Here is a 110,932-nt window from a genome sequence, read left to right as displayed (position 1 = left end):
GCCAAGTCCGCCATCGGCATGGCCGAGATGCTGGCCCATGAAATCAAGAACCCGCTCGCGGGCATCACCGGGGCGGCGCAGCTGCTGTCGATGAACCTCGACCAGGACGATCTGGAACTCACCGACCTCATCGTGTCGGAAAGCCGCCGTATCGTCGGCCTGCTGGAACAGGTCGAACAATTCGGCAACGTGAGCCTGCCCAAGCTGCGCGCGGTCAACCTGCATGACGTGCTGGACCGCGCCCGGCGCTCGGCGCTGGTGGGCTTTGCCGCGCACATGACCATTGTCGAGGATTACGACCCCTCGCTGCCGCTGGCGCTGGCCGATCCCGACCAGCTGTTGCAGGTGATCCAGAACCTGTTGAAGAACGCCGCCCAGGCCGCGGGCGACAAGGGCGGAACGATCACCCTGCACAGCTATTACGAGCAATCCCTGCGCGTGCGCCGCGACGGCGGTGGACCCGGCAAGTCGCTGCCCCTGCAGATCGAGGTCATCGATGACGGCCCCGGCCTGCCGCCCGAGATTGCCGGCAATGTGTTCGAGCCGTTCGTCTCGGGCCGCGAGAACGGCACCGGCCTGGGCCTCGCCCTCGCCGCAAAGATCGTCTCGGAGCTCGACGGCTGGCTCTCGGTCAACTCGGTGCCCGGGCGCACCGTATTTCGTATTTCGCTGCCGCGCGCCGGCAAGGACATGGAGGAAAGCTAATGGATGGCACGGTACTGGTCGCCGATGACGACCGCACGATCCGCACGGTTCTGACACAGGCCCTGACGCGGGCGGGATGCCGGGTGCATGCCACCTCGTCGCTGACCACGCTGATGCGGTGGGTGGGCGAGGGCAAGGGCGACGCGGTGATCACCGATGTCATGATGCCCGACGGCAATGGCCTGGAAATGCTGCCCAAGATCAACCAGGACCGTCCCGGTATGCCCGTGATCGTGATCTCGGCCCAGAACACCATCATGACCGCCATCCAGGCCGAGGAGGCCGCGGCCTTCGACTATCTGCCCAAGCCCTTCGACCTGCCCGACCTGATGAAGCGCACCGCCCGCGCGCTCGATGCACGCACCAAGCGCGCGCCGGCCGAGGTCAAGTCCGAGGACCGCCCCGACGAATTGCCGCTGGTCGGGCGCACCGCGGCGATGCAGGGGCTCTACCGCGTGGTCGCGCGGCTGATGAATACCGATCTTCCGGTGCTGATTACCGGCGAATCCGGCACCGGCAAGACGCTCATCGCCCGTGCCATCCACGACTTTTCCGACCGGCGCACCCTGCCTTTCGTTACCGTCACGCCGTCGGACCTGGCCGATCTGGAGGGCCCCGCGCGGGTCATGGCCCGTGCCAAGGGCGGCACCATCGTTCTGGACGGGGTCGGCGACCTCAGCACCGATGCGCAGGCGCGCGTGGTGCGGATGATGGACGCGCCCGGCGATCACGTGCCACGCTTCATGGCCACCTCGCTGGGCCGGCTCGCCGACCGGCTGGAAGAGGGCAAGCTGCGCGAGGACCTCTACTATCGCCTCTCCGGCGCCGTGGTCGAGGTGCCGAGCCTGCGCGCCCGGGTCGACGACATTCCGCTGCTGGTGCATCACTTCCTGCTCAAGGCCGAGCGCGAGGGCCATCCGCCCCGGACATTGTCGGAGGACGCGATGGAGCTGATGCGCGCCTACAGCTGGCCCGGCAACGTGCGCCAGCTTGAGAACGCGGTCCAGCGCCTGGGGCTGACCGCGCGATCGTCCGAGATCACCCGCTCCGAGGTCGAGGCGGTGCTGGGCAATCAACCCGAGGCCGCCCCGGTGGTGGGCGGCGGCGGAGGCGAGAGCCTCTCGACCTCGATCTCGCGCCACCTGCGCCGCTACTTCGATCTGCACGGCAACACCCTGCCGCCACCGGGCCTCTACGCGCGAATCCTCAAGGAGATGGAGATGCCCCTGATCGAGATCGCGCTCGATGCGACGGGCGGGAATCAGGCCAAATGTGCCGATCTTCTCGGCATTAACCGCAATACATTGCGCAAGAAAATCACCGACCTTGATATTCGCGTGACACGGCGCCGCAAGTTGATGTAAAACTGCAACATCACTGTGGCCCTTTGGAAGCCCTGCCTGGGTCCAAGCCACATCTGGAGGTGCGGCGCATCTCGCGCCACAACCTGATGGGGGGATTGCGTGGCTGCAAAAGCACGCGGACTGACGTGGGAAAAGCTCGGGCGTCTCCGGCGCATGAAGCGGGTGCGCAATGCCGCCGCCTTCAGCCTCGTCGTGCTGGGTCCGGTGCTGGCGCTTCTGACCTACCTCGTCATGGGGCCGCTCGATCAGGGCAGCTCGTCCAACATCCTGCGCATCGTCCTGCTGGCGGACATGGTCTATATCATCATGGTCGCCGCGCTGGTTCTGCAACGCGTCGTCCAGATGGTCGCCGCCCGCCGCCGCAAATCCGCGGGCTCGCGCCTGCACCTGCGCCTGACCGGGGTCTTCGCGCTGATGGCGCTTCTGCCCACGATCACCGTCGCCGTCTTTGCCACGCTGTCGGTGAACATGGGGCTCGAGGCGTGGTTTTCCGACAGGGTGGGGCGCGTGGTGGACAACTCGGTCGCCGCCGCGCAGGCCTACGAGGACGAGCACCGCCGCGACCTGCTGGTCGACGCCCGCGCGCTGGCCTCGCTGATCAACGCCACCAAGCGCGCCGCGGTCTTCCTCGACGATGGCGACATCCGCCAGATCCTGTCGCGCGGCCAGCGCGAGATCCAGCGCGGCCTGCGCGAGGCCTTCGTCATCGACGGCACCGGAGACATCCGTTCGCGCGGCGAACGCTCGTACCTCTTCGACTACGAGGAACCTTCGCGCGAGATGTTCGAGGAGGCTAACGAAGAAGGCGTCGTCATCATCCGCGATTGGGACAACAACGAGTTCCGCGCCCTGCTGCCGCTGGAGGAAATCCCTGACCGCTATCTCTATGTCAGCCGCAATGTCGACGGGGACATCCTAAGCCTTCTGGACGACACGCAGGAAACCGCGCGCTTCTACCAGCAGCGCGAGGACGAGCGCGACCGCGTGCTGTTCGAGTTCGGCGTGCTCTACCTCGGGTTCGCTCTGATCCTGATCCTTGCCGCCGTCTGGCTGGGCATGTGGTTCGCCGAGCGCCTCAGCCGCCCCGTGGGCCGCCTGACCAGCGCCGCCCAGCGCGTGGGCGAGGGCGATCTGGACACGCAGGTGCGCGAAGAGGATGCCGACGACGAGATCGGGATGCTCTCGACCTACTTCAACCAGATGACGCGGCAACTGAAGCAGCAGCGCGACACGCTGCTGACCAACACCGAGCAGATCGAACGCCGCCGGCGGCTCTTCGATTCGGTGCTGGGCTCGGTCTCTTCGGGTGTCGTGGGGCTTGACGCCAAGGGCCGCGTCACCTTCGTCAACCGCGCCGCCGAACGCCTGCTCGATTGGCAAGAGGACCAGCAATCCCTGGCACTCGCCGTTGCCATCCCCGAATTCGGCGCGCTCTTCGAACGGCTGAAGGACAGCAATACCGGCTTCGTGCAGGAAGAGATCAAGGTCAGCCGTACGGGCCGGATGGAGAACCTGCTGGTGCGCATGTCGACCCGCAGCAACGAGGGCGGCCGGCGCGAGGGCTACGTGGTCGCCTTCGACGACGTGACCGACCTCGTCACCGCCCAGCGGATGGCCGCCTGGGGCGACGTCGCCCGCCGCATCGCGCATGAAATCAAGAACCCGCTGACACCGATCCAGCTGTCGGCGGAACGCATCAAGCGCAAGTTCACCCGCGTGCTGGATGACGAACAGGCCGCGAGCCTGGAACAGCTGACCGACGTGGTCGTGCGGCAAACCAACGACCTGCGCCGCATCGTCGACGAGTTTTCCAAGTTCGCCCGGATGCCCGAACCGCAGACCAAGGTCGAGAGCCTGACGAAGCTGTTGCGCGAGGCCGTCCTGCTGCAGGAGGCCGGCCAGCCCGACGTCACCTTCGAGTCCACGTTCACCGAAGACGCGCTGATGGCCGAGGTCGACGGCACCATGCTGCACCAGGCGCTGACCAACCTGATCAAGAACGCCGGAGAAGCCATTGAAAGCCTTTACGAAAAGGAAGGCGCCGAGGGCCACGTGCCGCAGATCCGCGTCACCAGCACGCGCGAGGACGACACCGCGGTGATCCGCATCTCCGACAACGGCATCGGCCTGCCCGAGGATCGCTCGCGCCTGTTCGAGCCTTACGTGACCACGCGCGAAAAGGGCACCGGCCTCGGCCTGCCCATCGTCAAGAAGATCATCGAGGAACATGGCGGCAGCCTTGCCCTGGAAGACGCCGACCCCTTCGCGCCCGAGGCCCGCCCCGGCGCCATGGCCGTGATCCGCCTTCCCCTGACCCGGGCCGAGGCCGCGCCGGACGCGGACGGCGACCCCGATTTGAACGAATATGACCAACGACAGGCCGTATGAGGTGACCCATGAGTGACATTCTTATTGTCGACGACGAACGCGATATCCGTGAACTGATTTCCGACATCCTGCAGGACGAAGGGTTCACCACGCGCCTCGCCGGCAATTCCGACGAGGCGATGAGCGAGATCCGCGAGCAGCCGCCGGGCCTGCTGATCCTCGATATCTGGCTGAAAGACAGCAATATGGACGGGATCGACATCCTCAAGGCGGTCAAGCGCGACTACCCCGAGGTACCGGTCGTCATCATCTCGGGCCACGGCAATATCGAGATCGCGGTCGCGGCGATAAAGCAGGGCGCCTACGATTTCATCGAGAAACCCTTCAACATCGACCAGCTGATGGTGGTCATCCGCCGCGGCATGGAAACCAGCCGCCTGCGCCGCGAGAACCTCGCGCTCAAGCGCCAGGGCAGCGGGCCGGCCGACATGCTGGGCGAAAGCCCCGCCTTCCGCACCCTTGTGGGCCAGCTCGACAAGGTCACGCGGTCGAATGGCCGGGTCATGCTGTCGGGTCCCGCCGGCTCGGGCAAGGAACTGGCCGCGCGCTACATCCACGCCAATTCCGATCGGGCAGGGGGCCCCTTCGTCTGCGCCGGCTGCGCCTCGATCGAGCCCGACCGGATGGAAGAGGTGCTCTTCGGACGCGAGGCCGAGGACGGCACCGTGACCCCGGGCTTGCTGGAAGAGGCCAATACCGGCGTGATCTATTTCGACGAGGTCGCCGACCTGCCGCTGGGCACGCAAGGCAAGATCCTGCGCGTGCTGGTCGACCAGACCTTCCTGCGGGTGGGCGGCAGCGACAAGGTTCAGGTCGATCTGCGCGTGATCTCCTCGACCTCCCGCAACCTCGAGGCCGAGATCCAGGCCGAACGGTTCCGCCGCGAGCTCTATCACCGTCTCAACGTGGTCCCGATCGCCGTGCCCAGCCTCGAGGACCGGCGCGAGGATATCCCCGTGCTGGCCGGCTACTTCATCGAGAAACTCAACGGCGAACAGGGCCTGCCGATCCGCGCCCTGGGCGACGAGGCGGCGGCCCTTTTGCAGACGATGCGCTGGCCCGGCAACGTGCGCCAGCTGCGCAACGTGATCGAACGCATCCTCATCCTCGGCGACAGCTCGGGCGACATCAATGCGCGTGAAATCCCCGGCGACAGCGCCACGCCCAGCGACGACGGCCGGGTGGTCCTCTCGGGCACCGTGGCCACCATGCCCCTGCGCGAGGCCCGCGAGGCGTTCGAGCGCGAATATCTGATGACCCAGATCAACCGCTTCGGCGGCAATATCAGTCGAACGGCGGAGTTCGTCGGCATGGAACGCAGCGCGCTGCACCGCAAGCTGAAATCGCTGGGCGTGGTCACTGGCGCCAAGGGCGCGCGCCTCTCGGACGAGGAAGACGAGGGCCATCACGCCGCCACCGGCTGATGCGGTCAGGAGGCCTGCTTCTTCTGGCCATAAATATCCCCGCCGGAGGCATCCCCGAGGCGGCCCCGCCGCCGAGACATCAAGCGCGCCGCAGGCGCTCCTTCAAGTCACGTCGCCCTATTCCGGGTTCACGATCTGATATTTCCCGCCCTTGATGCGGATCGCACAGGAATTTTCCGTGAGCGGCGGCTGCACCCGCGTCGCGGTGATCACCGTCGCCTCCACCACCTCGGGCGGGCAGGGCTTCAGGCTGACCTTCTGGTACCCCTGGTCGGCCATGCACTGCCTGGCCACCCGCGCCCGCAACCCCTCGTTGGCGTCATAGCTTTCCCACCGTCCCGGCGACAGCAGAACCCGGACCGTCCGGCACTTGCCGGCGCCGTTGCAGATCGGGCGATAGCTGTAGGTCGGCGGGATAAACCGCGTCAGGGTCCGGACCGGCACCTGCCGAAGGGCCGCCACGTCGCATTGCGTGCGGTCGCGCTCGACCCCGCTTACGGGCGCGCCTTCGCGGTAATAGACGTTTGTCGGCAGACAGCCCGAAAGCGTCAGGACCACACAGATCAGAAACGGGACTCGGTACAGATTCATGGCCACACTCTATGCCGTTTTTTGCGCAGGACAAAGCAATTGACCGTTACCGCCCCATCTGTCATGCAAAGCCTTCGATTGGGTCACAAAAGGCACCGCCCATGAAGGTCATCATATGCGGGGCAGGGCAGGTCGGTTGGCAGATCGCGCGCCACCTGTCGGGCGAGCGCAACGACGTCACCGTGGTCGACAGCAACCCCGACCTGGTGCGCCGCGCCACCGAGACGCTGGACGTGCAGGGCATCAACGGCTTTGCGAGCTATCCCAACGTGCTGGACCAGGCCGGCGCGCGCGATGCCGACATGATCATCGCCGCCACCCATTCGGACGAGGTCAACATGGTCACCTGCCAGGTGGCGCACTCGGTCTTTTCCATCAACCGAAAGATCGCCCGCCTGCGGTCGCAATCCTATCTCGACGCCATCTATTCCGACCTCTACCGCCGCGACCACATGCCGATCGACGTCGTGATCTCGCCAGAGCGCGAGGTGGCCGAGGCCGCGCTGCAACGCCTTGCCGCCCCCGCCGCCTTCGACACCGAGACCTTCATGGAAGGCCGCGCCCAGCTTCTGGGCCTGCGGATCGACGAGGATTGCCCGATCGTCAACACGCCCCTGCGGCAGCTGACCGACCTCTTCTCGACGCTCGAGGTGGTGGTGCTGGCCATCCGCCGCGACGGCAAGCTTTTCGCGCCCGAGGCCGAGGACCAGCTTTTCGTCGGCGACGACGCCTATGTCTTTGCCCCCACCGAGGACGTGCCGCGCACGATGGAGGTGTTCGGCAAGACCTCGCAGACCCAGGAACGGCTGGTCATCATCGGCGGCGGCAATATCGGTCTCAGCGTCGCCAAGCGGATCGAGAAGCGCGGCAAGCGCACCCGCGTCAAGGTGATCGAGCGCGACCGCAAGGTGGCCGAACGCGCCGCCGACGCGCTGGAACGCACCATCGTGCTCAACGGCGACGGTCTCGACGCGCAACTGCTGGCCGAGGCCAACATCTCTCGCACCGATGCGGTTCTGGCCGTCACCGACGACGACAAGACCAACATGCTGGCCGCCGTGCGTGCCAAGGCCGAGGGCTGCCCCTTTGCCATCGCCCTGATCAACGACCCCACATTGCTGCCGATGATGGAGCCCCTGGGCATCGACGCCTACATCAACCCGCGCTCCACCACCGTCAGTTCGATCCTGCGCCATGTCCGGCACGGGCGGGTGCGCTCGGTCTATTCCATCGGCGATGCCGAGGCCGAGGTGATCGAGGCCGAGGTCATGTCCACCTCCAACATCGCCGGCGCCGCCATCCGCGAGATCGACTTTCCCGAAGGCGTGCTCGTCGGGGGCGTGTTGCGCGAGGACAAGGTGCTGAAACCCTCCGGCACCATGCGGATCGAGGCCGGTGACGTGGTGGTGATCTTCGCGCTGGCGTCCGACGTGAACCGGGTGGAACAGCTCCTGCAGGTCTCGATTGATTTCTTCTGAGACATCGTCGCCGGGCCTGACGGCCCGCATCCTGCGGTTCCCGCTCATTCTCGTGTTGACCGGAATCGCCAGCATCGCCATGCTGGGCCCTGCGCTTCATGCGTTCTGGCAGGACGATCATTCCGTCGCCCGCGCATTTCTCTATTCCAGCGTGCTGGGCGTCACATTTCTCGTGCTGGTGGGCCTTGCGATCGCGGGCCGCCGAAGCCAGGACAATTCGGACATCCAGAACCTGGCCTCGCTGGCGCTGGCCTATACCGCTTTGCCGGTGTTTCTGGCGCTGCCCTTTTACGAGGGGCTGGAGACCACGCGCTTTCTCAACGCCTATGTCGAGATGGTGTCGTGCCTGACCACCACCGGCGCCACGCTTTTCGACAATCCTGCCCGCCTGGTCGACAGCCTGCATCTGTGGCGCGGCATGGTCGGCTGGTTCGGCGGGCTTCTGATCTGGATCGCGGCCTCGGCCGTGCTCGCGCCGATGAACCTCGGCGGGTTCGAGATTACCGTCTCCGCCGAACCGGGGCAGGGCGAGGACGCGCTCAGCCGCTTTCGGCGCGCCAGTTCCGCCCGGCGAATCGCACAAAGCACGAAGGTGCTTGCGCCGGTCTATATCGGGCTGACCGGCGTGCTCTGGCTGATGCTGATGCTGGGCGGCGACCGACCGCTTGTGGCGGCCGTGCACGCCATGTCCACCCTCGCCACCAGCGGCATCTCCGCCGTCGGCGGGGTCGAGAACGCCGGCAGCGGCTACGGCGGCGAGATCGTGATCTTTCTCTTCATGTTCTTCGCCCTGTCACGCCTGACGTTTTCGTCCGACACCCTGACAAGCCGCTCCACCAGCGTCTTGCACGACCCCGAGTTCCGGATCGGCACCGCGCTGGTTCTCGGGGTGCCGCTCATCCTCTTTTCGCGCCACTGGCTGGGCGCCTTCGACGTCGACCAGGTCGAGGATTTCGGCCAGGCGCTTCAGGCGCTCTGGGGCGGCACCTTCACCGTCATGTCGTTCCTGTCGACCACCGGCTTTCAAAGTGCGGCCTGGGAGGCCGCGCAATCCTGGTCGGGGCTCGGCACGCCGGGCCTGCTGCTCATGGGGCTGGCGATGTTCGGCGGCGGCGTTGCCACCACGGCGGGGGGCGTGAAACTCCTGCGGATCTACGCGCTCTACCTGCACGGCCAGCGCGAGATGGAGCGGCTGATCCACCCCTCGTCGGTAGGGCGTGCCGGCGTCCACACCCGCCGCATGCGCCGCGAGGGCGCGTTCGTCGCTTGGATCTTCTTCATGCTCTTCGCCCTGTCGCTGGCGCTGGTGACCGTCCTTATGGCGGCCGTCGGGGAAGACCTGCAAAACGCGATCGTGCTGTCGACCGCGGCGCTGGCCACCGCGGGCCCGCTCACCCAGGTCGGCGCCGACGCGCCCATCGGCCTGCTGGAGATGCGCCCGGCGGCCAAGCTGGTCTTTTCCGCCGCGATGGTGCTGGGCCGGATGGAAACCCTGGCCCTCATCGCGCTTTTCAACCCCAGCCTGTGGCGCCGCTGAGGCCCGGCAATATCCGCGCCGCGGGGCCGTCGTGTCACAGGCCTGAAACATTGCCCCGGCAAGACACCGCAACGATTTGATTTTTGGGCTGGAAACTCGGAAACGCGCACTCCATACTCGCCGCTGAGGGAGAAAGGGGCGAGTGAAGGCCCCTCGCAAGAACAAAGGCTATAAAAACAATGGCAACAGACCGACAAAACCTGCAAGACGCATTTCTGAATCAGGTTCGCAAGACCAAGATCCCGGTCACCGTTTTCCTGATCAATGGCGTCAAGCTGCAAGGTGTCATCACCTGGTTCGACAATTTCTGCATCCTGCTGCGCCGCGACGGTCAGTCACAGCTTGTCTACAAGCATGCCGTGTCCACGATTATGCCGTCCCAGCCGGTCAGCCTTTATGAGGGCGATGACGCGTCTTGACGCTCACCGAACGCTCGGACACCCGCGCCTGGGTCCTGCACCCGGACATACCCAGTTCAGACCGCGACCGTGACCCGGCGCTCGCGCTCGAAGAAGCCGTGTCTCTGGGCCACGCCCTGCCGGGGCTGGAGGTTCTGGGCGGCTCGGTCGTGCGCCTGCGCGACCCGCACCCCGGCATGCTCTTCGGCAAGGGCAAGCTGGCCGAGCTGCAGGCGCTGGTAGAGGAAAACGAGGTCGAGCTGGTTCTGATCGACGGGCCCGTCTCGCCTGTGCAGCAGCGCAATCTCGAAAAGAAGCTGGGCGTCAAACTCCTCGACCGCACCGGACTGATCCTCGAGATCTTCTCGGACCGCGCCGCCACCCGCGAAGGCGTGTTACAGGTCGAAATGGCCGCCCTCAGCTATCAGCGCACCCGTCTTGTCCGAGCCTGGACCCACCTGGAACGCCAGCGCGGGGGATTGGGCTTTGTCGGCGGTCCGGGCGAGACCCAGATCGAGGCTGACAGGCGGGCCATCGACGAACAGCTCGTCCGCCTGCGCCGCCAGCTGGAAAAGGTCGTTAAAACCCGCACCCTGCACCGCGCCGCCCGCGCCAAGGTGCCGTTCCCCATCGTGGCGCTGGTGGGCTACACCAACGCCGGCAAGTCCACGCTCTTCAACCACCTCACGGGGGCCGAGGTCATGGCCAAGGACATGCTCTTTGCCACGCTCGACCCCACGATGCGCAAAATCGCCCTGCCGGGCGGCGGCCCCGAGGTGATCCTGTCCGATACCGTGGGCTTCATCTCCGATCTGCCCACGGAACTGGTCGCCGCCTTCCGCGCCACACTCGAGGAGGTGCTGGCCGCCGACCTGATCGTCCATGTCCGCGACATCTCGCACCCCGAGACCGAGGACCAGGCCGGCGACGTGCGCGAGATCCTCATCAGCCTCGGCGTGCTCGAGACCACGCCACAGATCGAGGTCTGGAACAAGATCGACCGCCTGACGCCGGAGGACCGCACCCTGGTCGAGAACCGCGCCGCGCGGCTTGAAAACGTGCAGCTTCTGTCGGCCATCACCGGAGAAGGCATGGATGCGCTCAGCGACACGATCATCACCCGGCTGGCGGGCACCACGCGTGTCGAGACGGTCACGCTGGGCTTCGACGCAGGGCGCAAACGCGCCTGGCTCTTCGAGAAGGGGCTGGTCGAGGACGAGGTGCAGGACGAGGACGGCTATACCCTGACCGTGCGCTGGAACGAGACGCAGAAGTCGCAGTTCGACGGTCTGTGATCCCCGCACCGATGCTGTGCGCCGCCGCGCGCCCCTCGCACCGTCGTGATTTGCGAAACCTGGGCGCGCGCCCGATCTAGGACGCGTATCAGGCCCGACAAAGGATGCAGACCATGGCGAAAACCTTCCACGAACTGGCATTCACCGACGCCGTCCGCGCCATGCAGGAACAGCAGGGCTCTGCCGCGATGTATGCCCGCAGCCTTGGTCCCGACGCCCCAGCCGACGACCGTCTCGGCCCGAACGAGGCACAGTTCATCGCCCTGCGCGACGGGTTCTACCAGGCCACGGTCAGCGCCACGGGCTGGCCCTATGTCCAGTTCCGCGGCGGCCCGCGCGGCTTTCTCAAGGTGCTGGACGACAAGACGCTGGGCTATGCGGATTATCGCGGCAACCGGCAGTATATCTCCACCGGCAACCTGGCGGAGAACGACCGTATCTCTCTTATCCTGATGGATTATCCCAACCAGGCGCGGCTCAAAATCCTGGGGCGCGTGCAACTCAGCGACGACCCCGACCTGATCTCGCGGTTGACGGATGACGGCTACAAGGCGCGCCCCGAACGGGCCGTCGTCATCACCGTCGAAGGGTTCGACTGGAACTGCCCGCAGCATATTCCGGTCCGCCTGACGGTCGAGGAACTGGGCCCGATCCTCGAACCCTTTCAACAGGAGCTGGCCAGCCTGCGCGCAGAGAACGCCGCACTCAAGGCCCGGCTGGAGGCAGCTCAGTCACTGTGAACCAGCCGCAGGTAGGGCCGCTCGCTGGGATGTGACAGCGGCGCGGGCCGCTCGCGCCGCGGCGCCGGGGCAGGGGGCGACAACGGCGCCTGGTCTTCCGCTAACCCGGTGGCTTCGGGTTCGGTCAGGTCCACCGGCGTCACCTTGCACGCAACGATGCGGAACCGGCGCGGCGTGTTGCCGATCGGCCCCGAGGACACCAAGCAGCCCAGCGCGCGCGAGATATCCCCCAGGTCGCTGCGCAGCGGCAGGACGATCAGCGTCGCGGCCATCGCCGCGCGGCGGAGGCCGCCGGGCGCGCTCAGGTCCAGGCGCAGCGTCGCGGGCCGCTCGAACAGGTCCACCATCGCGTCGGCCAGTTGTTCCCGGTCTTCGGGCGCGATCAGCGACGACAGGGGCATGCCGCGCACTTCCATGCCCATCACGTCCGACAGATGCGTGCCGGCGATGCGCAGCCGCGCGATGCCGGGCGCGACCTTTTCCGCAATGAACGCGTTGCTCAGCAGGCTCTCGATGCCGCGCGGATCGATCTCGGTGCGCAGCGGCACGTCGCCGCCCCGGCGCATCCCCGACCAGTAGCTTACGAATTTCCGCAGGTCGGCCTCGCGGTCCGCCCGCCGTGGCCCGCTGCCGGAGCGCCGAAGGTCGGTGCTCTTGTCCGGAAACGAGCTTCCAGAATCATCCTTCATCGATCTTCCCCATCCGGCGCGCGGCCGGTTTCACCACCGTAATTCAGATCCGGACACGGGCGCTGCCCGCCCGGACCGTTCGGTCGCGCCCCACGCCTGGTCCCCCGGTACCAAGCTGCGGTCCGATCAACTTGAATCAGAAGCGGCCCGACCTGGAGCAATTGTGCCATATTTCTGCCTGATTTGTTTATTTTTCTTGCCGATTGGTTAATTCCTCGCTGCGCGTACCGCTTGCGAAGGGGGCGCCGACGCACTAGGAAACCTTCGCAGAAACGGGCTTTCATGGCCCCGCCGCAAAGGACCAGCACCCGTGACACATGCGCCCCCGCAACTCAATTCCATGACCGGCTTTGCTGCGGGGCAGGGCGCGCAGGGGCGCTTCGGCTGGACATGGGACCTGCGCGCGGTCAACGGGCGCGGGCTCGACCTGCGCCTGCGCGTGCCCGATTGGATCGAGGGGCTCGAGGCCGGCCTGCGCGCGCGGCTGACAGCGACGCTCGGGCGCGGCAACGTCACCCTGTCGCTGAAGCTTCAGGCCCAGGACGGCGGCTCCAGCGCCCGGCTCGACGAGGCACAGCTCGACGTGGTGCTGACCGCCATGACCCGGATCGAGGCGCGCGCCATGGAAATGGGCCTGTCGCTCGCGCCGGCCAACGCCGCCGACGTGCTGGCCCTCCGCGGCGTCTTCGAGCCCGGCACCCAGGACGAGGATACCGCCGCACTCGGCAAGGCGCTGCTGGCCGGTTTCGAAACCGTTCTCAGCAGCTTCCTCACCATGCGCCGCCGAGAAGGCGCGGCGCTGGCCGATGTGCTGACCGGCCAGCTTACCCGCATCGCCGAGCTGACCGACGCCGCGGCCACCGCCGCCGAGGCCCGCCGCCCCGAGACGGAGGCCAATTTCCGCGCCGCGCTTCAGCGCGTGATGGACAATGCCGACGGCGTCGACGAGCCCCGCATCGCCCAGGAACTGGCGGTACTGGCCGTGAAGACCGACGTCACCGAGGAAATCGACCGCCTGCGCAGCCACGTCGCCGCCGCCCGCGACCTGATCGCCGGCGGCAGCCCTGCGGGCCGCAAGCTCGACTTTCTCGCGCAGGAATTCAACCGCGAGGCCAACACGCTGTGTTCCAAGGCACAGAACAGCGAGTTGACGAGCGTCGGGCTGGAACTGAAAAGCGTGATCGAACAGATGCGCGAACAGGTGCAGAATGTGGAGTGACCTGCAAAACCCGGTTTTGCAGGTCATCCCGGACGTGATCCTGCCTGCCCCGGGCCTGATCCGGGGGGATCTTCTTGCCACCCGCGGCCACCCCGTCCCGGGCTTGACCCGGGACCTCATGGCCCCTCGCACACTCTCCCCCAAAGGTTTTGCGCCGCCTCCGGCGTCGCCGCAGCGCGCCTTCGGCGCTTGCATGAGTATTTTCGGCAAGAAAGAGCCGGGCGATTTGCCCGGACCGGAGGCCGCATGAGCCAACGCCGCGGCCTTCTGATCATCCTGTCCTCGCCCTCGGGCGCGGGCAAATCCACGCTGTCGCGCCGCCTGCGCGACTGGGACGAGACGATCTCGTTCTCGGTATCGGCCACCACGCGGCCCCCGCGTGCGGGCGAGCTGGACGGGCAGGATTATCACTTCCTCGACGACGCCACCTTCCGCCGGCAGGTGGCGGCGGGCGAGATGCTGGAACACGCCCATGTCTTCGGCAATTTCTACGGCTCGCCCAAAGCGCCGGTGCAGGCCGCCATCGACGAGGGCCGCGACGTGCTCTTCGACATCGACTGGCAGGGCGCGCAGCAGATCCAGAACTCGGCGCTCGGGCCCCATACCCTGTCGATCTTCATCCTGCCGCCCAGCATCACCGAGTTGCACCGCCGGCTGGAAACCCGCGGCCAGGACAGCCCCGACACGATCGCCAAGCGGATGCAGAAAAGCTGGGACGAGATCAGCCATTGGGGCGAATACGATTACGTGCTGGTCAATGACGATCTCGACACCACCGATGCCGCGCTCAAGACCATCGTGTCCGCCGCCCGCCTGCGCCGCCTGCAACAGCCCGACCTGAACGCCCACGTGCAACGCCTTCAGGCCGAATTCGAGGAGAGATGAATGCCCATTTACGCGCTTGACGACGTGATCCCGCAGTTGGAGGACGGCGCCTGGGTCGCGCCCGACGCCAACATCATCGGCAAGGTGGTGCTGGAAGAGAACGCCTCGGTCTGGTTCGGCTGCACCCTGCGCGGCGACAACGAGCCCATCGTCGTGGGGCAGGGCAGCAACGTGCAGGAAAACGTGGTCATGCACACCGATCCCGGCTTTCCGCTGAGTATCGGGCGCGGCTGCACCATCGGGCACAAGGCGATGCTGCACGGCTGCACGCTGGGGGAAAACACGCTGATCGGCATGGGCGCCACGGTGCTGAACGGCGCCAGGATCGGCAGGAACTGCCTGATCGGGGCCTGCGCGCTGATTACCGAGGGCAAGGAGATCCCCGACAACAGCCTGGTGATGGGCGCGCCGGGCAAGGTCGTGCGCGAGCTGGACGACAAGGCCATCGCGGCCTTCGAGGCCACCGCGCTGCACTACCAGAAGAACGCCGCGCGCTACCGGGCGGGACTGCGCGCCCTCGACCTCGAATGAACCAGGGCAATATCGCCACGCTCCTGCAGGCGATCCCCCTGGCCGCTGTCCTGATCGGGCGGGGCGAGCGTATCCTTGGCGTGAACGACCGCGCCACGGCCTTGCTCGGGCCGGGGCTGACCGGGCGCCATTTCATCACCGCCATCCGTCAGCCCACTGTGCTCGACGCGGTCGAGGCGTCTTTGCGCGACCGCGAGATGCGCCAGACGCGCTATCTCTCCAGCGCCGGGGCGCAGGACACCACGTTCGCCGTCACCTGCAGCCCGGTCGAAACCGATGCAGGCTCCGGCGTGCTTTTGTGTTTCGAGGATGTCACCCATCTCGAGCAGGTGGGCCAGATGCGCCGCGATTTCGTCGCCAATGTCAGCCACGAGTTGCGCACGCCGCTGACCGCGCTTCTGGGCTTCATCGAAACCCTGCGTGGCCCGGCCCGCAACGACCCTGCCGCGACCGAGCGTTTCCTTGGGACCATGCAGGTCGAGGCCAGCCGGATGGAACGTCTCGTCAAGGACCTGCTGTCGCTCAGCCGGGTCGAGGCCCAGGAACGCGTGCGCCCCACTGACCGGGTCGATCTTGTCCGGCTGATCCACGCCGTGATCCATGCCACCCGCCCCATCGCCGAGGAAGCCGACGTGACGGTGGCGTTCCAGCCCGAGCTGGCCGATATCACCGTGCCGGGCGATGCGGACCAGCTTCAGCAGGTCTTCACCAATCTCATCGAGAACGCCATCAAGTATGGCGGACCGGGCAAGACCGTTACCCTGGACCTTGCCGCGCATTCCGATCATCCCGCCTTGCGGGGCCCCTCGGCGGTGGTGTCCGTGGCCGACCAGGGGCCGGGCATCGAGGAAGTGCACATCCCGCGACTGACGGAACGCTTCTACCGCATCGACAGCCACCGCTCTCGTGAGATGGGCGGCACCGGGCTGGGGCTGGCCATCGTCAAGCACATCGTCAACCGCCATCGCGGGCGACTGAAGGTCGAATCGCAGCTGGGGCAGGGCACCCGATTCGACGTTATTCTGCCCTCGCGCCCCACCGCGCGGCAGACCTGACGCGTCCCCTGTCCGTGTGCCCCGAGGTCAACCACAATTAATTCGTGGTTAACCTTTATAAAAAGCGGCCTGTCATAAAACCGTTACAAAACTGTAACAGAAGCGTCGTGCTGAGTACGTAGCAGGACACCGAGGTCACCTGCTGCAAGGTGATCGGGATACATGGATATCAGGAGCTTTATATGTCCTTCATGAAAATGACCGCCTCTACCCTGGCGATCGCGGCCGTTTCGGCCACCGCTGCCGCTGCACGTGACAACGTCCAGGTTGCCGGTTCCTCGACGGTTCTGCCCTACGCCTCGATCGTGGCCGAACTGTTCGGCGAAAACACCGACTTCCCGACCCCGGTCGTGGAATCGGGTGGCTCGTCGGCCGGCCTCAAGCGTTTCTGCGAAGGCGTTGGCGAAAACACCATCGACGTGGCGAACGCATCGCGCGCCATCCGCGAGAAAGAGATCCAGGCCTGCGCCGACAACGGCGTGACCGACATCATCGAAGTGCGCATCGGCTATGACGGCATCGTCTTCGCCAGCCAGCAGTCCGGTCCCGAGTTCACCGCGTTCGAGCCCACCGACATCTTCAACGCAATCGGCGCCACCGTCCTGAAAGACGGCGAACTGGTCGAGAACACCCACGAGACGTGGTCCGAGTTCAACAGCGAGCTGCCCGACGCCGAAATCGCGATGTTCATTCCCGGCACCAAGCACGGCACCCGCGAAGTCTTCGAAGAGAAGGTTCTGCTGGTCGGCTGCGAGGAAACCGGCGCGATGCAGGCCATGCTGGACAGCGGCATGAGCGAGGACGAGGCCGAGGATTCGTGCCTCGATGTCCGTCAGGACGGCAAGTCGGTCGACATCGACGGCGACTACACCGAGACCCTGGCGCGTATTGACGCCAACACCAACGGCATCGGCGTGTTCGGCCTGGCGTTCTACGAGAACAACACCGACAAGCTGAAGGTCGCCACCATGAGCGGCGTCGCACCCTCGACCGAGACCATCGCCTCGGGCGAATACCCGGTGTCGCGCCCGCTGTTCTTCTACGTCAAGAAAGCCCACATCGGCGTGATCCCCGGCCTGAAGGAATACGCCCAGTTCTTCGTCGCGGACGAGATCGCAGGCCCCGGCGGCCCGCTGTCGAACTACGGCCTGGTCGCGGACCCGGAACTGGCCGAGACCCAGGCAAAGGTCGAATCCGAAGAAACCATGGGCAGCGGCTCCTGATAGCCACTGACCACCGGGGGCGGCATATTCCGCCGCCCCCACACCCCTTTTAGGTAATTTTTCCAGACAGACGGATGGGGGGCTCATGCCGACACTCTGGCTATTCCTGATCGTGCTTGGCATCGCGGCGGTGGGCTATGTGCTGGGCCGTCAGCGCGCGCTCGGCACCGTGGAGGGCGACAACCGGCGCCTCCACTCCCTTCCGTCCTATTACGGCTCGAACGTCCTGATAAAGGTGGTCGTTCCCGCCTTCCTGCTGATGGTCGCCTGGCTGCTGGTCCAGCCGATCGTGGTCGGCAACACGATCTCGGGAATGATCCCGGATCGCTCGGTCGACGCCAAGGGCTCGCTCGGCCTCGTGATGGCCGAGGTGCGCCGCACCGCCGATGGGCTCGACAACGCCGTGGCCCAGGGCCTGATGGACGAGGATTTCGTCACCGGTGCCCGCGCCGACCTGGCCGATGTCACGCAGCGTCTCAGGGATGCGGGGCAGATCGTCACCTCCGAAGTGACCCAGCCCATCCTGAACGCCGCGCAGCGCTACCGGGTGATGAACGCCACCGGCAACCTGATGATGACCATCGCCGTGCTGGTCGTCGCTGTCCTGGGCGCGCTCTGGGGCCTGCGCGAGTCCCACGGTGACTTTCGCGCCCGCAACACGGTCGAGCGCAGCATCCGCGCCCTGCTGATCGGCGCCGCCTCCATCGCCATCCTGACCACGGTGGGCATCATCCTGTCGCTGGTGTTCAACACCATCGAGTTCTTCCGCCTCTACCCCGCCGCGGATTTCTTCTTCGGTACCAACTGGGCGCCCAGCTTCTCGGGCCGGGGCGGCAGTTCCGACCTCGGCGTGCTGCCGCTTTTGTGGGGCACGTTCTACATCTCAATCGTGGCGTTGGCCGTGGCCGTGCCCATCGGCCTCTTTGCCGCCATCTACCTGTCGGAATATGCCTCGCCCAAGGTTCGCTCGGTCGCCAAGCCGCTGCTCGAGGTGCTGGCCGGCATCCCCACCATCGTCTACGGCCTCTTCGCCCTGCTGACGGTCGGCCCGCTGCTGCTCAAGGTCTTCGGCGATGACGGGCTTGGCATCATGCAGGCCGGCACCGCCGTGATGACCGCCGGCCTCGTGATGGGCATCATGCTCATCCCCTTCGTCAGCTCGCTTTCCGACGACATCATCAACGCGGTGCCGCAGGCCATGCGCGACGGCTCCTACGGCCTTGGCGCGACGCAATCCGAGACCATCCGCCAGGTCGTGCTGCCCGCCGCCCTGCCGGGTATCGTGGGCGCCATCCTTCTGGCCGCCAGCCGCGCCATCGGCGAGACGATGATCGTGGTGCTGGGGGCAGGGGCTGCCGCCCGGCTCGACCTCAACCCGTTCGAGGCCATGACCACCGTCACCGCCAAGATCGTCAGCCAGCTGACGGGTGACGCCGATTTCGCCTCGCCCGAGGCGCTGGTGGCCTTCGCCCTCGGGATGACGCTCTTCGTCATCACGCTCTGCCTCAACGTCTTCGCCCTCTACATCGTGCGCAAATACCGGGAGCAGTACGAATGACCGACGCAACGCTCAGCGGCGGCCACGGCCGCTCCTCGCTCACCACGACCGACGCCAACACCAAGCGTCGCAACGCCGCCGAGAAACGCTTCCGCGCCTACGGGCTGACGGCGATCGTGATCGGCCTCTTCTTCCTTGTCGTGCTGTTCGTCTCGATCATCCGCTCGGGCCTTCCGGCCTTCACTCACACAGTGGTGGAGATGGAGTTCACCCTGACGCAGGCTCAATATGACGAGGCCGAGGACCAGCTCTTCAAGACCAAGGCCTATTCCAACCTCTTCATCGCCCAGCTTCAGGCGCAACTGGAGGAGCGCGGGATGGAGGTCGAATTCGACGAGGCCGCGATCGAACGCTTGCTGGGCAAGGTCGGCGGCAATCTGCGCGAATACTATTCCGCCAACCAGAACCGCCTGGGCGAGCCGGTTGAGTTCTCCCTGTCCGCCTCGTCGCGCGTCGACGGCTATTTCAATGGCCGCGTCACCCGCGAGGCGCTGCAGGACAGCCGGTTTCTGATGGCCTCGGACCTCGATCTGGTGGATGCGCTGCGCAACGCCGGCATCATCAGGTCCGAATTCAACTGGAACTTCATTACCGGCGCCGACTCGGGTGTCGACAACCCCGGCGGCGCGGGCATCGGTGCCTCGGTGATCGGTTCGTTCTTCATGATGCTGGTGGTGCTGGTCCTGTCGCTGCCCATCGGCGTCGCCGCCTCGATCTACCTCGAGGAATTCGCACCGCAGAACCGCTTCACCGATCTGATCGAGGTCAATATCTCGAACCTCGCCGCCGTGCCCTCGATCGTCTTCGGCATTCTTGGCCTTGCCGTATTCATCCAGTTCATGCACCTGCCGCAATCGGCCCCGCTGGTGGGGGGCTGGTGCTGACGCTGATGACCCTGCCGACGATCATCATCTCGACCCGCGCCTCGCTCAAATCCGTGCCGCCCTCGATCCGGGACGCGGCCCTCGGGGTAGGGGCCTCCAAGATGCAGGCGGTCTTCCACCACGTGCTGCCGCTCGCAATGCCCGGCATCCTGACCGGCACCATCATCGGTCTCGCGCAGGCCCTGGGCGAAACCGCGCCGCTTTTGCTGATCGGCATGGTCGGCTTCGTCGCCCGCGGCTATCCCGACGGCTTCGTCGCCGGCTTCACCGAGCCGAACTCGGCCATGCCCGCCCAGATCTACACTTGGGCCGCCCGCGCCGATGCCAGCTTTTACGAAAAAGCCTGGGGCGGGATCATCATCCTCCTGGTCTTCCTGCTGACCATGAACATCATCGCCATCATCCTGCGCCGCCGCTTCGAGCGCCGCTGGTAGAAAGGGACCTCGCCATGTACGATACGCCAAATACGGAGAGAGCCGTGGATCAGAAAGACATCAAATTCTCGGCCAGGGGCGTGCAGGTCTATTACGGCGACACCCACGCCATCAAGGACGTGGACGTGGCGCTGGAAGACAAGACCGTCACCGCCTTCATCGGGCCGTCGGGCTGTGGCAAGTCCACCTTCCTGCGCTGCCTGAACCGGATGAACGACACGATCGACATCTGCCGGGTCGAGGGCGATATCCTGCTCGATGGCGAGGATATCTACGACCGCAAGGTGGACCCTGTGCAACTGCGCGCCAAGGTCGGCATGGTGTTCCAGAAACCCAACCCGTTTCCCAAGTCGATCTACGACAACATCGCCTACGGCCCCCGCATCCACGGCATGGCAAAGTCCAAGGCCGACCTCGACGAGATCGTCGAGCGTGCCCTGCGTCGCGGCGCCATCTGGGACGAGGTCAAGGACCGCCTCCAAGCCTCCGGCACCGGCCTTTCGGGCGGCCAGCAACAGCGCTTGTGCATCGCCCGCGCCGTGGCGACCGAACCCGAGGTTCTGCTGATGGACGAGCCCTGCTCGGCGCTCGACCCCATCGCCACCGCCCAGGTCGAGGAACTGATCGACGAGCTGCGCACCGAATATTCCGTCGTGATCGTGACCCACTCGATGCAGCAGGCCGCGCGCGTCAGCCAGAAGACCGCCTTCTTCCACCTCGGCAACCTGGTGGAATTCGGCGAAACCGGCAAGATCTTCACCAACCCCGAAGATCCCCGCACCGAAAGCTATATCACCGGCCGGATCGGCTAAGGAGGCTCTGCAATGTCCGACGAACACATCTCCTCGGCTTTCGACCGAGACCTCGAAACCGTCCAGGCGCTGATCATGAAGATGGGCGGTCTGGTGGAAGAGGCGATCATGAACGCCGCCATCTCTCTCGACACCCGCGACGAGGAACTGGCCGAAAAGGTCCGCGCCGGCGACCGGGCGATCGACGACCTCGAAGAACAGATCGACGAGGAAACCGCCCGCACCATCGCCCTGCGCGCGCCCACCGCCATCGACCTGCGTGTCATCCTCACGGTGATGAAAATCGCCTCGAACCTCGAACGTATCGGCGACTATGCCAAGAACATGGCCAAGCGAACGACCGTGCTGTCGCAGATGACGCCGATCACCGGGGCCACCGCCTCGCTGCGCCGCATGGCCCGCGAAACCGAGCGCATGCTGCGCGACGTGCTGGATGCCTATATTCAGCGCGACGCGGAACTTGCCCGCGAGGTGATCCAGCGCGACCACGATGTCGACCAGATGTACAACGCGCTGTTCCGCGAATTCCTGACCTTCATGATGGAAGACCCGCGCAACATCACGCCCTGCATGCACCTGCACTTCATCGCCAAGAATACCGAGCGCATGGGCGACCATGTCACCAACATCGCCGAACAGGTGGTCTATCTCGTGACCGGCACAATGCCCGAAGACAACCGCCCTAAAAGCGACAAGACCTCGCTGGACCCAAAGGTCTCGCCCCAGGTCGGCGCATAACGAAGGACAACAGACGTCATGGCAAGCGATCAGCCCAGCGTACTTCTGGTCGAGGATGAGCCGGCACAGCGCGAAGTGCTGGCCTACAACCTCGAGGCCGACGGCTTTGCCGTGACCCGTGCCGAAAACGGCGAAGAGGCCCTGATGCTGGTCGAGGAGGCTGCGCCCGACCTCATCCTCCTGGACTGGATGCTGCCCAACGTGTCGGGCATCGAGGTCTGCCGCCAGCTCAAGACCCGCTCCGAAACCCGCAACGTGCCAATCATCATGCTCTCGGCCCGCTCCGAGGAGGTGGACCGCGTGCGCGGGCTTGAAACCGGCGCCGACGACTACGTGATCAAGCCCTATTCGGTGATCGAACTCATGGCCCGCGTCCGCGCGCAACTGCGCCGCACCCGGCCCTCGACCGTGGGCGAGCGGCTGGAATACGAGGACATCATCCTCGATTCCGAAACCCACCGCGTCACGCGTCAGGGCGAGGGGCTGAAGCTCGGCCCCACCGAGTTCCGCCTGCTGTCGACCTTCATGGAAAAACCGGGCCGCGTCTGGAGCCGCGAGCAACTGCTCGACCGGGTCTGGGGCCGCGACATCTATGTCGACACCCGCACCGTCGACGTCCATATCGGCCGGCTGCGCAAGGCGCTCTGCCAGCACGGCGGCGACGACCCGCTGCGCACGGTACGCGGGGCAGGGTACTCGCTGGGCTGACGGCGCCGCGACTGGCGTTCACTGTTCTTCAAATACTCAAATCAAACAAATAAAGCGTGGCGCAGCCACTCGATATGGATGGTTGCGCTTTGGCCGGGCTCGACTACTCTGATACACGGGACCGGACTGCAAAGGGCGCAGATCATGCTACCACTTGACGGTAAGATCGCCCTCGTCACAGGCACCTCCGCCCCCAACGGAATCGGACAGGCCATCGCGCGCAGGCTGGCAGAGGACGGCGCGCATGTGGTCGTCACCGATCTCGACGGCACCATGCAGATCGACGGCGTCGCCACCCCGCGCCTCTCGCTGCTGGAAACGCTCGCCGCCGACCTCGATCCCTCGGGCACGGCGCTTGAACTGGACGTCACCGATGCCGCGCAGATCGACGCGGTCATCGCACAGGTACAGCGCAGGCTCGGGCGCGTGGACATCCTCGTCAACAACGCCGGCAGCCTCGCGGGCGCGGACAATTTCATGTCCACCACGCCCGCCCAGTGGACCAGCAGTTTCAACGTCAACCTTCTGGCCCCGATGATGCTGACGCGCGCCGTGATTCCGGGCATGCAGGCCGCCGGGGGCGGGCGGATCATCAATATCGGCTCCACCGGCAGCCTGGGCGCCGAACCCGGTTTCGGCGCGTACACGGCGATGAAACACGGGCTGGTGGGCCTGACCAAGACCATCGCCGCCGAGTTCGGCCCCGACAACATCCTGTGCAACATCGTCTGTCCCGGCTATATCGCCACCGATATGCACATGGCCGCCAACACGCGGATCGCCGGCGAACGCGGGCTGAGCGTGGAGGAGGTCAAGGCGCAGCGGTATGCCAGCGTGGCCGTGCGCGACGCGGGCCGACCCGCCGACGTGGCCGATGCCGTGGTCTATCTGGCCGGACCGCAATCGCGCTATGTCACGGGAATCACGCTGCCGGTTTCGGGCGGCGTGCCTTACGGGATCTGACATCGGCATGTCACCGGGGCAGGGGTCTTCATCCTCCGCCTGCGGCGCCAGCCAGTCGCGGAACTTCATCACCGCGCTGTCCTGCGCCTTCTCCTCCGGCCAGACCAGGTGATAGGCGCCGGGGCTGTCGGTGCGCCCGCCCCAGCCCGTCACCAGCTTGCCGGTCGCCAGGTCCTGCTCGGCCAGGTAGTCCGGCAAAAGCGCCACGCCCAGCCCGTGCAGCGCCGCCTGCGTGATGGTCGAGAACTGGTCATAGATCGTGCCCGCCACCGTGCCCGTCTCGACACCATGTGCGGCGAACCAAGCGCGCCAAGCCTCGGGCCGAGTCTCAATGTGCAACAGGGGCAGGGACAGCACATCCTCTGGCCTGGTCACCGCGCTGCGCTCCAACAGCGCGGGTGCCGCGACCGCCACCACCGCCTCGCTTTTCAGCCGCAGGCTTTGCGTGCCGGGCCAGCGCCCACTGCCGAAAAGTATCGCTGCATCAAAAGGTTCCGCGCCAAAGTTGAACGGTTTCAGCCGGGTCGACAGGTTCAGCGTCACCTCCGGGTGCGCCGCGGCGAACTCCGGCAGGCGCGGCACCAGCCAGCGCATCCCGAAGGTCGGCAAAATCGCCAGGTTCAGACTGCCGCCCCCGGGGTTCAGCGCCAGCTTCAGCGAGGCCTGGCTGATCCGGTTCAGCGCCGCGCGCGTCTCGCCGGCATATTCCCGCGTCTCGGGCGTCAACCGCACGCGCCGCCCTTCGCGCACGAACAGCGGCACGCCCAGCTGGCTCTCCAGCGTCTGCAACTGCCGGCTCACCGCGCTCTGGCTCAGGTTCAGTTCCTCGGCCACCGCCGTCAGGCTGCCCAACCGTTCGAGCGCTTCCAGCGCGCGCAAGGCGCCCAGCGACGGCAGAAAGCGACGGGGCAGGGCCATTTATGCGGTTTCCTCATGAACCTATACAGAATTGCCGCTTTTTATTGCGCTTATCTCAGGATAAATTCAACCCGAACCGAATTTCCCCTGCAAAGGAGCCCGCCATGAGCCTCGACGCCCCCAAACTTCGTGACAAGGACAAGCCCGATCTCGCCGGGTTCGACTGGGCCGATCCGTTCCTGCTGAACGCCCAACTTGAAGAAGACGAGCGCATGATCGCCGACAGCGCCCGCAGTTTCGCGCAGGAAAACCTGCAACCCAAGGTCAAGGACGCCTACGCGTCGGAAACCTCCGATCCCGGCATCTTTCGCGAGATGGGCCAGATGGGCCTTCTGGGCACCACGATCCCCGAGGAATACGGCGGCCTTGGCGCCAATTACACCACCTATGGCCTCGTCGCGCGCGAAATCGAGCGGGTGGATTCCGGCTATCGCTCGATGATGTCGGTGCAGTCCAGCCTCGTGATGTATCCCATCTATGCCTATGGCAGCGAGGAGCAGCGCCAGAAATATCTGCCTGGCCTGGCCTCGGGCGAAATGATCGGCTGTTTCGGCCTGACCGAGCCCGACGCGGGCTCCGATCCCGCCGCAATGAAGACCCGCGCCGAAAAGACTGACGCAGGCTACAAGATCTCCGGCTCCAAGATGTGGATCTCGAACGCGCCCATCGCCGACGTTTTCGTCGTCTGGGCCAAGTCCGACGCCCATGACGGCAAGATCCGCGGCTTCGTGCTCGACAAGGGCATGAAGGGGCTTTCCGCGCCCAAGATCGGCGGCAAGCAGAGCTTGCGCGCCTCCATCACCGGCGAGATCGTGATGGACGGCGTCGAGCTGGGCGAGGATGCACTTTTGCCCAATGTTCAAGGGCTTAAAGGCCCCTTTGGATGTCTCAACCGCGCCCGCTACGGCATTGCCTGGGGCGTCATGGGATCGGCCGAGTTCTGTTGGCACGCCGCGCGGCAGTACGGCCTCGACCGCAAGCAGTTCAAGCGCCCGCTGGCCCAGACGCAGCTCTTCCAGAAGAAACTCGCCGACATGCAGACCGAGATTACCCTCGGCCTTCAGGCCGCTTTGCGCGTCGGTCGCCTGATGGACGCGGCCCAGGCCGCGCCCGAGATGATCAGCCTCATCAAGCGCAACAATTGCGGCAAGGCGCTGGATATCGCGCGCATGGCCCGCGACATGCATGGCGGCAACGGCATTTCCGAAGAATTCCACGTCATCCGCCACATGATGAACCTGGAAACGGTCAACACCTACGAAGGCACGCACGACGTGCACGCGCTGATCCTGGGGCGCGCGCAGACCGGCCTTCAGGCGTTCTTTTAACTCGCCACGGAACGCCGGGGCAGGGGGCGCCTGCCCCGGCGCTAACCGAACCGCCGCGCGTGATCGCTCAGCACCAGAAGCCCGCCGGCAATCGCCCAGTTCTTCACGAAGATCGACATCTGCCAGCCATCCTCGGGCTGAAAGTGAAAGACGCTGGTCACCATGCAATAGACGCTCAGCGCCAGCGCGACCCATCGCGTGGCAAAGCCCAGGAGCAGCGCCAGACCGGTCACTGCGGTGAACACCAGTGCCGGCCAGATCAACCATCCCGGCAGGCCAAGGCCGGTCAGTAGCGCCATGGCTTGCTCCGGCGCCACCGCTTTCTGCACCGCGCCCGCAAGGAACAACACGGCGATCAGTGCGCGACCGATGCGCAAGGTCCACGAGATGTGCGTCAGCTCGGACAAAGATCTCTCCATCGGCAGGGGCAGCGAGCGCATGGAATCCGTATCGCATTCACGCAAGGCCGGTCAGTGAAGTTTCACGCTAGCTCTTTCAAGCATAGCCAATAAACGCATAATCAGTATTATGTAAAATAAACTGACGCTACATAAGCCGCCGCCAAGCTCACAAAATCCCGATCCATCAATGTCTTGCACCAGAGGCTTCAGGTCAACACCAAGGGCATCCTCCCATATGCCACACTCAACCGGAACCTGTCACGCCCTACAGCTCTCTCTCTCGACAGCACCATACGGTACGGTCTATGACGGATGCGCAAAGGACGCTGGTGAAATGACTTCCATTCTGATCCTCAACGGGCCCAACCTGAACCTCCTCGGCACCCGCCAGCCCGAGGTCTATGGCACCACCACGCTTGCCGATATCGAGGCGCAGTGCACCGAAGCGGCCCAGACGCTCGGCCTCGACATCGCCTTCGCGCAGTCCAATTCCGAAGGTGCGCTGGTCGACATGATCCACGACGCCCGCGGCACCCATGACGGTCTCATCCTCAACGCCGGCGCCTATACCCACACCTCCATCGCTCTGATGGACGCGATCTCCAGCGCCGAGATCCCCACGGTCGAACTGCATCTCAGCAATATCCACGCCCGCGAAGAGTTTCGCCACACGTCCTACATCGCCAAGGTGGCGGTCGGCGTGATCTGCGGCTTCGGCGCGCATGGCTACACGCTGGCACTGCACGCCATGGCACGTCACCTGGAGGATGGACGATGATCACCACGGCCCATCTGAACGCGCTCCTGAACGCGCCCAGCATTGAAGAGTTGTGGGACATGCACGTGGCGCAGATGGCCGAGTACGGTTTCGACAGGCTGATCTATGGCTTCACCCGCTACCGCACGTCCACATCCCTGGGCGATCCGGATGATTTCGTCCTGCTCAGCAACCACACACCCGAATACATGAACGTCTTCATCGGCGAAGGGCTTTACCATCACGCGCCGATGGTCCGCTGGGCGCTCGACAACGAAGGCGCCTGTTCCTGGCGCGTCATGGCCGAGATGCTGGAAACCGAAACGCTCACCGCGCAGGAACGCAAGGTCGTGGAATTCAACGCGTCCATGGGCGTGACCTGCGGCTACTCGATCAGCTTCAAGTCCATGTCGCCGCGCACCAAGGGCGCCATTGCGCTCACCGCCCATGCCGACCGTGATCAGGCCGCCTGCGACGCGCTTTGGCAAGACCATGGCGACGACATCATCCTGCTCAACAACATCGTCCATCTGCGCATCCTCACCCTGCCCTACGAGGCACCGGGCCGCTCGCTGACCCGCCGTCAGAAAGAGGTGCTGGGCTGGGTCGGCGACGGCAAGACGATCCAGGACATCGCGCTGCTGATGGAGTTGACCCCGGCCACCGTGGAAAAACACCTGCGCCTCGCCCGCGAGGCACTCAGCGTCGAGACCACGGCCCAAGCGGTGCTCAAGGCCGCGTTCCAGAACCAGATTTTCGTGCTCCACACTTGAAGGCACGCGCCCGCGCCTCGATAGATCGTAACAAAATTTCGTCCCTGCCGAAAGAATTTTACCTTTCGGTAAGGATTCCCCTACTTTCATAAATTGACGTTACGTCGCACAGTGGTCGTGTTCCGTGAGTGGTGGCTTTCAAGCCTGGGAACATGGGTCGGCGTCTCCTGCGATTTCAGGTGAGTACCCGGCCTGCCGGTTTTGCCGGGGGCCGGTCGGTTTGCCTATTCATCGGTTGACCGACCGGATTTGCCTGCACCGTCTCATCCCGTTTCAGGTGCCGGGGAATTACGGTGTCGTCCGCCCGGACGGCACCGTTTTTCCTGGCGTCCTACGCGTCCAGATACGGGAAATAATCCTCGCAGCCGCCCTCTCGGTAGACATCCGCGGTGCAGCAATGCAGGCCCCCGCCGAACGCATAGGCGTCGCGCAGTTCCACCTCCACCACCTCCAGGCCCAGCAGGTCCATCTGCTCGGCCTGGTAGACCTCGGATTTCTCGACGCAAACCGTCTTCGGATCCAGCACCAGAACATTCATGCTCAGCCACACCGACGAATAACACAGCGGCGGTGGCGCGTTATGCGCGGGCTGCGCCGCATCCAGGATCTCCCAGCCGTTCGTCGCGAACATCTTGCGCTGGTCCTCGGGCAATCGCCGCTGCGGGTTGTTGAGGATCAACCCGGGACGAAGCGGCGTGAAGGTCGCGTCGATATGGATCGGATACGGATCGCCCGGAAAGTTCACCGCGTGCACGCGATGCTCGGGGAAATGCCGCCGCAGCCACTCGATGCCCTTCAGGTTGGTGGTGAACCCGTGCTGCACCACCAGGTCCCGGCCGAACCGCAGCACGTCGGCGGCATCGAACAGCGGCTCTTCCTCGGTGGTGACAAAGAACTTCTCGGCGACCCATCGCAGGCGCTTCTCAACGCCGATCCTGTCGCTCAGGTAATCGGGACGATAATCCGCATCGGTCAGCCGCGGCTTCGGCGCTGCCTCATGCCGGAAATTCGGGTCCTCCTCCCAGTATTCCTGCATCAACGGCCGATAATTCAGGTACTCGAACCAGCGGCAGCGATAGGACATCGTCGCCTCCAGGATTTCATGTCCCACGGTCAAAAGAACGTCGCGCGGCGGCATACAGCCGAACTGGCTGCCGGTGTGAAAGTCCGGCGTGGTCACGGGCACGGAATGGTCGATCGGCGTGGGCCGGTCCACCCGGATACCCCGCGCCTCAAGTTGCCCGGCGAAGCGGTCCAGCAATTCGTTCGCCCGGTCGATCGTCTCCTGCGGCCGGCGGCCCCACTGCCCGCGCATGTCGCTGTCCTCGGGCACCTTGGCGTCCAGCGCCGGTTCCTCTGGCGGGATATGACACGCATCCGCCCGACCCACGATCACGTGTCTCAGCGGGTCCCACTCGTTCCAGGAATTCACGATCGTCTTCTGCGCCATACCGGCCTCCTTTATGACAGGAAGACCGCGCGGCTGCCGATCTTCCGACTGCCCCGGCGTACAGGATGTGAGGAAAGGACAGGGCCATCCGGCCCGGCGACGCCATCGCCTCTGCCCGGACCCGATCTAGCAACAACGCTTGCGTCGGTCCAAGCAAAAAGCGCGTCCCGCTATACCGGAACGCGCCCCATCTTCCTCTGGCCGTAAATATCCCGGGGAGCCCGAGGGGCTGGCCCCTCGGTCCCGCGATCAAGGCAAACTCAGCCCTGCGCCGCCTTGGCGACTTCCTCGGCGAAGTTCTCTTCCTTCTTCTCGATCCCCTCGCCCACTTCCATGCGGATGAAGCCAGTGATCTCGGCACCCGCCTCGGCGGCGGCCGCGCCGACGGTGACGTCGGGGTTGATGACGAAGGACTGGTTCACCAGCGTGATCTCGGACATGTATTTCTTCATGCGGCCTTCGATCATCTTCTCGATCACCTGCTCCGGCTTGCCGGATTCGCGGGCGATGTCGATCTGCACCTGGCGTTCCTTGTCGACCACGGCCTGATCCAGTTCCGCCTCGTTCAGCGCGGCGGGGTTGGTGGCGGCGATATGCATCGCGACCTGGCGGCCGAACGCCTCGTCACCACCTTTCATGGCGACAAGCACGCCGATCTTGCCCATGCCGTCGGTGGCGGCGTTGTGGATGTAGCTCACCACGGTGTCGCCCTCGATCTTCTCCATGCGGCGCAGGCCCATGTTCTCGCCGATCGTGGCGATCTTGTCGGTGATGATGTCGGCCACGGCCTTGCCGCCGATCTCGGCCTTCTGCAGCGCGTCTAGATTGGCCACACCCACGGCGGCGCCGGCGATGTCGCCCACCATCTTCTGGAACTCGGCGTTCTTGGCGACGAAATCGGTCTCGGCGTTCACCTCGACGGCGACACCCGTGCCGCCGGTCACGCTGACGGCCACCAGGCCCTCTGCGGCGGTGCGGCCCGATTTCTTGGCGGCTTTCGCCAGGCCCTTGGTGCGCAGCCAGTCAACGGCGGCGTCCATGTCACCATCGGTCTCGGTCAGCGCTTTCTTCGCGTCCATCATGCCCGCGCCGGTCTTGTCGCGCAGTTCCTTCACACTTGCAGCTGTGATCGCCATCTCGGCTCTCCTCGAATATTTGGGCTGTCATGGGCGCAGTCCGACCCGCGCCCAGTTATATCAACAAGGTATAGGTTTCGTGACAGGCTCAGCTGTCAGCGGCCTCTTTCTTGACCTCTTCGGCGGACTCGATGTCCAGCGGCGCGTCTTTCGAAATGGCGTCGTCATGCATCGCCTCGTCGCTCGGTGCCTGGGTCGCATCGGCTGCCGGCGTTTCGCTCACGGCTTCTTCTGCCGGGGCCTCTTCCATAGCACCCAGGTCGATCCCTGCCGCGCCCATCTGCGCCGACATGCCGTCAAGCGCCGCGCGGGACACCAGGTCACAGTAAAGCGAGATCGCCCGCGCCGCGTCGTCGTTGCCGGGGATGATGTAATCCACGCCATCGGGCGAGCAGTTGGTGTCGACCACGGCCACCACGGGGATGCCCAGCTTGTTGGCTTCGGCCACGGCCAGCGACTCTTTCTTGACGTCGATCACGAACAGCAGGTCGGGCACGCCGCCCATCTGACGGATCCCGCCCAGCGACGCGTTCAGCTTCTCCTGGTCGCGCTCAAGGCCCAGACGCTCTTTCTTGGTCAGGCCCTCGGCGCCGCCTTCCATGATCTCGTCGATCTCGTTCAGGCGCTTGATCGACTGGCTCACGGTCTGCCAGTTGGTCAGCGTGCCGCCCAGCCAGCGGTGGTTCATGTAATACTGCGCGCATTTCTCGGCCGCCTCGGCGATCGGCGCGCTGGCCTGCCGCTTGGTGCCGACGAACAGCACGCGGCCGTTCTTGGCCACGGTCTCGCGGATGACGTTCAGCGCCGCGTCGAGCATCGGCACGGTCTGCGTCAGGTCCATGATGTGAATGCCGTTGCGCGCGCCATAGATGAACTCGCCCATACGGGGGTTCCAACGCTGCGTCTGGTGGCCGAAGTGAACGCCAGCTTCAAGCAGCTGACGCATGGAGAACTCTGGAAGAGCCATGGTCTTGTTCCTTTCCGGTTTGCGCCTCGGTACGGGATGAGAAGCAGATGCTTCAACCGGTGGACCGTCGGGGATGTCTCCCCCGATCAGCCCGCCCATACCTGCGGGATTAATGGCGCGCGTATAACGGGCAATGCGTTGCGGTGCAAGCCCTCATATGCACTGTCTTCGAACGGCGCGCGCCGAAATCTTTCAAAGATTTCGACCCGTTTTCTTTTCAAGAAAACGCCCGCCCTACCCGTCGCATCCACCCGCAAGCGCGCGCGTCACGTCCCGCAGCTCCGGCGCCGCCTCCCCCAGCATCTCGTTCAACGCTGCCGTCCCCACCGGCGCATAGAACCAGCCGCCCTCGTCCCAGATCACCAGCCACCGCGCGCACCAGCCGAACGGGGCCGCCTCTGGCGATAGATTCCTTGACCCGCTGGCCGCAAGCCCCCAGTGCCACGATCCCTCCACCCCATGCGCATCGAACTGCGGCCGGGTCACGTTGAACCGAGAAATGTCGAACGGATGCGCATAATCGGGGTCCAGCACCGCGTCCCGCAGCCAGTCGGCGGGCATGTCGATCCGGTCGGCATAGGCCTTCAGCAGCCCCGGCAGCACATGCGCCCGCCGGTCCCGGCGCACCCGCGCCTCCTGTCCCGACAGGTCCGCTATCATGCCGAGAAAGGCAAAGTCCCCTTCCCCCGGCGCCGCGCTCAGGTTGGCAAAGGCGGAAAACACCTCCGCCCGCCGGTCCGCCTCGGTCCGCTCGCCGAACCACGAGACAGGCACGTTCACCGCCACCGCCGCCACCACGAATAGCAGCAGCACGGGTTTCAGCGGGATGCGAAAGCGGCGTGTGTCGTCCATTCCGCCACCCTACGCCGCGTCACCCTGCCCCGCAAACCGCTTGCCCTCACGTGTCCCGGCGGTGCAAATGTCCCCATGACACCTCCGCCCGACATCCTGTGCATCGGCTCGGTCCTGTGGGACATCATCGGCCGTTCGGCCAGCGCCATGCGCCAGGGCTCGGACGTGCCGGGCCGCATCACCCGCGGCCCCGGCGGCGTGGCGCTCAACATCGCGCTGACCCTGCTGCGCTTCGGCCTGCGCCCTGCCCTGCTCAGCGCCGTGGGCCGCGACGCCCCGGGCGAGGAATTGCTGGCGCTCTGCGCCGCGCGCGGCATCGACACGGCCCATGTCTGGCGCTCGTCCGAACTGCCGACGGATCAGTACATGGCCGTCGAAGGCGCGAACGGTCTCATCGCCGCCATCGCCGACGCCCATTCTCTCGAAGCCGCCGGCGACCGGATTCTTGCGCCATTACATGACGGTACATTGGGAAGTTCATCCAATCCTCATGTGGGCGCGGTCGCCCTTGACGGCAACCTGACCACGGCCGTCCTGACCCGAATCGCGCAGGAACCGGCCTTTTCCGCCGCCGACCTGCGCATCGCGCCAGCCTCGCCGGGCAAGGCCGAGCGCCTCACGCCCTTCCTGCAATCCGGCCGCGGTATCCTCTATGTCAATCTCGAAGAGGCCGGCATCCTTTGCGGCCGCAGCTTTGCCACCGCGCCAGAGGCTGCCCAGGCCCTTACCGCGCGTGGCGCGGCCCGCGCCATCGTCACCAACGGCGCCGACACCGCCGCCGACGCCGATGCCGCCGGTCTGCTCACCGGACAACCGCCGCCCGTGCTTGTCACCCGGGTCACCGGCGCGGGCGACACGTTCATGGCTGCCCATATCGCGGCCGAGCGTACCGGCGAAAGTCGCGCAACCGCGCTCGACCATGCGCTACAGGCCGCCGCCACCCACATTTCCAGCGAGATCTCCACATGACCGCCCTGCCCCTGCAATACTCGCCCGAGGTCGCCGCCGCCTGCGCCGAGGCCCGTCCACTCGTGGCGCTCGAAAGTACCATCATCACCCACGGGATGCCCTATCCGCGGAATCTGGAAACCGCGTGTCAGGTCGAGGATGCGGTGCGCGACGCCGGCGCGTCCCCGGCCACCATCGCCGTGCTGGATGGCCAACTGCATATCGGCCTCGACGAAGGCCAGCTTGAAACCCTTGCCAAGGCGCAGAACGTCGCCAAGCTCAGCCGCGCCGACCTCGCGGTCTGCCTCGCCACAGGCGGCACCGGCGCCACCACCGTCGCCGCCACCATGATCGCCGCCCATGCCGCCGGTATCGCCACCTTCGCCACTGGCGGCATCGGCGGCGTGCATCGCGGCGCCGAACACAGCTTCGACATCTCCGCCGACCTGCAGGAACTTGCGCAAACGCCTGTGACCGTGGTCTGCGCCGGGGCCAAGGCCATCCTCGATCTGCCCAAGACACTGGAAGTGCTGGAAACCCTTGGCGTGCCGGTCATCGCCTATGGCCAGGACAGCCTGCCGGCTTTCTGGTCCGCCACCTCGAACCTGCCCGCCCCCCTGCGCCTCGACGATGCGCAATCCATCGCCCGCGCGCACCTGACCCGCGCCGCGCTCGGCCTGCCGGGTGGACAGTTGGTTGCCAATCCGATCCCGGCTGAGGCAGAGATCCCAGCCGCCGAGATCACCCCGATCATCGATGAGGCCACGCGAGAGGCCGCCGATCAGGGCATCACCGCCAAACAGGTCACGCCCTTCCTGCTCGACCGGATCTACACTCTGACCAAGGGCCGCTCGCTCGACGCCAATATCGCGCTGGTTGTCAACAATGCCCGGCTTGCCGCGAAAATCGCCATCTGCCTCACCAATGAGCGTCAAAGCGGCGCTCGGCGCTGAAATCCGTTGTAGCGTCCCCGTGAAGCGCCTAGATATCGCCAGACAGAACCCCCGAAGGCGCCAATGAACACCCCTTTCGACGAAGATCCCCCGCCGCCGCCCAAGAAACCCGGACGGTTCGCGGGCCTGCGCGCCAGCTTTCTGACCGGCATCGTGGTGATTGCGCCGGTCGTTCTGACCATCTGGCTGATCTGGACGCTGGTCGGCTGGGTCGACGGGTTCGTTCTGCCGTTCGTTCCTGACATCTATCAGCCGGAATACCTGATCAATCGCTTCGTTCTGGGCAACACCCGCCCTGACGACGCCGAGTGGGTTCACTTCAACATTCGCGGCGTGGGCGTGATCGTTTTTCTTGTGTTCACGCTTTTGGTGGGCTGGGTCGCCAAAGGCCTGATCGGCCGCTCCCTCATCCGCTATGGCGAAAGCCTGGTGGACCGGATGCCGGTGGTCCGCTCGATCTATTCCGGCGTCAAGCAGATCGCCGAAACGGTCTTTGCCCAGTCCGAGCGCAGCTTCGAGAAGGCCTGCCTCATCCAGTACCCGCGCAAGGGGATCTGGGCCGTCGGCTTCATCTCGACCCAAGCCAAGGGCGAGGTCGCCGACAAGGCGCAGATATCCGAGGATATGCTCAGCGTCTTCGTGCCCACCACGCCGAACCCGACCTCGGGCTTCCTGCTGTTCTTTCCTCGCTCGGACGTGATCGAACTCGACATGACGATCGAGGACGCGGCCAAGCTGGTGATCTCCGCCGGTCTGGTCTATCCGGGCCAGAACGGCAAGGCGATCACGCCTGACAGTGAAGGCTGAAAAGGTTGGCCCTCGGTTAACCCGGCGGGCGGGGTGTTGATCCGGACCGCCGGTCACTGGCACCGACGCGATACCGACGCGGATTTCCGCCCTCCGGCCCTGTTAACCTCGGAGTCGCCCTCAGCCGAACATTGACGCCAGATCCACGCTGTCGCGCGTACCGACATCCCCGAAATCCCTCTCCAGGAACCGCTCAGCCGCCGCCCGCCCGGCCCGCTTCAACCGGTCCAGCACCAGCGGGCTCGGCACCAGTTTCGTGGCCACCGACAACTCCCGCATCAGGTCGTCATCGGCGATCATGTGCACCCTGACCCGCTTCATCGCGCCCTCCGCGATGGTGCCGGCATCAATCAGGCCCTGCACGAAATGAACCGCCCGCAATTCCCGCAAGAGCGCGGCGTTAAAGCTGATCTCGTTGATCCGGTTCTGGATCTCCTGCGGTGATTTCGGCACCTCGTCGCGCACCAGCGGGTTGATGTTGACGACCACTATGTCGTCCGGCAACTCCCTGCGGTATAAAGGAAAAAGCGCCGGATTGCCGCTGTATCCCCCGTCCCAATAATACGCGCCGTCAATCTCCACCGCCTGAAACAGCGTGGGCAGGCAGGCCGAGGCCAGCAGGCTGTCCGAGGTGATCGCATCGCCCTCGAACACCCGGATCTTACCGGTATGCACGTTGGTGGCGCCGACAAAGAATTGCGGCTCGAAGATCCTGCAGACCTTGTCAAAGGCGAACCTGTCCACCACCCGGCGCAGCGGGTTCACGTAGAACGGACCATAGACATAGGGCGAGATCGCGCGGCTGGCCGCATCGGCCAGGGTATAGACCGGCGACACTTCCAGCACATCGCTGAACGTGCCGATCCCGGGCACCCGGCCTGACATCCACGCAGGCAGACGCAGATCCTGCACGGCACCCATCTGCGCCCAGAGCCAGTCCAGGTTCTCCCGCGCCCCGTCCCGGCCCCCGGCCAGCAACCCGGCCTTCAGCGCGGCCCCGTTCAGCGCCCCGGCGGACGTGCCGGAAATCCCCGCGATTTCAATCGCTTCTTCCTCGAGGAGCCGATCCAGCACACCCCAGGTGAAGGCCCCATGCGCGCCCCCGCCCTGCAAAGCCAGGTTGATCCGTTTCCCGCTCACGTCACGCGCTCTTCTTCTGGCCATAAATATCCCGGGGAGCCCGAGGGGCCGGCCCCTCGGCCCGGTCCATCACAGCGCCGTCCAGCCGCCATCCACGCTGATCGTCGTGCCGGTGATCTGCTCGGCCGAGGGCGAACACAGAAAGACAGTCGTGCCGCCCATCTGCTCCACCGTCGCCATCTGCTTCGACGGCTGGCGTTCCAGGATCACTTCGCGGATCACCTCCTCGCGGCCCATGCCGTATTTCTCCATCGTGTCCGGGATCTGCTTTTCCACCAGTGGTGTCATCACATAGCCCGGGCAGATCGCATTGCAGGTGATCGGCTCCTCCGCCGTCTCCAGCGCCGTCACCTTGGTCAGCCCCACTAGGCCGTGCTTTGCCGCCACATAGGCCGATTTGAACGGGCTCGCCGTCAACCCATGGGCGCTGGCGATGTTGATCACACGGCCCCAGCCCCGTTCGCGCATCACCGGCAGGGCGGCGGCGGTGGTGTGAAAGGCCGAGCTCAGGTTCACCGCGATAATCTGGTCCCATGTCTCGACCGGGAAGTCGGGGATACCCGCCACGTGCTGCACGCCCGCGTTGTTCACCAGGATGTCACAGCCTCCGGCGTCCTCGATCAGCCCACGGCAGGCCTCCGGATCGGCCATGTCCGCGGCGATGAACTCCACCTCCGCGCCGGTGTCTTTACGAATTCTTTCCGCAATTTCGTAATTCTCGTCCCGCGCGGCCCGTCCGTTCAGCACGACCCGTGCGCCGGCCTCGGCCAGAGAGACGGCGATTCCAAGACCGATTCCCGAGGTCGATCCTGTGACAATGGCGGTTTTTCCAGACAGAGACATGATGCAGCACCCTTTGTTAACCTTCGTGACTGACCTAGCGCGTTTCGAAACGGTTTGAAAACCCGTCGTACACGGGCTTTCGCCGCAATTCGCGCATGTCGCGGGGCGCTTGCAAAAAACAGCCGGCTCGACCAAAAAAAACGCCGGCACAAGGCCGGCGTTAAGTTATTGAGGCAGGTTTCATACAGGCAAGAAACCTATCGAGCAGTGCCCCCTTTATACGCAATTCACCGTGATGATCCAAGCTAAAAGTTTGAAAAGACGTAAATCCGCCTTTAACGTCCATGGTCAGACAAATAAGGCCTGAGCAGGATTGTTGCCCGAATGGGACCAGATTTTTTCCACCGCGCGCTGCGCGCAATCGCGATTCTCGCCGCCGGTTTTGCCGCCGAACCGGGCGTGGCCGAGCCGTCGCATGGCATAGCTATGTACGGCGACCCCGCCCTGCCCCCAGATTTCGTGTCCCTGCCCTATGCCAACCCCGACGCGCCCAAGGGCGGCCGGCTGGTCAGCGGCAATGTCGGCAGCTTCGACAGCCTCAATCCGTTCGTCCAGAAAGGCGAGCCGCCCTGGCAGTTGCGGCACCTCACGCACGAGTCGCTGATGGGCCGATCCTACGATGAGCCGTTCTCGCTTTACGGCCTTCTGGCCGAATCGGTCGAGACCGGGCCGGACCGCGACTGGGTCGAATTCACGCTGCGAGAGGAGGCGCGATTCTCCGATGGCACCCCGGTGACCGTCGACGACGTGATCTGGTCCTACCAGACCATCGGCACCGAAGGGCACGGGCGCTATCGCGGCTTCTGGCAGAAGGTCGACAAGATCGAGGCCACCGGCCCGCGCAGCGTCCGTCTGACCTTCAACACCGAAGACCGCGAACTCGCTCTCATCGCCGGCCTGCGCCCGATCCTGAAAAAGGCCCAGTGGGAGGGCAAGGATTTCTCGGAGGCCGCGCTGGCGGACGTGCCGATCGGCTCGGCGCCCTATGTGGTCGAGAATTACGAGGTCGGGCGTCATGTCACCCTGAAACGCAATCCGGACTATTGGGGCAACGACCTGCCCTTCCGGCGCGGCACCAACAATTTCGACGAGATCCGCATCGAGTTCTACGGCGACGATGCCGTCCTGAAAGAGGCGTTCAAGGCGCAGGCCATCTCCTACGTACGCGAGTTGAACGCCGAGAAATGGGCAACGCAATACGACTTTCCCGCTGTCCAGTCCGGCGCCGTCACGTTGTCCGAGATCCCGCAGGGCACGCCCTCTGGCATGACCGGATTCGTCTTCAACACCCGCCGCGCGCCACTGGATGACTGGCGCGTGCGCGAGGCGCTGATCCTGGCCTTCAATTTCGAGTATATCAACGACACGCTGACCGGCGGGCGACAGCCGCGCATCACCTCGTATTTCTCGGGTTCCGAACTGGGCATGCGCGAGCGCCCTGCCGAGGGGCGTGTGCGCGAACTCTTGGAGCCCTACGCGGACGAGCTTCTGCCCGGCGCACTGGACGGCTACACCGTGCCCCAGGGCGACGGCACCAAGCGCAACCGCGGCAATATCCGCAAGGCGATGAACCTGCTGAACGAGGCCGGTTGGAACGTCGTGGACGGCGAGTTGCGCAACGCCGACGGCGAGCCGCTGAGCCTGACCGTGCTTTTGCAGCAGGACGGGCTGCTGCAACAGGCGTCGACCTACATGAAAATCTACGCTCAGGCACTGGAACGGCTGGGCATTGACCTGACAATCGAGACCACCGATCCCGCGCAATATAACGAACGCGAGCAGAATTTCGATTTTGACCTCACCTTCTTTCGCCGTGCCTTCTCGCTTAGTCCCGGCAACGAACAGATCTACTACTGGGGCGCCGAATATGCCGACATCCCCGGCAGCCGGAACGTCATGGGCATGAAGTCCCCCGCCGCCGAGGCGATGATAGACACGATGCTGAACGCCACCAGCCACGAAGACTTCGTCGCCGCGGTCCGCGCTCTGGACAGGGTGTTGATTTCAGGTCGCTATGTCATCCCGATCCACGCCTATGCCGTCGGCAGGATTGCGCATCTCAGCCACTTGAAATATCCTGCCAACCGATTGCCGGTCTACGGGGACGGGATTTGGTTCCTCCCCGAGGTCTGGTGGTCCGAGGCAAGTGAAAAATAAAAGAACGACAGTAGAATCGAGCAGGTAACATGAGGAAAATCGCTGTTTTCGCGCTGGTCGCTGCGGCCCTGTCGGGCTGCGCCACGATCGAAGGTGTCGGCCGGGACATTTCCGGCGCATCGCGCGGCGTACAAAGCTGGTTCTGAGACCGCACTGACGCGGCCAGGCAGTATTGTTGAACGTCTTCGGTAGCGACGGCGAATGGTTGCTTGCGACCGTCCCTACGATGCTTCACAAATTAAGGCCGACGCCACTGCGCCGGCCTTTTCGATGTCTCTCATTAAGCGTTTAGCCGACCTTCTGGGCCTCCCGGCTCTCGCGCAGGTCCGACAGTTCCTGCGCCACGAGAAAGGCCAGTTCCAGCGCCTGCGATGCGTTGAGGCGCGGATCACACGCCGTGTGGTACCGGTCCGACAGGTCCTCCTCGGTCACCGCCCGCACGCCACCGGTGCATTCGGTCACGTCCTGGCCGGTCATCTCGAAATGCACCCCGCCCGGGGTGGTGCCCTCGGCCCGGTGCACGCCGAAGAACTCCTGAACCTCGCGCAGCACGCTCTCGAAGGGCCGCGTCTTGTAACCCGAGGCCGACTTGATCGTGTTGCCATGCATCGGGTCGCAAACCCAGGTCACGTTGGCCCCCTCCTCGCGCACGGTCTTGATCAGGCGCGGCAGATGCTCGCCTGCCTTGCCCGCGCCGAACCGCGCGATCAGCGTCAGGCGCCCGGCCTCGTTGTCGGGGTTCAGCGTCGCCATCAGCTTTTTCAGGTCGTCCTCTTCCATGGTCGGCCCGCACTTCAGCCCGATCGGGTTCAGCACGCCGCGCAGGAATTCCACATGCGCGCCGTCAGGCTGTCGCGTGCGGTCGCCGATCCACAGCATGTGCCCCGACCCCGCCAGCCAGTTGCCCGAGGTCGAGTCGACGCGAGCCAGCGCTTCCTCGTATTCCAGCAGCAGGCTTTCGTGCGAGGTGTAGAATTCCACCGTGTGCAGCGTGTGGGCGCTGGCACTGTCGACGCCCGCCGCGCGCATGAAATCCAGCGTGTCGGAAATGCGCGAGGCCATTTCGCGGTAGCGTTCCGCCTTTTCCCCATCGGTAAAGCCCAGCGTCCAGGCATGCACCTGGTTCACGTCGGCATAGCCTCCGGTCGAAAAGGCCCGCAGAAGGTTCAGCGTGGCTGCCGCCTGGGTGTAGGCGTGCAGCATCTTGTTCGGGTCGGGAATGCGCGCCTCTGGCGTGAAGGCCAGTTCGTTGATGATGTCTCCGCGATAGCTGGGCAGCTCCACGCCATTGACCACCTCGGTCGGCGCCGAGCGCGGCTTGGCAAACTGTCCTGCCATGCGGCCGACCTTAATCACCGGCACCTTGGCGCCGTAGGTCAGCACCATCGCCATTTGCAGCATCACCTTGAACGTGTCGCGGATCGCGTCGGCCGAGAACTGGTCGAACGCCTCTGCGCAGTCGCCGCCCTGCAACAGGAACGCCTCGCCGCGCGATGCCGCGCCCAGCTGTTTCTTCAGGCGCCGGGCTTCTCCTGCAAACACCAGCGGCGGATACTTGGACAGCTTTGACTCGACCGACTGCAGGGCCTCTGCATCGGTATAGTCGGGCATCTGGATCCGCGGCTTGCTGCGCCAGTCAGATTTCTGCCAATTGCTCATCGTTCTTCTCCGCTCATCGAATTTCGAGACCCGTCTATACTAAAGCCCGACTGCCGACACCATACGACTTCGACGGAATATGTCGTAAATCGACCCTCGGTCCCCTTGCCAATCTTGCGGTTTTCGTGAAAGACCTGACCGATACGCCACTGCGCAGGGAGTAGCGAACATGCGCGCGGAAGCGAAAAAATCAAGCGGGGGCCCCGCGTCCGGTCCGAAACGTTTCGTTTTCGTATTGCTAGATAATTTCACGCTGCTGAGTTTTGCCTCGGCGCTGGATTGCTTGCGTATCGCCAACCGCATGTCGGGCGAGACCCTTTACGAATGGGTGATGTCGGGCGAAGCCGATGCAGAAGGTACGGTGTCGTGCTCTGCAGGGTCTCGGTTCAAGGTGGACATCGATCTCGATGAATTGCGCCGCGAGGATGTCGTGCTGCTGTGCGGTGGGGCCGATATCCAGAAGGCTGCAACCAAGAAAATGCTGAACTGGCTGCGCCGCGAAGCGCGCCGGGGTCCGCGCATCGGCGGGCTGTGCACCGCATCGTATGTCATGGCCAAGGCCGGTCTGCTGGATGGAAAGCGCGCGACGATCCACTGGGAAAACCACGACAGCTTTACCGAGGAATTCGACGAGGTGGAGCTGACCAAGTCGGTCTTCGTGGTAGACGGCAACCGCATGTCCACGGCGGGCGGCACCTCGTCCATCGATCTGATGCTGAAACTCATCGCCGACGACCATGGCGAGCAGTTGGCCAATGCCGTGGCCGACCAGATGATCTATTCCTCGATCCGCACCGATCAGGACACGCAGCGCCTGTCGGTCCCCACGCGGATCGGCGTGCGGCATCCCAAGCTGAGCCAGGTCATCCAGATGATGGAAAACAACATCGAGGAACCGATCAGCCCTGCTATCCTGGCAAGGGAAGTGGCGATGTCGACACGCCAGTTGGAGCGCCTCTTCCGGCGCTACCTGAACCGCTCGCCCAAGCGATATTATATGGAATTGCGGCTGCAAAAGGCGCGCAACCTGCTGATGCAGACCGACATGACGGTGATCAATGTGGCACTGGCCTGCGGCTTTGCCTCGCCGTCGCATTTCTCGAAATGCTATCGTTCGCATTACAGCACCACGCCCTATCGTGAGCGTGGCAGCCAGGCCGCGCGGCTGTCGGTGTAATCCGCACCGCCGGGCCGGTTTCGGAAGGACGGCGCCCACCCAAAGCTGGTTGAAATAAGGCGCACGGCACGGAGGTCGTTCTTTTCCGAGCGTGCTGTGTCTGGTGCCGAAACCTTATTTACAAAGGCCTCGTGCAGAACCCGGCAGGCCAAACCCGACCGCCGACGAGGCGCGAATTTTATAAAATTGATTCGTATAATGCGGCAATGAATGGGCAATTCGCCGTTTGTCCCCTATTCACTGTTTCGATGCGGTAAACGATTTCAGGAATACGCGGCCATTGAACGCCTCAATTCGCAAAAAGAGGCATGAATTTGCCGAAAGAAAAGGTTAACACCCCGCTTTCGCCCCATTTGCCACATTTCCGCCCTATTTCACGCCGACCTTGAGCGCCAATGACGTGCGGCGACGTTGCTCTCGCGGCGCGGCGACACTGGACGACCAAAATGACCACAAGGGCCAAAGGACAGATGCTCGACCACCTACGAAACTTCCTGACCGGCGACTCGGGCGTCGTGAGCGTGGATTGGATCGTATTGGCAGTCAGCGTGATCTGCCTTGGATGCCTGACGGTCGGAACGGCCCGCGATGGCACCTTCGGGTTGGCCGACTCGATCAAGACATCCGTGGAAACCAAGTCGGTCGATGGGGTCGATCCCTGAACAAAACCCGCGCCGGCAGGCCTTCGCCCGCCGGCCCCGCAAGAAAAGAAGGAAACACACTGCCATGTTTTCCGCACTAAACACGTTCATTGCCGAGGAAGACGGCGCCGTCACCGTGGACTGGGTCGTGACGACCGCGGCCGTGACATGGCTCTGCCTCGGTGCAATTGAAACGGCCAAAGGCGGCGTCGACAACCTTGCCTCGGCGCTCGAGCAGGGCATCTCGGTCAAGTATAACGAAGAAAACTGAGCCAGGCCCGCACCGGCAGGCCCCGCCCGACATTCCAGACGCAAGGGGTTGCTCAGGCCCGTTTTCCCGCGATCTGCCCGACCCCCAGCACATCCAGGACCTTAGCCTCGATCTGAGCGGCATTGAGTCCGGCCACGGCGTACATGTCGGCCGGGCTGGCCTGGTCGATGAAGCTGTCCGGCAGGACCATCGAACGGAACCGGAAGCCTGTGTCGAAGATGCCCTGCTCGGCCAGGTGCTGGGCCACGTGACTGCCGAATCCGCCGATGGCCCCTTCCTCGATGGTGATCAGCGCCTCGTGCTTGGCGGCCAGCCGGTCGATCAGATCCGTGTCCAAAGGCTTGGAGAAGCGCGCATCCGCGACGGTCGGCGTGATGCCGCGCGCGCCCAGCCCCTCGCAGGCCTTCATTACCTCGCCCAGGCGCGTGCCGAAGGACAGGATGGCCACACGTGAACCTTCGCGGATCATCCGGCCCTTGCCGATCTCCAGCACCTCGCCGCGCTCGGGCATGGTGACGCCCTCGCCTTCGCCCCGCGGATAGCGGAACGCAATGGGCCCGGTGTCATGCGCCGCGGCGGTGGCAACCATGTGCACCAGCTCGGCCTCGTCGGCGGCGGCCATGACAGTGAAGCCAGGCAAGTTCGACAGGTAAGCCACGTCGAAGCTGCCCGCATGGGTGGCGCCGTCGGCCCCCACCAACCCCGCGCGATCGATGGCGAAACGCACCGGCAGGCGCTGGATTGCGACATCGTGCACGACCTGATCGAACCCGCGTTGCAGAAAGGTGGAATAGATCGCGCAGAAGGGCCGCATCCCACCTGCCGCAAGCCCGGCCGAGAAGGTCACGGCATGCTGTTCGGCGATACCGACGTCAAAGCAGCGCGAAGGATAGCGTTTTTCCAGCAGGTCCAGCCCGGTGCCGTCCGGCATCGCGGCGGTCACGCCACAGATCCGGTCGTCTTCGGCCGCGTGTTTCAGCAGCGCCTCGGCAAAGACCTTGGTGTAGCTGGGGGCGTTCGAGGGTGATTTCTTCTGCTCGCCAGTGGCGATGTCGAACTTGGCGGTCGCGTGCCCGCCGTCGCGACGGCTTTCCGCCGGGGCGTAGCCCTTGCCTTTCTTCGTGATCATGTGGATCAGGATCGGCCCGTTCGCGCGGGCCTTGACGGTGCGCAAAACGGGCAAAAGCTGGTCCATGTCGTGCCCGTCGATAGGGCCTAGATAGCTGAAGCCCAACTGCTCGAACAGCGTTCCGCCCACGGCCATGCCCTTGAGCATTTCCTTGGCCCGCTTCGCGCCCATTTGGAAAGGCTCTGGCAGAAGCGATACCGCGCCCTTCGCGGCGGCCTTGAATTCCTGAAAAGGCTCGCCCGCGTAAAGGCGCGACAGGTAGGACGAGAGCGCACCCACGGGCGGCGCGATGGACATCTCGTTGTCGTTCAGGATGACGATCAGGCGCTTGCCAAGGTGGCCTGCGTGGTTCATCGCCTCGAAGGCCATGCCTGCCGACATCGCGCCGTCGCCGATGACCGCGATGGCATCGCCATGGCCGGTCTCGCTGGCCCCGCCGAGGTCGCGCGCCACGGCAAAGCCCAGGGCGGCGGAAATCGAGGTGGAACTGTGGGCGGCGCCGAACGGGTCGTACGGGCTTTCAGAGCGCTTGGTGAAACCGCTCAGCCCCCCTCCTGCCGGATCGTGCGCATACGGTCGCGGCGGCCTGTCAGGATCTTGTGGGGATAGCACTGGTGACTGACGTCCCAGATGATCTTGTCGCGCGGGGCGTCGAAGGTGTGATGCAGCGCCACTGTCAGTTCGACCACGCCGAGGCCGGCGCCGAGGTGTCCGCCGGTTTCGGAAACCGCCGAGATGGTCTCGCTGCGCAGCTCGTCTGCCAGCTGGCGCAACTCGGAATCGGAGAGACGCTTTAGGTCGGCGGGGCTGGAAACCGTGTCCAGCAAGGGGGTCTGGGGGCGTGTCACGCGTCGCCGCTCCTTGAAGTTTGGCAGCCACTCAGGGCCGGTTCGGGCCGGACGGCTAGCTTTGCCGCGAGATAACGAAGCGCGCCAGGTCGCGCAAGCGTTCGGCCCGCCTCCCATAAGCAGATAAGCTGTCACAGGCAGTGTCAACAAGAGCGGCCGCGCGGCGTTTCGCCTCTTCCAGTCCCAGAAGCGACACGAACGTCGCCTTCCCGGCCGCCGCGTCCTTGCCCACGGCCTTGCCCACGGCGGCGGCGTCGCCGGTCTGGTCGATGACGTCGTCCTGGATCTGGAACGCGAGGCCGAGCGCCTGCGCATAGGCCACAAGGGGGCCAGTGTCGGCGCGGGCCATGACGGCCCCGGCACTGGCGGCCCAGCCGAACAGCGCACCGGTCTTGCCGTCCTGCAACGCGATGATCTGCTCGAGGGTCAGCGGATCCGCAGCCGTTTCCGCCGCGATATCAAGGGCCTGGCCCAGAACCATGCCGTCCTTGCCCGCCGCGCGCGCCAGGCTGAGCGCCAGGTCGGCGCGGGCCTCGGGCGTGGCGGCGCCATCAAGATGTGCGGCCATCTCGAACGCCAGCGAGTGCAGCGCGTCGCCCACCAGAACGGCGGTGCCTTCGTCCCATTTGACGTGCACGGTGGGCTGGCCGCGGCGCAGATCGTCGTCGTCCATGCAGGGCAGATCGTCATGCACCAGGCTGTAGGCGTGCATCGCCTCGATCGCGGATGCGGGAAAGACTGCCCGCGAAGGGTTAACATCGTGCAAACGCGCCGTTTCCATCACCAGAAAGCCGCGCAGGGCCTTGCCGCCAAAGAGCGCGTGGCGCATGGCGGCGTGCAAGGGCAGATCGCCGGTGATCTGCGCCTCGAGGCAGGTCCGGATTGCCGCCGCGTCCGCCGCGAGCGCGGACTGAAGCATCAAAGCCCCTCGACCGGCGTGGTTCCCGTGGGCGTGCCGTCGCCGTCCAGCGTGATCGCGGCCACTTTCTCTTCGGCCTCTTTCAGCTTGTTTTCACAGCGTTTTTTCAACTTGGCCCCCTGCTCGTACAGGGCGATGGATTCGTCAAGCGGTACGTCGCCGCGTTCCAGCCGGGTGACGACGTCCTCGAGCGCCTTCATCGCCTGTTCGAAAGACATGGTGTTGATCGCGTCATCGTCCATTTCAGCGGCCTCTTGCATGGGTTTTCCGCAGGCACCATAGCGGTGCGGGGCCAGGGCTTCAATTCGGTTGACGCCCTGCGGGGCATGCGAAAAAATACCGGCCATGACATCCTTTTCCACGTCCGATGCCGCACCCTCGGCCGACCCTGACTTGTCCGGCCTCGTGGCTCGGAGACTGGAAGAAGCGGCGGCGGAAGATGCCGCGTTTTCAACGGCTCAGGTGAGGGAGCTCATCCGCGAGGTCGCGGGCAAGCGGGTCGTGCTGCGCGGCCGGATCGGGGAGCAACCGGCTGTATTCCGGCTCTACCTCGACCGGGTCGAGGATTGTGCGCGGGACTGGAACGAGCTGTGCCGGATCTGGCCGAAGATGCGTGAAGGCGAACTGCGGGTCTGCGCGCCGCTGGGATACGCGCCCGAGGCCGGGATCATGGCGGTGTCGGAGGTCGAGGGAACGCCCTTGCTGCAATGGATCTACGGCGCGCCGGAGGCCGAGCGGGCGCGGTATCTGGAACCCGCGGCGCGGTGGTTGCGGGCCTATACGGAATGTACCGAAACCGATGCCGCCGCCCAGCCGGCGGGGTGGGCCAAGCGGGCCGAGCGGGCGGCGAAAACCCAGGCGTTCAACCGGCTGAAGCGGGTCGAAAAACCGATCCTGAAAGAGATCCTGCGCCTGGTACCGCTGTTGGAAGACGGCCAGTGGCGGTTTGCCGTGTCGCATGGGGATTTTCACCCCAACAACCTGATCGTGAACGGAAAAATGGTGACCGGGATTGATTGTGGCGGGTCACGCCCGGCGCCTGTCTACAAGGACATGGCGCGGTTTCTGATGCATATGGGACGCCGCGCGATGATCCCCTCGGGTGAGGTCTATCTTGGCGTCGACCGGCAGGGGTTCATCGCCTTCTGCGACGCCTTCCGGCTGTCGGCGCATGAGCGGGAAGTGACCCTGCCCTTCTTCATCGCGGTCGAGGCGCTGTTGCGGGCCGAGACCCGGAACCTGCCGCAAAGCCGGGTGCGGCGGGCGCGGCAGATGTCCGAGGCGCTGCTGGCCGACCTGGAGCGGATCGGGCGCTAGGGCGAATCGAAGGTTAACGTCATCCGTTGCCGGAGAATTGGCATGTCGGTATCGCGTCGGTATTTACTCGGTATCGCGACGGTGCCAGTTTCGCGATTTCAGGGGTTGCGCGACCGCGCGGTCTCGGTGCCGTGCCGGTTCGGCGGGCGCGTGGGTTGTCACCCACCCTACGGGCCGTCGCGGGCATCCGCTCATCGTCCTTTGAAGAGGCCGCCGAGAATGCCGCGCACGATCCGGCGGCCGGTGGTACCGCCCAGTTCCTTGACCACGGCGTTCATCACCGCGTCGCCGATGCCGCCACTTTGCTTGCGGCTGCGCGAGGACGAGCGGTCGACGCGGGAGCCCGAGTAGCGGCGTCCGGCGTTGAACTCGCGTTCGGCGGCGGATTGCTCTTCGGCGGCGGTCTCGGCCTCTTCGGCGCCTTGCGCGGCCGCCTCGGCGCGTTTTGCCAGGATCTCGTAGGCGGACTCGCGGTCCAGGACGGTTTCGTACTTTCCCGCCACGGGCGAGGCGGCGATGACACCGGCCCGCGCGGCGGCGTCGATCGGACCCAGGCGCGAGGATGGCGGGCGGATGAGCGTGCGCTCGACGATGCCGGGCACGCCTTTGTCCTGCAGCATCGAGGTCACCGCCTCGCCGGTGCCGACGTCGCGGATGGCATCGGCGGTGTCGAAGCGGTCATTCGGGCGATAGGTCTCGGCCGCGCGTTCCAGCGCCTTGCGGTCGCGGGCGGTGAAGGCGCGCAGGGCGTGCTGCACCCGGTTGCCGAGCTGGCCCAGGATATCCTCGGGCACGTCATCGGGGTTCTGGGTGATGAAATAGACGCCGACCCCTTTGGAGCGGATCAGGCGGGCGACCTGCTCGACCTTGTCGATAAGCGCCTTGGGAGCGTCCTCGAACAGCAGATGCGCCTCGTCGAAGAAAAAGACCAGCTTGGGCTTGTCTGGGTCGCCCACCTCGGGGAGCGTTTCGAAAAGTTCAGATAGAAGCCACAACAGGAAGGTGGCATAGAGGCGCGGCGCGCCCATCAGCTTGTCGGCGGCGAGGATGTTGACCTGGCCGCGCCCGTCGGGGGCGGTGGTCATGAGGTCCGACAGCTCCAGCGCGGGTTCGGCGAAGAACTGGGCGCCGCCCTGGTTTTCCAGCACCAAAAGGGAGCGCTGGATCGCACCGACGGATTGCCGCGAGACGTTGCCGTACCGCAGGGAAAGCTCGCTGGAGTTCTCGCCGACCCACACGAGCAGCGCCTGAAGGTCCTTGAGATCCAGCAGAGGCAGGCCCTGTTCGTCGGCCACGCGGAAGGCGATGTTCATCACCCCTTCCTGCGCGTCGGTCAGTTGCATCAGGCGCGAAAGCAGAAGCGGCCCCATCTCGGCCACGGTGGCGCGGACGGGATGGCCCTGTTCGCCGAAAAGATCCCAGAAGGTGACCGGGAAGCTGTCATAGCTGTAGTCGGTAAAGCCGATGGTCTCGGCGCGGCTCATGAAAGCCTCGTGCAGCTTGAAATCTGCCGATCCGGCGGCGGCGAGGCCGGACAGGTCGCCCTTCACGTCCGACAGGAAGACCGGGACACCGGCCGCGGAAAAGCCCTCTGCCAGGATTTGCAAGGTGACGGTCTTGCCGGTGCCGGTTGCCCCGGCGATCAGGCCGTGGCGGTTGGCGTACTTGAGGGCAAGGCCCTGTTTCTCGGCGTAATCGACACCGCCACCACCCAGGAATACCTTGTTTTCCAAGCCCCTGTCCCCTCGTCCACGTTTTTTCACGATGCGAACATACAAAATTAAGGATTGTCTGCCAGTGTTTATCTAGCCCCGGGCCTCATGTCCTCTTGGTCCGGGGCGACTTCCTCCCTGTCAGACTGGCCGCGCCTTCGGGTGCGGCCTTTTTTCACGAGCCTGCCCGGAACGGGTATTTCGGGCGCTCTGGACGGAGGTACAACCCTTGCGGGTATCCTCTTGTAATGGCTCGATAAGTTTTTTTGATGATTGCCTGTTGACGGCTCGTCGGAACTGCCCTAGCGTCGGGTCAATAGATAAGTCGGCCAGTCCGGCAGGGAGAATTGGGAAAGAGGCCTTTCGGGTCTCTTTTCCTTTTTGGCGAGATGCGTTCTTGTGCCTTTTCAACGAGATAGCCATGTCGCGCCAAGGCAGGACGGCGGCGAAAATCCGCCTTGCACCGAAAGGGGCGTTACGGTTTTATCCTGACACTTGCAATCACCCATGTTAGAGCGCACGCAGCTTGATTTCAGACAAGACAACGGGGTCCACATGACCAGACTTTTGCACACCCTTCCCTTTCTCGTTCTGCTGGGCGTCGGCTCGGCGCTGAGCGCGCAGGAAACGGAAGAGATCGAAGGCGCGACGGACGGCGCCGAAGCGGCCGAGACGGAAGCAACGGAAACGGAAACCACCGAGACGGAAACCGGGACCGAGACAGAAGCGCAGGCCGAAACCGACGGCGCGGAGGAACCCGCCGCCGACACCGCGGGCGAGAGCGACGCGGCGAGCGGGCTGGATCTGGGCCGCGAAGCGCAGGAAGATCCCTCCTATATCAAGGAGACCTTCGGCGACTGGCAGCTTCAGTGCTTCCGCAGCGAGGCCGGTGAGGACCCCTGCCAGATGTACCAGCTTCTGCGCGAGGAAGGCGGCAACCCGGTGGCCGAGTTCAGCCTGTTCAAGCTGCCCAGTGACGGCCAGGCCGTGGCGGGTGCCACGATCGCGGTGCCGCTGGGCACGCTGTTGCCGCAGGGCCTGAAGATCTCGGTCGATGGCGGCAAGGCCAAGAACTACAACTACTCGTTCTGCTCGATGGGCGGCTGTTTCGCCCGCATTGGATTTACCCAGGCCGACATCAACGCGTTCCAGGCCGGCGCTGCCGCACGCCTGACGCTGGTGCCGGCGCAGGCGCCTGACCAGGTGGTCGAGATCGAGGCGTCGTTGTCGGGCTTTACCGCAGCCTACAACGAGGTTTCGGTGCTGGACGAGTAAGCCGCGTCAGTCACAAACGAGATTGAGATGCGCCGCTCCTGACCTGGCGCGGCGCTTTTTTTCTGCTTGTGACGCCTGGCCTTGACCAAGGGCAAGCGCGGGGCGCCGTGTCCGCTTAGAGCCCTTCCACGACATTTGCGGCGACCCCGCCGCACGTCACCGGGAAGGAAGCCCATCCTCGCTACATTGAGTTGGTGACGTTCTCGCTCATGCGCCCCGCCAACTCTCGGGCTGCATCGCCTTCGCTGCTCCAATCGTCCGTGACCTCGCCGAGATAAGCCCGTCGCGCATGATCGAGTGCCATAGCGTCTGAGCCAGACAATCGCGGAATCGCCCATTCGGCGGCAGCATCCTTCGTGATGAACCTCCCTGTGCTGGCCGTGTGCCACATCCGCGCAAGCGTCAGCAGGACATTCCGCTCGTCCCCGCGCAATCCATCCAACAAGTCCGGAAGTACATCGCGCATGGCTTGGTTGACATGCTCTGTCGAAACGTCCGTCAGCAGTTCGCTCCTCGGCGGTCCGAACAACGGAATGGCCTCCTGATGGGCCTGTGCGATAACCAGAGAATATTCAGGATCTCGTTCAGGCATCGGCGTCTCACCGGCCTCGAAAGCCTCCCTCAGCCACTCTCCATAAACGAACTCCGCTCGCGCCGGGTAGTCACCGCGGCTGAGCTCGGCTTGGCAAAACACCATAACCTCAAGGCAGCGGGCGCCTCCCGGCATGGCAGGATGGCGTCCGGAAAGGTGCAGTAAGTCCAGCAACAGGCCTTTGCGCTGGCTCTCGGTCAGCTCGGACTGAACCACTGCCAGTAGATCAATGTCGCTCTGCGGCCGGAGACCGCCGGATACGGCCGATCCATGCAGATACACACCAAGCAGCGCGTCGCCGAGACGGCGGTGCAAGATCAGCACAGCCGACTGTATCTGTTCTGTCTGATGGAGTGCCACCTGCATGATGGTTTTTTAACGGGCATAGCTCATTATCGGAAGGCAGCTATGTCTGCAAAAACTGACCCTGAACACCAATTGCGGCCGTCAGGCGAACCGCTTGAGTGCCAGCACCGCGTTCAAACCACCGAAGGCGAAGGCGTTCGACAGCGCCACGTCGACCTTTGCCTCGCGCGCCTCGTTGGGGACCACGTCGAGCGCGCATTCGGGGTCGGGTTCTTCATAGTTGATGGTGGGCGCAACGATACCGTCGCGCAGGGCCATGATGCAGGCCAGAAGTTCGACCGCGCCGGTGCCGCCGATGAGATGGCCGTGCATCGACTTGGTCGAAGAGATCATCAGCCGGTCGGCATGGGCGCCGAAGACATCGGCCACGGCGGCGCTTTCGGTCTTGTCATTGGCGGCTGTGCCGGTGCCGTGGGCGTTGATATAGCCTACCTCGGTGGCGTTGATGCGGGCGTCCTGCAAGGCGCCGGCGATGGCGCGGGAGGCGCCGTTTTTCGACGGCATGACGATATCGGCGGCGTCCGAGGACATGGCGAAGCCCGCGACCTCGGCGTGGATCTCTGCCCCGCGGGCCTTGGCATGTTCCAGTTCCTCGAAGACGAAGATGCCGGCGCCCTCTCCCTGAACCATGCCGTTGCGGTTGGCCGAGAACGGGCGGCAGCCGTCCTTGGACATGACGCGCAGGCCCTCCCACGCTTTCACACCCCCGAAGCAGAGCATGGATTCCGAGCCGCCCGCAATCATCACCGGCGTCAGGCCGCCATGGACCATCTGGAAGGCCTGCGCCATGGCGTGGTTCGAGGACGCGCAGGCGGTGGAAACGGTAAAGGACGGACCCTTGAGGTTGAATTCCATCGACACGTGGCTGGCCGCGGCGTTGTTCATCAGCTTGGGCACGACGAAGGGGTGAACGCGGTTCTTGCCCTCTTCGTAGACCGAGCGGTAATTTTCATCGAGCGTGGTCATGCCGCCGCCCGAGTTGCCCAGCACCACGCCCGAACGCGCGGCCAGCTCGCCGTCGAATTTCAGGCCCGACTGCGCGATGGCCTCGCGCGCGGCGAGCAGGGTGAACTGGGTGAAGCGATCGTAAAGCGCAAGCTCCTGACGGTTGAAGCGCGCCTCGGGCTCGTACTCCTTGACCTGGCCCCCGATCTTGATCGCAAGGCGGTCGACGTCGCGGATATCAAGCTCGGAAATGCCCGAGCGTCCCTCGCGCATGGCCTCCAGCGTTTCCGCAACGTTTGCCCCGAGCGCGTTGATCGTGCCCGCGCCTGTTATGACGACCCGCTTCACGCCTTCTGTTCCGCCACCAGCTTCTCGATTCCCGCCACGATGGAGGCGACCGACGAAATGTCGAAATCGCTTTCCTGCGGCGCGTTGGCGTTGAAGGGCACGGAGATGTCGAACGCTTCCTCGATGGCGAAGATGCTTTCAACGAGGCCGAGACTGTCGATGCCGAGCTCGTCCAGCGTGCTGTCCATCGTGACGTCAGACGGCTCCAGCACCGCCTGTTCGGCAATGATCTCGATGACCTTGTCCTTGATTTCCATGCTGCACCCCGTTCTTTCCGCAAACCGCTTTAGTCAACCTGATCCGGTTTTGAAACAGCTTTCTTGAGGTCAGCCACGTCGGCAAAGAGCCGCTTGAGCCGGCGCAGGCCTTTGAAGACCTCCATCGTGGATTCCATTTTCATCGCCGGATAGCCCAGCATGACGCGCCCGGCGGGAACATTGGCCAGAAGCTTGGTGCCGCCGCCGGCGATGACGTTGTCACCGATGAAAATGTTGTCGGCCACGCCCACCTGCCCGGCCAGAACGACGTTGTTTCCGACCTTGACCGACCCGGCCAGCCCAACCAGCCCGCAAAGCAGGCAATCGTTGCCGATGACGCAGTTGTGGCCGACCTGCACGAGGTTATCGATCTTGGTGCGGTCGCCCACCACGGTGTCGCGGATGGTGCCCCGGTCGACGGCGGAATGGGCGCCGACCTCGACATCGTCGCCGATGCGCACGGCGCCAAGGCTGTGGATGCGGACATAGGATTGCGATGCGATATCGCCTTGGTCGCCCAGGGACTGGCGCGCCCGCTCCACGCCCGAGACATCCGGCGTGACATAGGAAAACCCGTCCGCCCCCACCACCGCGTTGGGCTGGGCAATGAAGCGGTCGCCGATGACGACGCGGGCGCAGATGCGCGCGCCTTCCCGCAGAAAGGCTTTCTCGCCCAGCACCGCGTCGGTGCCGACAAAGCTTTGCGGTCCGATGACGCTGTGCGCGCCGATGCGCGCACCGGCGCAGATCACCGCCAGAGGACCGACCGAAACATTCTCGCCAAGTTGCGCGGTCTCGTGGATGACGGCCGAAGGGTGGATGCCCTCGTCCCAGCCCTGGCCGGGGTCGAACATGGTGCTGAGTCCCGACATCACGTAGCGCGGCCGTGGCGCGACGATAGCGGCGGAAAGTCCGAGCGCCTGCCAGTCGGCCCCGTCCCAGACGAGCGCGGCACGGGCCGCGCCCTGTGATAAATTCCGGGCATATTCAGGCTTCATGGCCAGGGCGAGGTCGTCTGCCGTGGCGTCGGCAGGCTCGGAGACCCCGGTGACCGTCACGGTGACATCGCCCAGGGCCGTGGCCCCGAGTGCATGCGCGATTTGCTCGATCGTGTAGGACATGTCCGACCCCTTGCGTTTGGGGCCGGTTTATCCTCGAACGCCGGGCAGCGAAACCCCTGCCTGTTCCAGTGCGGACCAAATCTGCGCATCACGCCCATAGACATCCGCACGGTAATTGGTGTGCCCCTTGGGAGAGGTCACGGCGGTACGATAGATGATGTGCACCGGCACGTGGGTTTCCAGGTCGACCTTGGTTTCACGGCCCGTATTCAGGATGCCGTGGAACTTGCCCCTGGGGTCGGCCTCCTGCACGGCCAGCAGCGTATAGGCGAATTCGAAGGGCTGGTGCAGGCGGATGCAGCCGTGGCTGTAGGCGCGGGTTTCATGGTCGAACAGGTGCTTCTGCGGGGTGTCGTGCAGGTAGATGTTGTACTTGTTCGGGAACATGAACTTCACCAGTCCAAGCGCGTTGCTGCTGGACGGCGGCTGCTTGATGGCGAAGGGAAAGTTACGGGCATTGTATGCGCCGAAATTGATGCTGGAGCGGCTGACCACGCGGCCGCGGCTGTCGACCAGGCGAAGGTGACCTGCCGCGTTGCGGTTACGCTTCATCTGCGGCAGGTATTCCTTGACGGCGATCGAACGCGGGACGTGCCATGTCGGGTTGATGATCATGTGCTCCATCTCGTCCGAGAACTCGGGGCTTTGCCGGTCGGAGGCCTTGGCGCCGATCACCGCGCGGGTGCGGAAGGTCTCGATGTCGTCATCCATGATGCGGGCGGAGAAATCCGTCAGGTTCACCAGGATATGGCGCTTGCCCCGGCCCTGGGGCAGGTTCAGCCAGCGTTCGCGCTCCATTGCCACGATGACCGATTTCAGGCGCTCCTCGGCGGTGGTGTTGATCTGGTTGAGCGTGCTTTCGCCGGCGACGCCGTCGGGCTCCAGCCCGTGATCGCGCTGAAAGTCCATCACCGCCTTCTGGATGGTGACGTCATAGCTTTGCGTCGCGGTGCGCCCCAGGTAGCCCTGGGCCATGAGCCGGTTGCGCAGCGCGGTCACGGCGGCGCCTGTGGCGCCCGGCTCGAGCTTGCCGCCCGGCACGGTCGGGCCCCAGCCCCCCTCGGCGACCAGGGCTTCGAGCCGCATCTTTTCCTTCATCAGGCGTTTGTACTCGTTGGTCGAGGGGGCCAACTGGCGGATGAACTGGCGCGGCTCGCGGCTGGCGGCAAAGGCGGTCAGGGTGCGGGTGCGGTCGTAGTCGCGCAGCTCACGCTTGATGGCGGGGACCACGCGGCGCGGATCCAGCACGCCGGTGCGCATGTCGTCGGCCAGGTTCAGGAACGCCTTGCTGAGCGCCACCTCGGCAAAGCCGATATCGCGCGGGGTGCGGGCGGCGCGCAGCATGTTTTCGAGCGCGTCGATGTCATAGCGCGACTGCGGCAGGCCGTGGGCGGATACAGTCTCGAGCGCCAGAAACAGCGCCTGGCGGCGTGGACGGTGGACGGTCTCGTCAGTCCAGATTCCGCGAAAGCCGGTGCTGCGATAAAATGCGGCAAGATCGCGGTCATCGGAGGCGGCCTCGGCGACGGCCTGCTTGAAGGCGGTGACTTGCGCCGAGGCGGGCTGTGGCGCGGACACCCAGAAGACAACCGCCATGACGGCGCTGAGGATGGTGGTGAAAATGCTGGTGTGCCCGAAGATGCGCAACGCGCTGCTCATGCCGTTCTCCAAATCGACGATTGCCCTGCGTGCACAACAAGCGCACGCGATCATTAGTTCCTATGGCAGGAGGAACTGTCCAATCACAATTGGTTTTAAACGTAAAATCCGGCACATGTTGCAGCCAGGACGCGGAGCGGCGCGCGCTTGCAAACCACGCCTGACCGAAATTTGCGCAAATTCTTGCCGAAAACCCATGCGCCATGGAACCCTCGGGCATTCACCCCTTGGTAACCGAATCCCGATATGCAATAACACTCCTACATCTGGGGATGAGATGAACAGAGCCGCTACTTAACGCGGCAACAGGCAAGCGACGGGACAGGCGCTAACAACATGACCGATCAAAGCTCGACGAGCGTAACGCGGCGTGCGTTACTGGGTGCATTTGCAGCTACGACAGTGGTCGCAGCACCAACGTTTTCCAACGCAGCAGGGTTCCTTCGGGGCGCAGGCGACATTCGCCGCCTGACCATGGCCTCGCCCCGCACCGGTGAAAAGATCGACACGATCTACTGGATCGAAGGGGAATACATCAAGGACGCGGTCCAGGAGATCAACCTCTTCATGCGCGACTGGCGCACCAACGACGTCCACCACATCGACATGCGCACGATGGATATCATGGCAGCGGCCCACAACCTGATGGATGTGAACGAGCCCTATCTTCTGCTCTCCGGCTACCGCAGCCCCAAGACAAACGCGATGCTGCGCTCGCGCTCCAGCGGTGTGGCCAAGAATTCGCGCCACCTGCAAGGCCAGGCGGCGGACCTGCGGATGCACTCGCGCTCGGTCAACCAGATGTTCCGTGCGGCTTCGGCCTGTCGCGGCGGCGGAGTGGGCCGTTACTCGGGCTCCAACTTCGTGCACATGGATTGCGGCCCGGTCCGCAGCTGGGGCCGTTAAGACCCGCGCGACGAAACGCAAATATGTCTGTTCAGCACCGGCCCGGCGAGGTCGGTGTTTTTGTTTTCGGACGGGAGATCCCGGATCATGTCCGGGATGGGCTGGCGTTGGTTTTGTCCGGCACGTCTCTCACGCGGACGTCATCCCGGACTTGATCCGGGATCTCTGGCCGGTTTCGACGGGCCGCGGCGCCCCTACCCCAGCCTGGCCATCCGCGCGTCGCGCAGGCGGGCGAAGTCGTCGCCTGCGTGATAGGACGACCGCGTGAGCGGCGTGGCCGAGACCATCAGGAAGCCCTTGCCATAAGCCGCCTTTTCGTAGGCCGCGAACTCGTCAGGATGCACGAAGCGGTCGACCGCATGGTGCTTGGGCGTTGGCTGAAGGTATTGGCCGATGGTCAGGAAATCGACATCGGCGGCGCGCATGTCGTCCATCACCTGGTGCACGGCCTGACGCTCTTCGCCCAGGCCCACCATGATGCCGGACTTGGTGAAGATGCCCGGATCGAGCTCCTTGACGCGTTGCAGCAGGCGCAGGCTGTGGAAGTAGCGGGCGCCGGCGCGGACCTCGGGATAAAGCCCCGGCACGGTTTCGAGGTTGTGGTTGAAGACATCCGGTTGCGCCGCGACCACGACCTCGAGCACAGCCGGGTCGCAATGCAGGAAATCCGGCGTCAGGATCTCGATCGTGGTGCCGGGCGACCGGTGGCGGATGGCGCGGATGGTCTGGGCGAAATGCTCGGCCCCGCCATCGGTGACATCGTCGCGATCCACCGAGGTGATGACCACGTGATTGAGCCCCAGCTTCTGCACCGCGTCGGCCACGCGCCCCGGCTCGAACGGGTCGAGATCCTCGGGCGGCTTGCCGGTGGCGATGTTGCAGAACGAACAGGCGCGGGTGCAGACCTCGCCCATGATCATCATGGTGGCATGGCCCTGGTTCCAGCATTCGCCGGCATTGGGACAGCCCGCTTCCTCGCAGACCGTGACCAGCTTGTGCTCGCGCATGATCCGGTGGGTTTCCAGATAGCCCTTGCCGACCGGCGCCTTGACGCGAATCCAGTCGGGCTTTTTCGGTTGGGCGTTGTCGGGCCGGTGCGCCTTTTCAGGGTGGCGCTGGTCCGGGATCTTGAGATCGCGCACGAATTTTTCCCCGCAAATCCTTTGGTAACACACTCTATTTATAAGTCACCGCGGTGGGAAGTTCCAGTGATGCAAACCCGTCATGCAAGTGACGGATTCGCGCGTAACGAGTGTCCCACCTCCCGCCGTCCCAGCAAGGACGGTATACGCCCGTGCCCCGTCCGCGCGGGCGCCTTGCACCGGGCGGTATGGCCGGTTGCGCGTGCGCCGCGCCGCTTTATGCTGGCGCGCGAGGCATGAGGCGGGGACAGGATGGATTGGCAGCGGCACCGGCGCGAGGCGCACCGACTGAGCCAGACGCAGGAATACCTGAAGCAGATCGTCTATGGCGGCAATGACGGGATCGTGACCACCTTCGCCATCGTGGCAGGCTTCGCCGGCGCCCAGGCCGAGGGCGTGGCGCAGATCGGCGGCGTCGCGGTTCTGGTCTTCGGCCTTGCCAACCTTTTTGCCGACGCGATCAGCATGGGGCTGGGCGAATTCCTGTCGCTGCGGTCGCAGCACGACCTCTACCGCGCGCGGCGCACCAGCGAGCTGCGCGAGATCGCGGCCGATCCCGAGCATGAGCGGATGGAGCTTTTCGAGATTTTGCGCCAGCGCGGCCTGCCCGCCGGAGAGGCCGACACGGCGGCGACGATCATGTCGAAACATCCCGAGATCATGGCCGACCTGATGATGACCTACGAATTCGGGATGCAGGACCCCGACGAGGACAGCCCCGTGCTGAGCGGGCTCTTCACTTTCGGCTCGTTCATCGTGTTCGGGGCGATTCCGTTGTTTCCCTATTTCGTTCTGGAGGCCACGCAGACGACCTTTCTGCTGTCGATCGGGGCAACAGCGGCGGCGCTGGTGGCGCTTGGCATGCTGCGCTGGAACGCGACGGGCGAACGGATGGGGCGCTGCGTGGGCGAGACGCTGATGGTGGGCGCGATCTGTGCGGTCGCGGCCTTCGGCGTCGGCTGGCTGGTGGGCGGCTGAGCCGCGCCTGCCCCGTCGCTACCCCATCAGGCCCGCGCTGTCGCCCAGCTCTTCGTAATGCCGCTTGAGCCGTTGCAGCGCGATGCGCAGCACGATCTTGCCCGAGCGGGCCGACCAGCCGAGCTTCTTCTCGGTCGTCTCGAGCCCTTCGAGAAAACAGCAGCAGCGCAGCGCCACATCCGCCAGCCCGGGCCCGAGATCGCGCAGTGCACCGATCACGCGGGACTGTGCAGCCTGGGCAGAGCCGTTCCGCGGCGCCGCGGTTGCAAGCGGCGCGGCGCCGGTCAGGATGTCCGGCCAGGCGTCGCGGGGCATTTCGTTAAACAGCGCCATCTCGTAATCCTCGCGCAGGCGTTCGCCGGCGCGGACGAGTTCGGCCGGCAGAAAGCGGCTGCCGTCGCGGTTGCGGCGGCGTGACAGTAGGATCAGAGGCGACTCGGCGATGCCGTAGCGGATGCGGCGCCGTTCTTGGGCGTCGTCTTCGTCGGGCGTGCCGGCGTCGGGTCGTCCGAGGAATGCGGCCTGGCTTTCCTCGAACCCCTGCGCGTGGTTCTCCGCCTGCGCAATGAGTTGGCCGAGCGCGCTGCGCCCTGCCCCGGTGATGGCATAGCGCGAGATCAGGCCGGGGCTGTCGCAGCTGATCCAGGATTTCAGCGCCAGCGCCTCGGCGATGTCGCGGTCGACCACCGCCGTGCGGTTCTGCCCGGCCTCGGATTCGCGCACCACGACGGCCTTGTCCATTTCCGTGGCCACGGCCAGCACGGCGCCTCTTTCGCACAGTCGGCGCAGCACGCGCAGCGCCTCTCGGTTGAGGCGGGTTTCGGTCAGGGTAATCTTGGTTTCGGAAGGTGTCAGGGGCGCGGTCATGCGGGTCTCCTTGCTGCACGAACCGGCATCGGCGTGGGACATGACCTGAGCGCCGAGGCGGCGCAGCGCCTCGTCGACGAGATGATCGTCGCGCAGAGCCTCCAACGCACGGACCTGCCGGGAGACGGTGGAGGCATGACAGCCGAGCTTTCGGGCCAGCGCCCGGATCGACGTGCCGCCCTCGATATGGGCGAGATAGTTGATGGCCGCCGTCGGCACCCATGACAGATCTTGCGAGGCGGGAGGGCCCGCCATGCGTGTATCGCTCATCCGTTTCCCTCCTTGGCCCGATCTCTTGCGACAGGATCAGTTGTCCCCAAAACGCCCACAGAGTTATCCACAAGCAGAATGCAACCTATAGGCGACTTTGTTACCAGTTCGTTAATTTAAAGCCAGTTCGGCAACAGTGGTTTCCTGGGTGTAAACAATTGGCCACAGCGCCGAGCGCAACCAACCGGATTCGCGCAACGCCCACGTGCGTCATGGCACCAAGTATGCCGGACAAACGAAAAAGGAGTGCGACGCCATGACCGACCTGCTTGCCCATCTCGAAACGCTGAAGCGGCCCCGCCTTTTGATCAACGCGGCGCGGATCGGGGCCGCGCAGTATCGCCGGGACATGCACCTGGCCCGGCACCTGGATCACGGAACGGCGCCGGGACACCGCGCGGCGCTGGCGCAGTTGATCGGGCTCGAGGCGGAGCTGGACGCGGCGCGGCGGGCACGGCAGGCGGACTATGCCGTCGCGCGGCATCTAGACGTGCTGATCGCCTTGATGGGAGAGGCGCGGCTGCTGCGCGCCGAGACGGCCGACCCGGCCACTGCACCGGCGCAGGCGGCAGAGCCCGCGCCGGTGGGATGACAGTTCAGGAAAAGGCGTCGGGCATCGAGGCCTTTTTCTCGGCGATATAGGCGTCGAGCGCCTCGAGCACGCCGGGGTCGAGATGAGGCTGCTGGTAGTTCGCCAGCTGCTTTTCGACCCGGGTTACGGCCAGCGCCATGGTGTCCTGCGCGCCCTCGTCGGCCCATTGCTCGAACGGTTTGTAGTCGAGCATTTCCGAGCGCCAGAAGGCCGATTTGAAGTTCGCCTGTGTATGGGCGCAGCCAAGGTAGTGCCCGCCGGGGCCGACCTCGCGGATGGCGTCCATCGCCTGGCCGTTCTCGTCGGTGTAGATGCCCTTGGCGAGGTGGTGGTAGACGCCCAGCTGGTCGGCATCCATCACGAACTTCTCGAACGAGGAGACCAGCCCGCCTTCGAGCCAGCCGCAGGAGTGCAGCATGAAATTGACGCCGGAGAGAAGCCCCATGTTGAGGCTGTTGGCGGTCTCGTAGGCGGCCTGCGCGTCGGGCAGCTTGGAGCCGTTGAACGACCCCGCCGAACGGTAGGGCAGCCCGAGGCGCCGGGCGAGTTGCCCCGCGCCATAGGTGATGTGCGCGGCCTCTGGCGTGCCGAAGGTGGGCGCGCCGGAGTTCATGTCGATCGAGGTGACGAACGCGCCCATGATGACGGGTGCGCCGGGATTGCAGAGCTGGTTGAAGGCCACGCCGGCCAGCGCCTCGGCCAGAACCTGCGTCAGGGTGCCGGCCACGGTCACCGGCGCCATGGCGCCACCGACGATGAAGGGCGAGACGATGCAGGCCTGGTTGTTTTTCGCGTAGACCTCCATCGCGCCCATCATCACCTCGTCGAAGGTCAGCGGCGAGTTGATGTTGATGAGCGAGGTCATCACGGTGTTCTGCTGCACGAAATCCTTGCCGAAGAGGATGCCGCACATGTCGACGCTGTCCTGCGCGCGGGAAGGCTCGGTGACCGAGCCCATGAAGGGCTTGTCCGACAGCACCATGTGGGCACGCAGCATGTCGAGGTGCCGCTTGTTGACGGGGATGTCGGTGGGTTCGCACACGGTGCCGCCCGAATGGTGCAGCCACTTGGACATGTAGCCCAGTTTCACGAACTTCTCGAAATCGGCCATCGTCGCGTATCGCCGGCCGCCGGCGCTGTCGCGCACGAAGGGCGGGCCGTAGACCGGGGCGAAAACGAGGTTGTTGCCGCCCACCACGACATTGCGCTCGGGGTTGCGGGCGTGCTGGGTGTACTCGGACGGCGCGGTCTTGATCAACTCTCGCGCGAGGCCGCGGGGAATGTGCACCCGCTCGCCCTGCACGTCGGCGCCCGCGTCCTTCCACATCTGCAGGGCGCGCGGGTTTTCGACGAAATTGACGCCGATCTCTTCCAGGACGGTTTCGGCGTTGTGCTCGATCATTTCGAGCGCCTCGTCGTTGAGGATCTCGTAGTTCGGGATCTTGCGCTCGATATACTTGGCGGTTTCGATGCTGACGGCGGTACGCTCTGCGCGGCGGGCTGCGCCGCCTCCGCCCCGGGCCCGTCTGCGAGCTGCTGCTTCGGCCATATTCTGGTTCCCCAACGTGGACTTGCACCCATGACAGGGTGCGACTGTCCCCTTAAATATCCACTAACGCGACCGAGTCGCGGGAGATTTGCGCCGTTTCACGGTCTATAACGACATTCGGCGGGGATGAAAGCTGGCGGCGGGCAGGTGCGCGTGGGCTCTCGCCCACCCTACGCGATGTGGTGGTGCGTCATGTTCATGCGAGGCTGGGTCAAGCACGCTCAAACCTGTTGCATCGCACACGGGCTTTTCATATGGCCTCTGCATGACCCAGCATGACCGCCTCCTCATCATCGACTTCGGCAGCCAGGTGACGCAGCTGATCGCGCGCCGCCTGCGTGAACTGAGCGTCTATTGCGAAATTCATCCGTTTCAGAACGTCACCGACGATTTCCTCAAGGAGTTCGCCCCCAAGGCAGTGATCTTTTCCGGCGGTCCCGACACGGTGACACGCGACGGCGCGCCGCGCCCACCGGAATCGGTCTATGACCTTGGCGTGCCGATCCTGGGCATCTGCTATGGCCAGCAGGTCATGATGCAGGACCTGGGCGGGCGCGTCGAAGGCGGCAAGATCTCGGGCGGCGGCGGCACGGCAGAGTTCGGCCGGGCCTGGGTGTCGCCCACCGACGAGCGCATCGACCTGCTGGCGGGCTGGTTTTTGGGCGAGCGCGAGCAGGTGTGGATGAGCCATGGCGATCACGTGGCCGAGCTTGCGCCCGGTTTCGCGGTCTATGGCACCTCGCCACATGCGCCGTTTGCGATCACCGCCGATCTTGAGCGGGATTTCTATGCGGTTCAGTTCCATCCGGAAGTGCATCACACCCCCAATGGCCGCACGCTCTACGAGAATTTCGTCAAGCGTGCGGGGTTCAAGGGTGACTGGACCATGGCCGCCTATCGCGAGGAGATGGTCGAGGCGATCCGCGAGCAGGTGGGCGACTCGAAAGTGATCTGCGCGCTGTCGGGCGGCGTCGACAGTTCGGTGGCCGCGGCCCTCATTCACGAGGCGATCGGCGAGAACCTCACTTGCGTCTTCGTCGATCATGGCCTGCTGCGCCTGAACGAGGGCGAAGAGGTCGTGGGCATGTTCCGCGATCACATGAACTTGCGCGTGATCCACGCCCAGGAGCAGGACCTGTTCCTGGGCGAACTGGACGGCGTCTCGGACCCCGAGACCAAGCGCAAGATCATTGGCAAGCTCTTTATCGACGTGTTCCAGAAATACGCCGACGAGATCGAGGGCGCGGCATTCCTGGCGCAAGGCACGCTCTACCCGGATGTCATTGAATCGGTCAGCTTTTCCGGCGGCCCCAGCGTGACGATCAAGAGCCACCACAACGTGGGCGGCCTGCCCGAAAAAATGGGGCTGAAGCTGGTCGAGCCGCTGCGCGAATTGTTCAAGGACGAGGTCCGCATACTGGGGCGCGAGCTGGGCCTGCCCGACAGTTTCATCGGGCGCCACCCCTTCCCCGGCCCGGGCCTGGCGATCCGCTGCCCCGGAGAGATCACCCGCGACAAGCTGGAGATCCTGCGCAAGGCGGATGCCGTCTATATCGACCAGATCCGCAAGCACGGGCTTTACGACGAGATCTGGCAGGCCTTCGTCGCGATCCTGCCGGTGCGCACCGTGGGCGTGATGGGCGACGGGCGCACCTATGACTATGCGTGCGCCCTGCGCGCTGTCACGAGCGTGGACGGCATGACCGCCGATTACTACCCGTTCAGCCACGATTTCCTGGGCGAGACCGCGACGCGGATCATCAACGAGGTCGAGGGTATCAACCGGGTCACATATGACATTACCTCGAAGCCGCCGGGCACCATCGAATGGGAATGACCGAGACGGCGGAGCCTGCGCCGCAGGTCCTGCGCGCGGGGCTGTTCATGATGGGTGCCGTGGCATCCTTCACCTTGATGGCGGTGGCAGGGCGGGAGGTGAGCTTCGAGCTTGATACCTTTGAAATCATGATGTTTCGCAGCATCGTGGGGTTGGTGGTGGTACTTGCTGTCGTGCTGCTGACAGGGCGGCTGCACGAATTGCCGACGCAAAAGACCGGAACGCATCTGCTGCGCAACGTCTTTCATTTCACCGGTCAGAACCTGTGGTTCTTCGCGATCACCATGATCCCGCTGGCGCAGGTCTTCGCGCTGGAATTCACCACGCCGTTGTGGGTGTTGATCCTGTCGCCCCTGATGCTGGGCGAACGGATGACGCGCATCCGCGTGATCGCGGCGGTGCTGGGGTTCATCGGCATCCTGATCGTCGCCCGGCCCAGCCCCGAGACACTGAATATCGGCACGCTGGCGGCGGCCGCCTGCGCCATCGGTTTCGCGGGCACGTATATCTTTGCCAAGCGGCTGACGCGGACGGAGACGTTGGCCTGCATCCTGTTCTACATGACGTTGATGCAAGTGGTGTTCGGGCTGATCTGCGCGGGCTATGACGGCGATATCGCCCTGCCTTCGGCCCAAAGCCTGCCGTGGCTGGTGGCGATCGGCATCTGCGGGCTGACGGCGCATTTCTGCATCACCTCGGCGCTGGCGCTGGCCCCCGCCACCCTGGTCAGCCCGATCGACTTCATGCGGCTGCCGGTGATCGCGATCGTGGGCCTGCTGGTTTATAACGAGGCGGTGAGCGTGTTCGTCTTCGTCGGCGCGGTCCTGATTTTCGGGGCCAATTACCTGAACCTCTGGGCGGAGACCCGCAAGAGGTGAACGCTTCGGTTCGGTTGAGACCGAAGCTGTGACATTCTTGCACGCACGTCCCCTGCTCCTCGACTCATGACGTCGGGTAAAAATTGACCGGTTTTCACACGTAACAGTAGTGTGAACTCAATGTTCTGGAGGAGAGGAACTCATGAAAAAACTGGCACTGGCCGCCACCACTCTCGGCCTTGCGACAGGCGCCGCCCACGCGGGCGGACTGGACCGCAGCTATACCCCCATCGACCCGCTGTTCGAGCAAGGCAACTATGCCGAACTGTCCTATGGCTTCACCATGCCCGACGTGACCGGCTCGGACTTGCTGGGCAACCCGATCAGCAATGTCGGCGGTGACTACGGGCAGGCCGGGTTCGCGGTGAAGCTCGACTTCAACGACAAGCTGTCGCTGGCGATGATCTACGACCAACCTTATGGCGCAGACGTGCGCTATGGCGGCAACCCGGCGACGACGCTGCTGGGCGGCACGCGTGCCGACGCCGAGACGCACGCCCTGACCACGCTCGTGCGTTACAAGATCACCGATCGGTTCTCTGTCTACGGTGGTCCCCGCTTCGTGACAGCTGGCGGCGGAATCACCCTGTCGGGCCTCGCCTATGGTCCGCTGAGCGGCTATAACGTGGAATTTGCCGACACCACGGGTGCGGGCTATGTCGCTGGTGCGGCCTATGAAATCCCCGATATCGCCCTGCGTGCTGCACTGACATACCACTCGTCGGTCGACATCTCGCTGAGAACGACGGACAACATCGGGACCCCGGTCGGGATCACCGAGTCCGAGCTTCCGCAGAGCGTAAAACTGGCGGTTCAATCTGGCATCAACCAGAGCACCCTGCTTTTCGGGTCCGTGCGCTGGTCCGAGTGGGAAGCGTTCTCTCTGGACCCGCCGAACCCGCTGGTGCCGAACCTGGCCGAGCTGGACAACGTCGTCACCTACGAGATCGGCGTCGGCAAGCGTTTTACCGAGAAGTTCTCGGGCAGCGTGTCGGTTTCCTATGAGGATGGCGGCAGCGACGACCTGGTATCGCCGCTGGCCCCGACCAGCGGCCAGATCGGGCTGACCGTGGGCGGCGAGTACAGGATCAACGACAAGATGGATGTCTCGGGCGGTATCCGTTACACGTGGCTGGGCGACGCGCAACCCGAGACCGGCACACCGGACACGGCACGCGGCAATTTCGACAACAACTCCGCCGTCAGCCTGGGCCTGAAGTTCGGCTATCACTTCTGAGCTTTCACGCGACGAAAGATCGGAAAACCCCGCCGTCCACTCCGGCGGGGTTTTTCTTTTGGCCTATCGCTTTGAGGTTTGACGCCTGCCGCAGCGCTGTCTACCAAAGCGGCGATAAGGAGAGGCCGGACCATGATTTATCAGACCGCGCAGGACTGGCGCGATGCGCCGCACAAACGGGTGCTGTTCTACGGCATGTCGGGCCTGGGCAAGACCCACCTGTCGAACATGCTGCGCGATGCGGGCGACTGGTTTCACTATTCCATCGATTACCGGATCGGCACCCGCTATATGGGCGAGCTGATCGCCGACAACGCCAAGGCGCACGCGATGAAGGTGCCGTTCCTGCGCAACCTGCTGATGACGGATTCGATCTATATCGGGTCGAACATCACGTTCGAGAACCTGTCGCCGGTCTCGACCTACCTGGGAAAACCGGGCGATCCGGACAAGGGCGGATTGCCGATCGACGAATACCGCGTGCGGCAGGAACAGTTTCGCCGGGCGGAGGTGAACGCGCTGATGGATACCGGCCATTTCATCGAGCGTGCCGGGCGGCTGTATGGCTATCCGCATTTCGTCTGCGACACCGGCGGGTCGATCTGTGAATGGGTGGATGGAGACGATCCGGACGATCCGATCCTGACGGAACTGTCCTCTCACTGTCTTTTGATCGGGCTGAAGGGCGATGAGGCGCACCGGCAAGAACTGATCCGCCGGTTCGACCGTGCGCCCAAGCCGATGTGTTACCAGCCAGAGTTCCTGGCCGGCGCATGGGCGGAATACCTTAGCGAAAACAACGTCGAGGAAGGCGATGTTGAACCCGATCACTTCATTCGCTGGACCTATGCCCGCGCGCTGGCCCACCGCGCGCCGCGCTATGCGGCGATGGAGAAATGGGGCATCACGCTCGATCATGACGAGGTGGCGCAGGTCACAACCGCGGACAGGTTCGAGGCGCTGGTCGCCCGGGCCCTTGAGCGTAGCGGATAAACAGTTATCTATCGCGGATTCCCGATACAGGTTCCCCAATGCCCATAAAGATCCCTGCCAGCCTGCCCGCCTTTGACGTCCTCACCCGCGAGGGCGTGATGGTGATGGACGAGGATCAGGCGGCGCGACAGGATATCCGGCCCCTGAGGATCGGGCTGCTGAACCTGATGCCCAAGAAGATCCAGACCGAGAACCAGTTCGCGCGCCTGATCGGCGCGACGCCGCTGCAGATCGATCTGAGCCTGATCCGCATGTCCGAGCATCGCACCAAGAACACCGCCGCCGACCACATGGAGAGCTTCTATCGCCCCTTTTCAGAGGTCGAGGCGACGGGCGAGAAGTTCGACGGGCTGATCATCACCGGCGCGCCGATCGAGCACCTGGAGTTCACCGATGTCACCTATTGGGACGAGCTGATGCGCGTCTTCGAGTGGACCCAGACGCACGTGCATTCCACCTTCGGCGTCTGCTGGGGCGGGATGGCGATGATCAACCAATTCCACGGCGTGAAAAAGCACCTGCTGGACGCCAAGGCGTTCGGTTGTTTCCGGCACAGCAACATGGCGCCGGCCTCGCCCCTGTTGCGTGGATTTTCCGACGATTGCGTGATCCCGGTCAGCCGCTGGACCGAGATGCGCCGCGCCGAGATCGAGGCGGTGCCGGGGCTGGAGATTCTCCTGGACAGCGACGAGGTGGGCCCCTGCCTGGTGCGGGACGACACGGCGCGCGCGCTTTATATCTTCAATCACCTGGAATATGACAGCGACACGCTGAAACAGGAATACGACCGGGACGTCTCCCAGGGCACGCCGATCAACGTGCCGTGCAACTATTACCCCGGGGATGATCCGAGCTGCCCGCCGCAGAACCGCTGGCGCAGCCATGCGCACCTGCTTTACGGCAACTGGATCAACGAGATCTACCAGACCACCGCCTTTGATATGCAGCAAATCGGGCTAGGTTCCCGCCGGTAGGTGGCAAGGATCGTTCGGGGAGCGGGTTTGGACATGAAACGCAAGCTGGTACTGGCGGCGCTTGGCGCGGTGGCATTGCTGTCGAGCTGCGCCGGGCTGGCCGAGGTCAAGGAACGCTCGGCCGAGGATGCCCACCCGCCGCTGGGCCACCTCATCGAGGTGGACGGCACCCGCGTGCATGTCTGGGTCGAGGGGTCGGGGCCGGACGTGGTGCTGATCCACGGTGCGGGCGGCAATTTGCGTGACTTCACATTCGACCTGGCGAAACGGCTGACACCGCGCTACCGGGTCATTGCCTTCGACCGGCCGGGCCTGGGGTATACCGAGAGGCTGCCGGGCTATGGCGGGGTGGGCAGCACCGAGGGCGAGTCCCCGCGCGAACAGGCGGCACTCTTGCAAAAGGCCGCCCGCCAGGTCGGCGTGCGGCGGCCCGTGGTGGTGGGCCACAGTTTCGGCGGGGCCGTGGCGCTGGCCTGGGGGCTGAACGCGCCACAGGAGACCTCGGCGCTCGTCCTGCTGGCGAGCGTGTCGAACCCCTGGCCCGGCGAGCTTGGCACCTTCTACAACGTGACCGGTACCGCCCTCGGCGGGGCGGCGGCGGTGCCGCTCATCACCGCGCTGGCGTCGGCGGAGCGGGTGCAGCGCAGCATCGCGGGCACCTTCGCGCCGCAAAAGCCCCCGCGCGGCTATTCGGACTATCTCGGCCCCGGCCTGACCCTGCGCCGCGAGACGTTGCGGGCCAATGGCCAGCAGGTGCTGGGCCTGCGCCCGCATATCGTGGCGATGTCGCAGCAATATCGCGACGTGCTGCGGATGCCGGTCGAAATCGTGCATGGCGATGCGGACGACACCGTACCGCTGGAGGTACACTCGATCCCGCTGTCGAAACAACTGCGCAATGGCAATCTGACCGTTCTGGAAGGCGTGGGCCACATGCCGCATCATGTCCGGCCCAGGGCGAGTGTCGCGGCAATCGACCGCGCGGCCTCTCGCGCCGGATTGCGTTAAGCCGCTTAACATCTCATAGTTGCCCCGAAATCAAGGGAGTGGCCCATGAAGCTGCCTTTCGACGGCGCGATCAGCACCTATTTCAACTCCGAGGCCCCCGAGGAGGTGCGCAACGCCATCCGCCGGGCCGACAAGGGCGATATCCTGTCGCCCGATTACCCGCATTCCGACCGGATGCCGCGCAAGGCCTACGATCAGGATCTGCACCGGCTTCAGATCGAACTGGTCAAGTTGCAGGCCTGGGTCAAGGAAAGCGGCGCGCGGGTCGTCTGCGTCTTCGAGGGCCGCGACGCGGCCGGCAAGGGCGGCACGATCAAGCGGTTCCGCGAAAACCTCAACCCCCGCGGCGCGCGCGTGGTCGCCCTGCCCAAGCCGACCGAGACGGAAGCCACGCAATGGTATTTCCAGCGCTATATCGATCACCTGCCGACGGGCGGCGAAATGGTGTTCTACGACCGGTCCTGGTACAATCGCGGGGTGGTGGAAAAGGTTTTCGGTTTCTGCACCGACGACCAGCGCGAGCATTTCTTTCACCAGGTCGGCGATTTCGAAAAGATGCTGGTGGACGAGGGCATCCACCTCTTCAAGTTCTGGCTGAACGTGGGCCGCGCCGAACAGCTGCGCCGTTTCATGAAGCGCGAGAGCGATCCGCTGAAGCAATGGAAGCTCAGCTGGATCGACGTGGAGGGCCTGAAGAAGTGGGACGCCTATTCCGAGGCGATATCCGAGACGCTGGCGCGGTCGCACAGCACCCATGCCCCCTGGACCGTCGTCCGCTCGGACGACAAGCGGCGGGCGCGGACCGAGGCTATCCGGCATGTGCTGCTCAATATCGACTACGACCGCAAGCTGCCGAAATCGGTGGGCAGTCCCGATGCGTCCGTCTGCGGCGGGCCCGAGATCTGGGATGCCTAAGCGCGGCTATCACCACGGCAACCTGCGCCAGGCGCTGGTCGATGCGGCGCTGACCTTGATCGAGGAAAAAGGCCCGACCGGCTTCACCCTGTCGGAGGCCGCCAAGCAGGCGGGCGTGACCCCGGCGGCGGTCTATCGCCATTTCAGCGGGCGCGAGGACCTCATCGCCGAGGCGGCGCGCCAGGGATACGAGATCTTCGCGGACGTGATCGAATACGCCTATGGCACCGGGCGGACTGCGCTCAGCGCGTTTTCCGCCACGGGCCGCGCCTATCTCGCCTTCGCCCGGAAATACCCCGGCCATTACATCGCGATGTTCGAAAGCGGGATCTCGGTCAATCGCAACGCCGATCTGGCCGCCGTGTCGGGCCGCGCCCGCGCCGTGCTGGAACGCGCGGCCGAGGGCCTCTCGGCCCATATCCCGCCGGACAAGCGCCCGCCCACCGCGATGGTCTCGGCCCATGTCTGGGCGCTGTCGCACGGCGTCGTCGAGCTTTTCGCCCGCAACTCGCCCGGCACTCAAAGCCCCTTCCCGCCCGAGGACCTGCTGGAATCCGGCATCGGGATCTACCTGCGTGGATTGGGGATGTTGCCGCCAGACCAATAGGATCCGCCCCCACTCTTCTTCTGGCCAAAAATATCCCGGGGGTTTGGGGGCAGGCCCCCAATCCAACAGATACGGCGCGCCGAAGTCGCTCATTTTGAAAAGATCTCTTTCGCACGAAAAAGGGCCGCCCACCCGGACGGCCCTTTCCGAGACTCTGAACCCAAAGCTTAACGCTTGGAGAACTGGAAGCTCTTGCGGGCCTTGGCGCGGCCGTATTTCTTGCGCTCCACCACGCGGCTGTCGCGGGTCAGGAAGCCTGCGGCCTTCAGCGGCGAGCGCAACGACGGGTCATAAAGCTGCAGCGCCTTGGAGATGCCGTGCTTGACAGCCCCAGCCTGGCCCGACAGGCCGCCGCCCGAGACGGTCGCCATGACGTCGAACTGGTCCTCGACGCCGGCCACCGTGAACGGCTGGCGCAGGATCATCTGCAGCACCGGGCGGGCGAAGTACTTGTTCATTTCCTTGCCGTTCACGGAAACCTTGCCCGAGCCGGGCTTGATCCAGACGCGGGCGACCGCGTCCTTGCGCTTGCCGGTGGCATAGGAGCGGCCCAGCTCGTCGCGGACGGGTTCGCGGGGCGCCTGTTCGGGCGTGCCCTGGACACCGCCGATATCGTCGGTGACGGCTGCTTCGAGACCGTCGAGTGTTTTGATTTCGTCAGCCATGTCTCTTACACCCGCGTGTTTTTCTTGTTCATGGATTTCACATCCAGCACTTCGGGGCTTTGCGCCTCGTGCGGATGCTCGGTGCCGGCGTAGACGCGCAGATTGGTCATCTGGCGGCGTGCAAGGCGGTTCGACGGCAGCATGCGCTTGACGGCCTGCATGACGACACGCTCGGGGTGCGCGCCTTCCAGGATTTCCGCCGTGGTGCGCGACTTGATCCCGCCCGGGTGGCCGGTGTGCCAGTAGTTCGGCTTTTCGCGCTTGTTGCCGGTCAGCTGTACCTTGTCGGCATTGATGACGATGACGTTGTCACCCATGTCCTGGCTCGGTGTGAAGCTGGGCTTGTGCTTGCCACGCAGGCGCGTGGCGACGATCGAGGCAAGGCGCCCGAGAACGATGCCGTCGGCGTCGATCACGATCCACTTCTTGTCGATATCTGCCGGTGTTGCAGAAAAGGTTTTCATGGTCTTGTCCCCAAGGGTCAGAGGGTCATTATTCGGATTGCGGGGTTATATAGGCTTCGCGGAACTGTTCAAGCGGGAAAATGCGGTATATTTCCATGCAAAAACAATCGCCTGTCATTTAGGTATCATATTACCCCATATGGAGTTCTTGATTCACGACCCCGGTCCGCCGCTGGCGACCCTGCTGCTGCTGGCCCTGTCGACGGCGCCTGGCATGGCGCAGAAGATCGTGGTCTGATCGGCTTTGGCCTCGGCGGGGGGCGAGGAGAGTTGTTTTAGGATCAGACGCCGATGCCTTCGGGCGGGTTGTCCAGCAGGCGGCGCAGGCGCTGCATCGCGGCCTCGAAACTGGCCAGGCTCACGCCCGCGTTCACCGCCATGCGCACGGCGTGGGGCGAGGCCGCGTCGCGACAGGCGAAATCCTCGGCCGAGCGGACCTGCACGCCCTGCTCTGCCGCCGCTTGGCAAAAGGCGGAGGTGCGCCAGCCCGGCGGCAGGGTCAGCCACAAGAACGGCACGTCGCGGCGCCATTTCACGTCATGGCGGCCCAGCACGTTCAATGCGCATTGAATGTACTCGTCCGACCGTTCGCGCACCGCATCCATCAGCCCGTCGAGCCCATCATGCGTCAGAAGCGCCGCGATCAGGTCCGAGATCGGCGTGGCGAGGCCGAAGAACGAGGATTCGACCGCCCGGCGCAGCGCCATCGACTGCCCCTCGGGCGCCAGCGCGAAACCGACGCGCAGCGCGGGCGTGAGGGATTTCGACAGCGACGCCACGTACCAGCCGCGCTCGGGCGCCAGCATACGGTAGGCCGGGGCCTGGGACGGGCCGATACGGTAGCAATCGTCCTCGAGGATTTGCAGGTCGCAGCGGCGGGCGACCTCGACGATCTCGTCGCGGCGCTTGGCCGGGGTGAAAACGCAGGTGGGGTTGTGCACCTCGGCGGAGGTGAAGAGCATCTGCGCCTGGTGCTTGTGTGCCGCGGCCTCCAGCGCGCCGGGATTGAGGCCATGGGCGTCCATCGTCACCGGGATCACCTCGGCCCGCATCAGGTCGGCGGCGCGGCGGACGCCGGGATAGCACAATTCCTCGACCAGGATCGTCGGGCGGCGGCCGCAAAGCACGGTCTGCATGATCAGGGTGATCGCGTTCTGACCGCCATGGGTCAGTACCACGTCAACCTCGGTGAAACGCCCCAGGGGAACGCGCGACAGGAACCGTGCCGCGGCGGCGCGGGCGGGCTGCATGTTGCGGCGGCTGGGATAATGCATGACACCCGAAGGCGGATCCTCGGCGATCTGCGCCAGAAGCTGCCGGATCAGTCGGGCCTGCCCCACGCTGGGAAGGTGCGGCGAGATCATGTTGACGGCATAGCCGTCGCCGCCCGAATTGTGCTCGACGGTGTCGGCCTCGATCGGGAAGTAATCCGGCGGGATCGGTTTGGGCTCGGCCACGAAGGTCCCCCGCCCGACCTCGGCCACCAGCGTACCGTCATCGGTCAGCCCCGAATAGGCCCGCGCCACGGTGCCCGGCGTGATCCCGAGACGCCAAGCGAGGTCGCGCACCGGCGGCAGCTTGTCCCCCGGCACGAGGCTCTGATTGCCGATCCCGGCGCGGATGGCCTGGATCAGGGCCTTGTATTTGGGGCCTGCCCCTCTCGGCGAGGTCCGGCGTCCAATTTGTACCCATGACAATATTTCCGTGGATTCGGCGTTTGTGGCAATGTATCACTTTATTGTGGCAATCACACGTTATTGTGTCAATACAATTTAGGAAGAAGGACATCGCCATGACCAGTTTCACCCACACCGACCGCCCGGCACTCGAGGGGCTGTCCGCCCGCACCACCCTGCCCGCCCTGTCGCTGATCGCGGTAAAGCTGGCCTGGGCCTATGTCCTGTGGTCGCAGCGATATGAAAGCCGGAAACACCTGGCGCGGTTGGACGATCACATGCTGCGCGATATCGGCCTGACCCCGCGCGAGGCCGACACCGAAGCGCGCAAACCCTTCTGGAGGCCGTAATCGTCCCCGATACGGATCTCTTCCACCTGGGCCGGGGTCACTCCCGGCCCTTTTTTCAAGTCTTGGGCGGGATCGAATACGTCAGGCTGGCCCGCGCCACCGGCTGGTCGAATCCGTCCGAGAAAATCAGCACGTCGCCCACGGCCAGCACGCGCCCCAGCTTCAGCAGGCGGCACTCGGCAATCAGGTCGGTATTGGCGGCCGGCTTGCGCATGAAGTCGATGGAGCAGCTTGTGGTGACCGCCAACGCCTCGCGCCCGGTCATCGACAGGACCGCCATGTAGACCGCCACATCCGCCAGCGCGAATATCGACGGGCCAGATACCGTGCCGCCGGGGCGCAGATGGCGGTCGTCGACGTTCAGGCGCACGCGCAGCGCCATGTCCTCCAGGCTGTCGATGGTGAAATCGCCCTTCACCTGCGGGAAGACCTCGTCGATATAGGCCATGAGATCGGTTGCATTCAGTTTCAGCGGCATGCTTTCCTCCGTGCGCGTGCCGGCGTAAAAAGGCACAAGCCCGGAGGAGGATCAAGATGACAATCCTGGAACGCGAGGACGACGGCGCCATCGCCCGTCTGACGATGAACCAGCCCGAAAAGCTGAACGCGCTGAGCGACGGGATGCTGGAGGCGCTGCAATCCAGTTTCGAGGCCATCGGAGAGGATTCGTCGATCCGCGTGGTCACCCTGGCCGGGGAGGGCAAGGCATTCTGCGCGGGCCATGACCTGAAGGAAATGACCCAAGGTCGCCAGGCCGAGGATGGCGGCAAGGCCTATTTCGCCGATCTTTTTTCGCGGTGCAGCAGACTGATGCGCACGATCCGCGACCTGCCCCAGCCGGTGATCGCCCTGCCCCACGGCATTGCCACCGCCGCGGGCTGTCAGTTGGTGGCGACATGCGACCTGGCGGTGGCGGCCACCGGCACGCGGTTCGGCGTCAACGGGGTGAATATAGGGCTCTTCTGTTCCACGCCGATGGTCGCACTCAGCCGCAACATCCCACGCAAACAGGCCTTCGAGATGCTGACGACGGGCGAATTCATCGAGACCGACCGCGCGATCGAACTGGGCCTGATCAACCGCGCGGTGCCGCATGACGGGCTGCAAGCCGCGGGCGACGCGTTGGCGCATACCATCGCGGCCAAGCTGGGCGCGGCGGTGAAGATCGGGAAGCAGGCTTTCTACCGCCAGCTCGAGATGGGCGTCGACGACGCGTATGCGTTTACCGGCGACGTCATGGTTGAAAACATGATGTGGCGCGACACCGAAGAGGGAATCAGCGCCTTCATCGAAAAGCGCCCGCCGGAGTGGAAACAGGACTAGACGGGCGAGAAACGGCGGGCTTCGGGGCGTGAATATCCGGCCTTTCGGTCGCCACGCGCCCGGAAAGGTTGTGTTTCTTCAATCGGTTCGCCGATTGTTAACGCTTTGCGCCCGCATTGTTGCCAAATAAGCGGTTTTTCCGAGCCTCAATTTAGCCATTATCGACCCGAGGCTGATGCGACAGTCAAAGGGCCCCGCGCCCCGGTTTTTTTAGCAGCTCAGTTTAGTTCCGTCGCATCGGCCTCACGATAAACTGTCGAAAACATCAGCCTGGCCGCGTTTCCTGCGGTACTTGGCAATGTTTCCAAAGCTGCGCCACAGTTTTTCCGCTTTTGCCGTTTTGTCGCCACATTCGATCCGCTACACCCGTTTGCGGGGGCATCGTGTGGGGCTTGCACGACGCTATGATTACGGCGCTATGACATATCGGGTGGCGGTCTTCGGCATCTGGTCCCTCCTGGCCAGTTTCTCTCTGGCCACGTTTTCGGAGGCTTCGGACCTGCCCGACCCGGCGGATCGCGCGGAGTTCCCCACACCGGGGGCCACGTCGGTTCTGCTGGGCCGTGATCTGTTCTTCGACCCGATCCTGTCGGGCAATCGCAACATCGCCTGCGGCACCTGTCATCAGCCCGACATGGGCAGTGGCGACGGCGTATCGCTGTCGCTTGGCGAGGGCGGTCGCGGGCTTGGCCCGGCGCGGAGACGGGCCACCGAGAATCCGCCCAGGCGCCTGCCCCGCAACGCGCCGCCTCTATTCAACCTGGGCGCGGCGGAGTTTACCGCCTTTAACCATGACGGCCGCGTGACCAGCAGCAAGACCGAACGCTACGGCATTGCATTGCCGAAGGAACTCATGCTGGAACGCCCGGTCGGCCTGTTGGCCGCGCAGGCACTTGTTCCGATGGTTTCGGCAGACGAGATGGCCGGCCATCCGGGCGAGAACATCATCGCCGACGCCGTGGCGCAGGGCCGGATCGCGGGCTATGACGGCGCTTGGCAGAAGATCGCCGAGCGGGTCTGGGACATCCCCGCGTATCGTCGCCGGTTCGAGTGGCTGATCGGCCCCGACGAACCCCTGCACATCACTCATATCGCCGCCGTGCTGGCCGATTTCGTCAGTTACGAGTTCCGCGCCACCGACAGCCCGTTCGACGCCTTCCTGTCAGGCCGGGACGAGGCGCTGAGCAACGACCAGCTGCGCGGCATGGCGCTCTTTTATGGCAAGGCGGGCTGTGCCACGTGCCATTCCGGGACGTTTCAAACCGATCACGATTTCCATGCCATTGCCCTGCCCCAGATCGGGCCGGGCAAGGGGCATGGGGCGCACGGCAACTCCGATATCGGGCGTGGGGCGATCACCGGCCGGGCGGAGGACGCCTACAAGTTCCGTACGCCTTCTCTGCGCAACGTGGCGCTGACCGCGCCTTATGGCCATAACGGCGCCTATCGCGACCTCGGCGCGATGATCCGGCATCACGGCGACCCCGGCGCGGGGCTTGCCCAATATCCCGGCCTCACGGCGGCCTTTTTGCCCGATATCGGCGCCGATGAGACCACGCTGGAGGCCGCGATGCAGGACGACGCCGAGGTGCTGAACATCTATGCCGCTGCAACTTTGCCGGGTAACCCGTTGACGGATATGGAGATAACCAATCTCATTGCGTTTCTCGACGCGCTGACCGACCCGGTTTCGCGCGAGGGGCGGCTGGGCGTGCCCGATACCGTGCCGTCGGGCCTGCCCGTTGCGGGACTGCCGGACGACAACTGACCCTTTCCAAACCGGCCGCGACCCCTTAAATGCGGGCGCATGGCAGAGACACTTCATATCGTCGGCGGCGGCATGGCCGGGTCCGAGGCCGCGTGGCAGGCCGCCAACATGGGCGTGCGCGTGGTCATCCACGAGATGCGCCCCAAGGTCGGCACCTTCGCGCACCAGACCGGCGACCTGGCCGAGATGGTCTGTTCCAACTCCTTCCGCTCGGACGATGACGAGCAGAATGCCGTGGGCCTCTTGCACTGGGAAATGCGCCAGGCCGGCGGGCTTATCATGGAAATGGCCGAGACCCACCGCCTGCCCGCCGGCGGTGCCCTGGCCGTGGACCGCGAGGCATTCTCGCAAGGGGTGACCGCCCGGCTGCGCGCGCATCCCAATGTCACGGTTGAGGAAGGTGAAGTGACCTCGTTGCCCGACGATGGCCGCTGGATCTTCGCCACCGGTCCGCTGACCACTCAAGGTCTGGGGGCGGCCATTGCCGCCGAAACGGGGACCGACCGGCTGGCCTTTTTCGATGCCATCGCGCCGATCGTCTATTACGACACGATCGACATGAGCCAGGCGTGGATGCAATCGCGCTATGACAAGGGGGCAACCGAGGAGGAGCGTACCGCCTATCTCAACTGCCCGATGACGCGCGACCAGTACGAGACCTTCATCGATGCCCTGCTGGCCGCCGACAAGACCGAGTTTCACGAGGGCGAGACGGCGACCTATTTTGACGGCTGCCTGCCCATCGAGGTGATGGCCGAACGGGGCCGAGAGACGCTGCGGCATGGCCCGATGAAACCCGTGGGCCTGACCAACCCGCACCAGCCGGATGTAAAGCCCTGGGCCGTGGTGCAGCTGCGCCGGGACAACGCGCTCGGCACGCTCTACAACATCGTCGGCTTCCAGACCAAGATGAAGTACGGCGCGCAAACAGATGTTTTCAAAATGATTCCCGGTTTGGAGAATGCCAGCTTCGCGCGCCTGGGCGGCATCCACCGCAACACGTTCCTGAATTCGCCCACGCTGCTGGACGACCAAATGCGCCTGCGCGCCAGGCCACACATCCGCTTCGCCGGCCAGATCACCGGCGTCGAGGGTTATGTCGAATCCGCCGCCATGGGCCTCTTGGCCGGGCGTCTGGCCGCGGGTGAAATCCTGGGCCGCCCCCTGCCCGCACCGCCGCAGGACACCGCCATGGGCGCGCTGATCCACCACATCACCGGCGGGGCCGAGGCCAAGACATTCCAGCCGATGAACGTCAATTTCGGCCTCTTCCGCCCCGTCGACGGGCTCAAGGGCGGGCGCCGGGGGCGGCGTGACCGCTACAAGGCCTACACCGACCGGGCCAAGGCGGCTTGGACCGGCTGGCTGGGCGAAACAGAAGTGGACGCCGCCGAAACCGTGTGATCTTGTTCGGACATGGCTGAGAATTTTTTCGACAAGGCCTATAACACGGCCGATCCGGATCAGACCCGCGCGCTCTATGACGCGTGGGCGGCCAGCTATGACGCCGAAATCGCAGCCAACGGTTATGCCACGCCGGGCCGCGTGGCCGACGCGATGTTCCGCTTTACCAAGGAACCCGAGGCGCCGCTTCTGGATTATGGCTGCGGCACGGGCCTGTCGGGGCTGGCACTGAAGCTCGCGGGGTTCACCACGCTCGATGGCATGGACCCCAGCCACGAGATGCTGGACGGCGCCCGGCGCAAGGCCGTCTACCGTACCCTGACACGGATCGATCTGTCGGACCCTGCCCCGATCCCGGCGGGAGCCTATCGGGCCATTACCTGCATCGGCGTGATCGGTACCGGCGCGGCGCCGGCTTCGACGCTCGACCTGGTGATGCGCGCGCTGCCCAAGGGCGGTCTGCTGGGGTTCAGCCTGAACGACCACGCGCTGGCCGACCCGCAATACGAGGGCGCGTTGAATGGCTGGCTCGACTGCGGCGCGGCGCGGCTGCTGTTTCGCGAGCACGGGCCCCACCTGCCCGGCCAGAACTTGAAGTCCAACGTCTATATCATTGAGAAAGCGTGATTTTCCGAACGAGGTTCGCCCCGTCTCCGACGGGCCCCCTGCATCTGGGACATGCCTATTCGGCATTGCTGGGGCATGACATGGCGCGGGCGCGCGGCGGCGCCTTTCTGCTGCGAATGGAGGACACCGACCTGCAACGCAGCAAACCGGAATGGGACGCGCAGATCCTCGACGACCTGACATGGCTGGGCCTGAGGTGGGACGGGCCCGTGCTGCGCCAATCCGAGCACCTCGGAAGCTACGATCCCGCGCTGGACCAGCTCGCCGCGATGGACCTGCTCTATCCCTGCTCCTGCTCGCGCAGCCAGATCCAGGCCGCGCTCGCCGCCCCGCAGGAAGGCGTCACCCACGAGGTCTATCCCGGAACCTGCAAGCATCGCAGCATGTCGAGCCGCCGGCCCGGCGACGCGCTGCGCCTGCATCTGGACAGGGCGCTGGCGCATTTCGGCGGCCTCTATCCCGACTTCGAGGAAACCGGCCCGTTGCATACCGGCACACACCGGATCGACCCGGACCACGCCCTGCGCGAGATCGGCGACGTTGTCCTGTCGCGCAAGGGCGAGGATATCGTCGCATATTTCCTCGCCTCCGCGCTCGATGACATTCGGCAGGAGATCACCGACGTTGTGCGAGGTGAGGATCTCTTCGGTTTCGTGCCGATCCAGGTGATCCTGCTCAGCCTTCTGGGCCATGCGATACCGCGCTATCACCATCACCGCCTGATCCGTGACGAGGAGGGCAAGCGCCTGGCCAAGCGCGACGACGCCCGCAGCATCGCCACCTATCGCGACGCGGGCAAGACCCCGGACGATATCCGCATCATGATCGGGCTGTAACGCACGGAATTCCCGGCTTTTTCTTGCCGGAAATACTCATGGCGCGACCGGCGCCATAAGCTCGACCTCGAGTCCCTCTCGGACACCTGTATAGAAGCAGCTGCGCCGGTTGGTATGGCAGGCCGGCCCGGTCTGGTCGACCAACACCAGCAGGCAGTCACGGTCGCAATCCACCCGGAATTCCACCAGCTTTTGCACGTGACCCGAGCTTTCGCCCTTGATCCAGAACGCCTGGCGCGAGCGGCTCCAATAGGTGACGCGCCCGGTTTCCAGCGTGCGGGCCACGGACTCGGCGTTCATCCACGCCATCATCAGCACCTCGCCGCTCGCCGCATCCTGCGCGATGGCAGGGATCAGACCCTGGTCGTTGAAGCGCAAGCTGGAAACATCGAACTCCATGTCAGAAAACCTTTTGCCTTGCCGGTGTCAGCCCTTATCTATGGGGTCAACGACGAAAGGGAAAGCCATGAGCGGCGAGACCGACCTGATCAAGCTCTATTCCGCGCGGATCCTCGAACTGGCCGCCGACATCCCGCATCATGGCCGGCTGGACGCGCCGGATGCGACAGTGAAACGCCGCGCGCCGCTTTGCGGCTCGACCGTGACGGTGGATCTGGTAACCGATGGCGACCGTATCACCGACTATGCCGCCGAGGTGAAGGCCTGTGCACTGGGGCAAGCAGCGGCGAGCGTGGTGGGCCGCGGCATCATCGGCTGCACCTATGCCCAGGTGGTCGAGGCGCGCGACGCGTTGAAGGTGATGCTGAAGTCGGACGGGCCGACGCCGCCCGCGCCCTTCGACGGGCTGGAAGTGCTGCGCCCGGCGCAGGACTACAAGAACCGCCACGCCTCGATCCTGCTGACGCTGGAGGCCACGGCGGAGGCTATGGAAGAGGCTCGCGCCACGGCCTGATGTCAGGCAGAGGGTCTTCGTACGAAGACTCTTGTTCACCGCACCACTTCGATCGTCGCGTGATCCATGCCATAGCTGTCACGCAGGGCCTCCCTGACCTGTGATTTGACCGCCTCGGTGTCGTATCCCTCCGTTACGACAAGGTTCAGCGTCACCATCGGTCGCTCCTGCGTCACCTGCCAGGCGTGAACGTGGCTGACCTCGGCGACTCCCGCCACCTCGCGTGTCAGCCTGTCCGCCATCTCGCGTCGGTCGAACCCGCGCGGCGCGCCTTCCAGCAGGATGTGCCCGCTTTCGCGCACCACTTTCAATGCCGAACGCAGGATGATCACCGCCACCAGAGCCGACAGGATCGGGTCGATCGGCATCCAGCCGGTCCAGAGGATAACCAGCGACGCCACTATCGCGGCAACCGAGCCCAAGAGGTCCCCCGCCACGTGCAATGCAGCGGCGCGGATGTTGAGGTTGTCGCTGTTCTCGCGGGTCAACACCCAGAAGCTGGCGATATTCACCACCAGCCCTGCCACCGCGACCCCCAGCATCAGCCCGCCCAGCACCTCGACCGGTTGCGCCAGCCGCCGCACCGCTTCGATCACGATCCAGATCGCGATGGCAAAGAGCGTCAGGCCGTTGACGAAAGCCGCCAGCACCGAGAACCGGTCGTAGCCATAGGTGCGTTTCCAGTCTGCCGGCCGGCGCGCGATGCGAAAGGCGAACCACGCCAGCATCAGCGAGGCGAAGTCGGTCAGCATGTGGCCTGCATCGGCCAAGAGCGCCAGCGAGCCCGACAGGATGCCGCCCACCAGTTCGGCCAGCATGAAGCCGCCTGTCAGGGCGGCCGCGATGGCGATGGTGCGTTCCTTGCTGGGGACGTGGCTGTGCCCGTGGGCGTGGGTATGGTCGTGCATGGCGTGGGTTCCTGGGGCGCAGCCTCTCACGCGCCGCCGAACTCCGCAATCTGCCGCGTCAAAGATTCTTCGTACGAAGAATCTTTGACGCTGCGCGCAAAAAAACCGCCGCACGCTGGAACAGCGGCGGCGGAAGGAATGCGTGATCCGCTTTGGCGCGTCGTGTCCGGGGAAGAGGCAACACCCCGGGACAAGGGGACAGTAGCAGGCCGCGTCAGGGGACAGGAGACGCAAGCGCGACGCGCAAGGGATATACGCAGGCAGAAACGGTTACATCAGTCCCGGCAGGTAGAGCCCGCCCACCAGCGTGACGACCAGCGCCGCACCACCGATGAAATCACCGAGCAGAGTGTCGGCAGAGCGTTTGGCAGCGGTCTTGATCTGGGTCAGCATCGGGTGGCTCCTTGGTGCCGTGGACTTCTGTTGCTTCTTTGTTCTCATTTTGGAAATCGTTTGTAAAGAACTTTGTAAGAACATTTGCGAACTTTATGGGAAATAATCTGCCAACCCCTGAAATGATGCCAGAATTAACCGTTAATCTTTCTTTGAACCCGTCACCGCCCGTCTGCGACTTCCAATTACCAATCTCATCAGGAAAGAAAGTGGAACAATGGCGGACAAGGATCACAAGAAGTGGATCGAAATCCTTTCAGTCGGCACGCCTGTGCAGCGAGAAGATGCCAGCGACGTGTTCGACCCACCCGAGAGCTTTCTGCTCTTGCCGGACGTGCAGATTGCGCCCGAGCGCCTTGGCTCTGACGAATTCGATTTCAAGGCATCCGACGGTGGCGAGGAAACCGCTTTCGGTGTCACGGACGTGCTGGTCAGCAGCTATCAGACGGGCGGATCAGGCAGCACCGATCGGGACGTGGTCCCCGAGCCCGACCTGACACCGGATTTCGGCATGGCGGATCATTTCGATTTCATCTGAGCGTCGCGGCGCGCCTCATCCGACCGACAACAGGCGGATGGCCTCGTTCTGGCCCATCAGCCACAGCAGAACGCGGGCGGCCTGTCCGCGCTCCGACTGCAATTCGGGGTCGTCGGCCAGCAGTTTCCGCGCATCGGTCTGGGCGGTGGCCATCAACCCCGCCTGCGCTTCCATGTCGGCGATGCGAAACCGCGGCAGGCCCGATTGCGCCGTGCCGATAAGGTCGCCGACGCCGCGCATTTCAAGATCCACCTCGGCGATGCGAAAGCCGTCCTCGGTCTCGCGCATCGTGTCCATCCGGCGCTGCCCGCCCTCCGAGAGCGGCGCCTGATACATCAACAGGCAGGTCGACTGCGCCTCGCCCCGCCCCACACGCCCGCGCAGCTGGTGCAGTTGCGCGAGCCCGAAATGCTCGGCCCGTTCGATCACCATGATCGAGGCGTTAGGAACGTCCACCCCCACCTCGATCACCGTGGTCGAGACCAGCACGCTGGTTTCGCCGCGCTGGAAGGCGGCCATCGACGCATCCTTCTCGGCGGGGGGCATCTGGCCGTGGACCAGCCCGACGCGCCCCTCGCCCAAGGCCGCGCGCAGGTGCTTGAAGCGTTCCTCGGCGCTGGTCAGGTCCATCACCTCCGATTCCTCGACCAGCGGACAGACCCAGTAGGCCTGCCGCCCCTCGGCAATGGCGCCGCGCAGGTGCTCGACGACCTCCTGCATCCGGGCCATGTTGGTCAGCGCGGTCTTGATCGGTTTCCGGCCGGGCGGTTTCTCGTCGAGGATCGAGACATCCATATCGCCGTATTGCGCCAGCGCCAGGCTGCGCGGAATCGGCGTGGCGGTCATCACCAATACGTCGACGGCGCTACCCTTGCGCCCCAGCTCCAACCGCTGGCGCACGCCGAAGCGGTGCTGTTCGTCCACCACCGCCAGGCGCAGGTCATGAAACTCCACGTCCTTCTGAAACACCGCATGGGTGCCCACGAGGATATGGATATCACCGCGCTGCAACGCCTCCAGCTTGGCGCGCCGCTCGGCCCCCTTGTCGCGCCCCGTTAGCAATTCCAGCACCACGCCCGCGGACTCCGCCAGCGGCCGCAGCCCTTCCAGGTGCTGCCGCGCCAGGATCTCGGTGGGGGCCATCATCACCCCCTGCCCGCCCGCCTCGACCGCCACCAAGAGCGCCATGAGAGCCACCAGCGTCTTTCCCGCGCCCACGTCCCCCTGCAGCAGGCGGTTCATGCGCAGGGGCGCGGCCATGTCGTCACTGATCTCGGCAATGGCGCGGGTCTGGGCATCGGTGGGCGTGTAGGGCAAGGCAGCGCGGACCTTTGCCTGCAAAATGCCCGTGGCCTCGCTCACCCGGCCCTTGCCGCGCCGCATCCTGGCGCGGGCCAGCGCGAGGGTCAGCTGGTGCGCCATGAACTCGTCATAGGCCAGCCGCGTGCGGGCCGGATCGGTCGCCGCCAGATCGCCCATTTTCGCGGGGGAATGGGCCTGCTCCAGCGCCGCGTGCCAGTCCGGCCAGTCACCTTGGGCCTTTTGCGACGGGTCGATCCACTCGGCCAGTTCCGGCGCGCGGGCCAGGGCCGATCGCACCGCCTTGGCCATGGTCTTTTGCGTCACCCCGGCGGTCAGTGGATAGACCGGCTCGAAATCCGGGATCTCGCCCGCCTCTTCCACGGGCAGGATGTGATCGGGATGCACCATCTGCGCCATCCCGTCGAAGAGTTCCACCTTGCCCGAGACCACCCGGCGCGCGCCGGTCGGCAAAACGCGGTTGAGGTAATCGTCGCGGCCGTTGAAGAACACCAGTTGAAAGCCGATCTGGGCATCCTCGACCTGTATGCGATAAGGCCGCCCGCGCGACCGGGGCGGATCGTGCCGGCCCACCGTGACCTCGACCGTGACCGTGCCGGGCAAATCCGCGCCCTGCACCGTGTCACGCTTGCGCCGGTCGATGCCGGAATGCGGCAACGTGAAAAGCAGGTCCCGCGGCCGCGTAATTTGCAGCGCCTCCAGTGTCTTGGCGGTCTTCGGTCCGACGCCTTCCAGCGTTTCCAGCTCCGCGAAAAGCGGAAAGAGGATCTCGGGCCGGGTGCTCATGCGTCGCCGATCAGTTCCAGCCAGCCATCCTCGTCGATGGTCTCGATGCCCAGCTCCTCGGCCTTTTTCGCCTTGCTGCCTGCACCGGGCCCGGCCACCAGCAGGTCGGTCTTGGCCGAGACCGAGCCAGAAACCTTGGCGCCCAGGGCTTCGGCCCGGGCCTTGGCCTCGGCGCGGGTCATCTTTTCCAGCGTGCCGGTAAAGACGACCGTCTTTCCCGCCACAGGGCTGCCATCGGTGGAGGGGGCCGCGGCCTCCTCGATGTCGAGATGCGCTGTCAGCCGGTCGATGCTCTCGCGCTCGTGGTCCTGCGCAAAGGCGGTGACAAGGCTGCGGGCCATGACCGCTCCGACCCCGTCGATCGACAGCAGGTTTTCCCACTCCGGTCCTTCGCAGTCTTTTGCGGCGTCCATGGCCTTGGCGAAGTCGTCCCACCTGCCATAGCTGCGCGCGATGAGGTTGCTGGCCTGCTCGCCGACGTGGCGGATGCCGAGGGCAAAGAGCACACGGCCGAAGGGGATCGACCGCTTGTCCTCGATGGCCTCGAACAGGTTTTCTGCGCTCTTCTCGCCCCAGCCTTCGCGGTTCTTCAACTGCTTCACGCCCGAGCCGTAGCGATCGTGCAGGGTGAAGATGTCGGCAGGCTCCTTCACCCAGCCGTCGCGATAGAACTGTTCGACCTGTTTCGCGCCCAGCCCCTCGATGTCGAATGCCGCGCGGGAGACGAAATGTTTCAGCTTTTCAACAGCCTGCGCGGGACAGATGAGCCCGCCGGAGCAGCGGCGCACGGCGTCGCCCTCCTCGCGGATCGCCTCGGACCCGCATTCGGGGCATTCGGTCGGGAATTCGTAGGGTTTCGCCCCTTTCGGCCGCTTCGACAGATCCACATCGGCCACTTTCGGGATCACGTCGCCGGCGCGGTAGACCTGAACCCAGTCGCCCTCGCGGATGTCCTTGCCGCCGCGAATCTCATGCCCCTTGCTATCGAGACCCTTGATGTAATCCTCGTTGTGCAGGGTGGCGTTGCTGACCACCACGCCGCCCACGGTGACCGGGGTCAGGCGCGCCACCGGCGAAAGCGCTCCGGTTCGGCCGACCTGGATCTCGATCCTTTCCAGAGTGGTCCAGGCGAGTTCCGCGGGAAACTTGTGCGCCGTGGCCCAGCGAGGCGTGGTGCTGCGAAAGCCCAGCCGGCGTTGCAGGTCCAACTCGTTGACCTTGTAGACCACGCCGTCGATGTCATAGCCTAGGCTGGCGCGCTGTTGTTCGATCTTGTCGTAATGCGCCTGCATCTCCACCGGACCGTCGCAGAGTGCTGTCAGCGGATTGGTCTGGAATCCCAGTTTGCCCAGCCGCTCGATGGCCGCCATTTGCGTATCGGCCAGCGCCTCGCTGACCTCGCCCCAGGCATAGGCGAAGAAACGCAGGGGCCGTGCCCTGGTGATGCTGCTGTCGAGCTGCCGGAGCGAACCCGCGGCGGCGTTGCGCGGGTTGGCGAAGGTCTTGGCGCCCGCCTCGGCCTGCCGTGCGTTGAGCGCCTCGAAATCGGCGTGGCTCATGTAGACCTCGCCGCGCACTTCCAGCACCTCGGGCGCGTTTGTCAGCGTCACGGGAATGTCGTCGATGGTGCGGGCATTGGCGGTCACGTTCTCGCCCACGGCGCCGTCGCCTCGCGTGGCGGCCTGGACCAGCCTGCCCCCCTCGTAGCGCAGGCTCAGGCTCAGACCGTCGATCTTGGGTTCAGCGGTATAGTCGAGCCGGGCGTCGGCCTTGAGGCCAAGATAGCGGCGGATCCGGTCGTCGAACTCCTCGACCTCGGCGTCGTCGAATACATTCGACAGGCTCAGCATCCGCACCGCGTGGGTGACCTTGGCAAAGCCTTCGGCCGGGGCCGCACCGACCTGTTCTGTCGGGCTGTCGTCCCGCTTGAGGTGGGGGAATCGGGCTTCGATCGCGGCGTTGCGGGCCTTGAGCGCATCGTATTCGGCATCGGTCATCTCGGGCGCATCGTTCCGGTGGTAGGCCTCGTTGGCCTCGGCCAGCACCGTGGCCAGGCGGGCCAGCTCCTCTCTCGCGTCCGTTTGCCTCAGGCTCTCTACGGGTTTGTCGGCGGTCATGCCCTGTCCTTTGCGCTTCTGCCGGTCGGCTTCTCCTTCGAAGTGTTAATGCCTTTCGCACCGAAGCTGAATTACCGATTTTCATCCCCGGCCCTGGCGGCCCCCGTCAGCAGCGCCGGTCCCATCCCGCCCGCGCGCTGGTGGCCGCGATGTGCACCGGCCAGGCGCCGCAAACGAAACCGGGCCCGGCAGGTGCGCCGAGCCCGGTCTGCTGGAGGGCCGTCTTGAATTCTTGCGCCGGATCATGACATGGCGGTCAGGCCAGGCGTAGAGCCGCCATAGCGCAGGCCGCGATCCTGCGGGTCGAGGACGGACCTTGCCGATGTTCCGCCGCGGCTTCAGGCACCCACTGCGAGCCGCGGACCGTCTTCCTTGCCCTCGTTCGGGTCCGGGTCGCGCAGAACATAGCCGCGGCCCCAGACCGTATCGATATAATTTTCGCCGTCTGTCGCCTCGGCGAGTTTCTTGCGCAGCTTGCAAATGAAGACGTCGATGATCTTCAGTTCCGGTTCGTCCATGCCGCCGTAAAGATGATTGAGGAACATCTCTTTGGTCAGGGTCGTGCCCTTGCGCAGACTGAGAAGTTCCAGCATCTGATATTCCTTGCCCGTCAGGTGCACCGTCTTGCCGCCCACATCCACTGTCTTGGCATCGAGGTTCACGTTCACCTTGCCGGTGCGGATCACCGACTGCGAGTGGCCCTTGGACCGGCGGATGATCGCGTGGATACGCGCCACCAGTTCCTCGCGGTGGAAGGGTTTGGTCAGGTAGTCGTCGGCGCCGAAGCCAAAGCCCTTGATCTTGTTCTCGGTGTCGTCGGCCCCTGACAGGATCAGGATCGGCGTGTCGATCCGTGCAAGCCTGAGTTGCCGCAGCACCTCGTGTCCGTTCATGTCCGGCAGGCCGAGATCGAGAAGGATCAGGTCATAATCGTAAAGCTTGGCCAGATCTATCCCCTCCTCGCCCAGGTCCGTGCTGTACACGTTCAGGTTGGCATGGGTGAGCATCAGTTCGATGCTTTTCGAGGTGTTCGGATCGTCTTCGACCAAAAGAACGCGCATGTTGCAATCTCCACTGGTATCCTTGTCCGGATCGATACTCCCGGAAATTGGTTAACCGCTGGTTACCTTGGAAGAACAATTAGCGCTTTCTACCTTTGGTTGTCGATTCCTTTCGTTACGGTAACCTTCAGTCCGCTCTCGCCATGGCGGGTTACCGCGTCCAGCCAACCTTGGAACTCCTCGGCGCTGATCTGGTACAGGTCCTGCGCTTCGTCCTGCGTGATCAATCCATGGGCAACGGCTCTCACAACCTTGAGTTTACGCGATGCCACCCACCGCTGCGTGTCCGGCGGAGGCAGGTCCGCGCGCGTCATGACGGAGCCGTCGGGCAACGTCACGGCCCGGGGGCCTTCGACCTTCTTGAGATACATCCTGGTTCACCCCTTACGATATCACCGGACCTACATTCGGGATTTGTCCTTAACGCCCAGTGAAACGGCGCAGGGCGAATGCCTTGGATTTTTCTAAAAGCCCGTGCTGGCATCGCTGAACCCGGCCGGACCGGGTTGACAGCGCCCCCGGGACAGGCCAAACCGCGACCTCTTAACACGGGCCAGATCGCCCCTATATTCCGGCAAATCCCGGAGACACGCCATGCCGCTCGATCCTGAACTGAACTCTCTCGGATTTGCCAAGGCCCCCGCCGACACGCGGGTCGTCGTCGCCATGTCGGGCGGCGTCGACAGCTCGGTCGTGGCGGCGCAACTGGCCGAGGAAGGCTATGACGTGGTGGGCGTGACGCTGCAGCTTTACGATCACGGCGCGGCGCTGGCCAAGAAGGGCGCCTGCTGTGCCGGGGTCGACATTCACGACGCGCGCCGCGTGGCCGAGGAGATGGGCTTTCCGCATTACGTGCTGGATTACGAGAACATCTTCAAGGACGCGGTGATCGACGAGTTCGCCGACAGCTATCTTGCGGGCGCGACGCCGGTGCCCTGCATCCGCTGCAACGAGCGGGTGAAGTTCAAGGACCTGCTGGAAACGGCCAAGGACCTCGATGCCGATTGCATGGCGACAGGCCATTACATCCAGCGCAAGCTGGGCGACCGCGGGCCGGAACTGCACTGCGCGGCGGATGCGGCCCGCGACCAGAGCTATTTCCTGTTCTCGACCACGCCGGAACAGCTGGACTTTCTGCGTTTTCCGCTGGGCCATCTGCCATCAAAGGATGCCACACGGCAACTGGCTGCGCGCTATGGGTTGCCCGTCGCGGACAAGCCCGACAGCCAGGACATCTGCTTCGTGCCGGGTGGCAACTACGCCTCGGTGATCGAAAAGCTGCGTCCGGGGGCCGCCGAACCGGGCGAGATCGTCCATGCCGACGGCCGCGTGCTGGGCCGGCATGACGGCGTGATCCACTACACGATCGGCCAGCGCCGGGGGCTTGGCATCGGCGGGCTGGAAGAGCCGCTTTACGTGGTGAAGCTGGATGTCGACACACAGCGCGTGATCGTGGGGCCGAAGGATATGCTGGCCACACGCACCGTGCCGGTGCGCGAGATCAACTGGCTGGGCGACGAGGATTTCCAGAGCCGGCCGGAATGGCATGTCTCGGTCAAGGTCCGCTCCACCCGTCCCCCGCGCGAAGCGGTGATCCGCCCCACCGGGCCGGACACGGCCGAGGTCGAGCTGATGGTGGCCGAGGAAGGTGTTTCACCCGGACAGGCTTGCGTGTTTTACGAAACCGAGGGCAGCCGCATTCTTGGCGGTGGCTGGATCTGGAAAGGCTGACCGCGCGGCCTAGGCCGAGGCGCGTAAGTGTCCGAGCGGTTCAGCGTGCCGCGGATCGGTCCGGCTGTTGCGGCGATAGGACGAACAGGGCCAGTCATGCGGGTCGCTGACAAAGCCGTGGCGCACCGGATCGGTCCAGCAATGACGGCGGAAAGCCTCCAACTCGGCACGGGTGCGGATCGGCTCGATCCTGTCTTGCACACACCACAGATGCGACCCTCCCGCCGCGATCTGGCTGGGTGTCATCGCACGTCTCGAAGCGCGGGCAGCGAACCGCGCCTTGATCGTGTTGAGCCGGATGGCAAGATCGTCGTCTCGGAATGGCAAGGTCAGGACCGCGTGCAGGTGGTCGGGCAGGACAACCCAGGCGTCCAGCTCGAACGGCCAGAGGTCGCGAACCATGCTTACCGCTCCTTGCAGGTGATCGATTTTGTCCACCAGCGTCGTTGCATCAGGCTGGGCCAGGGTCAGGGTGACAAACCGGCTTACGCCCCGGCGGCGAAGGGGAAGAAGCTGTACCATGCCCCGGAGCCTGCGCGATTCCCGTTAACGGGCGATTGACGCGGGCGCGCGGCGCGTCAGCCGGGCATCCGCTTCATCACCGCGCGGGCGGCACGCAGACCGGGGTCTTCTCCGCCGCGCCCCAGCCGGTCCATCGTCAGGCGCATCGCGTCGCGCTGCGGGCCGGGATTGTCGAGCATGTCCAGAACGCCGGGCGCGATCAGCTCCGCGCGGCACCGCTCGCCGTTGAATTCGGGGATGGCGCGAGTCTCGGAGACCAAGTTGACCAGCGTCAGCGTGTCGATGATCAGCATCCGGCGGATGATCTCGCGCGTCAGCCAGGCGGCGTCATAGGCGATGACCATGGGCGTGTCTGCGGCCGCCAGTTCCAGTGAGACAGTGCCCGACGCCGCCAGCGCCCCCTGCGCCGCGCCAAAGGCCGCCGCCTTGGTCCGCTTGTCGCGGTCGCCCTGCCCCGTGGGCGCGACCACCACCGGGGTGCCGGGCCAGTCGGCCACCAGCTGCGTCACTTGTTGCGCGCGGGCGGTCACGGTGGGGATCACCAGCCGCAGATCTGGCCGTTTTGCACAGACCTCGCGGACAGCGTCGCCAAAGATCGGGCCGAGCCGCGCCACCTCGCTGCCGCGCGAGCCCGGCAGCACCAGCAGCACTGGCGCGTCGTCCAGGCCTTGATCGGCGCGAAAAGCGGCGATTTCCGCTTCGCTGGCGGGAATGTCGTTCACCACCGGATGCCCGACGAAATCGCAGTCAACGCCCGCGGCCTCCAGGTAGGGCGGCTCGAACGGCAGCAGCGCCAGCACCTGGTCGATCACCTTTGCCATCTTGTCGGCCCGCTTGGGCCGCCAGGCCCAGACCGAGGGGGCGACGTAATGGACAATGCGCAAATCACTGCGGTCCTTGATGATCTTCGCCACGCGCAGGCAGAAATCCGGGCTGTCGATACCGATTACCACGTCCGGGGCATAGTCGATCGCGGCTTGGGCCGTCTCGCGAATGCGGCGCTTGAGGCTGAAATATTTGGGCAGGATCTCGACCAGCCCCATGACGCTCAGCTCTTCCATCGGAAATAGCGACGTAAACCCCTCGGCCTGCATCTGGTCGCCGCCCACCCCGGCGAATTCCACGTCCGTCAGCGATTTGAGACCCGCCATCAGCGCGGCCCCCAGCCGGTCGCCCGATGCCTCGCCGGCGATGACGAAGACCTTCATGCCCCGCCCCGTGGCCGCACCCACAGGAACATGCCTTGCGCGCGCAGCACTTCGGCCACGCCCTCGGGGTCCAGCAACATGACACCACCCGATTCGATCACGATGCCCGCCAGCCCCGCCTCGGCGGCACGCATCACGGTGCCAAGGCCAATGAGCGGCATGTCCACGCGCAATTCCTGCCCCGGCTTGGGTGCCTTGAAGAGGAGGCCGCCATCGCTGGTGTCTTCAGCAGCCCGCGCCTCGGCCACGGGGCCGCTCAGCCAGTCGGCGACGCTGTCGAGCATGTCGCCCATCATCTCGAACGGATCATGGGAAAAGCCCGCGTCCGGGGGCTCGGGGCAAAGGTCGCTCAGCATGGCATCGGTGCCGCGGGCATCCTCGCGGGCGATCACCTTGCCGCCGCGCACCACCACGGCCTGCCCGGCATCGGCGGCGGCCAATTCGGCCAGTGCCGCCTCGGCCACGGCAATGTCCTGTTCCACGCCGTCCGGCAAACTGCCGGTCACACCCTCGGGCGGCAGCAGCGAGGGGTCGATATCGGCGGCACCGATAACCTCGATGCCGGCCTCTTCGAAAATCTCGGTGAAAATGCGCAGCGTGCTGTCATCGCCCGAATTGGCCAGCGCCGCCTGCACCTTGGGCACCAGCGGCAGGGTGGCCGCGTCGATCTGCGACGGGTCGATCGGCGGGCGGCGCATGGCCCCGGCCATGCAGATCCGGGTGACGCCGACCTCCTTTGCGGTGGCAATGAAGGTTCCCAGCGTTTCCAGCCGAAAGCCAAGCCGCGGCAACTCGCCTTTCACATCCGACGGGAACTGCTCGATCTCGCAGACAACCGGCACGTCGCCGCGGGTCAGCAGGACCCGAACCAGCTGCGGTGGCAGGCCGCCCTGCCCGGCGATCAGCGCCAGCGTCACAGGGCGCCTCAGCCCGCGCCCGGCGTCAGGAACGACCGGTCGCTTTCGGCCAGCACGAAATCCACGATCTGGCGGACATAATCGCTTTCGGTTTCCTCGCCCAGCCGGCGGGCGCGGTCCTGGAACGCGCCCTCGCCCTGCGCCAGCATCTGGAACGCGGCGCGCAGCGCGGTGATGTCCTTGCGCGCCACGCCACGGCGCTTGAGCCCGACCAGGTTCAGCCCGTCCAGATGCCCGCGCGGCGCCTGTACGAGGCCGTATGGAATCACGTCGTTGGTCACCATCGTCACCGCGCCGATGATCGCGCCCTGCCCGATGCGCACCCATTGGTGCACGCCGGAAAGACCGCCGATGATCACGTCGTCCTCGACCACGCAATGCCCGGCAAGGGCGGCGTTGTTGACGATGATCACCCGGTCGCCCACCTGCACGTCATGGGCCACGTGACAGCCGGCCATGAAGAGGCCGTCATCACCCACGCGGGTCACCCCGCCGCCACCCTCGGTGCCGGAGTTCATCGTCACATGCTCGCGGATGCGGTTGCGGGCGCCGATACTCAGCCTGGTCTTTTCGCCGCGGAACTTCAGATCCTGCGGGATCTCGCCGATGCAGGCAAAGGGAAAGATGACCGTCTCGTCGCCCACCGCGGTGTCGCCGGTGACGACCACGTGGGATTTCAGTACCACACCGTCGCCCAGTTGCACCTCGGGGCCGACATGGCAGAACGGGCCGATCTCGACGCCCGCGCCGATCTGGGCGCCGTCCTCGACAACCGCATGGGGGTGGATACGGGTCTCGGCCATGCGGGGTTACTCCTTGGGCAGATCCATCATCGCGGTGAAGTCGGCCTCGCAGGCCAGATCGCCCGCGACCGACGCCTCGCCGTGGAAACGCCAGACCTTGCCGCCGGGCTTGCCGCGCGTGGTCTTGACCTTCAGTTCCAGCACGTCGCCCGGCACCACCATGCGGCGGAACTTGCAGCCCTCGATGGCCATGAAATAGACCAGCAGATGCTTGTCCTCCATCTCGAGCGCCGCGCCCACCATGACGGCGGCGGTCTGGGCCATCGCCTCGACGATGGTCACGCCGGGCATGATCGGTTTGGCCGGGAAATGCCCCTGGAAATGCGGCTCGTTCATGGTGACGTTCTTGATACCGCGGGCCGAGGCAATCCCGTCCATGTCCACGACCTTGTCGACCAGAAGGAACGGATAGCGATGCGGGATCAGCCGTTGGATGCGGCCGATATCGGCACTGTCGAGAGACGTGGTCATGGGTTGCGTGTTCCTTCTGCCTTTGGCCGCGGACAGGGCCCGCCCCCGGTGTCCCCGCTTAGCAATTCGGGTTCAGCGGGGCAAGCGCGGCGGCACGCGGTGGCCTATTCGGCAGGGGCGTTGTCCGGCGTGGTCTCGGGGGTGTTTTCCGGAGCATCGGCACTTTCCCCGTCGCCCTCCTCCAACGCGTCGGGGCCAAGCGTGGCGTCGATGCGCTGGACCGCGGCGCCGGTGATGTCCACGACGTCGGCCTGAAGCAGCACCGTGCGGCGGTCCATCACCACCGCCGCCCCGGCCTCGCGCATCAGTTCGACCAGCACCGGCTCGGCCTGGCGCATGAAATCGAGGGGGGCGCGTTCACGGTTGCGCTCGTGCTCGCGCACGCGGCGCTGGCTGTCGGCGCGGATCCGCTGGACCCGCTCGTCGAAGGCGTCGGCCAACGCGCGAAACTCCTCGGGCGAGGTCGTGTCGCGCTGTTCCGTCAGGGCAAGTTCCTCGGCCTCCAGCTCGGACTCCAGCTTGCGGTTGAGAGCGATCAGCGCCTCGCGTTCTTCCTGCAACTGCGCGGTGATCGACTGGCCCAGCCTGGTTTCCTCGAACAGGCGTTCGGGGTCCACCACCAGGATATCGCTTTGGACCACGCCGACGCTCTGCGCCGCCGCGGGCGCGGGGCCGCCGGCGAGCCAGGCCGGGGCCGCCAGCAGGGCCACCGACATCAGCAGGGCCCGAAACGGCGTCATGTCAGAATTCCGTGCGGACCGTGATATCGAACTCGCGCTCGATGTCGCCCGGCTCTTTCTTGAGCGCCTTCGAGAAGTTCAGCCGCAGCGGACCGAAAGGCGATTCCCAGAACAGCGACAGGCCGACCACGTGGCGCGGATTGAACCCGGTCGATTGCGCCGGTCCGATCGTATCGACATTCCAGATCGCGCCGACATCGTAAAAGGCGCCGCCGGAGAGGCCGAATTCCTCGGGCGTGCCGAGCGGGAATTCCACGTCGAACTTGGCCACCGCAAAGAGGTTGCCGCCCAGGTGCTCGCCATTCTGAATGGGGCCCATGCCGTTGCTGTCGAAGCCGCGCATGACCTGAGATGAATAGCGGTCCACGGCGCGGGAGCGGTCCCCGCCCATGAAGTCCAGCGCCCCTGCCTCGAGCGATGCGCGCAGCGTGATCTCTTCGTTGAACACGAGCGTCTGACCGGCCACACGCATGGAATACTTCATGTATTCCTGGTCGCCGCCCAGGCCGTTGTATTCAAGACCCGCATCCACCAGCACCCCGGCATTGGGATTGAGACCCGTGCGGCGGGTGTCAAAGATGACCCGTGCGCCGACGCCACTGCTGAACAGACCTCCCTCTGCGGTCTCAGCCGCAAGCGTCGGTGAAACACCGGTATAGTCGTCCATCTCGCGGTAGCCCGCGCGATAGTAAAGCTGCAGCCGGCTGTTTTCGGCCACGGGGAAGGTCAGGCTGGGCTGGAAAACGCCCTGGATCGTGTCGTAAAGGCTGTTGTTGTCATCGGTTTCCAGGAGCGAGGTCTGGATCGCGAATTCAACGTCGCGGCCGAGAAAGGCCGGCTCGGCGAAGGCGAGGTTGTAGTTCGCGGTGTCGGCCGAGGCCGAGATCTGCGCCGTAACACGCTGGCCTCGGCCCAGGAAGTTGCGCTCGGAAAAGCCCAGGGTCAGACCGAAGCCGCCGTCCGAGCTGTAGCTGCCGCCGAAGGACAGCGTGCCGGTGGTGGTTTCCTCGACATCCACGTCGACCACGACCTGGCTGGGGTCCGATCCTTCGCGGGCATTGACGTCCACGTCCTCGAAATACCGCAGCGCGCGGATGCGTTCGGCGGCTTCACGGATCTGGCGCGGGTTGAACGGGTCGCCCTCGACGGGGGTGAACTGGCGGCGGATGACGCGGTCCAGCGTTGTGGTATTGCCCTCGATGTCGATGCGTTCCACGAACACGCGTGGCCCGCGCACCAGTGTAAACTCAACGTCCAGGGTCAAGTCGCGCTCGTTGCGGGTGATGACCGGCTCGACCCGCAGGAAATCGACGCCCTGCTTGATCGCCAGCCGTTCCATCCGCGCGATCGAGTTTTCGACCAGCGTGGGCGAATACACCACGCCCGACCGGATCTTCAGAACATCCTGGTAGATGGCGGCGTCGGCCTCGGGAATCTCGCTGGTGGTGGTGATCCGACCAAAGCGGAATTGCTGGCCTTCCTGCACGTTGAAGGTCACGAAATAGCCGTCACGCTCGCGCGCAAGTTCGGCATTGGTGCCGGTGACGCGGAAATCCACGTAGCCCCTCGACAGGTAGAAATCGCGCAGCACCTGCTTGTCGAATTCCAACCGTTCGGCGTTGAACGTGTCGCGTGCGACGATGGCGCGCAACAGACCGGCCTGCTTGCTTTCCACCACGCGGCGCAGGCGGCGGTCGGAATAGGCGCGGTTGCCGACAAAGCTGACGCGATTCACCTCGATCGCACCGCCTTCGAAGATTTCGAAGACAAGATCGATACGGTTGTCGCTGCGGCGGATCACCTTGGGCTGGATGCGGGCCGACACGCGGCCGTTCTGTTCATACGCCTCGGTGAGGGTGGTCACGTCGCGTTCGACACGGGTGGGGTTGAACACCTGTCGCGGCGCGCTCTCGATGAAACCCTGAAGATCGGGGTCCTTGAGGCGGCGGTTGCCCTCGAAGACGACGCGGTTGATCGTCGGATACTCGATGACCCGGATGACCAGCGTGTTGCCTTGCGGGGTCACCTGCACGTCCTCGAAGAGGCCGCTGGCGCGGATGCGCTGTGCCGCTTCGTTCAGCTGGCCGGCGCTGATCGTCTCGCCGCGGACGATGCCCGCCTGGCTGAGGATCGTAGCGCCTTCGATCCGCTGGTTGCCCTCGATGGACACGTTGGTGAAACGATAGCTTTGCGCCTGCGCCTCGCTGGCGGCGGACAAGGCGGCGGCCAGCAGGCTGACTGCGAAAAGCAGCGAAAGAATACGGTGTGTCGAAAACAGCCCTGAAAAGCGCTTCGTCCCCAACCCGATCGACAGTTTCATCGGCAAACCCAATCAGACGTCCCAGTGCCCAAAAGCACTATCGCCTCCGGGGTGGGTTGTCAAAACGAGTATGGGAGATTTTTGAAGGATGCGACCTATGGGCCGCAGGGGGCGAGTCACGGCTCAGAGAGAGCCGACGAACGCGCCTGCCCAAAGCGCGACCGCGATGGTCGCAAGATACAGAATACGATCCCAGTTGAGGTTCACCAACAGGGTCATCCCGCGATATCCGTTCAGAACGTGTTGCATGTGAGTCGGGCCTTCGCTTCGTATCCAGACAGTCACCGCGATTTTCCTATTTCAATGTGACGATATTCTGGCGTCAATTAAGGCAAATTCATGAAATGATCCGGCCTGCCCCGCTCGGGTCCCTTGCCCGTGCCGATGCCCCGGCGCCCGGCACGGGCCGCGCGTCAGGGGCAGAATATATCGTTGAAGATCGCGAACAGCATCACCCCCAGCACCAGTGTCAGGCCCACGGTCATCATGATCCGCAGCGCCCGGTCGCTGGGCGGCCGGCCCGCGACGGCCTCGTAGGCATAAAACACCAGGTGTCCGCCATCCAGGACCGGGATCGGGAAAAGGTTCAGCAGGCCGACCGCGGTCGACAGCACCGCGATGAACCAGATGAAACTGTCCACCCCCTGGCTGGCCATGGCGCCCGACACCTCGGCGATGCCGATGGGGCCGGACATGTTGCAGCTGCTGATCGCGCCGGTGATCATGTGATACAGCCCGGAAATCGAGCTCGAAATCACCCGCCAGGTCTGGCTGACCGCGCCCGACAGGGATTCGCCGAAACCCCGCGGCCCGGTCTGCAATTCATAGGGCAGCCCGCCCACGATGCCGATCCGCCAGTTGGTCTCGAACCCGCCTTCGTCCTGCGGCTCGTCCACCCGGCGCGGCGTCAGGTCGAATTCCATCACGTCGCCGTCGCGCCACACGTCCAGCGCCACGGTGGCGCCGTCCGAGCCTTCGACCACGTCCTTGAGCTGGTTGAAGGCATAGATCCTCTCGCCGTCCAGCCCGACGATCACGTCCTCCTGCTTCAACCCCGATTCGAAGGCCGCGGAGCGCGGCGACAGCTGCATCACCAGCGGCGGCTGCGGATGCGGGCCCATCGCCTCGACCACCTCGCCGTCGCGGCGGACCTGATAGGTCAGCAATGGCTCCAGCGGCAGGTCGGTGATGAAGGTGCGGAAGACTTTCGTGTCCGCCTCGTTCATGTTGATCAGCGTCGGGATCTCGCGCCCCTCGATCGCCAGCAATTCGTCGCCCTCCTGCAGGGTGACGCCGTCAAAGGGCAGCGGGCGCAGATCCTCGATGACATAAGGCTCGGTCACCTTGCCCTGGAACATGAAGATCGCGCCGAAGACCAGGATCGACAGGATGAAGTTGAAGACCGGCCCAGCCGCGACTGTCAGCGTCCGCGCCCAGAGCGGCGCCCCCAGCATGGTCTTGCGCTTCATTTCGGGCGGCATTTCCTCGACCGTGCCGTCGCTGGTGCCGCTGGCGGCGTTGGCGTCGCCCATGAACTTGACGTAGCCCCCGAACGGAAGTGCCGCCAGTTGCCAGCGCGTGCCGTGCTTGTCCACCCGGCTGAACAGCACCGGACCGAAGCCCAGCGAGAAGACGTCCGCCTTGATCCCGCACCAGCGCCCGACGATGTAATGGCCGTATTCATGGATCGCCACGATCACCGACAGGGCGGCGAAAAAGGCCAGAAGGGTCAGGGCGAGGCCGCCGAACTGCGGGAGAAAGCTGATTCCGTCCAAGGTCTGTTATCCGTCCTGCTCTTTTGCCACGCTGTCGACATACATCCTTGCCAGATGGTCCGCGCGGGCTGTTGTATCAAGTGTCATCGGCCTTCGGGCGATCTTGTCATGCTCGGCAAGGCGCGCCAACACCTCTTCGACGATCGTGTTCATCTGCATGAAGCCGATTCTGCCGGCGATGAAATGGTCCAGAGCGCGCTCCTTGGCGCCGTTGAACACCGCGCCCATCAGGCCGCGCGCCTCCATCACGTCACGCGCCAGCCGCAGCGCCGGGAAGCGCTCCGGGTCCGGCGCCTCGAAGCTCAGCGTGCCGGTGGCGGCGAGATCGAGTTCGGCGACCGGCAGGTCGCGCCGTTCCGGCCAGTGCAGCGCATAGCCGATGGCGTGGCGCATGTCATGCGGGCCCATATGGGCCATCACCGCGCCGTCGACGTAATGCACCATCGCGTGCACCAGGGATTCGGGATGGACCAGCACCTCGATCTGCTCGGGCGCGACGCCGAAGAACTCGCGCGTCTCGATCATCTCCATCGCCTTGTTGAACATCGAGGCGCTGTCGATCGTGATGCGCTGGCCCATGTCCCAGTTGGGATGGGTCGCGGCCTCGGCCGGGGTGGCATGTACCAGCTGATCCAGCGGCCAGTCGCGGAAGGCGCCGCCGCTGGCGGTGATGACGATGCGTTTCACGGCGGCGGCGTCCTCGCCCACCAGCGCCTGGAAAATGCCGGAATGCTCGCTGTCCACCGGCAGGATGCGCCCGCCCGCCCGCCGCGCGGTGCCCATCAGGAGCTGCCCCGCCGCCACCAGCGATTCCTTGTTGGCCAAGGCCAGCGTCGCGCCGGTGCGCAGCGCGGCCAGTCCCGGTGCCAGCCCGGCAAAGCCGACGATGGCCGACATCACCCAGTCGGTATCGCGCGTGGCGGCCTCTTCCAGCGCCGTGGCGCCGGCCGCGACCTCGATATCGGTACCGCGCAAGGCGGCGCGCAGGTCGTCCAGCAGGCTTTCGTGGGCGGTCACGGCGATCTCGGCGTCGCAGGCGATGGCGTCGCTGGCCAGCTGTGCGATGTTGCGCCCCCCGGTCAGCGCCACGACGCGGAACTCGGATGGCTTGCCGCGCACCAGGCTCAGCGTGTTCTGCCCGACCGAGCCGGTGGCGCCCAGAATGCTGACCCGCTTCACGAAACCGCGCCCGGCATCAGGCCAACGGCCCAGAACACCAGCGCCGCGGCACTGCTGCCCAGCATGGCGTCGAACCGGTCGAAGACGCCGCCGTGACCAGGGATCAGGCTGGAGCTGTCCTTGATCCCGCGGCGGCGCTTTACCGCGCTTTCGGCGATGTCACCCATCTGCCCGGCAAAGCCCACGATCATCGACATCGGCACCAGTTCCAGCCCCATGCCCAAGGGGCGCAGAAAGAACAGCCCGACGATCCCGGCCAGAAGCCAGCCCGCGATGGTGCCCGACCAGGTTTTCTTGGGGCTGACGCGCGGCCAGAATTTCGGCCCGCCCAGCATCCGGCCGGCGAAATATCCCGCCACGTCCGAGGCGATGACGACCAGGATCAGCCAGAGAATCCAAAGGGTCTCATGTCCCGAACGCAGCCACAGCAGCGCAAAGCAGGCCAAGAGGACCCAGGTGAACACCATGAATGCCAGCGGCCCGTCCTCGGTGCTCTGGCTGGCCGCCACCAGCGCCAGCCCCAGCATCAGGGGCAGTGCGAAGGTGCCGGGCAGGAAGTTCAGCGCAAGCATCACGGCCGCGGCGGCGATGCCGAGGCCCACCGCCTGGCGGGTGTCGAACATCCGCGCGGTTTCCCACACCATCGCGCCGCAGATGGCGCAGACCATCACCACGAAGAACAGACCACCCTGGTAGACCCCGAACGCCCCCAGCACCAGCATCAGCACGCCCGACAGCGCCCGCCGGCGCAGGTCGGACCACTTCGCGTCGCCTGCGCTCATGCGGTCACGGCCCCGAAGCGCCGGTCACGCGCGCCATAGCCGCGCAGAAGCTCGCCAAAGATCTCGGGCGTGAAATCGGGCCACAGCGTGTCGATGAACTCGTATTCCGCATAGGCCGACTGCCACAGCAGAAAGTTCGAGATCCGCGCCTCGCCCGAGGTGCGGATCACCAGGTCTGGATCGGGCAGCACGCAGGTGTCGAGATACTTGGGCAGGGTTTCCTCGTTCACCTCCTCGGGGCGCAGACGGCCCTCGGCCACGTCGCGGGCCAGCCGCTGGGTGGCGCGGCTCACCTCGTCGCGCCCGCCATAGTTCAGCGCGATCGTCAGGTTGGTGCCGGTGCATCCTTGGGTCATCGCCTCGGCGTCGTCCATCAGCTGGCGCAGCTTGGCATCCAGCCGCGGCCGGTCGCCGATGAACCGCACGCGCACGTTCTCGCGCACGAATTCCTGCATTTCCTTCATGATGTAGCGGCGAAAGAGGCTCATCAGCCCCGCGACCTCGGTCTGGGTGCGCTTCCAGTTTTCGGTCGAGAAGGCGAAGATGGTGACGTAATCCACCCCCAGATCGGGACAGGCAGTCACGATCTCCTTCACCCGGCGCGCGCCGGCATGGTGCCCGAAAAGACGCGGCCGCCCGCGCTTTTGCGCCCAGCGGCCATTGCCGTCCATGATGATCGCCACATGGCGCGGGCCCTGCACGGGGGATGTCTCCTGCATGTCGCGCGCCTCTGTCATCTCAGACCTGCATGATTTCGGCCTGCTTGGCCTCCAGCGCGTCGTCGACCGACTTGATGTGCAGGTTGGTCATCTCCTGCACCTCGGTTTCCCAGAACTTCTGGTCATCCTCGGACATGCCGTCGGCCTTGGCCTTCTTGATCTGGTCCATGCCGTCGCGCCGCACGTTGCGGATGGCGACGCGGGCGTTCTCGGCATATTGCGCGGCCACTTTCGTCAGTTCCTTGCGGCGCTCCTCGTTCAGCTCGGGGATGGGCAGCATGATGATCGTGCCGTTCATCTGCGGGTTGATGCCCAGCCCGCTTTCGCGGATGGCTTTCTCGACCTTGTTCACAAGGCCCTTGTCCCAGACATTGACCGTCACCATGCGCGGCTCGGGCACGTTCACGGTGCCGACCTGGTTGATCAGGGTCTGCGTGCCATAGGCGTCCACCATCACCGGCTCCAGCATCGAGGCCGAGGCCCGGCCCGTCCGCAAGGATGCGAATTCCGTGCGTAGGCTGGTCATCGCGCCGTCCATGCGCCGCTCCAGGTCCTTGGTGTCCAGTTCGAAGTCGTCGCTCATCTGTCATCCCTTGTTCTGCCGGACGATGGTTTCGCCTCTATACCGGCAACTCGCCTCGATTGTATAGGCCCCTGTCCCGCAGGAAATGCCCGGATCCTGTGCGGATTTCGTGCAGTTCCCTCAGCCGCCGACCCGCGTGTAGGTGCCCGTTCCATCAAGAATCGAGCGGAATCCGCCCGGCTCGTCCAGGCTGAAGACGATGATCGGCAGGTTGTTGTCACGCGCCAGCGCGATGGCGCTGGCGTCCATCACGCCCAGGTGCTTGGCCAGCACCTCGTCATAGCTGACCTCGTCGAAGCGCTTGGCGTCGTCGAACTTCATCGGGTCCTTGTCATAGACCCCGTCCACCTTGGTGCCCTTGAAGATCGCCTCGCAGGCCATCTCGTTGGCGCGCAGCGTGGCGGCGGTGTCGGTGGTGAAGTAGGGGTTGCCGGTGCCGGCGGCGAAAATGCACACGCGTTTCTTCTCAAGGTGGCGCACCGCCCGGCGGCGGATATAGGGCTCGGCCACCTCGTCCATGCGGATGGCGGTGATCACCCGGCAGAAGACGCCCAGCTTCTCCAGCGCGCTCTGCATCGCAAGCGCGTTCATCACGGTGGCCAGCATCCCCATGTAATCCGCGGTGGTCCGCTCCATCCCCTGCGCGGACCCCTGAAGCCCGCGAAAGATGTTGCCGCCGCCGATCACCATGCAGATCTCGACGCCCATGTCGTGGACCGATTTCACCTCCCGCGCGATGCGCTCCACCGTGGGCGGGTTCAGCCCGTAACTCGCGTCGCCCATCAGCGCCTCGCCGGAAATTTTCAGCAGGACCCGGTTGAACGTGGTCTCGGGGGCGGCAGCATCTGGCATGGGGCGGCTCCTTGTGCGCGGTCTTGGAACGGGCCCGGTGCGGGTCGTCTCTTGGCGCGCAAAATGGGCGAAAACGCCCCCGGGTTCAATCGCCAAACCGGGTCGGGCTGGGCGGGCAGCGCGAAATTCGGCGCAAGGCGCTTAAAACCGGCGTGGAAACATCCTAAACGAAGGGCATGACCGCCCTGCCCGATATCCCCGCCGACCGGCCCGTGCTCATTGCCGGGCCCACTGCCTCGGGCAAGTCCGCCCTCGCACTGGCGCTGGCGGAACGCGACGGCGGGCGGATCATCAATGCCGACGCGCTGCAGGTCTTCGCCAACTGGCGCATCCTGACCGCCCGCCCCTCGCCCGAAGAGGAGGCGCGCGCCCCCCACGCGCTCTACGGTCACGTGCCGGGCGATACCGCCTATTCCGTGGGCCACTGGCTGCGCGACCTCGCGCCATTGCTGCGCGACGGTCCCCGCCCGATCATCGTCGGTGGCACCGGGCTGTACTTTTCCGCCCTGACCGAGGGGCTGGCCGAGATCCCCGCGACCCCGCCCGAAATCCGGGCCGAGGCCGACTCGCGGCTGCAACGCGAAGGCCTGACCAGCCTTCTCGGCGATCTCGACCCCGAAACCCGTGCGCGCATCGACACCGCCAACCCGATGCGCGTCCAGCGCGCCTGGGAGGTACGGCGCGCCACGGGCAAGCCGCTGTCGCAGTGGCAGGATGCCACCCCGCCCCCGCTCCTGCCGCCTGACCGCGTCACGCGCATCCTGATCGACGCCCCCAAGGATTGGCTGACGCCACGAATCGAGCGCCGTTTCGACCTGATGCTCGACGCGGGCGCGATCGACGAGGCGCGGGCGAACCTCGCGGAATGGTCCCCCGCCCACCAATCCTCCAAGGCCATCGGCGCGGCGGAGCTGATCGCCCACCTGCGCGGCGAGATGCCCCTCGACGCCGCGCGTGAGGCCGCCATCATCGCCACGAGGCAATATGCCAAGCGGCAGCGAAGCTGGTTCCGCGCCCGAATGAAAAACTGGCAAAGCTTCGCCGCCGCCACGCTCTGACCTTGTAACCTCTGTACAGAATCGGACATTCCTGACCTCAATTCGATGAAAACCCTGCGCCATGCGTGCAGAATCACGACAATCGAGGCTCCGGACAGTGACATCCCATCCGCAACTCCAGACGCTCGCGCAATGGATCGGGCCGGGCGCGTGGCGCGCCAGCCTGCCTCACAGCGACCCGCATCACGTGTTCCTCTGGATCACCCGCGGACAGGGGCGCTGCCTTGTCGGTGGCCAGCGGCGCGGACTGGCCGTGCACACCGCGCTGGTCCTGCCGGCAGGATCGCTCTTCGCGCTCGATCCCGGTGCGCAAAGCTTCGGCCTGGCATGCCGCATCCCACCCCGGACCGGCATCCTGATGCCGGACGAGCCGGTGCTCCTGCGCGTCCGCGACCCCCGCGCTCAGGCCGACCTGACGACCTTGCTGGAAACCATGCAGCGCGAACAGAACGAGGCGCGTGATTTCATGGACGAGGCGTTGACCGCCCATGCCCAGCTTCTGACGGTCTGGCTGCGCCGCGCGATGATCTCCATCGCGGACGAGGCCTCCGCCCCCACGGCGGCGCATCGCCTGGTCGAGGCCTACGCCGCGCTGATCGAGCGGGATTTCCGCACCGGCGCCTCGATGCAGGATTTCGCCCGGCATCTCGGCGTCACGCCCACCCATCTCAGCCGGGTGTGCAAGTCCAGCTCTGGCCTGACGGCCTCGGCCATGCTGACGGGCCGGGTCCTGCACGCCGCCCGCCACCTGCTGGAGACCACCGACCGCCCCGCCAACCAGGTCGCCGCCGACCTCGGCTTCAACAGTGCCGCCTATTTCTCGCGCTTCATCCTGCGCCATACCGGCAAGTCGCCATCGGACCTGCGCCGCGCCGCGCCGCGGAAGGCCGCCTGAGACCGCACCGGTCACAGGTATTTCAGCGCCACCCGGTTGATTTCCGCTCAGCCGGGATGGAAACTGATACCCGAAGCCTCATTTCTAATCACAAAACTTGTTTCAAGGCTCGCGCACATGTCCTCTCGCTCCGCCGCCCCGCTTCACCCCGCCCTGCCCGCGCTCAACCGTGCATACCGGCGCGGGGCAATGGACCGGCGCGAATTTCTGGCTCGCGCCTGCGGTCTGGGCGTCACGGCGCCGCTGGCGCTGTCGCTCGCCGGCTTGCCCGCCCCGGTCCGCGCGCAGGAGAGCGCTGATATCGTCCCCGGCGGCACGCTGCGCATCCAGCAGAACGTCAAGGCACTGCGCGACCCGCGCACCTATGACTGGAGCGAGATGGGCAACCAGACCCGCGGTTTCCTGGAATACCTCGTGGAATACGGCCACGACGGGACCGTGCGCGGCATGCTCCTGGAAAACTGGGACGTCAATGCCGACGCGACCGAGTATCGCCTGAACGTGCGCGGCGGAGTGACGTGGAACAACGGCGACCCCTTCACCGCCCGCGACGTGGCGCGCAACCTCGAACGCTGGTGCGACGCGAGCGTCGAGGGCAATTCCATGGCTTCGCGCCTCAAGGGTCTGTGCGATCCGGCCTCGGGCCAGATCCGCGAGGATGCCGTACACGTCGTCGATGACGCCGCGCTCGTCCTCACGCTCGCCACGCCCGACATTGCGCTGATGGCGAACCTGTCCGACTATCCGGCGGCGGTGATGCATGCCAGCTATGACGGCGGCGACCCGTTCGAGCATGGCATCGGCACCGGCCCCTTCCGCCCGATCGAGCTGTCCGTGGGCCAGCGCTGCGTGCTGGAACGCAACACCGATCACCAATGGTGGGGCGCCGACGTGCTGGGCGGGCCATACCTCGACCGGGTCGAGTTCATCGATCTCGGTACTGATCCTTCCAACTGGATCGATGCGGCAGAGGCGGACGAGATCGACCTGCTTTACGAATCCGTCGGCAATTTCATCGAGGTTCTGGACGCCATCGGCTGGACCCGGACGGAAACCGAAAGCACCGCCACTATCGTCATCCGCGGCAATGCCGATGCCGAGCTGGAGGGCGCGCGCCCCTATGCCGACGTCACCCTGCGCCGGGCGCTGGCGCTGGCCGTCCGCAACGAGACCTGCCTGGAGCTGGGCTATGCCGGCTACGGCACGGTCGCGGCGAACGACCATGTCAGCCCGATCCACCCGGCCTTTGCCGATCTTGGCCCCGCACCTTTTGACGCCGCCCAGGCGCGCGCCGACCTCGAGGAAATCGGGATGCTGGGGTTCGAGCATGAGCTGATCACCGTCGACGACGAATGGCAGCGCAACACGGCCGACGCCGTGGCGGCGCAACTGCGCGACGCGGGCCTCAACGTGCGCCGCACCGTCCAGCCCGGCGCCACTTTCTGGCAGAACTGGCGCGACTATCCGTTTTCGGCCACCCAGTGGAATCACCGCCCTCTCGCTGTGCAGATTCTCGACCTCGCCTATCGGTCCGACGCGGTGTGGAACGAGACCGGCTTCGCCTCCGAGGAGTTCGATCGGCTGCTGGATCGCGCCATGTCGATCACCGACGCCGACACGCGACGGACGACCATGGAACGCCTTCAATCCATCCTGCGCGAGGAGGGCGTGATCATCCAGCCCTACTGGCGCACGCTCTACAACCATCACAACGGTCGGGTGGCCGGAGCGGAGAAGCATCCCTCGAACGAGATTCACCTGCACAGGATCGGCTTCACCGGATGAGCGCCGCGCGCCCCTTGGCGGCGCGTCCCGCCGGGTCTATGTCAGGCGGCAGGCATCAGTGACACTGCGAAAGGCCGCATCATGAAGATCACCCGTCCCGGAACCAATCCGTCATCCCCCGGCCCCGCCGAGTATTTCACCGGCGGTGTGCGACTCGATCCGCTTTTCACCGCCGAGGCACCGGGCCGCGCCGTAGGCCTCCATGTCATTTTCGAGCCCGGCGCGCGAACCGCCTGGCACACCCATCCCGCCGGCCAGACCCTGATCGTGACCTTCGGGCGGGGCCGGGTCCAGCGCGAAGGCGGCGAGGTCGAGGAAATCCGGCAGGGCGACGTCGTCTGGTTCCCGGCGGGCGAAAAGCACTGGCACGGTGCGTCGCCCGACACCGGCATGAGCCATATCGCTATTCAGGAAAGCATCGACGGCAGTGCCGTCACCTGGATGGAACAGGTTTCCGACGAAGATTACGAGGGCTGAGGCGCGCGGCGCGGCCTACTGCCCGTAGATGATCTTCACGTAATTGCGGGTTTCCGTATAGGGTGGGATGCCCTTGTACTTCTCGACCGCCTTGGGCCCCGCATTGTAAGCCGCCAGCGCCAGGCGCCAGGACTTGAAGGTGCGATACTGCTCGGCCAGGTAGCGCGCCCCGCCTTCCAGGTTCTGATGCGGGTCATTGGCATCGACTCCCAGATAGGCCGCCGTGCCCGGCATCAGCTGCGCCAACCCGATCGCACCCTTGTGTGACTTCGCGCGCGGGTTCCAGCCCGATTCCTGTTGCACCAGCCGCAGAAAGAGGTTCTCCGGGATGCCGTGCCGCCGCGCCAGATCCTTGGCGACATTCAGGTACTGCCCCTTGTACTTGCCGTTATAGCCAAGCGCGGGCGCCGCCTCGTCCCATTTGCTCGGGGTATGGACCTTCTGCGGCTGAAGCCGCACCGACGCGTTGTATTGCTGCTTGGCCCGGCTATCCAGCACGCGTGTCTGCGAACTGAAGATCCGCTGCTTGCCCTTGGTGGAAAGGATATCCGCCGTGGCCGCCAACGGCCAGGCCAGTGACGCGCAGGTCACCGCAATTGCCAGCTTACGCATACTGAATACCGTCCCTTACTGTCCCATTGCGGTCAGGTCCGTGCCTCGTATTCCCGGGCAATCCCCTGACCGTCTCACGTCGCACTATACCGAACTCGGCTCAAATTGCCAGACTCGCAGTCCGCATTCCGCTCCGGTGCCGCGCGCCGGGGATTTTCCCCGAATTTTAGGCTTTTCTTCATCCCTTGGGGGTGATGTAAGGTGAACGTTAACCATCAGACCGCAGCAGGAGGGCGCCATGGCCGGTTCCGTCAACAAAGTCATTCTCATCGGAAACCTGGGGCGCGACCCCGAAGTCCGCACCTTCCAGAACGGGGGCAAGGTCTGCAACCTGCGCATCGCCACGTCCGAGACCTGGAAGGACCGCAACACCGGCGAGCGCCGCGAAAAGACCGAGTGGCACTCGGTCGCGATCTTCCAGGAAGGTCTGGTGCGCATCGCCGAGCAATACCTGCGCAAGGGCTCCAAGGTCTATATCGAGGGCCAGCTTCAGACCCGCAAATGGCAGGACCAGTCCGGCCAGGACCGCTATTCGACCGAAGTGGTACTGCAAGGGTTCGGCGGCAACCTCACCATGCTCGACGGCCGCGACGGTGGCGGCGGCGGCGGTGGTGGTGGCGGCGACTACGGCGGTGGCAGCGGCGGCGGCTACGATCAGGATTACGGCGGTGGGCCGTCCTCCGACCAGGGCCGCTCGCAACCCTCGCCCTCGCGCGATTACGACGACGAAATCCCGTTCTGACCGGGACCTGACCGGTGCTGTCCTCGCTGTCGCCCGAGGGACAGGCCCTGGTCACCGTCGTCACCTGCCTGGCGGTGGCCTATTTCATGCTCTACCCCGCCCTGCGCCCGCGCCACGCGTCGCGCATGGCGCTCTACGATCTTGGCGTGACGGGGGTGATGCTGCTGGTCAATGGCTGGCTCTTCATGGGCACCGGCACGCGCTTTTCGCTCTGGCTGTTCGACACCAACTGGGTCGTCTTCACCATCGTCACAGCCCTGGTCATCGAAACGCCGCTCATGCTGTGGTATGTCCGCCGCAACGGCATCACCTGGGACTGATCCGCTACCAGACCCACTCGATCACGCTCAGCACCACGAAGACCGGCACCGACAGGGCCACCGCCACCAGCCACGCGGCATAGGCCGTGGGCCGCACGCTGGGCGCGGTCACGCCGCGCACCGGATCGGTCTTCTTCGCCATGACCGGGATTAACCATGATTTAGGTTATCATCGCCTTAATGGCGGGCATGTCTCTGACCTGGACCCTTCGCGACACCGCCCCCGACCCGCCCGACGCTTGTGCGCTGCAGCAACACCCGCGCTACGGCGCCGCCATGCGGGCCATCGGGGCCGATGTCGGGTGGTATGCACTGACCCGTGGTGCGCGCACGCTTGGCACCGCGCAAATCCTGTGCCGCCGCCTTGGCCCATTGCGCCTGACATGGCTGCCGCGCGGCCCCGTGCTGTCCCCCGGCACCGAACCCGGCGCGGCCATCCTGCCCCTGCCCAGCCCCTCCGTCGTTCAGCCTGACACGCCCACCACCGCCCGCCTGTACCAATCGCATGGCTACCGCACCCTGCTCACCCCGGCCCATGTGGCCGAGCTGGACCTCGCCCCCGGCCCCGACGCGCTGTTCTCGGGCCTGCACGGCAAATGGCGCAACCGCCTGCGGGCCGCACAAGCCGGTCCCTTGCGCACCCATCACCGCCCGTTCGACCCCGACCGCGACGCCGACCTGCTGATCCACGACCAGCACCAGCAACGCGCCCGCGGCTATCGCGCCCTGCCGCCCGGTTTCACCTGCGCTTTCGCAGCCACCCATCGACAGGCCTCCCGGCTTTTCATCGCGCATGATCGCGCCGGGATGCTGGCCTATCTGCTCTTTCTGTTGCACGGACCCACCGCCACCTACCACATCGGCTGGGCCGCTCCCGCCGCACGCCGCACCCACGCCCACACCCTGCTGATGTGGCAGGCCATCACCTACCTGCATCAGCGCGGGCTCACCCGACTCGACCTCGGCCCCCTGGATACCGAGGCCGCCCCCGGCCTCGCCCGCTTCAAGCTGGGCACCGGCGCCATCGCGCGCGCCCTCGGCCCCACGCTCCTGCGGCTTTTGCCGCACCGCGGCGCCGCCATCGCCGCGTAACACCGTTTTCCCTCTGGCAATTGACGCGCAAAGCCCTTAGGGCCACGACCAAACCACCAAGGATACCCCAATGGACCTGCGCAATATCGCAATCATCGCCCACGTCGACCACGGCAAGACCACCCTCGTGGACGAGCTTCTCAAGCAGTCGGGCGCCTTCCGCGCCGGTCAGGCCGTGGCCGAACGCGCGATGGACAGCAACGACCTGGAGCGCGAGCGCGGCATCACCATCCTGGCCAAGGCCACCAGCGTGGAGTGGAAGAAAACCCGCATCAACATCGTCGACACCCCCGGCCACGCCGATTTCGGCGGCGAGGTCGAGCGCATCCTCAGCATGGTCGACGGCGTGGTCCTGCTGGTCGACGCCGCCGAAGGCCCGATGCCGCAGACCAAGTTCGTGACCTCCAAGGCGCTCGCCCTTGGCCTGCGTCCCATCGTGGTGCTGAACAAGGTCGACAAGCCCGATGCCGAGCCCGACCGCGCGCTGGACGAATGCTTCGACCTTTTCGCGGCGCTGGATGCCGACGAGGACCAACTGGACTTCCCGCATATGTATGCCTCCGGCCGCTCCGGCTGGGCCGATCACGAGCTTGACGGCCCGCGCAAGGACCTGACCGCGCTTTTCGACCTGATCGTCAATCACGTCCCCGCGCCCAAGCAGGTCAAGCAGGCCGACGATGATTTCCGCATGCTGGCCGTGACCCTTGGCGCCGACCCCTTCGTGGGCCGCCTGCTGACAGGGCGCGTCGAATCGGGACGGCTGAAAGTTGGCGCCACGGTGCAGGCGCTCTCCCGCATGGGTCAGAAGATCGAACAGTTCCGCGTGACCAAGATACAGGCCTTCCGCGGTCTCACGCTTCAGGATATCGACGAGGCGACGGCGGGCGATATCGTCAGCCTTGCGGGGATGTCCAAGGCCACCGTGGCCGACACGATCTGCGCGCTGGCGGTCGAGGAACCGCTGTCGGCCCAGCCCATCGACCCGCCCACCATCTCGGTCACCTTCGGCATCAACGACAGCCCGCTGGCGGGCCGCGACGGCAAGAAGGTGCAGTCCCGCGTCATCCGGGAACGCCTGATGAAAGAGGCCGAGACGAACGTGGCCATCAAGGTCACCGACACGCCGGGCGGCGAAGCGTTCGACGTCGCGGGCCGGGGCGAATTGCAGATGGGCGTGCTGATCGAGAACATGCGCCGCGAAGGTTTCGAGCTATCCATCTCCCGCCCCCGCGTCCTGATGCGCGAAGGCGAGAATGGCGAACAGCTCGAACCCATCGAAGAGGTCACCATCGACGTCGATGACGACCATTCCGGCGCCGTGATCGAAAAGCTGACCGGCGCCCGCAAGGGCGAGATGACCGAGATGAAACCCGCCGGCGCCGGCAAGACCCGCATCATCGCGCTGGTCCCGTCGCGCGGCCTCATCGGCTATCACGGCGAGTTCCTGACCGACACGCGCGGCACCGGCGTGCTGAACCGCGTCTTCCACGGCTGGGCGCCGCACAAGGGCCCCATCCCCGGCCGCCGCGCCGGCGTGCTCATCTCGATGGAATCGGGCGAGGCCGTGGCTTACGCCCTGTGGAACCTCGAGGATCGCGGCCGCATGTTCATCGGCCCGCAGGAAAAGATCTATCAGGGCATGATCATCGGAGAGCACAGCCGCGAGAACGACCTGGAAGTGAACCCGCTCAAGGGCAAGAAGCTGACCAACGTCCGCGCGTCCGGCACAGACGAGGCCGTGCGCCTCACACCGCATGTCCAGATGTCGCTGGAAGAGGCCATCGCCTATATCGACGACGACGAACTGGTCGAGGTCACGCCCAACGCCCTGCGCCTGCGCAAACGCCACCTTGACCCGCACGAGCGCAAGCGCGCCGCCAAAACCGCGTAACGCATGGCCGATAAACTTCTCAAACTGACCCGCGCCGACTGGGCCAAGAACGCCGACAACTGGGCGGGTCACTTCGAGGGCCGCGATCTCGGCACAAACGTGACCGTTCTCTTCGCCGAGTTCGAAGAGCCGGGCTCGGGGCCGAAGCTGCATACCCATCCGTATGACGAGGTCTTCATCGTCCGCGAGGGCCGCGCCCGTTACACGATCGGCGACCGGGTGATCGAGGCCGAGGCCGGCGACGTCCTGCTGGCCCCCGCCGAAGTGCCGC

110 protein-coding genes and 3 pseudogenes (2 of these 113 cut by a window edge) are annotated in these 110,932 nt (G+C 65.0%); 63 read left to right on the top strand and 50 right to left on the bottom strand.

All coding sequences use genetic code 11. The annotated features are described in order from the left end of the window. The 4 genes from ACSQ76_RS11350 to ntrX form a co-directional block, all read left to right on the top strand. Window positions 1-705 carry the 3' portion of a two-component system sensor histidine kinase NtrB gene (locus ACSQ76_RS11350; protein ID WP_437156653.1) on the top strand. It extends 375 nt beyond the left edge of the window, so 705 of the gene's 1,080 nt are visible here — the last part of the coding sequence; its start codon lies beyond the left edge, outside the window; the stop codon is at window positions 703-705. Beyond that, window positions 705-2,069: a response regulator gene (locus ACSQ76_RS11345; RefSeq protein ID WP_306129419.1), complete on the top strand. Its 1,365-nt coding sequence runs from the start codon at window positions 705-707 to the stop codon at window positions 2,067-2,069. Before ACSQ76_RS11350 ends, ACSQ76_RS11345 begins: the two co-directional genes overlap by 1 nt. A 153-nt stretch (window positions 2,070-2,222) precedes the next feature. After that, window positions 2,223-4,457, top strand: coding sequence for an ATP-binding protein (locus ACSQ76_RS11340; protein ID WP_437158189.1), 2,235 nt, complete (start codon window positions 2,223-2,225; stop codon window positions 4,455-4,457). An 8-nt stretch (window positions 4,458-4,465) separates the two neighbouring features. After that, window positions 4,466-5,881 (top strand): nitrogen assimilation response regulator NtrX, encoded by a 1,416-nt coding sequence (ntrX, locus tag ACSQ76_RS11335; protein WP_437156652.1) that lies wholly within the window; start codon window positions 4,466-4,468, stop codon window positions 5,879-5,881. 117 nt (window positions 5,882-5,998) lie between these two features. Here ntrX and ACSQ76_RS11330 read toward each other — a convergent pair whose 3' ends face one another. Beyond that, window positions 5,999-6,472, bottom strand: coding sequence for a hypothetical protein (locus ACSQ76_RS11330; protein WP_437156651.1), 474 nt, complete (start codon window positions 6,470-6,472; stop codon window positions 5,999-6,001). A 101-nt stretch (window positions 6,473-6,573) separates the two neighbouring features. Here ACSQ76_RS11330 and trkA point away from each other — a divergent pair, with 101 nt between their 5' ends. From trkA to ACSQ76_RS11305, 5 genes are all read left to right on the top strand, one after another. Continuing rightward, window positions 6,574-7,950, top strand: coding sequence for a Trk system potassium transporter TrkA (trkA, locus tag ACSQ76_RS11325; RefSeq protein ID WP_306129416.1), 1,377 nt, complete (start codon window positions 6,574-6,576; stop codon window positions 7,948-7,950). A 16-nt stretch (window positions 7,951-7,966) separates the two neighbouring features. Continuing rightward, window positions 7,967-9,487 carry a TrkH family potassium uptake protein gene (locus tag ACSQ76_RS11320; protein WP_306129458.1) on the top strand — a complete coding sequence of 507 codons (1,521 nt, stop codon included), beginning with the start codon at window positions 7,967-7,969 and terminating at the stop codon, window positions 9,485-9,487. Window positions 9,488-9,666: 179 nt separating this feature from the next. Next, window positions 9,667-9,906 carry an RNA chaperone Hfq gene (gene hfq, locus ACSQ76_RS11315; protein ID WP_306129415.1) on the top strand — a complete coding sequence of 80 codons (240 nt, stop codon included), beginning with the start codon at window positions 9,667-9,669 and terminating at the stop codon, window positions 9,904-9,906. After that, complete coding sequence (gene hflX / locus ACSQ76_RS11310; protein WP_306129414.1) at window positions 9,903-11,180, top strand: GTPase HflX; 1,278 nt, start codon at window positions 9,903-9,905, stop codon at window positions 11,178-11,180. Before hfq ends, hflX begins: the two co-directional genes overlap by 4 nt. Before the next feature lie 113 nt (window positions 11,181-11,293). Continuing rightward, window positions 11,294-11,920 carry a pyridoxamine 5'-phosphate oxidase family protein gene (locus ACSQ76_RS11305; RefSeq protein ID WP_437156650.1) on the top strand — a complete coding sequence of 209 codons (627 nt, stop codon included), beginning with the start codon at window positions 11,294-11,296 and terminating at the stop codon, window positions 11,918-11,920. Here ACSQ76_RS11305 and ACSQ76_RS11300 read toward each other — a convergent pair. Then, window positions 11,908-12,609 carry a PAS domain-containing protein gene (locus ACSQ76_RS11300; RefSeq protein ID WP_437156649.1) on the bottom strand — a complete coding sequence of 234 codons (702 nt, stop codon included), beginning with the start codon at window positions 12,607-12,609 and terminating at the stop codon, window positions 11,908-11,910. The genes ACSQ76_RS11305 and ACSQ76_RS11300 overlap by 13 nt on opposite strands. A gap of 310 nt (window positions 12,610-12,919) precedes the next feature. On the opposite strand from ACSQ76_RS11300, the gene ACSQ76_RS11295 reads away from it, so the two are divergent. The 12 genes and pseudogenes from ACSQ76_RS11295 (at window position 12,920) to ACSQ76_RS11240 (ending at window position 23,619) form a co-directional block, all read left to right on the top strand. Beyond that, complete coding sequence (locus ACSQ76_RS11295; protein WP_437156648.1) at window positions 12,920-13,828, top strand: YicC/YloC family endoribonuclease; 909 nt, start codon at window positions 12,920-12,922, stop codon at window positions 13,826-13,828. Then, the gene (locus ACSQ76_RS11290) at window positions 13,818-14,078 is read left to right on the top strand and encodes a hypothetical protein (RefSeq protein ID WP_437156647.1); all 261 of its coding nucleotides are present in this window, start codon (window positions 13,818-13,820) and stop codon (window positions 14,076-14,078) included. The genes ACSQ76_RS11295 and ACSQ76_RS11290 overlap by 11 nt, the downstream gene beginning before the upstream one ends. Beyond that, entirely contained in the window at window positions 14,075-14,713 is a 639-nt protein-coding gene (gene gmk, locus ACSQ76_RS11285) for a guanylate kinase (RefSeq protein WP_437156646.1), read from the top strand. Before ACSQ76_RS11290 ends, gmk begins: the two co-directional genes overlap by 4 nt. Beyond that, window positions 14,714-15,244 carry a gamma carbonic anhydrase family protein gene (locus ACSQ76_RS11280; RefSeq protein WP_437156645.1) on the top strand — a complete coding sequence of 177 codons (531 nt, stop codon included), beginning with the start codon at window positions 14,714-14,716 and terminating at the stop codon, window positions 15,242-15,244. Then, entirely contained in the window at window positions 15,241-16,299 is a 1,059-nt protein-coding gene (locus tag ACSQ76_RS11275) for an ATP-binding protein (protein WP_306129409.1), read from the top strand. Before ACSQ76_RS11280 ends, ACSQ76_RS11275 begins: the two co-directional genes overlap by 4 nt. 182 nt (window positions 16,300-16,481) lie before the next feature. Beyond that, window positions 16,482-17,522: a substrate-binding domain-containing protein gene (locus tag ACSQ76_RS11270; protein WP_306129408.1), complete on the top strand. Its 1,041-nt coding sequence runs from the start codon at window positions 16,482-16,484 to the stop codon at window positions 17,520-17,522. A gap of 85 nt (window positions 17,523-17,607) precedes the next feature. Next, complete coding sequence (gene pstC / locus ACSQ76_RS11265; protein ID WP_437156644.1) at window positions 17,608-19,080, top strand: phosphate ABC transporter permease subunit PstC; 1,473 nt, start codon at window positions 17,608-17,610, stop codon at window positions 19,078-19,080. Further along, window positions 19,077-20,398, top strand: a pseudogene (gene pstA, locus ACSQ76_RS11260) (phosphate ABC transporter permease PstA). Before pstC ends, pstA begins: the two are co-directional and overlap by 4 nt. Window positions 20,399-20,412: 14 nt before the next feature. Further along, window positions 20,413-21,210 carry a phosphate ABC transporter ATP-binding protein PstB gene (pstB, locus tag ACSQ76_RS11255; RefSeq protein WP_306129405.1) on the top strand — a complete coding sequence of 266 codons (798 nt, stop codon included), beginning with the start codon at window positions 20,413-20,415 and terminating at the stop codon, window positions 21,208-21,210. 12 nt (window positions 21,211-21,222) lie between these two features. After that, window positions 21,223-21,948 carry a phosphate signaling complex protein PhoU gene (phoU, locus tag ACSQ76_RS11250; RefSeq protein WP_437156643.1) on the top strand — a complete coding sequence of 242 codons (726 nt, stop codon included), beginning with the start codon at window positions 21,223-21,225 and terminating at the stop codon, window positions 21,946-21,948. A gap of 18 nt (window positions 21,949-21,966) precedes the next feature. After that, a complete protein-coding gene (gene phoB / locus ACSQ76_RS11245; RefSeq protein ID WP_428516209.1) occupies window positions 21,967-22,656 on the top strand; it encodes a phosphate regulon transcriptional regulator PhoB in 690 nt (229 codons plus the stop codon). A 78-nt stretch (window positions 22,657-22,734) separates the two neighbouring features. Beyond that, window positions 22,735-23,619 carry an SDR family NAD(P)-dependent oxidoreductase gene (locus ACSQ76_RS11240; protein ID WP_437158188.1) on the top strand — a complete coding sequence of 295 codons (885 nt, stop codon included), beginning with the start codon at window positions 22,735-22,737 and terminating at the stop codon, window positions 23,617-23,619. Between the two features lie 15 nt (window positions 23,620-23,634). On the opposite strand, the pseudogene ACSQ76_RS11235 reads toward ACSQ76_RS11240, so the two are convergent. Further along, window positions 23,635-24,537, bottom strand: a pseudogene (locus ACSQ76_RS11235) (LysR substrate-binding domain-containing protein); the annotation flags it as partial. 104 nt (window positions 24,538-24,641) lie between these two features. Between ACSQ76_RS11235 and ACSQ76_RS11230 the strand changes: the two are divergent. After that, window positions 24,642-25,865 (top strand): acyl-CoA dehydrogenase, encoded by a 1,224-nt coding sequence (locus tag ACSQ76_RS11230; protein WP_437156642.1) that lies wholly within the window; start codon window positions 24,642-24,644, stop codon window positions 25,863-25,865. Window positions 25,866-25,906: 41 nt separating this feature from the next. Here ACSQ76_RS11230 and ACSQ76_RS11225 read toward each other — a convergent pair whose 3' ends face one another. Further along, window positions 25,907-26,272 carry a DoxX family protein gene (locus ACSQ76_RS11225; RefSeq protein WP_437156641.1) on the bottom strand — a complete coding sequence of 122 codons (366 nt, stop codon included), beginning with the start codon at window positions 26,270-26,272 and terminating at the stop codon, window positions 25,907-25,909. 328 nt (window positions 26,273-26,600) lie between these two features. Here ACSQ76_RS11225 and aroQ point away from each other — a divergent pair, with 328 nt between their 5' ends. Further along, the gene (gene aroQ / locus ACSQ76_RS11220) at window positions 26,601-27,044 is read left to right on the top strand and encodes a type II 3-dehydroquinate dehydratase (RefSeq protein WP_437156640.1); all 444 of its coding nucleotides are present in this window, start codon (window positions 26,601-26,603) and stop codon (window positions 27,042-27,044) included. Next, window positions 27,041-27,796 carry a LuxR family transcriptional regulator gene (locus tag ACSQ76_RS11215; RefSeq protein WP_306129397.1) on the top strand — a complete coding sequence of 252 codons (756 nt, stop codon included), beginning with the start codon at window positions 27,041-27,043 and terminating at the stop codon, window positions 27,794-27,796. The genes aroQ and ACSQ76_RS11215 overlap by 4 nt, the downstream gene beginning before the upstream one ends. Window positions 27,797-28,127: 331 nt before the next feature. On the opposite strand, the gene ACSQ76_RS11210 is transcribed toward ACSQ76_RS11215, so the two are convergent. The 4 genes from ACSQ76_RS11210 to ACSQ76_RS11195 form a co-directional block, all read right to left on the bottom strand. Next, window positions 28,128-29,246 (bottom strand): serine/threonine protein kinase, encoded by a 1,119-nt coding sequence (locus ACSQ76_RS11210; RefSeq protein ID WP_437156639.1) that lies wholly within the window; start codon window positions 29,244-29,246, stop codon window positions 28,128-28,130. Window positions 29,247-29,506: 260 nt separating this feature from the next. Further along, window positions 29,507-30,382: a translation elongation factor Ts gene (tsf, locus tag ACSQ76_RS11205; RefSeq protein ID WP_306129395.1), complete on the bottom strand. Its 876-nt coding sequence runs from the start codon at window positions 30,380-30,382 to the stop codon at window positions 29,507-29,509. Window positions 30,383-30,470: 88 nt separating this feature from the next. Next, window positions 30,471-31,349: a 30S ribosomal protein S2 gene (gene rpsB, locus ACSQ76_RS11200; protein ID WP_437156638.1), complete on the bottom strand. Its 879-nt coding sequence runs from the start codon at window positions 31,347-31,349 to the stop codon at window positions 30,471-30,473. 234 nt (window positions 31,350-31,583) lie between these two features. Further along, a complete protein-coding gene (locus ACSQ76_RS11195; protein ID WP_437156637.1) occupies window positions 31,584-32,201 on the bottom strand; it encodes a hypothetical protein in 618 nt (205 codons plus the stop codon). Window positions 32,202-32,276: 75 nt separating this feature from the next. Here ACSQ76_RS11195 and ACSQ76_RS11190 point away from each other — a divergent pair, with 75 nt between their 5' ends. From ACSQ76_RS11190 to ACSQ76_RS11180, 3 genes are all read left to right on the top strand, one after another. Then, window positions 32,277-33,170: a PfkB family carbohydrate kinase gene (locus ACSQ76_RS11190; protein ID WP_437156636.1), complete on the top strand. Its 894-nt coding sequence runs from the start codon at window positions 32,277-32,279 to the stop codon at window positions 33,168-33,170. Continuing rightward, window positions 33,167-34,102, top strand: coding sequence for a pseudouridine-5'-phosphate glycosidase (locus ACSQ76_RS11185; protein ID WP_437156635.1), 936 nt, complete (start codon window positions 33,167-33,169; stop codon window positions 34,100-34,102). Before ACSQ76_RS11190 ends, ACSQ76_RS11185 begins: the two co-directional genes overlap by 4 nt. 63 nt (window positions 34,103-34,165) lie before the next feature. Then, window positions 34,166-34,909 (top strand): DUF502 domain-containing protein, encoded by a 744-nt coding sequence (locus tag ACSQ76_RS11180; protein WP_437156634.1) that lies wholly within the window; start codon window positions 34,166-34,168, stop codon window positions 34,907-34,909. A gap of 120 nt (window positions 34,910-35,029) precedes the next feature. Here the strand turns inward: ACSQ76_RS11180 and ACSQ76_RS11175 are convergent, their stop codons facing one another. Both ACSQ76_RS11175 and ACSQ76_RS11170 read right to left on the bottom strand, forming a co-directional pair. After that, complete coding sequence (locus ACSQ76_RS11175) at window positions 35,030-36,049, bottom strand: patatin-like phospholipase family protein (RefSeq protein ID WP_437156633.1); 1,020 nt, start codon at window positions 36,047-36,049, stop codon at window positions 35,030-35,032. Between the two features lie 69 nt (window positions 36,050-36,118). Then, complete coding sequence (locus ACSQ76_RS11170) at window positions 36,119-36,892, bottom strand: 3-hydroxybutyrate dehydrogenase (protein ID WP_437156632.1); 774 nt, start codon at window positions 36,890-36,892, stop codon at window positions 36,119-36,121. Between the two features lie 324 nt (window positions 36,893-37,216). Here ACSQ76_RS11170 and ACSQ76_RS11165 point away from each other — a divergent pair, with 324 nt between their 5' ends. Both ACSQ76_RS11165 and ACSQ76_RS11160 read left to right on the top strand, forming a co-directional pair. Then, window positions 37,217-39,049 (top strand): extracellular solute-binding protein, encoded by a 1,833-nt coding sequence (locus ACSQ76_RS11165; RefSeq protein WP_437156631.1) that lies wholly within the window; start codon window positions 37,217-37,219, stop codon window positions 39,047-39,049. A 29-nt stretch (window positions 39,050-39,078) separates the two neighbouring features. Next, complete coding sequence (locus tag ACSQ76_RS11160) at window positions 39,079-39,195, top strand: entericidin EcnA/B family protein (RefSeq protein ID WP_306129386.1); 117 nt, start codon at window positions 39,079-39,081, stop codon at window positions 39,193-39,195. Between the two features lie 142 nt (window positions 39,196-39,337). On the opposite strand, the gene ACSQ76_RS11155 is transcribed toward ACSQ76_RS11160, so the two are convergent. After that, window positions 39,338-40,708: a class II 3-deoxy-7-phosphoheptulonate synthase gene (locus ACSQ76_RS11155; RefSeq protein ID WP_306129385.1), complete on the bottom strand. Its 1,371-nt coding sequence runs from the start codon at window positions 40,706-40,708 to the stop codon at window positions 39,338-39,340. Window positions 40,709-40,877: 169 nt separating this feature from the next. Here ACSQ76_RS11155 and ACSQ76_RS11150 point away from each other — a divergent pair, with 169 nt between their 5' ends. The 3 genes from ACSQ76_RS11150 (at window position 40,878) to ACSQ76_RS11140 (ending at window position 42,797) form a co-directional block, all read left to right on the top strand. Then, window positions 40,878-41,885 carry a GlxA family transcriptional regulator gene (locus ACSQ76_RS11150; protein ID WP_437156630.1) on the top strand — a complete coding sequence of 336 codons (1,008 nt, stop codon included), beginning with the start codon at window positions 40,878-40,880 and terminating at the stop codon, window positions 41,883-41,885. A 446-nt stretch (window positions 41,886-42,331) separates the two neighbouring features. After that, entirely contained in the window at window positions 42,332-42,547 is a 216-nt protein-coding gene (locus ACSQ76_RS11145; RefSeq protein WP_306129383.1) for a hypothetical protein, read from the top strand. Window positions 42,548-42,611: 64 nt separating this feature from the next. Then, window positions 42,612-42,797, top strand: coding sequence for a hypothetical protein (locus tag ACSQ76_RS11140; protein ID WP_306129382.1), 186 nt, complete (start codon window positions 42,612-42,614; stop codon window positions 42,795-42,797). Window positions 42,798-42,849: 52 nt separating this feature from the next. Here ACSQ76_RS11140 and dxs read toward each other — a convergent pair. From dxs to ACSQ76_RS11125, 3 genes and pseudogenes are all read right to left on the bottom strand, one after another. Next, window positions 42,850-44,774: pseudogene (dxs, locus tag ACSQ76_RS11135) on the bottom strand (1-deoxy-D-xylulose-5-phosphate synthase). Between the two features lie 55 nt (window positions 44,775-44,829). Beyond that, window positions 44,830-45,693: a polyprenyl synthetase family protein gene (locus ACSQ76_RS11130; protein ID WP_437156629.1), complete on the bottom strand. Its 864-nt coding sequence runs from the start codon at window positions 45,691-45,693 to the stop codon at window positions 44,830-44,832. After that, window positions 45,693-45,935: an exodeoxyribonuclease VII small subunit gene (locus ACSQ76_RS11125; protein WP_437158187.1), complete on the bottom strand. Its 243-nt coding sequence runs from the start codon at window positions 45,933-45,935 to the stop codon at window positions 45,693-45,695. The genes ACSQ76_RS11130 and ACSQ76_RS11125 overlap by 1 nt, the downstream gene beginning before the upstream one ends. A 103-nt stretch (window positions 45,936-46,038) precedes the next feature. On the opposite strand from ACSQ76_RS11125, the gene ACSQ76_RS11120 reads away from it, so the two are divergent. Next, a complete protein-coding gene (locus ACSQ76_RS11120; protein WP_437156628.1) occupies window positions 46,039-47,010 on the top strand; it encodes a phosphotransferase in 972 nt (323 codons plus the stop codon). Between the two features lie 191 nt (window positions 47,011-47,201). Here the strand turns inward: ACSQ76_RS11120 and ACSQ76_RS11115 are convergent, their stop codons facing one another. Then, window positions 47,202-48,743: a helicase HerA-like domain-containing protein gene (locus tag ACSQ76_RS11115; protein WP_437156627.1), complete on the bottom strand. Its 1,542-nt coding sequence runs from the start codon at window positions 48,741-48,743 to the stop codon at window positions 47,202-47,204. A gap of 534 nt (window positions 48,744-49,277) precedes the next feature. Here ACSQ76_RS11115 and ACSQ76_RS11110 point away from each other — a divergent pair. Continuing rightward, window positions 49,278-49,997: an invasion associated locus B family protein gene (locus ACSQ76_RS11110; RefSeq protein ID WP_306129376.1), complete on the top strand. Its 720-nt coding sequence runs from the start codon at window positions 49,278-49,280 to the stop codon at window positions 49,995-49,997. A gap of 181 nt (window positions 49,998-50,178) precedes the next feature. Here ACSQ76_RS11110 and ACSQ76_RS11105 read toward each other — a convergent pair whose 3' ends face one another. The 5 genes from ACSQ76_RS11105 to ACSQ76_RS11085 all read right to left on the bottom strand — a co-directional run bounded on the left by ACSQ76_RS11105 (window position 50,179) and on the right by ACSQ76_RS11085 (window position 55,285). Beyond that, complete coding sequence (locus tag ACSQ76_RS11105; RefSeq protein ID WP_437156626.1) at window positions 50,179-50,955, bottom strand: aminoglycoside adenylyltransferase family protein; 777 nt, start codon at window positions 50,953-50,955, stop codon at window positions 50,179-50,181. A gap of 81 nt (window positions 50,956-51,036) precedes the next feature. Continuing rightward, complete coding sequence (locus tag ACSQ76_RS11100; protein ID WP_306129375.1) at window positions 51,037-52,248, bottom strand: beta-ketoacyl-[acyl-carrier-protein] synthase family protein; 1,212 nt, start codon at window positions 52,246-52,248, stop codon at window positions 51,037-51,039. After that, window positions 52,245-52,505 (bottom strand): acyl carrier protein, encoded by a 261-nt coding sequence (locus ACSQ76_RS11095; protein ID WP_306129374.1) that lies wholly within the window; start codon window positions 52,503-52,505, stop codon window positions 52,245-52,247. Before ACSQ76_RS11095 ends, ACSQ76_RS11100 begins: the two co-directional genes overlap by 4 nt. Before the next feature lie 29 nt (window positions 52,506-52,534). Then, window positions 52,535-53,626, bottom strand: a complete 1,092-nt coding sequence (gene lpxD, locus ACSQ76_RS11090) for a UDP-3-O-(3-hydroxymyristoyl)glucosamine N-acyltransferase (RefSeq protein WP_437156625.1) — start codon at window positions 53,624-53,626, stop codon at window positions 52,535-52,537. 27 nt (window positions 53,627-53,653) lie between these two features. After that, a complete protein-coding gene (locus ACSQ76_RS11085; RefSeq protein WP_306129372.1) occupies window positions 53,654-55,285 on the bottom strand; it encodes a L,D-transpeptidase family protein in 1,632 nt (543 codons plus the stop codon). A 336-nt stretch (window positions 55,286-55,621) separates the two neighbouring features. Between ACSQ76_RS11085 and ACSQ76_RS11080 the strand changes: the two genes are divergently transcribed. After that, a complete protein-coding gene (locus tag ACSQ76_RS11080) occupies window positions 55,622-56,191 on the top strand; it encodes a YcbK family protein (protein WP_306129371.1) in 570 nt (189 codons plus the stop codon). A 194-nt stretch (window positions 56,192-56,385) separates the two neighbouring features. On the opposite strand, the gene lipA is transcribed toward ACSQ76_RS11080, so the two are convergent. Beyond that, complete coding sequence (gene lipA / locus ACSQ76_RS11075; protein ID WP_437156624.1) at window positions 56,386-57,333, bottom strand: lipoyl synthase; 948 nt, start codon at window positions 57,331-57,333, stop codon at window positions 56,386-56,388. A 252-nt stretch (window positions 57,334-57,585) separates the two neighbouring features. Here lipA and ACSQ76_RS11070 point away from each other — a divergent pair, with 252 nt between their 5' ends. Beyond that, window positions 57,586-58,311 (top strand): VIT1/CCC1 transporter family protein, encoded by a 726-nt coding sequence (locus tag ACSQ76_RS11070; protein WP_437156623.1) that lies wholly within the window; start codon window positions 57,586-57,588, stop codon window positions 58,309-58,311. Window positions 58,312-58,329: 18 nt separating this feature from the next. Here ACSQ76_RS11070 and ACSQ76_RS11065 read toward each other — a convergent pair whose 3' ends face one another. Next, on the bottom strand, window positions 58,330-59,448 hold the full coding sequence (locus ACSQ76_RS11065) for a DUF6456 domain-containing protein (RefSeq protein WP_437156622.1): 1,119 nt from the start codon (window positions 59,446-59,448) through the stop codon (window positions 58,330-58,332). A 256-nt stretch (window positions 59,449-59,704) separates the two neighbouring features. Here ACSQ76_RS11065 and ACSQ76_RS11060 point away from each other — a divergent pair, with 256 nt between their 5' ends. Further along, window positions 59,705-60,040 (top strand): DUF6477 family protein, encoded by a 336-nt coding sequence (locus ACSQ76_RS11060; RefSeq protein WP_437156621.1) that lies wholly within the window; start codon window positions 59,705-59,707, stop codon window positions 60,038-60,040. Window positions 60,041-60,044: 4 nt separating this feature from the next. Here ACSQ76_RS11060 and ACSQ76_RS11055 read toward each other — a convergent pair whose 3' ends face one another. Continuing rightward, window positions 60,045-61,589 (bottom strand): trimethylamine methyltransferase family protein, encoded by a 1,545-nt coding sequence (locus ACSQ76_RS11055; protein ID WP_437156620.1) that lies wholly within the window; start codon window positions 61,587-61,589, stop codon window positions 60,045-60,047. A gap of 265 nt (window positions 61,590-61,854) precedes the next feature. On the opposite strand from ACSQ76_RS11055, the gene guaA reads away from it, so the two are divergent. The 8 genes from guaA to ACSQ76_RS11015 all read left to right on the top strand — a co-directional run bounded on the left by guaA (window position 61,855) and on the right by ACSQ76_RS11015 (window position 70,038). Beyond that, window positions 61,855-63,426 (top strand): glutamine-hydrolyzing GMP synthase, encoded by a 1,572-nt coding sequence (guaA, locus tag ACSQ76_RS11050; protein ID WP_437156619.1) that lies wholly within the window; start codon window positions 61,855-61,857, stop codon window positions 63,424-63,426. After that, the gene (locus tag ACSQ76_RS11045) at window positions 63,417-64,304 is read left to right on the top strand and encodes a DMT family transporter (RefSeq protein ID WP_437156618.1); all 888 of its coding nucleotides are present in this window, start codon (window positions 63,417-63,419) and stop codon (window positions 64,302-64,304) included. The genes guaA and ACSQ76_RS11045 overlap by 10 nt, the downstream gene beginning before the upstream one ends. A gap of 142 nt (window positions 64,305-64,446) precedes the next feature. Beyond that, window positions 64,447-65,541 carry an OmpP1/FadL family transporter gene (locus tag ACSQ76_RS11040; protein WP_437156617.1) on the top strand — a complete coding sequence of 365 codons (1,095 nt, stop codon included), beginning with the start codon at window positions 64,447-64,449 and terminating at the stop codon, window positions 65,539-65,541. A 132-nt stretch (window positions 65,542-65,673) separates the two neighbouring features. Continuing rightward, complete coding sequence (locus tag ACSQ76_RS11035) at window positions 65,674-66,534, top strand: ATPase (RefSeq protein WP_437156616.1); 861 nt, start codon at window positions 65,674-65,676, stop codon at window positions 66,532-66,534. A gap of 38 nt (window positions 66,535-66,572) precedes the next feature. Next, a complete protein-coding gene (gene metA / locus ACSQ76_RS11030) occupies window positions 66,573-67,508 on the top strand; it encodes a homoserine O-acetyltransferase MetA (RefSeq protein ID WP_437156615.1) in 936 nt (311 codons plus the stop codon). A 33-nt stretch (window positions 67,509-67,541) separates the two neighbouring features. Beyond that, window positions 67,542-68,516: an alpha/beta fold hydrolase gene (locus ACSQ76_RS11025; protein WP_437156614.1), complete on the top strand. Its 975-nt coding sequence runs from the start codon at window positions 67,542-67,544 to the stop codon at window positions 68,514-68,516. Window positions 68,517-68,561: 45 nt separating this feature from the next. Then, complete coding sequence (gene ppk2, locus ACSQ76_RS11020) at window positions 68,562-69,431, top strand: polyphosphate kinase 2 (protein ID WP_437156613.1); 870 nt, start codon at window positions 68,562-68,564, stop codon at window positions 69,429-69,431. Further along, complete coding sequence (locus tag ACSQ76_RS11015; protein WP_437156612.1) at window positions 69,424-70,038, top strand: TetR/AcrR family transcriptional regulator; 615 nt, start codon at window positions 69,424-69,426, stop codon at window positions 70,036-70,038. Before ppk2 ends, ACSQ76_RS11015 begins: the two co-directional genes overlap by 8 nt. Before the next feature lie 167 nt (window positions 70,039-70,205). On the opposite strand, the gene rpsI is transcribed toward ACSQ76_RS11015, so the two are convergent. The 3 genes from rpsI to ACSQ76_RS11000 all read right to left on the bottom strand — a co-directional run bounded on the left by rpsI (window position 70,206) and on the right by ACSQ76_RS11000 (window position 72,864). Beyond that, window positions 70,206-70,703, bottom strand: coding sequence for a 30S ribosomal protein S9 (gene rpsI / locus ACSQ76_RS11010; RefSeq protein WP_306129357.1), 498 nt, complete (start codon window positions 70,701-70,703; stop codon window positions 70,206-70,208). Between the two features lie 5 nt (window positions 70,704-70,708). Next, window positions 70,709-71,167 (bottom strand): 50S ribosomal protein L13, encoded by a 459-nt coding sequence (gene rplM, locus ACSQ76_RS11005; RefSeq protein WP_306129356.1) that lies wholly within the window; start codon window positions 71,165-71,167, stop codon window positions 70,709-70,711. 281 nt (window positions 71,168-71,448) lie between these two features. Beyond that, a complete protein-coding gene (locus ACSQ76_RS11000; protein WP_437156611.1) occupies window positions 71,449-72,864 on the bottom strand; it encodes a PLP-dependent aminotransferase family protein in 1,416 nt (471 codons plus the stop codon). A gap of 95 nt (window positions 72,865-72,959) precedes the next feature. On the opposite strand from ACSQ76_RS11000, the gene ACSQ76_RS10995 reads away from it, so the two are divergent. Beyond that, entirely contained in the window at window positions 72,960-73,193 is a 234-nt protein-coding gene (locus ACSQ76_RS10995) for a DUF1127 domain-containing protein (RefSeq protein ID WP_437156610.1), read from the top strand. Window positions 73,194-73,248: 55 nt separating this feature from the next. Here ACSQ76_RS10995 and ACSQ76_RS10990 read toward each other — a convergent pair whose 3' ends face one another. Next, window positions 73,249-73,671: a PaaI family thioesterase gene (locus ACSQ76_RS10990; RefSeq protein ID WP_437156609.1), complete on the bottom strand. Its 423-nt coding sequence runs from the start codon at window positions 73,669-73,671 to the stop codon at window positions 73,249-73,251. Window positions 73,672-73,727: 56 nt separating this feature from the next. Between ACSQ76_RS10990 and ACSQ76_RS10985 the strand changes: the two genes are divergently transcribed. The 5 genes from ACSQ76_RS10985 to gluQRS all read left to right on the top strand — a co-directional run bounded on the left by ACSQ76_RS10985 (window position 73,728) and on the right by gluQRS (window position 79,151). Further along, window positions 73,728-74,516, top strand: coding sequence for an enoyl-CoA hydratase (locus ACSQ76_RS10985; RefSeq protein WP_437156608.1), 789 nt, complete (start codon window positions 73,728-73,730; stop codon window positions 74,514-74,516). 418 nt (window positions 74,517-74,934) lie between these two features. Further along, window positions 74,935-76,284, top strand: coding sequence for a cytochrome-c peroxidase (locus ACSQ76_RS10980; RefSeq protein WP_437156607.1), 1,350 nt, complete (start codon window positions 74,935-74,937; stop codon window positions 76,282-76,284). A 39-nt stretch (window positions 76,285-76,323) separates the two neighbouring features. Then, window positions 76,324-77,688, top strand: coding sequence for a methylenetetrahydrofolate--tRNA-(uracil(54)-C(5))-methyltransferase (FADH(2)-oxidizing) TrmFO (gene trmFO, locus ACSQ76_RS10975; RefSeq protein ID WP_437156606.1), 1,365 nt, complete (start codon window positions 76,324-76,326; stop codon window positions 77,686-77,688). Between the two features lie 12 nt (window positions 77,689-77,700). Then, window positions 77,701-78,315, top strand: a complete 615-nt coding sequence (locus ACSQ76_RS10970; protein ID WP_437156605.1) for a class I SAM-dependent DNA methyltransferase — start codon at window positions 77,701-77,703, stop codon at window positions 78,313-78,315. Beyond that, complete coding sequence (gluQRS, locus tag ACSQ76_RS10965; RefSeq protein ID WP_437156604.1) at window positions 78,312-79,151, top strand: tRNA glutamyl-Q(34) synthetase GluQRS; 840 nt, start codon at window positions 78,312-78,314, stop codon at window positions 79,149-79,151. The genes ACSQ76_RS10970 and gluQRS overlap by 4 nt, the downstream gene beginning before the upstream one ends. A 36-nt stretch (window positions 79,152-79,187) precedes the next feature. On the opposite strand, the gene hisI is transcribed toward gluQRS, so the two are convergent. Then, the gene (gene hisI / locus ACSQ76_RS10960) at window positions 79,188-79,550 is read right to left on the bottom strand and encodes a phosphoribosyl-AMP cyclohydrolase (protein ID WP_306129347.1); all 363 of its coding nucleotides are present in this window, start codon (window positions 79,548-79,550) and stop codon (window positions 79,188-79,190) included. Between the two features lie 67 nt (window positions 79,551-79,617). On the opposite strand from hisI, the gene ACSQ76_RS10955 reads away from it, so the two are divergent. Next, the gene (locus ACSQ76_RS10955) at window positions 79,618-80,064 is read left to right on the top strand and encodes an iron-sulfur cluster assembly scaffold protein (RefSeq protein ID WP_437156603.1); all 447 of its coding nucleotides are present in this window, start codon (window positions 79,618-79,620) and stop codon (window positions 80,062-80,064) included. A 35-nt stretch (window positions 80,065-80,099) separates the two neighbouring features. Here ACSQ76_RS10955 and ACSQ76_RS10950 read toward each other — a convergent pair whose 3' ends face one another. Both ACSQ76_RS10950 and ACSQ76_RS10945 read right to left on the bottom strand, forming a co-directional pair. Next, window positions 80,100-80,972 carry a cation diffusion facilitator family transporter gene (locus ACSQ76_RS10950; RefSeq protein ID WP_437156602.1) on the bottom strand — a complete coding sequence of 291 codons (873 nt, stop codon included), beginning with the start codon at window positions 80,970-80,972 and terminating at the stop codon, window positions 80,100-80,102. A gap of 270 nt (window positions 80,973-81,242) precedes the next feature. After that, window positions 81,243-81,413: a hypothetical protein gene (locus ACSQ76_RS10945; protein WP_437156601.1), complete on the bottom strand. Its 171-nt coding sequence runs from the start codon at window positions 81,411-81,413 to the stop codon at window positions 81,243-81,245. Between the two features lie 169 nt (window positions 81,414-81,582). Here ACSQ76_RS10945 and ACSQ76_RS10940 point away from each other — a divergent pair, with 169 nt between their 5' ends. Continuing rightward, window positions 81,583-81,903, top strand: coding sequence for a hypothetical protein (locus ACSQ76_RS10940; protein ID WP_437156600.1), 321 nt, complete (start codon window positions 81,583-81,585; stop codon window positions 81,901-81,903). A gap of 15 nt (window positions 81,904-81,918) precedes the next feature. On the opposite strand, the gene recG is transcribed toward ACSQ76_RS10940, so the two are convergent. The 4 genes from recG to sciP form a co-directional block, all read right to left on the bottom strand. Then, window positions 81,919-84,009, bottom strand: a complete 2,091-nt coding sequence (gene recG, locus ACSQ76_RS10935; protein ID WP_437156599.1) for an ATP-dependent DNA helicase RecG — start codon at window positions 84,007-84,009, stop codon at window positions 81,919-81,921. Beyond that, the gene (ligA, locus tag ACSQ76_RS10930) at window positions 84,006-86,126 is read right to left on the bottom strand and encodes an NAD-dependent DNA ligase LigA (protein ID WP_437156598.1); all 2,121 of its coding nucleotides are present in this window, start codon (window positions 86,124-86,126) and stop codon (window positions 84,006-84,008) included. The genes recG and ligA overlap by 4 nt, the downstream gene beginning before the upstream one ends. Window positions 86,127-86,464: 338 nt before the next feature. Next, window positions 86,465-87,187, bottom strand: a complete 723-nt coding sequence (gene ctrA, locus ACSQ76_RS10925) for a response regulator transcription factor CtrA (RefSeq protein ID WP_306129341.1) — start codon at window positions 87,185-87,187, stop codon at window positions 86,465-86,467. Between the two features lie 89 nt (window positions 87,188-87,276). Then, window positions 87,277-87,558: a CtrA inhibitor SciP gene (gene sciP, locus ACSQ76_RS10920; protein WP_306129340.1), complete on the bottom strand. Its 282-nt coding sequence runs from the start codon at window positions 87,556-87,558 to the stop codon at window positions 87,277-87,279. Between the two features lie 223 nt (window positions 87,559-87,781). Between sciP and mnmA the strand changes: the two genes are divergently transcribed. Beyond that, a complete protein-coding gene (mnmA, locus tag ACSQ76_RS10915) occupies window positions 87,782-88,918 on the top strand; it encodes a tRNA 2-thiouridine(34) synthase MnmA (RefSeq protein WP_437156597.1) in 1,137 nt (378 codons plus the stop codon). 9 nt (window positions 88,919-88,927) lie between these two features. On the opposite strand, the gene ACSQ76_RS10910 is transcribed toward mnmA, so the two are convergent. From ACSQ76_RS10910 to pyrH, 14 genes are all read right to left on the bottom strand, one after another. Further along, complete coding sequence (locus ACSQ76_RS10910) at window positions 88,928-89,440, bottom strand: REP-associated tyrosine transposase (RefSeq protein WP_437156596.1); 513 nt, start codon at window positions 89,438-89,440, stop codon at window positions 88,928-88,930. 56 nt (window positions 89,441-89,496) lie between these two features. Beyond that, on the bottom strand, window positions 89,497-90,648 hold the full coding sequence (gene lpxB, locus ACSQ76_RS10905; RefSeq protein WP_437156595.1) for a lipid-A-disaccharide synthase: 1,152 nt from the start codon (window positions 90,646-90,648) through the stop codon (window positions 89,497-89,499). Then, on the bottom strand, window positions 90,645-91,565 hold the full coding sequence (locus ACSQ76_RS10900; protein WP_437156594.1) for an LpxI family protein: 921 nt from the start codon (window positions 91,563-91,565) through the stop codon (window positions 90,645-90,647). Before ACSQ76_RS10900 ends, lpxB begins: the two co-directional genes overlap by 4 nt. Window positions 91,566-91,573: 8 nt before the next feature. Further along, window positions 91,574-92,368, bottom strand: a complete 795-nt coding sequence (gene lpxA / locus ACSQ76_RS10895; RefSeq protein WP_437156593.1) for an acyl-ACP--UDP-N-acetylglucosamine O-acyltransferase — start codon at window positions 92,366-92,368, stop codon at window positions 91,574-91,576. Window positions 92,369-92,374: 6 nt separating this feature from the next. Next, entirely contained in the window at window positions 92,375-92,839 is a 465-nt protein-coding gene (gene fabZ, locus ACSQ76_RS10890; protein WP_437156592.1) for a 3-hydroxyacyl-ACP dehydratase FabZ, read from the bottom strand. Window positions 92,840-92,943: 104 nt separating this feature from the next. Then, the gene (locus tag ACSQ76_RS10885; protein WP_437156591.1) at window positions 92,944-93,579 is read right to left on the bottom strand and encodes an OmpH family outer membrane protein; all 636 of its coding nucleotides are present in this window, start codon (window positions 93,577-93,579) and stop codon (window positions 92,944-92,946) included. 1 nt (window position 93,580) lies between these two features. Next, window positions 93,581-95,899, bottom strand: coding sequence for an outer membrane protein assembly factor BamA (gene bamA, locus ACSQ76_RS10880; protein ID WP_437156590.1), 2,319 nt, complete (start codon window positions 95,897-95,899; stop codon window positions 93,581-93,583). 123 nt (window positions 95,900-96,022) lie between these two features. Next, window positions 96,023-96,148, bottom strand: a complete 126-nt coding sequence (locus tag ACSQ76_RS10875) for a hypothetical protein (RefSeq protein WP_261391182.1) — start codon at window positions 96,146-96,148, stop codon at window positions 96,023-96,025. Window positions 96,149-96,312: 164 nt separating this feature from the next. Then, the gene (gene rseP / locus ACSQ76_RS10870) at window positions 96,313-97,674 is read right to left on the bottom strand and encodes an RIP metalloprotease RseP (protein WP_437156589.1); all 1,362 of its coding nucleotides are present in this window, start codon (window positions 97,672-97,674) and stop codon (window positions 96,313-96,315) included. A gap of 6 nt (window positions 97,675-97,680) precedes the next feature. Beyond that, window positions 97,681-98,853 carry a 1-deoxy-D-xylulose-5-phosphate reductoisomerase gene (dxr, locus tag ACSQ76_RS10865; protein ID WP_437156588.1) on the bottom strand — a complete coding sequence of 391 codons (1,173 nt, stop codon included), beginning with the start codon at window positions 98,851-98,853 and terminating at the stop codon, window positions 97,681-97,683. Then, entirely contained in the window at window positions 98,850-99,635 is a 786-nt protein-coding gene (locus ACSQ76_RS10860) for a phosphatidate cytidylyltransferase (protein WP_437156587.1), read from the bottom strand. Before ACSQ76_RS10860 ends, dxr begins: the two co-directional genes overlap by 4 nt. Beyond that, window positions 99,632-100,372 (bottom strand): isoprenyl transferase, encoded by a 741-nt coding sequence (locus ACSQ76_RS10855; protein WP_306129328.1) that lies wholly within the window; start codon window positions 100,370-100,372, stop codon window positions 99,632-99,634. The genes ACSQ76_RS10860 and ACSQ76_RS10855 overlap by 4 nt, the downstream gene beginning before the upstream one ends. Window position 100,373: 1 nt before the next feature. After that, window positions 100,374-100,937, bottom strand: coding sequence for a ribosome recycling factor (frr, locus tag ACSQ76_RS10850; RefSeq protein ID WP_437156586.1), 564 nt, complete (start codon window positions 100,935-100,937; stop codon window positions 100,374-100,376). Between the two features lie 120 nt (window positions 100,938-101,057). Further along, window positions 101,058-101,789, bottom strand: coding sequence for a UMP kinase (pyrH, locus tag ACSQ76_RS10845; protein ID WP_306129326.1), 732 nt, complete (start codon window positions 101,787-101,789; stop codon window positions 101,058-101,060). Between the two features lie 176 nt (window positions 101,790-101,965). On the opposite strand from pyrH, the gene miaA reads away from it, so the two are divergent. The 4 genes from miaA (at window position 101,966) to ACSQ76_RS10825 (ending at window position 106,004) form a co-directional block, all read left to right on the top strand. Beyond that, window positions 101,966-102,847 carry a tRNA (adenosine(37)-N6)-dimethylallyltransferase MiaA gene (gene miaA / locus ACSQ76_RS10840; protein WP_437156585.1) on the top strand — a complete coding sequence of 294 codons (882 nt, stop codon included), beginning with the start codon at window positions 101,966-101,968 and terminating at the stop codon, window positions 102,845-102,847. A 97-nt stretch (window positions 102,848-102,944) separates the two neighbouring features. After that, the gene (locus ACSQ76_RS10835; protein WP_437156584.1) at window positions 102,945-103,742 is read left to right on the top strand and encodes a helix-turn-helix domain-containing protein; all 798 of its coding nucleotides are present in this window, start codon (window positions 102,945-102,947) and stop codon (window positions 103,740-103,742) included. Between the two features lie 117 nt (window positions 103,743-103,859). Continuing rightward, entirely contained in the window at window positions 103,860-105,527 is a 1,668-nt protein-coding gene (locus tag ACSQ76_RS10830; RefSeq protein WP_437156583.1) for an ABC transporter substrate-binding protein, read from the top strand. Between the two features lie 81 nt (window positions 105,528-105,608). Beyond that, the gene (locus ACSQ76_RS10825; RefSeq protein ID WP_437156582.1) at window positions 105,609-106,004 is read left to right on the top strand and encodes a (R)-mandelonitrile lyase; all 396 of its coding nucleotides are present in this window, start codon (window positions 105,609-105,611) and stop codon (window positions 106,002-106,004) included. Between the two features lie 15 nt (window positions 106,005-106,019). On the opposite strand, the gene ACSQ76_RS10820 is transcribed toward ACSQ76_RS10825, so the two are convergent. Beyond that, window positions 106,020-106,616 carry a lytic transglycosylase domain-containing protein gene (locus ACSQ76_RS10820; RefSeq protein WP_306129321.1) on the bottom strand — a complete coding sequence of 199 codons (597 nt, stop codon included), beginning with the start codon at window positions 106,614-106,616 and terminating at the stop codon, window positions 106,020-106,022. A 238-nt stretch (window positions 106,617-106,854) separates the two neighbouring features. Here ACSQ76_RS10820 and ACSQ76_RS10815 point away from each other — a divergent pair, with 238 nt between their 5' ends. Then, window positions 106,855-107,358 (top strand): single-stranded DNA-binding protein, encoded by a 504-nt coding sequence (locus ACSQ76_RS10815; RefSeq protein WP_306129320.1) that lies wholly within the window; start codon window positions 106,855-106,857, stop codon window positions 107,356-107,358. A gap of 14 nt (window positions 107,359-107,372) precedes the next feature. After that, the gene (locus ACSQ76_RS10810) at window positions 107,373-107,678 is read left to right on the top strand and encodes a hypothetical protein (RefSeq protein WP_437156581.1); all 306 of its coding nucleotides are present in this window, start codon (window positions 107,373-107,375) and stop codon (window positions 107,676-107,678) included. A 4-nt stretch (window positions 107,679-107,682) separates the two neighbouring features. On the opposite strand, the gene ACSQ76_RS10805 is transcribed toward ACSQ76_RS10810, so the two are convergent. After that, complete coding sequence (locus ACSQ76_RS10805) at window positions 107,683-107,820, bottom strand: hypothetical protein (RefSeq protein ID WP_437156580.1); 138 nt, start codon at window positions 107,818-107,820, stop codon at window positions 107,683-107,685. A gap of 47 nt (window positions 107,821-107,867) precedes the next feature. Between ACSQ76_RS10805 and ACSQ76_RS10800 the strand changes: the two genes are divergently transcribed. From ACSQ76_RS10800 to ACSQ76_RS10790, 3 genes are all read left to right on the top strand, one after another. After that, on the top strand, window positions 107,868-108,770 hold the full coding sequence (locus ACSQ76_RS10800) for a GNAT family N-acetyltransferase (RefSeq protein WP_437156579.1): 903 nt from the start codon (window positions 107,868-107,870) through the stop codon (window positions 108,768-108,770). Window positions 108,771-108,840: 70 nt separating this feature from the next. Continuing rightward, window positions 108,841-110,661, top strand: coding sequence for a translational GTPase TypA (gene typA / locus ACSQ76_RS10795; protein ID WP_437156578.1), 1,821 nt, complete (start codon window positions 108,841-108,843; stop codon window positions 110,659-110,661). 3 nt (window positions 110,662-110,664) lie between these two features. Continuing rightward, window positions 110,665-110,932 carry the 5' portion of a cupin domain-containing protein gene (locus tag ACSQ76_RS10790; RefSeq protein ID WP_437156577.1) on the top strand. The gene runs 86 nt beyond the window's last position, so 268 of the gene's 354 nt are visible here — the first part of the coding sequence; its start codon is at window positions 110,665-110,667; the stop codon falls past the right edge of the window.

The sequence above is a fragment of the Roseovarius sp. B08 genome (assembly GCF_051417955.1).
GTDB lineage: Bacteria > Pseudomonadota > Alphaproteobacteria > Rhodobacterales > Rhodobacteraceae > Roseovarius.
The sequence above is the reverse complement of the archived record's forward strand: the minus strand, read 5'-3'. Positions and strand labels throughout refer to the sequence as shown.

What these genes read in the sequence shown, in the direction of transcription:
- ACSQ76_RS11345 (WP_306129419.1), top strand. Translation starts at nt 705, where the DNA reads ATGGATGGCACGGTACTGGTCGCCGATGACGACCGCACGATCCGCACG.
- ACSQ76_RS11340 (WP_437158189.1), top strand. Translation starts at nt 2,223, where the DNA reads ATGAAGCGGGTGCGCAATGCCGCCGCCTTCAGCCTCGTCGTGCTGGGT.
- ntrX (WP_437156652.1), top strand. Translation starts at nt 4,466, where the DNA reads ATGAGTGACATTCTTATTGTCGACGACGAACGCGATATCCGTGAACTG.
- ACSQ76_RS11330 (WP_437156651.1), bottom strand. Translation starts at nt 6,472, where the DNA reads ATGAATCTGTACCGAGTCCCGTTTCTGATCTGTGTGGTCCTGACGCTT.
- trkA (WP_306129416.1), top strand. Translation starts at nt 6,574, where the DNA reads ATGAAGGTCATCATATGCGGGGCAGGGCAGGTCGGTTGGCAGATCGCG.
- hfq (WP_306129415.1), top strand. Translation starts at nt 9,667, where the DNA reads ATGGCAACAGACCGACAAAACCTGCAAGACGCATTTCTGAATCAGGTT.
- ACSQ76_RS11305 (WP_437156650.1), top strand. Translation starts at nt 11,294, where the DNA reads ATGGCGAAAACCTTCCACGAACTGGCATTCACCGACGCCGTCCGCGCC.
- ACSQ76_RS11300 (WP_437156649.1), bottom strand. Translation starts at nt 12,609, where the DNA reads ATGAAGGATGATTCTGGAAGCTCGTTTCCGGACAAGAGCACCGACCTT.
- ACSQ76_RS11290 (WP_437156647.1), top strand. Translation starts at nt 13,818, where the DNA reads ATGTGGAGTGACCTGCAAAACCCGGTTTTGCAGGTCATCCCGGACGTG.
- gmk (WP_437156646.1), top strand. Translation starts at nt 14,075, where the DNA reads ATGAGCCAACGCCGCGGCCTTCTGATCATCCTGTCCTCGCCCTCGGGC.
- ACSQ76_RS11280 (WP_437156645.1), top strand. Translation starts at nt 14,714, where the DNA reads ATGCCCATTTACGCGCTTGACGACGTGATCCCGCAGTTGGAGGACGGC.
- ACSQ76_RS11275 (WP_306129409.1), top strand. Translation starts at nt 15,241, where the DNA reads ATGAACCAGGGCAATATCGCCACGCTCCTGCAGGCGATCCCCCTGGCC.
- ACSQ76_RS11270 (WP_306129408.1), top strand. Translation starts at nt 16,482, where the DNA reads ATGTCCTTCATGAAAATGACCGCCTCTACCCTGGCGATCGCGGCCGTT.
- pstC (WP_437156644.1), top strand. Translation starts at nt 17,608, where the DNA reads ATGCCGACACTCTGGCTATTCCTGATCGTGCTTGGCATCGCGGCGGTG.
- pstB (WP_306129405.1), top strand. Translation starts at nt 20,413, where the DNA reads ATGTACGATACGCCAAATACGGAGAGAGCCGTGGATCAGAAAGACATC.
- phoU (WP_437156643.1), top strand. Translation starts at nt 21,223, where the DNA reads ATGTCCGACGAACACATCTCCTCGGCTTTCGACCGAGACCTCGAAACC.
- phoB (WP_428516209.1), top strand. Translation starts at nt 21,967, where the DNA reads ATGGCAAGCGATCAGCCCAGCGTACTTCTGGTCGAGGATGAGCCGGCA.
- ACSQ76_RS11240 (WP_437158188.1), top strand. Translation starts at nt 22,735, where the DNA reads ATGGTTGCGCTTTGGCCGGGCTCGACTACTCTGATACACGGGACCGGA.
- ACSQ76_RS11230 (WP_437156642.1), top strand. Translation starts at nt 24,642, where the DNA reads ATGAGCCTCGACGCCCCCAAACTTCGTGACAAGGACAAGCCCGATCTC.
- aroQ (WP_437156640.1), top strand. Translation starts at nt 26,601, where the DNA reads ATGACTTCCATTCTGATCCTCAACGGGCCCAACCTGAACCTCCTCGGC.
- ACSQ76_RS11215 (WP_306129397.1), top strand. Translation starts at nt 27,041, where the DNA reads ATGATCACCACGGCCCATCTGAACGCGCTCCTGAACGCGCCCAGCATT.
- ACSQ76_RS11210 (WP_437156639.1), bottom strand. Translation starts at nt 29,246, where the DNA reads ATGGCGCAGAAGACGATCGTGAATTCCTGGAACGAGTGGGACCCGCTG.
- tsf (WP_306129395.1), bottom strand. Translation starts at nt 30,382, where the DNA reads ATGGCGATCACAGCTGCAAGTGTGAAGGAACTGCGCGACAAGACCGGC.
- rpsB (WP_437156638.1), bottom strand. Translation starts at nt 31,349, where the DNA reads ATGGCTCTTCCAGAGTTCTCCATGCGTCAGCTGCTTGAAGCTGGCGTT.
- ACSQ76_RS11195 (WP_437156637.1), bottom strand. Translation starts at nt 32,201, where the DNA reads ATGGACGACACACGCCGCTTTCGCATCCCGCTGAAACCCGTGCTGCTG.
- ACSQ76_RS11190 (WP_437156636.1), top strand. Translation starts at nt 32,277, where the DNA reads ATGACACCTCCGCCCGACATCCTGTGCATCGGCTCGGTCCTGTGGGAC.
- ACSQ76_RS11185 (WP_437156635.1), top strand. Translation starts at nt 33,167, where the DNA reads ATGACCGCCCTGCCCCTGCAATACTCGCCCGAGGTCGCCGCCGCCTGC.
- ACSQ76_RS11180 (WP_437156634.1), top strand. Translation starts at nt 34,166, where the DNA reads ATGAACACCCCTTTCGACGAAGATCCCCCGCCGCCGCCCAAGAAACCC.
- ACSQ76_RS11170 (WP_437156632.1), bottom strand. Translation starts at nt 36,892, where the DNA reads ATGTCTCTGTCTGGAAAAACCGCCATTGTCACAGGATCGACCTCGGGA.
- ACSQ76_RS11165 (WP_437156631.1), top strand. Translation starts at nt 37,217, where the DNA reads ATGGGACCAGATTTTTTCCACCGCGCGCTGCGCGCAATCGCGATTCTC.
- ACSQ76_RS11160 (WP_306129386.1), top strand. Translation starts at nt 39,079, where the DNA reads ATGAGGAAAATCGCTGTTTTCGCGCTGGTCGCTGCGGCCCTGTCGGGC.
- ACSQ76_RS11155 (WP_306129385.1), bottom strand. Translation starts at nt 40,708, where the DNA reads ATGAGCAATTGGCAGAAATCTGACTGGCGCAGCAAGCCGCGGATCCAG.
- ACSQ76_RS11150 (WP_437156630.1), top strand. Translation starts at nt 40,878, where the DNA reads ATGCGCGCGGAAGCGAAAAAATCAAGCGGGGGCCCCGCGTCCGGTCCG.
- ACSQ76_RS11145 (WP_306129383.1), top strand. Translation starts at nt 42,332, where the DNA reads ATGACCACAAGGGCCAAAGGACAGATGCTCGACCACCTACGAAACTTC.
- ACSQ76_RS11140 (WP_306129382.1), top strand. Translation starts at nt 42,612, where the DNA reads ATGTTTTCCGCACTAAACACGTTCATTGCCGAGGAAGACGGCGCCGTC.
- ACSQ76_RS11130 (WP_437156629.1), bottom strand. Translation starts at nt 45,693, where the DNA reads ATGCTTCAGTCCGCGCTCGCGGCGGACGCGGCGGCAATCCGGACCTGC.
- ACSQ76_RS11125 (WP_437158187.1), bottom strand. Translation starts at nt 45,935, where the DNA reads ATGGACGATGACGCGATCAACACCATGTCTTTCGAACAGGCGATGAAG.
- ACSQ76_RS11120 (WP_437156628.1), top strand. Translation starts at nt 46,039, where the DNA reads ATGACATCCTTTTCCACGTCCGATGCCGCACCCTCGGCCGACCCTGAC.
- ACSQ76_RS11110 (WP_306129376.1), top strand. Translation starts at nt 49,278, where the DNA reads ATGACCAGACTTTTGCACACCCTTCCCTTTCTCGTTCTGCTGGGCGTC.
- ACSQ76_RS11105 (WP_437156626.1), bottom strand. Translation starts at nt 50,955, where the DNA reads ATGCAGGTGGCACTCCATCAGACAGAACAGATACAGTCGGCTGTGCTG.
- ACSQ76_RS11095 (WP_306129374.1), bottom strand. Translation starts at nt 52,505, where the DNA reads ATGGAAATCAAGGACAAGGTCATCGAGATCATTGCCGAACAGGCGGTG.
- lpxD (WP_437156625.1), bottom strand. Translation starts at nt 53,626, where the DNA reads ATGTCCTACACGATCGAGCAAATCGCGCATGCACTCGGGGCCACGGCC.
- ACSQ76_RS11085 (WP_306129372.1), bottom strand. Translation starts at nt 55,285, where the DNA reads ATGAGCAGCGCGTTGCGCATCTTCGGGCACACCAGCATTTTCACCACC.
- ACSQ76_RS11080 (WP_306129371.1), top strand. Translation starts at nt 55,622, where the DNA reads ATGACCGATCAAAGCTCGACGAGCGTAACGCGGCGTGCGTTACTGGGT.
- ACSQ76_RS11070 (WP_437156623.1), top strand. Translation starts at nt 57,586, where the DNA reads ATGGATTGGCAGCGGCACCGGCGCGAGGCGCACCGACTGAGCCAGACG.
- ACSQ76_RS11065 (WP_437156622.1), bottom strand. Translation starts at nt 59,448, where the DNA reads ATGAGCGATACACGCATGGCGGGCCCTCCCGCCTCGCAAGATCTGTCA.
- ACSQ76_RS11060 (WP_437156621.1), top strand. Translation starts at nt 59,705, where the DNA reads ATGACCGACCTGCTTGCCCATCTCGAAACGCTGAAGCGGCCCCGCCTT.
- ACSQ76_RS11055 (WP_437156620.1), bottom strand. Translation starts at nt 61,589, where the DNA reads ATGGCCGAAGCAGCAGCTCGCAGACGGGCCCGGGGCGGAGGCGGCGCA.
- guaA (WP_437156619.1), top strand. Translation starts at nt 61,855, where the DNA reads ATGACCCAGCATGACCGCCTCCTCATCATCGACTTCGGCAGCCAGGTG.
- ACSQ76_RS11045 (WP_437156618.1), top strand. Translation starts at nt 63,417, where the DNA reads ATGGGAATGACCGAGACGGCGGAGCCTGCGCCGCAGGTCCTGCGCGCG.
- ACSQ76_RS11040 (WP_437156617.1), top strand. Translation starts at nt 64,447, where the DNA reads ATGAAAAAACTGGCACTGGCCGCCACCACTCTCGGCCTTGCGACAGGC.
- ACSQ76_RS11035 (WP_437156616.1), top strand. Translation starts at nt 65,674, where the DNA reads ATGATTTATCAGACCGCGCAGGACTGGCGCGATGCGCCGCACAAACGG.
- metA (WP_437156615.1), top strand. Translation starts at nt 66,573, where the DNA reads ATGCCCATAAAGATCCCTGCCAGCCTGCCCGCCTTTGACGTCCTCACC.
- ACSQ76_RS11025 (WP_437156614.1), top strand. Translation starts at nt 67,542, where the DNA reads ATGAAACGCAAGCTGGTACTGGCGGCGCTTGGCGCGGTGGCATTGCTG.
- ppk2 (WP_437156613.1), top strand. Translation starts at nt 68,562, where the DNA reads ATGAAGCTGCCTTTCGACGGCGCGATCAGCACCTATTTCAACTCCGAG.
- ACSQ76_RS11015 (WP_437156612.1), top strand. Translation starts at nt 69,424, where the DNA reads ATGCCTAAGCGCGGCTATCACCACGGCAACCTGCGCCAGGCGCTGGTC.
- rpsI (WP_306129357.1), bottom strand. Translation starts at nt 70,703, where the DNA reads ATGGCTGACGAAATCAAAACACTCGACGGTCTCGAAGCAGCCGTCACC.
- rplM (WP_306129356.1), bottom strand. Translation starts at nt 71,167, where the DNA reads ATGAAAACCTTTTCTGCAACACCGGCAGATATCGACAAGAAGTGGATC.
- ACSQ76_RS10995 (WP_437156610.1), top strand. Translation starts at nt 72,960, where the DNA reads ATGACCAGTTTCACCCACACCGACCGCCCGGCACTCGAGGGGCTGTCC.
- ACSQ76_RS10990 (WP_437156609.1), bottom strand. Translation starts at nt 73,671, where the DNA reads ATGCCGCTGAAACTGAATGCAACCGATCTCATGGCCTATATCGACGAG.
- ACSQ76_RS10985 (WP_437156608.1), top strand. Translation starts at nt 73,728, where the DNA reads ATGACAATCCTGGAACGCGAGGACGACGGCGCCATCGCCCGTCTGACG.
- ACSQ76_RS10980 (WP_437156607.1), top strand. Translation starts at nt 74,935, where the DNA reads ATGACATATCGGGTGGCGGTCTTCGGCATCTGGTCCCTCCTGGCCAGT.
- trmFO (WP_437156606.1), top strand. Translation starts at nt 76,324, where the DNA reads ATGGCAGAGACACTTCATATCGTCGGCGGCGGCATGGCCGGGTCCGAG.
- ACSQ76_RS10970 (WP_437156605.1), top strand. Translation starts at nt 77,701, where the DNA reads ATGGCTGAGAATTTTTTCGACAAGGCCTATAACACGGCCGATCCGGAT.
- hisI (WP_306129347.1), bottom strand. Translation starts at nt 79,550, where the DNA reads ATGGAGTTCGATGTTTCCAGCTTGCGCTTCAACGACCAGGGTCTGATC.
- ACSQ76_RS10955 (WP_437156603.1), top strand. Translation starts at nt 79,618, where the DNA reads ATGAGCGGCGAGACCGACCTGATCAAGCTCTATTCCGCGCGGATCCTC.
- ACSQ76_RS10950 (WP_437156602.1), bottom strand. Translation starts at nt 80,972, where the DNA reads ATGCACGACCATACCCACGCCCACGGGCACAGCCACGTCCCCAGCAAG.
- ACSQ76_RS10945 (WP_437156601.1), bottom strand. Translation starts at nt 81,413, where the DNA reads ATGAGAACAAAGAAGCAACAGAAGTCCACGGCACCAAGGAGCCACCCG.
- ACSQ76_RS10940 (WP_437156600.1), top strand. Translation starts at nt 81,583, where the DNA reads ATGGCGGACAAGGATCACAAGAAGTGGATCGAAATCCTTTCAGTCGGC.
- recG (WP_437156599.1), bottom strand. Translation starts at nt 84,009, where the DNA reads ATGAGCACCCGGCCCGAGATCCTCTTTCCGCTTTTCGCGGAGCTGGAA.
- ligA (WP_437156598.1), bottom strand. Translation starts at nt 86,126, where the DNA reads ATGACCGCCGACAAACCCGTAGAGAGCCTGAGGCAAACGGACGCGAGA.
- ctrA (WP_306129341.1), bottom strand. Translation starts at nt 87,187, where the DNA reads ATGCGCGTTCTTTTGGTCGAAGACGATCCGAACACCTCGAAAAGCATC.
- sciP (WP_306129340.1), bottom strand. Translation starts at nt 87,558, where the DNA reads ATGTATCTCAAGAAGGTCGAAGGCCCCCGGGCCGTGACGTTGCCCGAC.
- mnmA (WP_437156597.1), top strand. Translation starts at nt 87,782, where the DNA reads ATGCCGCTCGATCCTGAACTGAACTCTCTCGGATTTGCCAAGGCCCCC.
- ACSQ76_RS10910 (WP_437156596.1), bottom strand. Translation starts at nt 89,440, where the DNA reads ATGGTACAGCTTCTTCCCCTTCGCCGCCGGGGCGTAAGCCGGTTTGTC.
- lpxB (WP_437156595.1), bottom strand. Translation starts at nt 90,648, where the DNA reads ATGAAGGTCTTCGTCATCGCCGGCGAGGCATCGGGCGACCGGCTGGGG.
- lpxA (WP_437156593.1), bottom strand. Translation starts at nt 92,368, where the DNA reads ATGGCCGAGACCCGTATCCACCCCCATGCGGTTGTCGAGGACGGCGCC.
- fabZ (WP_437156592.1), bottom strand. Translation starts at nt 92,839, where the DNA reads ATGACCACGTCTCTCGACAGTGCCGATATCGGCCGCATCCAACGGCTG.
- ACSQ76_RS10885 (WP_437156591.1), bottom strand. Translation starts at nt 93,579, where the DNA reads ATGACGCCGTTTCGGGCCCTGCTGATGTCGGTGGCCCTGCTGGCGGCC.
- bamA (WP_437156590.1), bottom strand. Translation starts at nt 95,899, where the DNA reads ATGAAACTGTCGATCGGGTTGGGGACGAAGCGCTTTTCAGGGCTGTTT.
- ACSQ76_RS10875 (WP_261391182.1), bottom strand. Translation starts at nt 96,148, where the DNA reads ATGCAACACGTTCTGAACGGATATCGCGGGATGACCCTGTTGGTGAAC.
- ACSQ76_RS10860 (WP_437156587.1), bottom strand. Translation starts at nt 99,635, where the DNA reads ATGAGCGCAGGCGACGCGAAGTGGTCCGACCTGCGCCGGCGGGCGCTG.
- ACSQ76_RS10855 (WP_306129328.1), bottom strand. Translation starts at nt 100,372, where the DNA reads ATGACAGAGGCGCGCGACATGCAGGAGACATCCCCCGTGCAGGGCCCG.
- frr (WP_437156586.1), bottom strand. Translation starts at nt 100,937, where the DNA reads ATGAGCGACGACTTCGAACTGGACACCAAGGACCTGGAGCGGCGCATG.
- pyrH (WP_306129326.1), bottom strand. Translation starts at nt 101,789, where the DNA reads ATGCCAGATGCTGCCGCCCCCGAGACCACGTTCAACCGGGTCCTGCTG.
- miaA (WP_437156585.1), top strand. Translation starts at nt 101,966, where the DNA reads ATGACCGCCCTGCCCGATATCCCCGCCGACCGGCCCGTGCTCATTGCC.
- ACSQ76_RS10830 (WP_437156583.1), top strand. Translation starts at nt 103,860, where the DNA reads ATGTCCTCTCGCTCCGCCGCCCCGCTTCACCCCGCCCTGCCCGCGCTC.
- ACSQ76_RS10825 (WP_437156582.1), top strand. Translation starts at nt 105,609, where the DNA reads ATGAAGATCACCCGTCCCGGAACCAATCCGTCATCCCCCGGCCCCGCC.
- ACSQ76_RS10820 (WP_306129321.1), bottom strand. Translation starts at nt 106,616, where the DNA reads ATGCGTAAGCTGGCAATTGCGGTGACCTGCGCGTCACTGGCCTGGCCG.
- ACSQ76_RS10815 (WP_306129320.1), top strand. Translation starts at nt 106,855, where the DNA reads ATGGCCGGTTCCGTCAACAAAGTCATTCTCATCGGAAACCTGGGGCGC.
- ACSQ76_RS10805 (WP_437156580.1), bottom strand. Translation starts at nt 107,820, where the DNA reads ATGGCGAAGAAGACCGATCCGGTGCGCGGCGTGACCGCGCCCAGCGTG.
- ACSQ76_RS10800 (WP_437156579.1), top strand. Translation starts at nt 107,868, where the DNA reads ATGTCTCTGACCTGGACCCTTCGCGACACCGCCCCCGACCCGCCCGAC.
- typA (WP_437156578.1), top strand. Translation starts at nt 108,841, where the DNA reads ATGGACCTGCGCAATATCGCAATCATCGCCCACGTCGACCACGGCAAG.